The 115,343-nt window shown below is 56.4% G+C and carries 103 protein-coding genes and 2 riboswitches (1 of these 105 running past the window's edge); of the genes, 53 read left to right on the top strand and 50 right to left on the bottom strand.

Going from position 1 to position 115,343, the window contains the following annotated elements:
- Positions 1-260, bottom strand: the start of a protein-coding gene (gene gltS, locus AB7E06_RS13800; protein WP_108728517.1) for a sodium/glutamate symporter. The gene continues 970 nt to the left of window position 1, outside the view; only the first 260 of its 1,230 coding nucleotides appear in the window; it begins with the start codon at positions 258-260; its stop codon lies off the left edge, out of view.
- 253 nt (positions 261-513) lie between these two features.
- Complete coding sequence (gene ispB, locus AB7E06_RS13795; RefSeq protein WP_094197804.1) at positions 514-1,479, bottom strand: octaprenyl diphosphate synthase; 966 nt, start codon at positions 1,477-1,479, stop codon at positions 514-516.
- 173 nt (positions 1,480-1,652) lie between these two features.
- On the opposite strand from ispB, the gene AB7E06_RS13790 reads away from it, so the two are divergent.
- The 3 genes from AB7E06_RS13790 to AB7E06_RS13780 are packed head-to-tail and all read left to right on the top strand — an operon-like array spanning position 1,653 to position 4,235.
- Positions 1,653-2,519: an ATP-binding protein gene (locus AB7E06_RS13790; RefSeq protein WP_094197805.1), complete on the top strand. Its 867-nt coding sequence runs from the start codon at positions 1,653-1,655 to the stop codon at positions 2,517-2,519.
- Positions 2,512-3,513 (top strand): Nudix family hydrolase, encoded by a 1,002-nt coding sequence (locus AB7E06_RS13785; RefSeq protein WP_427957317.1) that lies wholly within the window; start codon positions 2,512-2,514, stop codon positions 3,511-3,513. The genes AB7E06_RS13790 and AB7E06_RS13785 overlap by 8 nt, the downstream gene beginning before the upstream one ends.
- Positions 3,510-4,235, top strand: coding sequence for a spermidine synthase (locus AB7E06_RS13780; RefSeq protein WP_166727095.1), 726 nt, complete (start codon positions 3,510-3,512; stop codon positions 4,233-4,235). The genes AB7E06_RS13785 and AB7E06_RS13780 overlap by 4 nt, the downstream gene beginning before the upstream one ends.
- Positions 4,236-4,428: 193 nt before the next feature.
- Here the strand turns inward: AB7E06_RS13780 and AB7E06_RS13775 are convergent, their stop codons facing one another.
- The 6 genes from AB7E06_RS13775 to coaE form a co-directional block, all read right to left on the bottom strand.
- Complete coding sequence (locus tag AB7E06_RS13775) at positions 4,429-5,937, bottom strand: efflux transporter outer membrane subunit (RefSeq protein WP_094197807.1); 1,509 nt, start codon at positions 5,935-5,937, stop codon at positions 4,429-4,431.
- Between the two features lie 6 nt (positions 5,938-5,943).
- Positions 5,944-9,048: an efflux RND transporter permease subunit gene (locus AB7E06_RS13770; protein WP_094197808.1), complete on the bottom strand. Its 3,105-nt coding sequence runs from the start codon at positions 9,046-9,048 to the stop codon at positions 5,944-5,946.
- A complete protein-coding gene (locus tag AB7E06_RS13765) occupies positions 9,045-12,131 on the bottom strand; it encodes a multidrug efflux RND transporter permease subunit (RefSeq protein ID WP_094197809.1) in 3,087 nt (1,028 codons plus the stop codon). Before AB7E06_RS13765 ends, AB7E06_RS13770 begins: the two co-directional genes overlap by 4 nt.
- A 3-nt stretch (positions 12,132-12,134) precedes the next feature.
- On the bottom strand, positions 12,135-13,406 hold the full coding sequence (locus AB7E06_RS13760; protein ID WP_094197810.1) for an efflux RND transporter periplasmic adaptor subunit: 1,272 nt from the start codon (positions 13,404-13,406) through the stop codon (positions 12,135-12,137).
- 221 nt (positions 13,407-13,627) lie between these two features.
- Positions 13,628-14,383 (bottom strand): cell division protein ZapD, encoded by a 756-nt coding sequence (gene zapD / locus AB7E06_RS13755; protein ID WP_094197811.1) that lies wholly within the window; start codon positions 14,381-14,383, stop codon positions 13,628-13,630.
- Between the two features lie 4 nt (positions 14,384-14,387).
- Positions 14,388-15,035 (bottom strand): dephospho-CoA kinase, encoded by a 648-nt coding sequence (gene coaE / locus AB7E06_RS13750; protein ID WP_094197812.1) that lies wholly within the window; start codon positions 15,033-15,035, stop codon positions 14,388-14,390.
- Between the two features lie 133 nt (positions 15,036-15,168).
- On the opposite strand from coaE, the gene AB7E06_RS13745 reads away from it, so the two are divergent.
- Positions 15,169-15,807 carry a hypothetical protein gene (locus AB7E06_RS13745; protein ID WP_094197813.1) on the top strand — a complete coding sequence of 213 codons (639 nt, stop codon included), beginning with the start codon at positions 15,169-15,171 and terminating at the stop codon, positions 15,805-15,807.
- Between the two features lies 1 nt (position 15,808).
- Here the strand turns inward: AB7E06_RS13745 and AB7E06_RS13740 are convergent, their stop codons facing one another.
- The 4 genes from AB7E06_RS13740 to AB7E06_RS13725 form a co-directional block, all read right to left on the bottom strand.
- A complete protein-coding gene (locus AB7E06_RS13740; protein WP_094197814.1) occupies positions 15,809-16,084 on the bottom strand; it encodes a response regulator transcription factor in 276 nt (91 codons plus the stop codon).
- Positions 16,085-16,721: 637 nt separating this feature from the next.
- Complete coding sequence (gene panC / locus AB7E06_RS13735; protein ID WP_094197815.1) at positions 16,722-17,570, bottom strand: pantoate--beta-alanine ligase; 849 nt, start codon at positions 17,568-17,570, stop codon at positions 16,722-16,724.
- An 11-nt stretch (positions 17,571-17,581) separates the two neighbouring features.
- Positions 17,582-18,424 (bottom strand): segregation and condensation protein A, encoded by an 843-nt coding sequence (locus tag AB7E06_RS13730; RefSeq protein WP_094197816.1) that lies wholly within the window; start codon positions 18,422-18,424, stop codon positions 17,582-17,584.
- A 45-nt stretch (positions 18,425-18,469) separates the two neighbouring features.
- Complete coding sequence (locus AB7E06_RS13725) at positions 18,470-18,661, bottom strand: DUF3460 family protein (RefSeq protein WP_009458738.1); 192 nt, start codon at positions 18,659-18,661, stop codon at positions 18,470-18,472.
- A gap of 77 nt (positions 18,662-18,738) precedes the next feature.
- On the opposite strand from AB7E06_RS13725, the gene AB7E06_RS13720 reads away from it, so the two are divergent.
- Positions 18,739-20,172, top strand: coding sequence for a DHA2 family efflux MFS transporter permease subunit (locus tag AB7E06_RS13720; RefSeq protein ID WP_094197817.1), 1,434 nt, complete (start codon positions 18,739-18,741; stop codon positions 20,170-20,172).
- 85 nt (positions 20,173-20,257) lie between these two features.
- Here AB7E06_RS13720 and AB7E06_RS13715 read toward each other — a convergent pair whose 3' ends face one another.
- Both AB7E06_RS13715 and AB7E06_RS13710 read right to left on the bottom strand, forming a co-directional pair.
- Entirely contained in the window at positions 20,258-20,956 is a 699-nt protein-coding gene (locus tag AB7E06_RS13715; protein WP_094198437.1) for a B3/B4 domain-containing protein, read from the bottom strand.
- 56 nt (positions 20,957-21,012) lie between these two features.
- Positions 21,013-21,903, bottom strand: coding sequence for a DMT family transporter (locus AB7E06_RS13710; protein WP_094197818.1), 891 nt, complete (start codon positions 21,901-21,903; stop codon positions 21,013-21,015).
- A gap of 218 nt (positions 21,904-22,121) precedes the next feature.
- Here AB7E06_RS13710 and AB7E06_RS13705 point away from each other — a divergent pair, with 218 nt between their 5' ends.
- Positions 22,122-22,973 carry an AraC family transcriptional regulator gene (locus AB7E06_RS13705; RefSeq protein ID WP_094197819.1) on the top strand — a complete coding sequence of 284 codons (852 nt, stop codon included), beginning with the start codon at positions 22,122-22,124 and terminating at the stop codon, positions 22,971-22,973.
- 133 nt (positions 22,974-23,106) lie between these two features.
- Here AB7E06_RS13705 and AB7E06_RS13700 read toward each other — a convergent pair whose 3' ends face one another.
- Together AB7E06_RS13700 and metH are read right to left on the bottom strand one after the other, a co-directional pair.
- Positions 23,107-23,937 carry a helix-turn-helix transcriptional regulator gene (locus tag AB7E06_RS13700; protein ID WP_094197820.1) on the bottom strand — a complete coding sequence of 277 codons (831 nt, stop codon included), beginning with the start codon at positions 23,935-23,937 and terminating at the stop codon, positions 23,107-23,109.
- Position 23,938: 1 nt separating this feature from the next.
- Positions 23,939-27,712, bottom strand: a complete 3,774-nt coding sequence (metH, locus tag AB7E06_RS13695) for a methionine synthase (RefSeq protein ID WP_321268720.1) — start codon at positions 27,710-27,712, stop codon at positions 23,939-23,941.
- A gap of 143 nt (positions 27,713-27,855) precedes the next feature.
- Positions 27,856-28,021: riboswitch (cobalamin riboswitch) on the top strand.
- 69 nt (positions 28,022-28,090) lie between these two features.
- On the opposite strand from metH, the gene AB7E06_RS13690 reads away from it, so the two are divergent.
- Positions 28,091-29,956, top strand: coding sequence for a TonB-dependent receptor domain-containing protein (locus AB7E06_RS13690; RefSeq protein WP_094197822.1), 1,866 nt, complete (start codon positions 28,091-28,093; stop codon positions 29,954-29,956).
- Positions 29,957-30,099: 143 nt separating this feature from the next.
- Entirely contained in the window at positions 30,100-31,098 is a 999-nt protein-coding gene (locus AB7E06_RS13685) for an ABC transporter substrate-binding protein (protein ID WP_094197823.1), read from the top strand.
- An 18-nt stretch (positions 31,099-31,116) separates the two neighbouring features.
- Here the strand turns inward: AB7E06_RS13685 and AB7E06_RS13680 are convergent, their stop codons facing one another.
- The 4 genes from AB7E06_RS13680 to AB7E06_RS13665 form a co-directional block, all read right to left on the bottom strand.
- A complete protein-coding gene (locus tag AB7E06_RS13680; protein ID WP_427957310.1) occupies positions 31,117-33,540 on the bottom strand; it encodes a TonB-dependent siderophore receptor in 2,424 nt (807 codons plus the stop codon).
- A gap of 63 nt (positions 33,541-33,603) precedes the next feature.
- Positions 33,604-34,581 carry a FecR family protein gene (locus AB7E06_RS13675; protein WP_427957308.1) on the bottom strand — a complete coding sequence of 326 codons (978 nt, stop codon included), beginning with the start codon at positions 34,579-34,581 and terminating at the stop codon, positions 33,604-33,606.
- A gap of 5 nt (positions 34,582-34,586) precedes the next feature.
- Positions 34,587-35,099, bottom strand: coding sequence for a sigma-70 family RNA polymerase sigma factor (locus tag AB7E06_RS13670; protein WP_264672074.1), 513 nt, complete (start codon positions 35,097-35,099; stop codon positions 34,587-34,589).
- A 296-nt stretch (positions 35,100-35,395) separates the two neighbouring features.
- Positions 35,396-35,713, bottom strand: coding sequence for a hypothetical protein (locus AB7E06_RS13665; RefSeq protein WP_094197826.1), 318 nt, complete (start codon positions 35,711-35,713; stop codon positions 35,396-35,398).
- 489 nt (positions 35,714-36,202) lie between these two features.
- On the opposite strand from AB7E06_RS13665, the gene AB7E06_RS13660 reads away from it, so the two are divergent.
- The 5 genes from AB7E06_RS13660 to AB7E06_RS13640 all read left to right on the top strand — a co-directional run bounded on the left by AB7E06_RS13660 (position 36,203) and on the right by AB7E06_RS13640 (position 40,664).
- Positions 36,203-37,009: a thiazole synthase gene (locus AB7E06_RS13660; RefSeq protein ID WP_108728504.1), complete on the top strand. Its 807-nt coding sequence runs from the start codon at positions 36,203-36,205 to the stop codon at positions 37,007-37,009.
- Between the two features lie 7 nt (positions 37,010-37,016).
- Positions 37,017-37,835: a bifunctional hydroxymethylpyrimidine kinase/phosphomethylpyrimidine kinase gene (gene thiD, locus AB7E06_RS13655; RefSeq protein WP_108728503.1), complete on the top strand. Its 819-nt coding sequence runs from the start codon at positions 37,017-37,019 to the stop codon at positions 37,833-37,835.
- A 40-nt stretch (positions 37,836-37,875) separates the two neighbouring features.
- The gene (locus AB7E06_RS13650) at positions 37,876-38,571 is read left to right on the top strand and encodes a 5'-methylthioadenosine/adenosylhomocysteine nucleosidase (protein WP_094197828.1); all 696 of its coding nucleotides are present in this window, start codon (positions 37,876-37,878) and stop codon (positions 38,569-38,571) included.
- 74 nt (positions 38,572-38,645) lie between these two features.
- Complete coding sequence (locus AB7E06_RS13645) at positions 38,646-39,326, top strand: protein-L-isoaspartate O-methyltransferase family protein (RefSeq protein ID WP_094197829.1); 681 nt, start codon at positions 38,646-38,648, stop codon at positions 39,324-39,326.
- Positions 39,327-39,341: 15 nt separating this feature from the next.
- Positions 39,342-40,664, top strand: coding sequence for a TolC family outer membrane protein (locus AB7E06_RS13640; RefSeq protein WP_108728502.1), 1,323 nt, complete (start codon positions 39,342-39,344; stop codon positions 40,662-40,664).
- A gap of 268 nt (positions 40,665-40,932) precedes the next feature.
- On the opposite strand, the gene rfaE2 is transcribed toward AB7E06_RS13640, so the two are convergent.
- The 6 genes from rfaE2 to ubiE form a co-directional block, all read right to left on the bottom strand.
- Positions 40,933-41,415, bottom strand: coding sequence for a D-glycero-beta-D-manno-heptose 1-phosphate adenylyltransferase (gene rfaE2 / locus AB7E06_RS13635; RefSeq protein ID WP_094197831.1), 483 nt, complete (start codon positions 41,413-41,415; stop codon positions 40,933-40,935).
- A gap of 1 nt (position 41,416) precedes the next feature.
- A complete protein-coding gene (locus AB7E06_RS13630) occupies positions 41,417-42,286 on the bottom strand; it encodes a ferritin (RefSeq protein ID WP_094197832.1) in 870 nt (289 codons plus the stop codon).
- 174 nt (positions 42,287-42,460) lie between these two features.
- Positions 42,461-44,017: a ubiquinone biosynthesis regulatory protein kinase UbiB gene (gene ubiB, locus AB7E06_RS13625; RefSeq protein WP_094197833.1), complete on the bottom strand. Its 1,557-nt coding sequence runs from the start codon at positions 44,015-44,017 to the stop codon at positions 42,461-42,463.
- A gap of 2 nt (positions 44,018-44,019) precedes the next feature.
- Positions 44,020-44,649, bottom strand: coding sequence for a ubiquinone biosynthesis accessory factor UbiJ (locus tag AB7E06_RS13620; protein ID WP_094197834.1), 630 nt, complete (start codon positions 44,647-44,649; stop codon positions 44,020-44,022).
- Between the two features lie 180 nt (positions 44,650-44,829).
- Entirely contained in the window at positions 44,830-45,822 is a 993-nt protein-coding gene (locus AB7E06_RS13615; RefSeq protein WP_094197835.1) for a Tim44 domain-containing protein, read from the bottom strand.
- 218 nt (positions 45,823-46,040) lie between these two features.
- A complete protein-coding gene (ubiE, locus tag AB7E06_RS13610) occupies positions 46,041-46,811 on the bottom strand; it encodes a bifunctional demethylmenaquinone methyltransferase/2-methoxy-6-polyprenyl-1,4-benzoquinol methylase UbiE (RefSeq protein WP_108728794.1) in 771 nt (256 codons plus the stop codon).
- A gap of 246 nt (positions 46,812-47,057) precedes the next feature.
- Between ubiE and phoB the strand changes: the two genes are divergently transcribed.
- The 5 genes from phoB to AB7E06_RS13585 all read left to right on the top strand — a co-directional run bounded on the left by phoB (position 47,058) and on the right by AB7E06_RS13585 (position 51,300).
- Positions 47,058-47,768, top strand: a complete 711-nt coding sequence (gene phoB / locus AB7E06_RS13605) for a phosphate regulon transcriptional regulator PhoB (protein WP_094197836.1) — start codon at positions 47,058-47,060, stop codon at positions 47,766-47,768.
- Positions 47,769-47,772: 4 nt separating this feature from the next.
- Positions 47,773-49,071, top strand: coding sequence for a phosphate regulon sensor histidine kinase PhoR (gene phoR, locus AB7E06_RS13600; protein WP_125277788.1), 1,299 nt, complete (start codon positions 47,773-47,775; stop codon positions 49,069-49,071).
- Positions 49,072-49,151: 80 nt separating this feature from the next.
- The gene (locus tag AB7E06_RS13595) at positions 49,152-49,583 is read left to right on the top strand and encodes a VOC family protein (RefSeq protein ID WP_094197838.1); all 432 of its coding nucleotides are present in this window, start codon (positions 49,152-49,154) and stop codon (positions 49,581-49,583) included.
- Positions 49,584-49,585: 2 nt separating this feature from the next.
- Positions 49,586-50,284: a 5-oxoprolinase subunit PxpB gene (gene pxpB / locus AB7E06_RS13590; RefSeq protein ID WP_094197839.1), complete on the top strand. Its 699-nt coding sequence runs from the start codon at positions 49,586-49,588 to the stop codon at positions 50,282-50,284.
- Entirely contained in the window at positions 50,281-51,300 is a 1,020-nt protein-coding gene (locus AB7E06_RS13585; protein ID WP_094197840.1) for a biotin-dependent carboxyltransferase family protein, read from the top strand. The genes pxpB and AB7E06_RS13585 overlap by 4 nt, the downstream gene beginning before the upstream one ends.
- A gap of 275 nt (positions 51,301-51,575) precedes the next feature.
- On the opposite strand, the gene ilvA is transcribed toward AB7E06_RS13585, so the two are convergent.
- Positions 51,576-53,084, bottom strand: a complete 1,509-nt coding sequence (gene ilvA, locus AB7E06_RS13580; RefSeq protein ID WP_230019309.1) for a threonine ammonia-lyase, biosynthetic — start codon at positions 53,082-53,084, stop codon at positions 51,576-51,578.
- A 151-nt stretch (positions 53,085-53,235) separates the two neighbouring features.
- Between ilvA and AB7E06_RS13575 the strand changes: the two genes are divergently transcribed.
- From AB7E06_RS13575 to AB7E06_RS13555, 5 genes are all read left to right on the top strand, one after another.
- Positions 53,236-53,778 (top strand): YqaA family protein, encoded by a 543-nt coding sequence (locus AB7E06_RS13575; RefSeq protein ID WP_094197842.1) that lies wholly within the window; start codon positions 53,236-53,238, stop codon positions 53,776-53,778.
- A 146-nt stretch (positions 53,779-53,924) separates the two neighbouring features.
- A complete protein-coding gene (locus AB7E06_RS13570) occupies positions 53,925-57,866 on the top strand; it encodes a DUF3683 domain-containing protein (RefSeq protein WP_427957300.1) in 3,942 nt (1,313 codons plus the stop codon).
- A 303-nt stretch (positions 57,867-58,169) separates the two neighbouring features.
- Positions 58,170-58,664, top strand: coding sequence for a HugZ family protein (locus AB7E06_RS13565; RefSeq protein ID WP_094197844.1), 495 nt, complete (start codon positions 58,170-58,172; stop codon positions 58,662-58,664).
- A gap of 418 nt (positions 58,665-59,082) precedes the next feature.
- Entirely contained in the window at positions 59,083-61,884 is a 2,802-nt protein-coding gene (locus tag AB7E06_RS13560; protein WP_427957298.1) for an autotransporter domain-containing protein, read from the top strand.
- Between the two features lie 246 nt (positions 61,885-62,130).
- Entirely contained in the window at positions 62,131-64,941 is a 2,811-nt protein-coding gene (locus AB7E06_RS13555; RefSeq protein WP_427957296.1) for an autotransporter domain-containing protein, read from the top strand.
- Between the two features lie 144 nt (positions 64,942-65,085).
- Here the strand turns inward: AB7E06_RS13555 and AB7E06_RS13550 are convergent, their stop codons facing one another.
- The 7 genes from AB7E06_RS13550 to AB7E06_RS13520 form a co-directional block, all read right to left on the bottom strand.
- Positions 65,086-65,637 (bottom strand): adenine phosphoribosyltransferase, encoded by a 552-nt coding sequence (locus tag AB7E06_RS13550; protein WP_094197849.1) that lies wholly within the window; start codon positions 65,635-65,637, stop codon positions 65,086-65,088.
- Between the two features lie 170 nt (positions 65,638-65,807).
- The gene (cydC, locus tag AB7E06_RS13545; RefSeq protein WP_321352871.1) at positions 65,808-67,502 is read right to left on the bottom strand and encodes a thiol reductant ABC exporter subunit CydC; all 1,695 of its coding nucleotides are present in this window, start codon (positions 67,500-67,502) and stop codon (positions 65,808-65,810) included.
- Positions 67,499-69,199, bottom strand: a complete 1,701-nt coding sequence (gene cydD, locus AB7E06_RS13540) for a thiol reductant ABC exporter subunit CydD (protein WP_427957293.1) — start codon at positions 69,197-69,199, stop codon at positions 67,499-67,501. Before cydD ends, cydC begins: the two co-directional genes overlap by 4 nt.
- Positions 69,200-69,340 (bottom strand): cytochrome bd-I oxidase subunit CydX, encoded by a 141-nt coding sequence (gene cydX / locus AB7E06_RS13535; protein WP_045929585.1) that lies wholly within the window; start codon positions 69,338-69,340, stop codon positions 69,200-69,202. It abuts the gene before it with no gap.
- Positions 69,341-69,354: 14 nt separating this feature from the next.
- Positions 69,355-70,506 (bottom strand): cytochrome d ubiquinol oxidase subunit II, encoded by a 1,152-nt coding sequence (gene cydB / locus AB7E06_RS13530; RefSeq protein WP_042486698.1) that lies wholly within the window; start codon positions 70,504-70,506, stop codon positions 69,355-69,357.
- A 15-nt stretch (positions 70,507-70,521) separates the two neighbouring features.
- Positions 70,522-72,105 (bottom strand): cytochrome ubiquinol oxidase subunit I, encoded by a 1,584-nt coding sequence (locus AB7E06_RS13525; RefSeq protein WP_427957291.1) that lies wholly within the window; start codon positions 72,103-72,105, stop codon positions 70,522-70,524.
- Positions 72,098-72,664 (bottom strand): GbsR/MarR family transcriptional regulator, encoded by a 567-nt coding sequence (locus AB7E06_RS13520; RefSeq protein ID WP_094197854.1) that lies wholly within the window; start codon positions 72,662-72,664, stop codon positions 72,098-72,100. The genes AB7E06_RS13525 and AB7E06_RS13520 overlap by 8 nt, the downstream gene beginning before the upstream one ends.
- A 157-nt stretch (positions 72,665-72,821) precedes the next feature.
- Between AB7E06_RS13520 and AB7E06_RS13515 the strand changes: the two genes are divergently transcribed.
- The 10 genes from AB7E06_RS13515 to AB7E06_RS13470 all read left to right on the top strand — a co-directional run bounded on the left by AB7E06_RS13515 (position 72,822) and on the right by AB7E06_RS13470 (position 80,621).
- On the top strand, positions 72,822-73,811 hold the full coding sequence (locus AB7E06_RS13515; RefSeq protein WP_108728489.1) for a KpsF/GutQ family sugar-phosphate isomerase: 990 nt from the start codon (positions 72,822-72,824) through the stop codon (positions 73,809-73,811).
- 2 nt (positions 73,812-73,813) lie between these two features.
- On the top strand, positions 73,814-74,419 hold the full coding sequence (locus AB7E06_RS13510; RefSeq protein ID WP_427957288.1) for a KdsC family phosphatase: 606 nt from the start codon (positions 73,814-73,816) through the stop codon (positions 74,417-74,419).
- Between the two features lie 2 nt (positions 74,420-74,421).
- Positions 74,422-75,042 (top strand): LPS export ABC transporter periplasmic protein LptC, encoded by a 621-nt coding sequence (gene lptC / locus AB7E06_RS13505; RefSeq protein WP_376912657.1) that lies wholly within the window; start codon positions 74,422-74,424, stop codon positions 75,040-75,042.
- Entirely contained in the window at positions 75,039-75,689 is a 651-nt protein-coding gene (gene lptA, locus AB7E06_RS13500; RefSeq protein WP_427957286.1) for a lipopolysaccharide transport periplasmic protein LptA, read from the top strand. The genes lptC and lptA overlap by 4 nt, the downstream gene beginning before the upstream one ends.
- Before the next feature lie 18 nt (positions 75,690-75,707).
- The gene (lptB, locus tag AB7E06_RS13495) at positions 75,708-76,499 is read left to right on the top strand and encodes an LPS export ABC transporter ATP-binding protein (RefSeq protein ID WP_094197859.1); all 792 of its coding nucleotides are present in this window, start codon (positions 75,708-75,710) and stop codon (positions 76,497-76,499) included.
- 189 nt (positions 76,500-76,688) lie between these two features.
- Positions 76,689-77,015 carry a ribosome hibernation-promoting factor, HPF/YfiA family gene (gene hpf / locus AB7E06_RS13490; RefSeq protein WP_009458652.1) on the top strand — a complete coding sequence of 109 codons (327 nt, stop codon included), beginning with the start codon at positions 76,689-76,691 and terminating at the stop codon, positions 77,013-77,015.
- A gap of 151 nt (positions 77,016-77,166) precedes the next feature.
- The gene (locus AB7E06_RS13485; RefSeq protein WP_162496918.1) at positions 77,167-77,667 is read left to right on the top strand and encodes a PTS sugar transporter subunit IIA; all 501 of its coding nucleotides are present in this window, start codon (positions 77,167-77,169) and stop codon (positions 77,665-77,667) included.
- On the top strand, positions 77,639-78,565 hold the full coding sequence (gene hprK, locus AB7E06_RS13480; RefSeq protein WP_094197861.1) for an HPr(Ser) kinase/phosphatase: 927 nt from the start codon (positions 77,639-77,641) through the stop codon (positions 78,563-78,565). Before AB7E06_RS13485 ends, hprK begins: the two co-directional genes overlap by 29 nt.
- Before the next feature lie 98 nt (positions 78,566-78,663).
- Complete coding sequence (gene rapZ / locus AB7E06_RS13475) at positions 78,664-79,539, top strand: RNase adapter RapZ (protein ID WP_094197862.1); 876 nt, start codon at positions 78,664-78,666, stop codon at positions 79,537-79,539.
- Positions 79,536-80,621, top strand: coding sequence for a septal ring lytic transglycosylase RlpA family protein (locus AB7E06_RS13470; RefSeq protein WP_321268711.1), 1,086 nt, complete (start codon positions 79,536-79,538; stop codon positions 80,619-80,621). The genes rapZ and AB7E06_RS13470 overlap by 4 nt, the downstream gene beginning before the upstream one ends.
- Positions 80,622-80,789: 168 nt before the next feature.
- Here the strand turns inward: AB7E06_RS13470 and rsmI are convergent, their stop codons facing one another.
- A complete protein-coding gene (gene rsmI / locus AB7E06_RS13465) occupies positions 80,790-81,728 on the bottom strand; it encodes a 16S rRNA (cytidine(1402)-2'-O)-methyltransferase (RefSeq protein ID WP_427957282.1) in 939 nt (312 codons plus the stop codon).
- A gap of 34 nt (positions 81,729-81,762) precedes the next feature.
- On the opposite strand from rsmI, the gene AB7E06_RS13460 reads away from it, so the two are divergent.
- The 6 genes from AB7E06_RS13460 (at position 81,763) to AB7E06_RS13435 (ending at position 85,891) form a co-directional block, all read left to right on the top strand.
- Complete coding sequence (locus AB7E06_RS13460; RefSeq protein ID WP_094197865.1) at positions 81,763-82,221, top strand: YraN family protein; 459 nt, start codon at positions 81,763-81,765, stop codon at positions 82,219-82,221.
- Positions 82,222-82,409: 188 nt separating this feature from the next.
- Positions 82,410-83,003, top strand: a complete 594-nt coding sequence (locus tag AB7E06_RS13455; RefSeq protein WP_162496917.1) for a phosphoheptose isomerase — start codon at positions 82,410-82,412, stop codon at positions 83,001-83,003.
- Positions 83,000-83,689 carry a BON domain-containing protein gene (locus AB7E06_RS13450; protein ID WP_427957280.1) on the top strand — a complete coding sequence of 230 codons (690 nt, stop codon included), beginning with the start codon at positions 83,000-83,002 and terminating at the stop codon, positions 83,687-83,689. Before AB7E06_RS13455 ends, AB7E06_RS13450 begins: the two co-directional genes overlap by 4 nt.
- Positions 83,686-84,189, top strand: coding sequence for a peroxiredoxin family protein (locus AB7E06_RS13445; RefSeq protein ID WP_125277969.1), 504 nt, complete (start codon positions 83,686-83,688; stop codon positions 84,187-84,189). The genes AB7E06_RS13450 and AB7E06_RS13445 overlap by 4 nt, the downstream gene beginning before the upstream one ends.
- A 76-nt stretch (positions 84,190-84,265) precedes the next feature.
- On the top strand, positions 84,266-85,162 hold the full coding sequence (gene argB / locus AB7E06_RS13440; protein WP_009458643.1) for an acetylglutamate kinase: 897 nt from the start codon (positions 84,266-84,268) through the stop codon (positions 85,160-85,162).
- A 3-nt stretch (positions 85,163-85,165) separates the two neighbouring features.
- The gene (locus AB7E06_RS13435; RefSeq protein ID WP_108728487.1) at positions 85,166-85,891 is read left to right on the top strand and encodes a pyrimidine 5'-nucleotidase; all 726 of its coding nucleotides are present in this window, start codon (positions 85,166-85,168) and stop codon (positions 85,889-85,891) included.
- Between the two features lie 6 nt (positions 85,892-85,897).
- On the opposite strand, the gene AB7E06_RS13430 is transcribed toward AB7E06_RS13435, so the two are convergent.
- Entirely contained in the window at positions 85,898-87,352 is a 1,455-nt protein-coding gene (locus tag AB7E06_RS13430; protein WP_108728486.1) for an aldehyde dehydrogenase family protein, read from the bottom strand.
- A 195-nt stretch (positions 87,353-87,547) separates the two neighbouring features.
- On the opposite strand from AB7E06_RS13430, the gene AB7E06_RS13425 reads away from it, so the two are divergent.
- Positions 87,548-88,477, top strand: coding sequence for an AraC family transcriptional regulator (locus AB7E06_RS13425; protein WP_108728485.1), 930 nt, complete (start codon positions 87,548-87,550; stop codon positions 88,475-88,477).
- Between the two features lie 19 nt (positions 88,478-88,496).
- On the opposite strand, the gene AB7E06_RS13420 is transcribed toward AB7E06_RS13425, so the two are convergent.
- The 4 genes from AB7E06_RS13420 to gpmA all read right to left on the bottom strand — a co-directional run bounded on the left by AB7E06_RS13420 (position 88,497) and on the right by gpmA (position 93,280).
- Complete coding sequence (locus AB7E06_RS13420) at positions 88,497-89,270, bottom strand: HesA/MoeB/ThiF family protein (RefSeq protein WP_094197870.1); 774 nt, start codon at positions 89,268-89,270, stop codon at positions 88,497-88,499.
- A gap of 15 nt (positions 89,271-89,285) precedes the next feature.
- Positions 89,286-90,797: a S41 family peptidase gene (locus tag AB7E06_RS13415; RefSeq protein ID WP_166727113.1), complete on the bottom strand. Its 1,512-nt coding sequence runs from the start codon at positions 90,795-90,797 to the stop codon at positions 89,286-89,288.
- Between the two features lie 164 nt (positions 90,798-90,961).
- A complete protein-coding gene (locus tag AB7E06_RS13410) occupies positions 90,962-92,530 on the bottom strand; it encodes a murein hydrolase activator EnvC family protein (protein ID WP_108728482.1) in 1,569 nt (522 codons plus the stop codon).
- Between the two features lie 3 nt (positions 92,531-92,533).
- Positions 92,534-93,280 carry a 2,3-diphosphoglycerate-dependent phosphoglycerate mutase gene (gene gpmA, locus AB7E06_RS13405; protein ID WP_094198442.1) on the bottom strand — a complete coding sequence of 249 codons (747 nt, stop codon included), beginning with the start codon at positions 93,278-93,280 and terminating at the stop codon, positions 92,534-92,536.
- Between the two features lie 161 nt (positions 93,281-93,441).
- Here gpmA and AB7E06_RS13400 point away from each other — a divergent pair, with 161 nt between their 5' ends.
- The 5 genes from AB7E06_RS13400 (at position 93,442) to AB7E06_RS13380 (ending at position 96,734) form a co-directional block, all read left to right on the top strand.
- On the top strand, positions 93,442-93,789 hold the full coding sequence (locus AB7E06_RS13400; protein ID WP_257504856.1) for a rhodanese-like domain-containing protein: 348 nt from the start codon (positions 93,442-93,444) through the stop codon (positions 93,787-93,789).
- Between the two features lie 23 nt (positions 93,790-93,812).
- Positions 93,813-94,070: a glutaredoxin 3 gene (gene grxC, locus AB7E06_RS13395; RefSeq protein WP_009458616.1), complete on the top strand. Its 258-nt coding sequence runs from the start codon at positions 93,813-93,815 to the stop codon at positions 94,068-94,070.
- A 39-nt stretch (positions 94,071-94,109) separates the two neighbouring features.
- Positions 94,110-94,604 (top strand): protein-export chaperone SecB, encoded by a 495-nt coding sequence (gene secB / locus AB7E06_RS13390; RefSeq protein WP_026483747.1) that lies wholly within the window; start codon positions 94,110-94,112, stop codon positions 94,602-94,604.
- On the top strand, positions 94,604-95,656 hold the full coding sequence (locus tag AB7E06_RS13385; RefSeq protein ID WP_108728480.1) for an NAD(P)H-dependent glycerol-3-phosphate dehydrogenase: 1,053 nt from the start codon (positions 94,604-94,606) through the stop codon (positions 95,654-95,656). Before secB ends, AB7E06_RS13385 begins: the two co-directional genes overlap by 1 nt.
- A gap of 79 nt (positions 95,657-95,735) precedes the next feature.
- Positions 95,736-96,734 carry a Bug family tripartite tricarboxylate transporter substrate binding protein gene (locus AB7E06_RS13380; RefSeq protein WP_427957274.1) on the top strand — a complete coding sequence of 333 codons (999 nt, stop codon included), beginning with the start codon at positions 95,736-95,738 and terminating at the stop codon, positions 96,732-96,734.
- Between the two features lie 128 nt (positions 96,735-96,862).
- Here AB7E06_RS13380 and AB7E06_RS13375 read toward each other — a convergent pair whose 3' ends face one another.
- The gene (locus AB7E06_RS13375) at positions 96,863-97,333 is read right to left on the bottom strand and encodes a tRNA (cytidine(34)-2'-O)-methyltransferase (protein WP_108728478.1); all 471 of its coding nucleotides are present in this window, start codon (positions 97,331-97,333) and stop codon (positions 96,863-96,865) included.
- 66 nt (positions 97,334-97,399) lie between these two features.
- A complete protein-coding gene (locus AB7E06_RS13370; RefSeq protein ID WP_427957272.1) occupies positions 97,400-98,149 on the bottom strand; it encodes a ComF family protein in 750 nt (249 codons plus the stop codon).
- Between the two features lie 81 nt (positions 98,150-98,230).
- Here AB7E06_RS13370 and AB7E06_RS13365 point away from each other — a divergent pair, with 81 nt between their 5' ends.
- Both AB7E06_RS13365 and AB7E06_RS13360 read left to right on the top strand, forming a co-directional pair.
- Positions 98,231-99,145 carry a methyltransferase domain-containing protein gene (locus AB7E06_RS13365; RefSeq protein ID WP_094197876.1) on the top strand — a complete coding sequence of 305 codons (915 nt, stop codon included), beginning with the start codon at positions 98,231-98,233 and terminating at the stop codon, positions 99,143-99,145.
- Positions 99,146-99,249: 104 nt separating this feature from the next.
- A riboswitch (FMN riboswitch) is annotated at positions 99,250-99,392 on the top strand.
- Positions 99,393-99,490: 98 nt separating this feature from the next.
- Positions 99,491-99,982, top strand: coding sequence for a 6,7-dimethyl-8-ribityllumazine synthase (locus tag AB7E06_RS13360; RefSeq protein ID WP_427957270.1), 492 nt, complete (start codon positions 99,491-99,493; stop codon positions 99,980-99,982).
- A 112-nt stretch (positions 99,983-100,094) separates the two neighbouring features.
- Here AB7E06_RS13360 and AB7E06_RS13355 read toward each other — a convergent pair whose 3' ends face one another.
- Genes AB7E06_RS13355 through rsmB form a run of 4 tightly spaced genes read right to left on the bottom strand, consistent with a single transcriptional unit; the run spans position 100,095 to position 105,085 of the window.
- The gene (locus AB7E06_RS13355) at positions 100,095-100,790 is read right to left on the bottom strand and encodes a response regulator (RefSeq protein ID WP_121739715.1); all 696 of its coding nucleotides are present in this window, start codon (positions 100,788-100,790) and stop codon (positions 100,095-100,097) included.
- Between the two features lie 21 nt (positions 100,791-100,811).
- On the bottom strand, positions 100,812-103,148 hold the full coding sequence (locus AB7E06_RS13350; protein ID WP_199827936.1) for a sensor histidine kinase: 2,337 nt from the start codon (positions 103,146-103,148) through the stop codon (positions 100,812-100,814).
- Positions 103,148-103,732, bottom strand: coding sequence for a DUF4390 domain-containing protein (locus AB7E06_RS13345; protein WP_108728474.1), 585 nt, complete (start codon positions 103,730-103,732; stop codon positions 103,148-103,150). The genes AB7E06_RS13350 and AB7E06_RS13345 overlap by 1 nt, the downstream gene beginning before the upstream one ends.
- A 48-nt stretch (positions 103,733-103,780) precedes the next feature.
- Positions 103,781-105,085, bottom strand: a complete 1,305-nt coding sequence (gene rsmB, locus AB7E06_RS13340) for a 16S rRNA (cytosine(967)-C(5))-methyltransferase RsmB (RefSeq protein ID WP_094198443.1) — start codon at positions 105,083-105,085, stop codon at positions 103,781-103,783.
- Between the two features lie 204 nt (positions 105,086-105,289).
- On the opposite strand from rsmB, the gene rimO reads away from it, so the two are divergent.
- The 5 genes from rimO (at position 105,290) to AB7E06_RS13315 (ending at position 110,410) form a co-directional block, all read left to right on the top strand.
- Positions 105,290-106,609 carry a 30S ribosomal protein S12 methylthiotransferase RimO gene (rimO, locus tag AB7E06_RS13335; protein WP_427957267.1) on the top strand — a complete coding sequence of 440 codons (1,320 nt, stop codon included), beginning with the start codon at positions 105,290-105,292 and terminating at the stop codon, positions 106,607-106,609.
- Positions 106,610-106,768: 159 nt separating this feature from the next.
- Positions 106,769-107,293 (top strand): gamma carbonic anhydrase family protein, encoded by a 525-nt coding sequence (locus tag AB7E06_RS13330; RefSeq protein ID WP_121739719.1) that lies wholly within the window; start codon positions 106,769-106,771, stop codon positions 107,291-107,293.
- A gap of 37 nt (positions 107,294-107,330) precedes the next feature.
- Positions 107,331-108,338, top strand: a complete 1,008-nt coding sequence (gene galE, locus AB7E06_RS13325; protein WP_108728472.1) for a UDP-glucose 4-epimerase GalE — start codon at positions 107,331-107,333, stop codon at positions 108,336-108,338.
- A 123-nt stretch (positions 108,339-108,461) separates the two neighbouring features.
- Positions 108,462-109,223, top strand: a complete 762-nt coding sequence (locus AB7E06_RS13320; protein WP_042486802.1) for a maleate cis-trans isomerase family protein — start codon at positions 108,462-108,464, stop codon at positions 109,221-109,223.
- A gap of 299 nt (positions 109,224-109,522) precedes the next feature.
- The gene (locus AB7E06_RS13315) at positions 109,523-110,410 is read left to right on the top strand and encodes a LysR substrate-binding domain-containing protein (RefSeq protein WP_230019324.1); all 888 of its coding nucleotides are present in this window, start codon (positions 109,523-109,525) and stop codon (positions 110,408-110,410) included.
- 106 nt (positions 110,411-110,516) lie between these two features.
- Here AB7E06_RS13315 and hpaI read toward each other — a convergent pair whose 3' ends face one another.
- The 4 genes from hpaI to AB7E06_RS13295 all read right to left on the bottom strand — a co-directional run bounded on the left by hpaI (position 110,517) and on the right by AB7E06_RS13295 (position 114,064).
- Positions 110,517-111,323 carry a 4-hydroxy-2-oxoheptanedioate aldolase gene (gene hpaI / locus AB7E06_RS13310; protein WP_125277964.1) on the bottom strand — a complete coding sequence of 269 codons (807 nt, stop codon included), beginning with the start codon at positions 111,321-111,323 and terminating at the stop codon, positions 110,517-110,519.
- A 181-nt stretch (positions 111,324-111,504) separates the two neighbouring features.
- Entirely contained in the window at positions 111,505-112,248 is a 744-nt protein-coding gene (locus AB7E06_RS13305; RefSeq protein WP_395028870.1) for an ABC transporter ATP-binding protein, read from the bottom strand.
- Complete coding sequence (locus tag AB7E06_RS13300) at positions 112,224-113,051, bottom strand: ABC transporter permease (protein WP_427957263.1); 828 nt, start codon at positions 113,049-113,051, stop codon at positions 112,224-112,226. The genes AB7E06_RS13305 and AB7E06_RS13300 overlap by 25 nt, the downstream gene beginning before the upstream one ends.
- Positions 113,051-114,064, bottom strand: coding sequence for an ABC transporter substrate-binding protein (locus AB7E06_RS13295; RefSeq protein ID WP_427957261.1), 1,014 nt, complete (start codon positions 114,062-114,064; stop codon positions 113,051-113,053). The genes AB7E06_RS13300 and AB7E06_RS13295 overlap by 1 nt, the downstream gene beginning before the upstream one ends.
- A gap of 701 nt (positions 114,065-114,765) precedes the next feature.
- On the opposite strand from AB7E06_RS13295, the gene AB7E06_RS13290 reads away from it, so the two are divergent.
- Entirely contained in the window at positions 114,766-115,257 is a 492-nt protein-coding gene (locus tag AB7E06_RS13290) for a hypothetical protein (protein WP_427957259.1), read from the top strand.
- Positions 115,258-115,343: the final 86 nt, after the last annotated feature.

Raw genomic sequence — 115,343 nt, 5'->3', positions numbered from 1 at the left:
AGCTCGAAACTTGCTGAAAAGCCAATGGTGGTAAAAAAGGCCATCAACAAGAAGTTGCGTATATCGTCGTTGAAAGAGAAGTGAAACGAACCCGTCTCGTGACCCACCAGGGCAATCAAGGCAAAAATCAAACCGCCAATAATGGGGCTGGGAATGAAATAGCGGGCCAGCACAGCAACGCGATTCTTTATATATTCTCCCAGCACGAGAAAAACAGCCGCTAAACCGACCGTTTGCGCTATATCGAGCTGAATATTCATCTATCCGTTCCTTACATCTTTGGAATAAGGGGCCTGCACCTATGTGTCTGACAGAGGCTTCAAACCAGTTTGTTCAAATAGGCGTGTCTATCGTTGCTACTTCGTCCTTGTGGGACAAAGGCATGACCACCAACAGCGTAGCAAAACCGAGAAAAATAACATGAACAGACGCCTAATGACGCCTATTTCCGTTAATCGGCCCGCCTTATTACAAAAAAACCCGCCTGCCGGCGGGTTGGGGAAAAGGTGATGCTTAGCGATCGCGTTCGATGGAAAACGCGCACAAGCTGAGCAATACCTGCTTGAATTCGCTCTCAGGCACATCCGCCAGAGCCTGCACCGCCAATTGGGCTTCCGCCTTGGCCGCTTCGCGGGTGTACGCCAACGCGTCAGTTTGCTCAATGGCCTGGGCCACTGCCGCAAAATCCGCATCACCGGTTTCAATGGCGGACTTGATCAACTGGACTTGTTCGGGTGTCCCCACTTCCATGACACGGATCAGTGGCATGGTGGGCTTGCCTTCACGCAGATCGTCACCCACGTTCTTGCCCAATGCCTGGGCATCACCGGTGTAATCGAGCACATCATCAACCAGTTGAAAGGCCGTACCCAGGTGACGACCATACGCAGCCATGGCCTCTTCCATCTCGGGCGAAGCTCCGGCCACAATCGCGCCAACTTGCGCGGCCGCCTCAAACAGTTTGGCTGTCTTGTAGCGCACGACTTGCAGGTAACGCTCTAGAGAAACGTCCGGGTCGTGTACGTTCAGCAGTTGCAAGACCTCGCCTTCAGCGATCACCGTGGTGGCTGCTGACAACACGGCCATGGCAGGCATGGAGTTCGACTGCACCATCATCTCGAAAGAGCGCGAGTACAGGTAGTCACCCACCAACACACTGGCTGCATTGCCATAGACGGCATTGGCCGTGTGGCGACCGCGACGCATATCGGATTCATCAACGACATCGTCGTGCAGCAAGGTGGCCGTGTGGATGAATTCCACAACGCCAGCCAGCAAATGATGCGTGTTCCCCTGATAAGCCAGTGCGCGGGCTACCAGCAACAAAAGCGCGGGACGCATACGTTTGCCACCCGCACTAACGATGTATTCGCCGATTGTGCGTATCAGCACCACATCCGAATTCAAGCGCTCACGAATGACGACATCAAGAGCCTTCATGTCGTCGGCAATAGGTTCAATCAGGGTGGACAGGTTCAAAACAGAATTCCGGACGAGTAAGGGAGGGGGCCCGTAGCGGCCAACCATAACTGAGTGATTATACGATCTTGAATCGCTTTGGGCCCATTGTTACGCGTCCAGCACAACAGTGATCGCAGAAAAAGGTGCCAAATTAGCGATAATAAGCGTTTCAACCTGAAACGGAGACCGTCTTGAGCTCGCAAGACCTGAGTACCCTGATCAGCCGGGCCGAGCGGGTTCTCGCTCAATTGGAAGCCTGGCTCCCCCCTGCTCCCCCTCCTGTCAACTGGGATTGCGTGGCGTTTCGCTGGCGCACCAATGGTACGCGTGGCTGGTTGGAAGGTGTCTCGCACGTCGCCACCATCCAACCGGACGATCTGCACCATATCGAACGCCAAAAAAGCATTATTGAGCGCAACACCCGCCATTTCCTGGCAGGCAAACCCGCCAATAACGTCTTGATGACCGGTGCTCGCGGGACGGGAAAAAGCTCGCTGGTCAAAGCCATGCTGGCCAAGTTTGCCGACCAGGGCCTGCGCCTGATCGAGGTGGACAAGTCCGATCTAGGCGATCTGGGTTACATCATTGACCTGATCAGCAAGCGCCCCGAACACTTCATCATCTTCAGCGACGACCTGTCTTTTGAAGAAGGCGAAGCCGGTTACAAGGCGCTCAAATCCGTGCTGGACGGCTCACTGGCCTCCCCTGGCGACAATGTACTGATCTACGCCACGTCCAACCGGCGTCACCTGATGCCCGAATACATGAAGGAGAACCTGAGCACCTCCACTTCCGCAGACGGTGAGATCCACCCCGGTGAGGCCGTTGAAGAAAAGGTATCCCTATCCGAGCGCTTTGGACTATGGTTGTCGTTTTACCCCTTTAAACAAGACGACTATCTGGACATTGTGTATTACTGGCTGGGCGCATTGGGTTGCCCTGCAGAACACATCGAAAGCTCGCGTACGGAAGCCTTGCAATGGGCTCTGGAACGTGGCTCGCGCTCCGGCCGGGTAGCACGTCAATTTGCTAGAGATTGGACCGCTAGACATGTCTAAACCCACGTTGGAAGTGGCCGTTGGCGTTTTACTGAACCAACACGGCCAAGTGCTACTGGGAAAACGCCCAGCCGATAAACCCTGGCCAGGCTGGTGGGAATTGCCTGGCGGCAAGATTGAAGCGGGCGAGAGCGTCGTACAGGCACTGGTACGGGAACTGCGCGAAGAACTCGGCATTGAAACGACCCACGCACACCCCTGGGTCACCTATACACACGAATACCCCAAGAACTTCGTCAAACTCTCTTTCTGTCTGGTGCGGGAATGGGAAGGCGAACCCCAGTGCCTGGAAGGCCAGGAGCTTGCCTGGGTCAACCCTAAAGGTCCATTGGAAGTCGGCCCTGTACTGCCTGCTACCGAACCGCCGCTGAAATGGCTGCAACTGCCCGAACGCTATCTGATTAGCAACATCGACGAGCCAGCCCGCCTACCCGCCTATCTGGAACAACTGGAACAAGCTCTGCAACAAGGCCCGGCCCTGGTTCAGTTTCGTGAGCCTGCCTGGGCTGTCCGACCTGATGCCGAGTTCCATTTGCACCAGGCGTTCCTGCAAGTGGTGAACCTGTGCCAGCGTTACCAAGCGCGCTGCCTGGTCAACAGTCTGCACCCCGAGAGCTGGTGGGACCACGCCGATGGTGTGCACTTGCGCGCCAGCGACGCCCAAGCCCTGTCTGCGAAATGCCACGACACCCTGGCGACATTTCCCGCGATCAGCAAAGGCTTGATCGGCATGTCCACACACAATGAACGTGATATTGAAATAGCCCGCAAAATCCAGGCGGACTTTCTGGTTCTGGGCCATGTCCTGGAAACCGCCTCTCATCCCGGCGATCCCGGTATGGGCTGGGCCCGTTTTGCCAGTCTGGCCGAACAAGCTGGCCTGCCTGTGTTTGCAATCGGCGGACAATCGGCCAACACTCTGGCTCAAGCCCGCAATCACGGCGCACACGGCATTGCCGGTATACGCCATATGCTGGACAGCGACCCGGTATGATGCCGCAGGTCTCTATTTCGGAACACGAAGGCGTGCGCTACCTGCACCTGGGCTCGGCCTGGGTGCAGGGCGCCATGCGCCTGGATGCTCCCGATCAGTTGGAGCTGCACTACATCCGTCAAATGATGATCTGGAGCTTGTTCCAGACCGATCCGCGCCGTATTGCCCAGCTTGGCCTGGGCGCAGGCAGCCTGACGCGCTTTTGCTACCAGCATTTCCCCCAGGCGCGTATCGACGCGGTGGAAATCAATCCGGAAGTGGTGCAAGCCAGCCGGCTGCTGTTCAATTTACCGCCCGACGACCAACGCTTGAACGTACACACGGTAGACGCGCTGGACTATCTGGACGCGGTATATGGCGAGCTGGATGTGCTGCAAGTTGATGTCTACTCTGATCAGGCCGAGCACCCTGCACTGGAAAGCGAAGCCTTTTACCAGGCCTGCCGCAAAGCTCTGGGGCCGCAAGGACTATTGACGGTCAATTTACTGGGGTCGGAACGGGTACATGCGCGTAATCTGCATGCGTTGCAAGAGAGCTTCTCTGCCGTGGTCTGGCTACCTGAAACCCATGACGGGAATCTGGTTGCCCTGGCCTTTGTAGACCCGCCACAAATTGATTTTGATGATTTGTACCAACGTGCTGAAGAGATCCACGCCCTCTTGGGTTTGGACGACGGCAAGGAATGGGTTGACGGGCTATATGCCTGGATGGACCAGGACTAAGTTCAAAAACCTCAGCCAAGCTTTAAAAAAATACCCCGGAAACTGACTGGCAACTCCGCTCTTGGGGTATTTTTTTGCCTTCGCAACATTCAAAGTCACAGCGAATTGGCTGTCTCCAAGGTCTGGTTCACCTATTCCTGAAACGGGCTTACATGACATAGCAAACCTGCCAGCCCGTCCTGGGCCTTGGGCATCACTCGGCGGCAGGACCTGATGCGTCTGCGACAGACTCTGCCCCATCGGTTTTCTTCATACCCGCTTTTGTAACTTCCTCTGAAGTCAGCCCAGTTTGCGCATCCCAGCCACCGCCCAAGGCCACCATCAGTTTGACTGCCGCCCGCAAGCGTTGAGACTCCAGATCCAAGGCCTGCCGCTCGGCTGACAGGGCCGTGGCCTGGGTTTGAGCCAGACTCAGAAAATCCACCAGCCCGGCATCAAACTGATTGCGCGTCAGCCGCAAAGACTCGCGGGCCGCCGCCAGAGAACGCGCTTGACTGGCTTGCTCCAGCTCCAGGCCATTACGCTCCGACAAGGCATCTTCCACTTCTTTCAGCGCATCCAGAACCGTCTGGCGGTAAGCCGCCAATTGTTCGTCATAACTGGCCTTGGCCTGCTCGACTTGTGCACGACGCGCTCCAAAATCCAGCAAGGTCAGGGCGAAGGCAGGCCCCAGGGACCAGACACGCGCGGGTGCCGTCAGCCATTCACTTAAATCACTGCTGCTAAACCCCCCGCTGGCTTTCAGGCTCAAGCTGGGAAACCAGGCGGCTTTGGCTACACCAATCTGGGCATTGGCCTGCGCCATACGACGCTCGGCCCGGGCCACATCGGGGCGACGTTCCAGCAGGCTGGATGGCAAGCCCACCGGAATATCCGGAGCCACTGGCCAAGGCGCATGCGGCACCACCTCGAACTGGGACGGCGCACGGCCCACCAACACCGCCATGGCATGCTGATAGGAGGCCTTTTCACGATTCAAAGCCAGGCGCTGAGTACGTGCGTTTTCAAGCTGACTTAAGGCTGCCGCTACGTCTCCCGGGGCCGAAAAACCGGCGTCCAGACGATTCTGATTAATTTGCAAAGAGCGCTCGTACGCGGCCACAGTTTCATCCAGCACGCGTTCGCTGGATTCCACACTGCGGTACTGCAAATAAGTTTGGGCCAATTGCGACTGCAGGCTCAAACGCGTGGCGGCCATATCCGCAGCACTGGCTTGCAGGCCTGCGTCACCCGCTTCTACCTGACGGCGAATCCGCCCCCACAAATCCACTTCCCAATTCACGGTGATGCTGGCATCGTAAGCGCTGCTGCTTTGGCTGGTATCACCCGAGCCGCCGCCCCGTCGCGTGGTTCCGACCGAGCTGTCCACTTTCGGAAACAGAGTCGAGCGCGTGTTGGACAAGGTGGCTTGCGCCTGCCGGACGCGTGCCTGTGCTTGCTGCAAGCTAAAGTTCTGCTCGTTCAGGCTTTGCATCAAGGTATTGAGCACGCCGTCATTAAAGCTTTCCCACCAGGGGCCGCGATCCTTCAAGTCAGCCGGTTCAGCCTGCTTCCAGGCCGTGGAACGCACCTTTTCCCGAAAGTGCTCCCCCACTGGGGCCTCAGGCCGCTGATAATCAGGGCCAACGGCACATGCGGACAGGAGCAGCACCATCCCAGCCAGTGCAAAGCGCGGAAACATCGTGGCAGTAGAAATAGGCATATCAGCTTATGTATTCAAGTTTGTCTGGTTCTTGCGGCGCATGAAGCGATGGCGCAAACGATCCAGATAAAGATAAACCACGGGCGTGGTGTACAAAGTCAGGATTTGACTGAGCACCAAACCACCCACAATGGTGACACCCAGCGGCTGGCGCATTTCCACGCCCGGCCCGGAGGCCAGAATCAAAGGAACAGCGCCAAAAATAGCGGACAAGGTTGTCATCATGATGGGGCGGAAACGCACCAGGCAGGCCTCGTAAATAGCCTCACGCGAGCCCATGCCGCGCTCACGCTCCATTTGCAAGGCGTAGTCCACCATCATGATGGCGTTTTTCTTGACGATACCAATCAACAAAAATACTCCGATCATGGCAATCAGATTGAACTCGCCACTGGTCATCATCAAGGCCAGCAAGGCCCCAATCCCAGCCGAGGGCAAAGTGGACAGAATGGTCAGCGGGTGCATATAGCTCTCGTACAACATCCCCAGCACGATGTACAAGGCCACCAAGGCGGCCAGAAACATAAGGGGTTGCTTGGCCAGGGCATCAAGCATCTGCGCCGTATTGCCCTCAAAGCCGGCCTGAATCTCGCGGGTAGGCAACTGAATCCGGGCCATGGCCTGCTCAATGGCCTCTGTCGCCTGACTGAGGGTGACGCCTTCGGCCAAACCAAAAGACACAGACTCGGCCACCAGCAAACCCATGTGGTTAATGCTGCGCGGCGCGGTGCCCGTCGTAAAGCGCGTAAAGGCGGACAAAGGCACGCGCGTGCCATCTTTGGCAACGACCTCAATCTCCTTCAAAGACTCCAGATCCTGAGCAAAACGCGGCTCGACCTCCATGACAACGTGATACTGGTTCAACCGTCCAAAAATTGTGGAAACCTGACGCTGGGAGAAGGAGTTGTTCAAGGTCCCTGCCACCATGGACATATCCACGCCCAAGCGCGTTGCCATATCCCGATCAATTTCCAGTTGAACCAGGCCAGCCTTGTCATCCGTGCCTGTGTCCACGTCTACCAGTTCAGGCAATTCGGCCATGGCCTGCTGAACCTTGGGCAACCAGGTTTTCAGCAACTCCAGGTCGCTACCCAGCAAGGAGTAGTCATAAGAGCCACTGCGCCCGCCGCCGCCGCTACCGACCGGAATATCTTGCTGAGGCACCATGAACATGCGCGCACCCGGCGTGGTGGATAAAGGATCGCGCAGGCGATTCACAATATCTGTTGTGCTGGCTTTGCGCTCATCCATGGGCTTGAGCTCAACCAGAATGAAGGACGAGGTGCTACCACTACGACCACCGGCAAAGACAGCCACCGAACGGATGTCCGGGTCCTGATTCAGGATGGAACGGAAGTACTCCAGCTTAGGCTCCATGGACTGGAACGAGGTGCCCCTATCGACCCGGAAAAACCCCATCAACTGACCGGTATCCTGCTGTGGAAACAGCCCCTTGGGCACCACCGCATACAGGTACACATTCAACCCTATCGTGGCGAACAAGGAAAACAACATCAGGCGATGATGCTTGAGCGCCCAATCCAAAGAGCGACGGTAAGCACGCCAACTGACACTGCCTATCCAGCCCAGAAAACGACTAAGGGGATGGGTAGACTCATGCTCTTGCGGTCCTGGGCGCAGCAATCGGGCGGACATCATGGGAGTCAGCATCAAGGAGATCACCAGGGACACCAGCACGGCCGTACACAAGGTGACGGCAAACTCCATGAACAGGCGCCCAGCCAATCCCCCGATCAACCACAAGGGAATAAACACCGCCACCAGCGACAGGCTCATGGCCGTGACGGTAAAGCCCACCTCGCGCGTCCCGCGCAAGGCCGCCCGCATAGGGGACAAGCCTTTTTCCAGGTAACGCATAATACTTTCCAGCACCACGATGGCGTCATCCACCACAAAGCCCGTGGCCACAATCAAGGCCATCAAGGAAATGGTGTTCAGCGTAAAGCCGAACAAATGCATGAAAGCAAAGGTGCTAATCAAGGAAGCAGGCACGGCGATAGCGGGGATCAAGGCAGCGCGCCAGTTTCGCAGGAACAGCAAGACCACCAGCACTACCAGGGCCACCGCAATAATCAGCGTCAGTTGGGCCTCTTCCAGCGTGGCGCGGATACTGGGGGTGCGATCCTGCGCCACCGTCAATTGCGCCTGGCTAGGCAGCATTTCCTCGATATCCTGCAAGCGCGCGCGGATAGTATTGACCGTCTCAATAATGTTGGCACCGGCCTGCCGACGCACAATCAGCAAAACAGCTTCCTGGTTATTCCAATACCCCAGGCTGTGAATGTTCTCGACGGAGTCCTCGACCTTGGCGACATCTCCCAAACGGATAACCTGCCCGTCCTGATTCTTCAGAACCAAGGGCTCAAAAAAACGGGCCTGATTGTATTGTTTCCCCGAATTGATCTGCCACTGGCCCTGCTCACCTTCCAGATAGCCGTTGGGACGCAGGCTGTTGGCGTTATTGATCACCGAGCGCACATCATCGAGCGCAATACCGGCCGAGGCCAACGCCTTGGGGTTCAGCCCCACCCGTACCGCAGGCAAAGAGCCACCGCCCACCTCGACCGAGCCCACCCCCGGAATCTGAGCCAGTTTCTGCTGGACAATACCACTGGCCATATCAAAAAGCTGCGCCTTGTTCGCCGTTTGCGACGTCAGCGCCAGCACCATGATAGGCATGGACGAGGGGTTGACCTTCTCGTAGGTGGGCACACTGGACATACCCGACGGCAACATCGGGCGAGCCTGATTGATAGCGGCCTGCACATCACGGGCAGCCCCTTCAATATCTCGGTCCAGATCGAACACCAGTATGATCTGGGTGGAACCCTCGCTACTGCGAGAACTCATCTCAGAGACACCGGCAATGGAACCTAGTGCCTGCTCCAGTGGGGTGGCCACACTGGAGGCCATGGTTTCAGGGCTGGCACCGGGCAAATTGGCCGAGACCGCGATCACCGGAAAATCCATTTCCGGCAACGACGACACAGGTAATAAACGCAGGGCCAAAGCCCCCATGAGCACCATGGCCAGTGCCAGCAGGCTGGAGCCCACTGGCCGGAAGATAAACAGCCCTAGCAAACGCTTCATGACAACTCGCGTACCGACTGAGCACCACGGCGGGTAAAGCGATCAAAGAACAGGTAGATAACGGGCGTCGTAAACAAGGTCAACACCTGGCTGGCTAACAGCCCGCCCACCATCACCAATCCCAAAGGTTGGCGCAGCTCGGCGCCAGAGCCGGTCGCCAGCATCAGTGGAATGGCACTGAACAAGGCGGCCAGCGTTGTCATCAGAATGGGGCGAAAACGCAGCAAGGCGGCCTGATGAATCGCCTCCTGAGGACTCATACCCTGCTCGCGCTGCGCCTCCAAAGCGAAGTCGATCATCATGATGGCGTTCTTTTTCACGATACCAATCAACAGGATGATCCCGATTACCCCCACCATGTCCAGATCCCGTCCGGCCAACAGCAAGGCCAGCAGCGCCCCAATCGCTGCCGAGGGCAAGGTCGACAAAATAGTAATTGGGTGGATATAGCTTTCGTACAACACACCCAGCACGATATACATGGTCAGCACGGCAGCCAGCATCAGCCACAGTGTGCTGGACAAGGAAGCATGAAACGCCTTGGCGGCACCCAGATAGCGGGTATCAATCGAGGTGGGCATGCCAATCTGGTCGGGCACGGTTTCAATCGCTTCAATGGCATCAGACAAGGAATAACCATCGGCCAGATCAAAGGACACATTCACAGACGGGAACTGCCCCAAGCGCTCCACCGATAGCGTGGTTGGCACCAGATCGATCCGCGCCAAGGACGTAATCGGCACGGGTGTGCCTGCTGCCGTCATCACATGGATATTTTCCAGATCCTGCGGGCCTTGGCGGTACTCATCCTTGACCTCCAGCACGACCCGGTACTGGGCAGACTGCGTGTAGATTGTGGAAATCAAACGCTGTCCGAAGGCGTCATACAGCGCATCGTCAATATTGGCTTTGGTCACGCCCACACGAGCCGCCGCATCCCGGTCTATATCCAGCAGAACCTGCAGGCCATCGTTTTGCAGGCTCATGGACGCCTCTTTAATCTGCGGCAAGGCATTGACGGCATCCAGCCAACGCGGCATCCAGGTGGTCAACACCTCCGTCTCTGGGTCAGACAAAGCCATCTGGTACACATTGCGACTGATCTGGTCGTCTACCGTCAGTTCCTGAATGGACTGCTGATACACCGATAAGTCGGGAATATCCTTCAAGCGCTCATTGAGCCTGTCCATGATTTCATTGGCACTGGCCCGGCCCGAGCCAATCGGCTTCAAGGCAATTTGCAAACGGCCATTATTCAAGGTGGCGTTCGTGCCATCTACCCCGATAAATGAGGTGACGGCCTCTACATCCGGGTCTTCCAGCACAATCGCCACAGCTTGCTGCTGCAAATAGCCCATGGCGCGGAACGAGGCGGTTTGCGGCCCTTGGGTAATGGCCTGAATCAAGCCGGTATCTTGTTGTGGAAAAAAGCCTTTGGGCACAATCACGTACAGCAGGCCCGTCAAGACCACCGTCCCCACCGCAACCCACAAGGTCAAGGTCTGGTGACGCAGCACCACAATCAGGCCACGGTCATAAGCCGCAATAATGCGGTCCATCCGGTTCCCCAACCAGGTGGTGAAGCGGCCATACTGGCGCTCGTTCTCGGGTTTGAGCATGCGCGCACACATCATGGGCGTAAGCGTCAGCGAAATGAACAGGGACAGCAAGATGGCGACGGCCAGGGTAATGGCAAACTCACGGAACAGGCGGCCAATAACGTCGCTCATGAACAGCAACGGGATCAGCACGGCAATCAAGGAGATGGTCAAGGACAGCAAGGTAAAACCAATCTGCGCCGCGCCCTTCAAGGCGGCTTGCAAAGCGGTTTCGCCCTTTTCGATGTAACGGGCGATGTTCTCAATCATCACGATCGCATCATCAACCACAAAACCTGTGGCAACCGTCAAGGCCATCAGGGTCAGGTTATTAATACTGAAGCCCCACATCAGCATGATGGCAAAGGTGGCGATCAAGGAAATAGGCACGACAACACTAGGGATCAGCGTGGCGGTCCACGTGCGCAGAAACACAAACGTCACCAGCACCACCAGCACGATGGCCAGCATCATTTCCTTTTGCACATGGTCAACCGAGTCCCGAATGGTCTGGGTCCGGTCCGTGGCCACGGTCACATCCACACCAACCGGCAAGGAACGACGTATTTCCGGCAGCAGGCTTTGAATCTGGTCCACTACATCAATGACATTGGCCCCAGGCTGTCGCTGAATATTCAACAAGATCGCAGGCACGGTGCCCATCCAGGCAGCCTGACGCACATCCTGAGCGTCCCGCACCACCTTGGCCAGCTCTCCCAGGCGTACAGCCGCACCATCCTTATAGCTGACGATCAGGTTTTCGTAATCCTGTACGGTTTTCAACTGCTCGTTGGCGCCGATACTGGTGGAGCGCTGAGGCCCATCCAGATTACCTTTAGGCTGGTTCACATTGGCTGCAACCACGGCTTGCCGCAGATGGTTCAACGTCAGATTACGCACTGCCAACGCGTTGGGATCGGCCTGAATCCGCATGGCCGGCTCCTGGCCACCCGCAATACTGACCAGACCCACACCCGTCACCTGCGAGAGCTTTTGTGCGACCCGTACATCAATCAGGTCACGTACCTCGTGCAAGGGCATATTGGGGGAGGTCACCGCCAGGGAAATAACTGGGGTGTCAGCCGGATTGACCTTGTTATAGATAGGCGGCGCGGGCAAATCATTGGGTAGCATCGTAGAGGCGGCATTAATCGCCGCCTGCACCTCTTGCTCGGCCACATCCAGGGGCAAGCCCAAATCGAACTGCAAGGTAATGCGCGATGCCCCACCCGAACTGGACGAAATCATCTGCGACAGCCCAGACATACTGCCAAAGCGCCGCTCCAGCGGTGAGGTAATCAAGGCCGCCACCACATCCGGGCTGGCGCCCGGATAAAGCGTAACCACCTGGATGGTGGGGTAATCGACCTGCGGCAAAGCGGCCACGGGCAACATGCGATAGGCCAGCAAACCGGACACCAGCAAAGCCACCATCGCCAAGGTGGTAGCCACCGGGCGCAGGATAAAGATACGCGACATGCTCACGGCTTACTCGCTTGCAGGACGTGGACGGCGACCCTCACCCGAACGTGTGTCTTGCTCTGCTTGAGCGCCTGCATCAGTTGGTGCCGGTTTTTCCTTGGCCTGGCCATCTTGCTGCATCACGTCGACCTCCGAGCCTTCGCGCAAACGGTCAGTGCCCTCCACCACCACGCGATCGCCTTCTTTCAGGCCAGTTTTAATCAGCGTCGATTCCAGGGTGGCAGTACCCAGCTCCACCACCTGAATATGAACCTTATCCTCGTCATCCAGGGTGTACACATAGGTCCCTACCGAACCCCGCTGTATCGCATGCGATGGAATCAGCAGACCTTGTTCCTGGCCCAAAAAGACGCGGGCATTGACGAACTGATTGGCAAACAGGGTTTCGTTGTCGTTATCAAACTCGGCCTTCACTCTCAGCGTGCCGGTATTGATATCGATCTGGTTATCCAGAGCCTGCAAGCGGCCTTTATCCGACAAGAGCTGAGCTTTGCTGTCGATCAGGGACACACGCAAAGGCGACTCGCTTTGTTTCATAGCCTCCAGCAGGCTGCTCAATTGGTTCTGCGGCAAGGAAAACTCCACGCCGATGGGATCAACCTGAGTAATCACGACAATCCCGTCGGTATTACCGGCAGAGACCAGATTGCCCTGATCGAGCTTACGCAGGCCCAAGCGGCCATCCAGGGGCGCCGTGATGCGCGTGCGATCCAGTTGCACTTGGGCTCGAGCGACTTCTGCTTGATTGGATTTGATCTGAGCCTGCAACTGCTGAACAGCCGTTTCCTTGGTTTCCAAGGCCTGGCGAGCAATCGAATTCTGTTGGAACAGGACGCGATGACGAGCCAGCTCCTGCTGCGCCCCCTTCAACTGAGCCTGACTCTGTGCCAGTTGTCCCCGGGCCTGATCCAGTTGCACTTGGTAGGTACGCGGATCAATCTCGGCCAACAAATCGCCGGCCTTCACACGCTGCCCATCCTTGAAGTGAATACGCTCCAGCACGCCATCGACCTCACCGCGTACCGCAACTGTCTGCAAGGGCTTGACCGTGGCAATCGCATTGACTGTTTGGTCGATCAAACCCGTCTTAACTGTGGCTACCTGAACCGGCACTTTGGTGGCCCCCATCATGCCGCGCGGCCCGCGCATGGGGGTAGGTGTATCTGAAGGGGAAGACAAGGCGTAATAAACAAGGCCTGCTGTCAGCAGCAGCCCTACCAACACCCAGACATAGAAGGATCGGGACCGCCGACCTTTGCCTGTGTTCAACTCCGACATGAATACTCCCCGGCTAAAACTTAATTGTCTCTATGCACGGTCTAATAAGCGTTTAAGCACTACCTATCGTGACGGCGACACGCATTATGCCGCCAAAACACGATAGCAATTAGCCTGAAACGATCAAGAGATACAAGCGCTGACAAAACAGCCCCCTTGCTAGACCACGCTGGCCCAGCAAGTATAAAAGCGGCTATCTGAACCTTATATGAACAGCGTTGTTAGCCAAAGTTGCAACGGGCTAGCCTAAAGGGGATATCTACCGTTACGGCCTGCGGTTTCAATTGATTGTCTTGCTGCACAAAGCGTATCCAGATGACGTAGCGGTTAGCGCTCATTTCCGGATAGATGCAGGCACCGGCATCCACCCATACTCGCAACAACTGGAAGGTCTTGCCTGCCAGCATTTCTTGATAAGAGCCGTCGCGAGCTAGCAGGTCAGCCGGGTCGCCCGACTGGCGCAGCAAGCGCAAAATCAAGGCCAGACCATGATAGAGCGGCAGGAAAGACTCCGACCAGCGGCGCAGGTCCTGGACACGATCCGTATCGGGCCGCTGCTGCCAGGAATAATAAGAAGGCATGTCCACCTGAGACGTACCGCCGGGCACCGCTACCCGGCCCCGCAAACTGGTCAACCATTCATTGTCGCGCAGGCCCTGCCCCACCCGCCCTTGGGCCGACAGGTCAGCAGCCGCACGCACAATTTGCTCAATCATCTTGTCCAGCGCCTGCAGCTGAACACCGGGGTGCTCGCGCAGCGCAGCCAGCGCCACGCGCTGACGCTCCAGATCCTGAAGAACGGCAGAACGTAAATCGGTCCGATCCGAGATGTCCAGCAAATCAAACAAAGTCGCTACAGCGATCTGATGCGAGTACGCATCCTGGTTGGCTGAAAAATGAAACAGCCTATCGAACAAATACTCGACTCTCAGTAAAGCCCGGACACGCTCATTGCAGGGGTATTCGTATAGAGTCACGCGTTTAAAACCTTTTTTTGTCGACTGTAGGGTCAGACACGTCGTGGTGTCGGGCCGTCAAGGCACACCAGCGTTGGTGTACTGCCCGCGCCCGCTCTTCCAACAGAGGCAAAGTCGTCTGCCCATCGTTCAGAACCACATCGTCGGCCACGTCCAAGCGTTGCTGACGTTGCGCCTGTGCTGCCATGATACGTTCAATTGTGGCCACTGCCAGCCCGTTACGCTTCTGTACGCGCGCGATCTGGGTCGCTTCATCACAATCGACAACGCAAATCCGATCCACACGGTCGCGCCATCGTCCTGACTCCAGCAGCAAGGGTACAACCACAACAAGATAACATCCTTGCGCTTTCAAGGCCTGTGCTTTTGTTACATCCCAAATCAAGGGATGAATGATGGCCTCCAGGCGATGACGGGCATTGGGGTCAGCAAACACACAGGCCCGCATCCAATCCCGATCCATGGAACCGTCCGCTGCCAAGGCCTGCGTACCGAAGGCGGCACGAATCGGTTCAATGGCCAGGCCACCGGGCGCGGTCAGCTCATGCGCGATCACATCCGTATCCACAACGGCCGCCCCCCAAGAGGCAAAAAAATGGGCCACCTGGCTCTTGCCCGATCCAATTCCACCAGTCAGCCCAATCGTCAGCATGAACAATCCACAGATAAAAAACAAAACTGTAACGTACCCGCGCCAATCCTCCTACCCGCAATAGGCCTGAGACTGTCCCGCCCCCCTGGTCTAGCGTAGAATTCAGCTATCAACCCGTCCACGGAAGCCCGCCATGTCTTTCTCCACGATTTCCCCTCTGCGCTCCCTTACCTTGCTTTCGGTCGTTTTGCTGGCCGCATGTGCCCAGGCGCCCGTTCAGCCCAGCCCTAACGAAGGCCGTGGCTCCACTCAGAAAGACGCCCTGCGCCAAGCGCAAGGCAGCAGTACCGCCCGTGCCCCCTCACAAATCAATTTGGGGTTTGGCAATCAGGAAGGCCTGCACGCCATTACACCGGCCCGCGCTGAACAGCCCGCCGTCCAGGCAGATCGCAGCGTTCCCGAACTGGCTGAACCCAAAACCTTCCTGGGCACCCTATCCTGCCCGCCACAAAGCGGCGCTTGCGAGCCCTACAAAATCAGCGTCACCCTGGCTCCCGCAGGGCAATGGCGTATGCGTGCCACCCCAGTCGGCGCGGGTCAGGAACACCACAAGAGCGGCTGCTGGGTTCCAATCGGTACACAACCCACCCGCATCGCCCTGTTGGCCGATAACGACTCGACGCTGGCAGACCTGAGCTTTGTGAACAACAACGTCTTGCGTATCAACACCTTCAACCAGCAGCGCCCCACACTGGAAAGCCACTTGACTCGCCAAGCCGACATCGACCCAGTCAGCGAACTGGACGGCCAGGCCAACCCAGCTTGCCGCTAAGCTAAGGCGCAGACAGGCCGCCCATCAAGCTGGGCGGTAACACATCCCGCAGACCTGGCTCGCTGAACACAAAACGAGTCAACTCAACCGCATTGCGCACGCGTAACTTCTGGAAAACGCGTGCCCGATGCGCTTCAACCGTACGCTGGGAAATCTCCAATTCAGCCGCAATAACCTTATTCGCCTTACCAATAGCGATATAAGACAACACGTCGCGCTCGCGCGGAGTCAGGCTTGCAAAAAGCACAGAGGCGGGAAGGTGACTATTCAATACCATGTCAGTCTCGTATATCTGTACCAGGCGAACAGGCCGCCTGCGAGGTGAAGAATTAACCATAGACAGAGTTTGTCATTTTAGGCAGGGACTACACGACTGTTAACTTATACGGGATGTTTTTGTCACAGGACTAATATAAAGACAAGAATTTCAATGTGTCGGAAAACAGCCATTTCTGCCGATAAATTAGCGATAAGCCTAGGCAAAACCAGCGCCCTACCGCCCACCACAATCAAATTACTCACCTAGGTCAAAATTATTAAGCGGGCAGGCGCGAGTACAAACCCCACCCATCAACAGCCATCAGAGATGCCGACTCCAGGGCTATGAGCCCCTCTGGCGCGAGGCTCAGGGGGGACGGCGATTCAGACTGCGCCCGGAGCTATCTCTGGCCAAGGGCACCGGTGCACAGCACTGGCAAGTAGTCCGCCTTCCCCCTGAGCCGCGCGCCAGAGGGGCGACGTACTGAGTCCACCTATAGTTTGAAGGAACAAAGACCGCTACTACCCACGACCAGAAAAGCAGGCACAGACAAAGACAAAGACAAAGACAAAGACAAAGACTACAAAATCAAACCACACAGGTATAAAAAAAGCACAGCAAAAGCTGTGCTTTTCTCACCAAATAACACAAGAAATCAGGCTTTAACCATTTCCAGGTTGTCGATCAAGCGCGTCGCGCCCAACTTGGCCGCGGCCAATGCCACCAAAGGCTCACCGGCTGCGATTTGCTCTTCAGTTGGTTCCAGCAAGTCCGACTGACGACGCAAGGCCATATAGTCCACCTTCCAGCCCAGATCCGTCATCTTTTTGGTCGCATAAGCCTCGATCTGCTCGCGGCTTTGACCTTGCTGCAAACGCTCATTCATCTCCTGCAGCGTGCCATAAATCTGCGGGGCCTGAGCGCGCTCCTCGGGACTCAAATAGCGATTACGCGAAGACATGGCCAAACCATCCTCTTCCCGCACCGTCTCGTGAGCCAGAATCTCTACCGGCAACTGGAACTGGCGCACCATCTGGCGCACCACCATCAACTGCTGATAATCCTTCTTCCCGAACACGGCCACACGCGGCTGCACACAGGAAAACAGCTTCAACACAACCGTACAGACCCCTTCAAAGAAGTCCGGACGGAAGTGGCCTTCCAAAATTCGACCCAAATGATCAGGCGGGCTGACACGGAAACTTTGCGGCTCCGGGTACATCTCGCGCTCCGAGGGGGCGAACAGGACATAGACATCGCGCTCTTGCTCCATCTTGGCCGCATCATCCTGCAAGGTACGCGGATAACGGTCAAAATCCTCGTTAGGACCAAACTGCAGACGATTGACAAAAATACTGGCCACCACCGGATCGCCATGCTGGCGAGCCATCTTCATCAAGTCCAGGTGGGCTCGATGCAAATTCCCCATGGTTGGAACAAATGCCACGCGTGTCTGACCCTGGAGCTGATCGCGCAGTTCTTGGATGTTATGGACGACTTTCAAAAAATTCTCCGCTACGGAATAAGATCAGGCCCATCGGCCTGCGCTCGAATATAGGTCAGGCGCAAATAAATAGGAGCGTAGGGCTCGGCCTGCGTGATTTCAAGCAGTGACTCTCGTGCCAATTCCAGCATGGCCAGAAAATGCACGACAAGCACCGCCGCTGGATCCCCCTGATCCAGACGTTCATTAAACAGCTCAGTAAACTCCATGAAGCGCACGTGCTGCAAACGTCGCAGAATCTGGCTCATGTGATCGCGTACCGACAACTGCTCGCGCGTAATCTTGTGACTGGCATTAAGCTTGGCGCGCTTCAAGATACCCAGCCAGGCCTGGCGCAAATCATCCGCACTCACTTCGGGCGGAATGGCTTCCACAACCAACTCGGCCTGAGCGTTGGCCAGCAGATAATCGCGTCCCATCAGGGGCAACTCGTCCAGACGACGCGCGCCCTCCTTCATGCGCTCGTATTCCAGCAAACGACGCACCAGCTCCGCACGCGGATCCTCAACTTCTTCACCCGTGTCCGCGCGCCGCACCGGCAACAACATCCGAGATTTGATCTCGATCAGCAGCGCCGCCATCAAAAGATACTCGCCCGCCAGCTCCAGATTCGTGGCGCGAATCTGCTCGACATAAGCCAAATATTGCCCAGTGACCTGAGCCATCGGAATGTCCAGCACATTGAAGTTCTGCTTGCGAATCAAATACAGCAACAGATCCAGCGGGCCTTCAAAGGCGTCCAGAAACACTTCCAGCGCATCAGGCGGGATGTACAGATCCTGGGGAATCGCAAACAGCGGCTCACCATAAAGACGCGCCAACACATCCTCGGGCTGAGGAGCTGGCGTATCCACAACGGGCTGCTGTGCAATCTCAGTCACAGGCGCGGGCGTACAGATTTAGTTGTTTTCGTAGTACACGTAAGGTTTTTGAGGCGTACGAGCAGCCTTGTAACCATCTTGCAGTTCCTGATCAATCTGCTTGTCCCACAGACGATAGCGGCCTTCACGCTGCCGTGCTTCGGTATCCGCGTTCTGCTCTTTATACTGTTTAAGAAACTGGGTAATTTCGGATTCGAAATTCTTTGCCATAATACCTGTACGCCTAAAATAAATTGGATAACAGAAAAGTTTGAGTTTACTGCACCGCACACCAGAGAGTTCGCCGCATGGCATCTGAACAGACCGAAGCCACCAAACCGGCAACCCTGTCCCCTCAAGAGCGTCGAGCCATACGCATTATTCCCTACATTGTGGGATGTGCATTGTTCATGCAAATGCTGGACTCTACGGTTGTCGCCACTGCTCTGCCCACGATGGCCTTATCGCTGGATACCAGCGTCATCCGCATGAATACCATCATTACCAGCTACCTGCTGGCCGTGGCTGTATTCGTTCCTATCAGTGGGTGGGCTGCAGACCGCTTTGGTGCGCGCAAGGTGTTCCTGGCCGCCATTCTACTCTTTACCGCCAGTTCTGTTGCATGTGCCCTGTCCCAAACCCTGCCCCAACTGATCATTTCCCGCGTGATACAAGGCATGGCGGGAGCCATGATGGTTCCGGTAGGTCGCATTATCTTACTGCGACGGGTGCCTAAAGATGAGCTTTTAAGCGCCATGGCGGTGCTGACTTTACCCGCCTTGCTGGGCCCTATCATCGGTCCGCCTGTGGGTGGCTTTTTAGTCACCTATGCCAGTTGGCACTGGATTTTCCTGATCAACATCCCCGTGGGGGTACTGGGTATCGCTCTGGTACTGCGTTACATCCGCGAGGACTACCCCACCGAACGCCCGCCCCTGGACTGGCTGGGCTTTATCTTGAGCGCCATCTGTCTGGCCACGCTGGTAACCAGTTTCGAGAACGTAGGCCACGGCACCATTAGCTGGGCTACCCTGGGCTGGCTGACTTTGGCGGGTCTGGTCGCGGGGGCATGGTACATCTGGCATGCACGGCAAGTAGCCTATCCCATTATTGATTTGTCCTTGCTACGCACCAAGACCTTTGCCATTTCTGTATTGGGCGGCAATCTGTGCCGCTTCTCGCTAGGGGCCTCACCATTTCTGTTAGCGATCATGCTGCAAACCAACTTTGGCATGAGCGCATTGTCGGCGGGTCTGATCACCTTCACCGGGGCGATTGGCGCTCTGGGCATGAAACTGGTGGCTCCACCCATCATCCGACGCTACGGTTTTCGCAAAGTCCTGATCGTCAACGCCTGGCTGACAGGCTTGTTCATCGCCCTGTGCGCCATGTTCCAGGCCACCACACCCATGTGGCTCATGATTGCCGTCCTGACTGCAGGTGGTTTCTTCCGCTCCCTGCAGTTCACCGCCGTCAACACCCTGACCTACGCCGACCTGGAATCCGAAGCCATGAGCCAGGCCAGCAGTTTCGCCGCCATGGCGCAGCAGTTGGCTATCAGTCTGGGCGTGGCATGTGCGGCGGTAACGCTGAATGTCAGCATGGCATTGCGCGGCGCCAGCAGCGTAGAGACCCAGGATACGATCTGGGCCTTTCTGATTCTGGGCGCGATTACGGCGATATCGAGCCTGTCTTTTGCCCGGCTGTCAGCCAGTGATGGGGAGTCTTTGCAGAAGAAGTAGGTCCGAACGGTTTTATAGCTCATCAGGCATGCTTGCCCCCTCATCAGGCAGCATGTTTGCAACGGGCTTTAGTCTAGTAATAAAGCTACGAAACGAACTCAAAACGCCTGTATGACTGACTCAGCATCTCGGCTTTCTGAATAGACACACCCACCTCAGCCGCACGTATCGTGATGCGTTCGTGCAAGGCCTCCAGATCCTCATGGGCCCGCTTATGTAATGCCTCCGCTACGACCAGCACCGTATCTGAATCTTTGGATACCACAGACTGAGCCCCCTGCCGGAACACCCAGCGACGTGAGTGCGCATGGTTGCCCTCATCGGCAAACACAATCTCGTCTTCTGTCGGATGCTCGACCTCACCCTGGAAGGTTCGATATATTTCAGTGCCATCGGCAGGCCGAACTGTGATGCCTCCAGAAATATGGGCGCAATCAAATGCCGCAATCGGAATGGCTGCCTGCATAGACTCTGCGTTCAAGGTATCGATCAAAGGATGAAAGCCAGGCAGGTGTCCGTCTTTACGAAAGCGACGCAGCAATGCTTCAACCGCACAGCGGTATTGGGTCGGCTTCATGCCCATCTGGGAATAAGCCTGACGCCAGGCCTGAATAGACGGGAGTTCACTCTCCGGCCCCTGCTCCAGCAACTGGCTAACCCTCGTGAATGTGCTGTTCAGGGCACCGTTTTGTAGCTCGGCTGCCCTCACCCCTTGTAAAACCAGGACCAATGCCGTCAGCCCCGGAAAGCGGTTCCACACAGTGTCAGAATGATTGAAGTACATGGTATGCAAGGCACCTTTCGCCAATTGAAAATGTGAAATACAGGCAAGCACACTGCCTATTGCGTCAGTACGGTTCGTGCTCGGGTTCGCACCGGGAAGGTCAACACAAAAATGGCAAGAATGACCGTGGCAACACCCACAATCTGTACCCACCCAATCTGCTCCCCTAAAACCAGCGCTGCCAGGGTGACGGCTGTCAAAGGAGCAACCGCCGTAAACACAGACGCTTCGCTGCCACTGACTCGCGCTGCCCCGCCATACCACAGCAAAAACCCTGCAACAGTAGGGACAAGCGCATACCAAACCACTGCGCCTATCGCTGCGGCATCTGGCATGGAAGGCGGTAATTCAAGAAAAGCAAAGGGCAAGGACACCAGCAGGCCCAGACCTGTCATCGTGGTGGCCTGCAATAAAGGCCGCAGCGGCACGGGGATGCGTTTGTTAAGCAAAATGAATGCGCTCTCGCAAACCACTGCCCCCAGGATGTACAACATGCCAATCGACGAACTCGGGCCGTTTCCTTTCCAGGCCACTGCCATGACACCCAAGGTCGCCAGCACGACGCTGATCAGCAGCCTTAGCCCTGGCCGCTCACTCAGGACGATCACGGAGAAAAGCGCAGACACAGCGGGCAATGTTCCTATGATCACGCCCGCATCAGCCGCCGACAAATGGGACAAGCCTGCTATCAGTAAGGTCGTATAGCCAACACTGCCCGCCCCGGCCTGAAGCAGCAACAGAACCCAGTCCCGGAACAACAGCTTGGGCCACCGCTCTCGCTGCCAGAACACCAGGGCAAGCAAAACCGGCAAGGCAAGCGCAAAACGAAGCGCCGTTGCCAAAAAAGCAGGCATGTTGCCAGCGATCAGCTTGGAAGCAATGACAGTCGATCCAACCGTCATCATGGCCAAGGACAGCAATACATATCCAAGTGTGCGACTTGACATCTTTTCCTCTAGGACGCAAATCAATTCACGTAATAACCTTGGCATTTAATAGCATTGACCAAGAAAAATCTTGAACGATATTGCAAGGAAACAGGAAAACCGCAGACATCAAGAGGGAGCACTATTTTTTTGACAAAAACAAAAATAGAAAACGACTAGAATAATCATTTCCCCATTCATCCAGGAACACGAAGTGTGTTCTTAGACAAGGAAAGGAAATGTCCCAAATGAAGGTCAGTAAACAATTCAAAGCGAGGGTATGCGGGCAGACAGATATCGTCGCTGTTGAAGCGATGTCCAGCCAATCGTTTGGTCGGCATACTCATGATCAGTTTGGGATAGGGGTGGTGGTCAGCGGGGCCCAGGACTCTGCCAGTGGCCGCGGGCAGGTACGAGCCACCAACGGCAACATGATTACCGTCAACCCCAACGAAGTTCACGATGGAAGACCCGTAGAAGGCAAGGCAAGAACCTGGCGCATGCTGTATCTGGACCCAGAGCTGATAGCCCAGTTTGCCCAGTCCATGGGGCATAGCGCCGGGGTGGAGTTTATCCACCCTGTTCTTGGCGACCCCTCGGCGGTCATGGCATTCAAGCGCCTGTACGCAGCATTAACCGATCCAAACCGCGAGCCCAAGCAAGGACTGATAGATGAAATTGCGGAGCAGGAGCTTTTTCAGATTCTGGTGCCACTGCTTGGAAATACTCAGCCCACGGAAGCGGAGATTCTGTCTGCCGAGTTAGCCAGAGCCAAAGCTCGTCTTGATGCTCACCCGGAAATCCCGGTCTCGCTTAATGAACTGGCAACGGAGGCCGGTTTAAGCCGATTCCAATTTCTAAGGGCGTTCAAAGCTGTGACGCAATTGCCGCCTCATGCGTATCGGCTACAGCGTCAGCTGCAAATGGCGCGCCGCCTGATCATGCAAGGACACACCTTGCTGCAAGCGTCTCTTTTATCGGGTTTTGCAGATCAAAGCCACTTAACACGCCATTTCGTCTCAAGTTATGGCCTGACACCCGGCTCCCTCTCTCAATCTCGCAAAATGCAGTCTTTTCCGACGCTCAAGTAATTGAAGAGAATTCGATAAGTAATTCAAGACAATAAATCATGAATCAATAATTTTGATAATTTATTTTATTGAAAAAAAGAAACCTGATTGGCAATAAAATCAATCTTAAAAAATAAATAATAAGGAAGCCAATTTAAACCGGCTTATCCTCATCCTCCAGCAACATCACCAGCTTGCAGTCCGGGCGTATTGCCAGGCGAAAGGTAAATTGCTGAAAGCGGCGCACGCCCTGGCTGGGGTGTCGAAAATCTCGCAAGCCCCCTTCCCGCTCCACCACGGTCTGGCGTCCCCACCAGAAAGCGAATACCTGGCTTTGATGCGCCAGTTCCTGGATCAGAGCCTGTACATCGGCTTCATCGGCATGGGCACCTACGTCGGCGCGGAACTCGGCCACGACGCGGCTGGCGCGCTGCTCCCAGTCCACCACCAGCTCACGCGCTGCCGGGTCCAGGAAGATATAGCGTAATAAATTGGGCTGCTCGCTGCGGTCGGGCCAGCCATCGAACAAACCCAACAAGGCTTCGTTGCGGGCCAGTACGTTCCAGCTGCGGTCCAGAATGTAAGCCGGGGCGGAAATACTATCAACGCAGGCGCTCAGGCCTTGCGGCAAGGGTTGAATATCACCCTGCCAATGTTCGGGGTCGGCGCAGTCGGCCAGCTCAAACAGGTAGTGGCGCTCGGCCCGGGCCAATTTCAGGACCGTTGCCAGGCGGGCGCAGACGGTGGGGGACACGGTCACGTCACGGCCCTGCTCGATCCAGGTGTACCAGGTGGTGCTGATATCGCACAGTTGAGCCACTTCTTCACGACGCAGGCCAGGAGTGCGACGACGCACGCCAGGGGCCAGGCCCAGATCTACAGGCCGGATGCGTTCCCGCGCATGACGCAAGAAGCGACCCAAAGCCTGACGCCGGGTTTGGGACGCGCTCTCGGCGCCGCCCGGATTAGGCCCCGTCATTCCCATATCAACCCAACACGCCCGACAGAGTGCGGCGTACGTCTTCTTCCGTGCGGCCACTGCGTTGGATGTAGTCTTGCAATTGGTCCTGGCCAATATTGCCCACGTTGAAGTACTTGGACTGCGGGTGACTGAAGTAAAAGCCCGACACGCTGGAAGCCGGAATCATGGCGTAGCTGTCGGTGATGAACATCTCGATGTCCTCACACTGCAAGACGCGGAACATGTCGTGCTTGACCACATGCTCCGGGCAAGCCGGGTAACCGGGTGCAGGACGAATGCCCTGGTATTTCTCGTCGATCAGCTCTTCGTTGGACAGGCGCTCGTCGGTGACATAGCCCCACAAATCCGTGCGGACACGAGCATGCAGACATTCAGCAAAGCCTTCGGCAAAACGGTCACCCAGCGCCTTGATCATCAAGTCGGAGTAATCATCGCCAGCAGCCTGGAACCGCTCGGACAGTTTGTCCACGCCAATCCCGCCAGTCACCGCAAACATGCCGATGTAATCAGCCACGCCGCTTTCTTTGGGAGCAATGTAGTCGGCCAGACACTTGCTATCGACGCCTTCACGCTTGACGCCTTGCTGGCGCAGGTTGCGCCAGGTGAACAGGACTTCACTGCGCGATTCGTCTGAATAGACCTCGATATCTTCACCATTGACGGTGTTGGCGGGGTAGAACGCAATCACGCCGTTTGCCGTCAACCAGCGACCCTCAATGACTTTCTTCAACATAGCCTGGCCTTCGGCAAACAGGGTCTTGGCCTGCTCGCCCACCACCTTGTCTTCCAGAATGGCCGGGTACTTGCCGAACAAGCTCCAGGTCTGGAAGAACGGCGTCCAGTCGATGAACTGGGCAATATCGGCCAAGTCGTAATTCTTGAAGGTACGGCGACCAATGAATTTGGGGCGTGGCGGCACGTAGGTGGTCCAGTCGATGGCTGGCTTGTCTTGGCGCGCTTTTTCCAGCGAGATCAACGGTGTGGCTTTGCGATTGGCATGGCGCTGGCGCACTTGTTCGTACTCCTGGCGCACTTCGGCCAAAAACTCTTCCACGTTATCTGACACCAACTGAGTAGCCACACCCACGCAGCGGCTGGCGTCCGGCGTGTAGATAACCGGGCCGTCGTAATGCGGGGCAATCTTCACCGCCGTGTGTACACGACTGGTGGTCGCGCCACCAATCATCAGGGGGATGTTGCGCTCACGGAAGTACGGGTCGCGCTGCATCTCGGACGCGACGTAGGCCATTTCTTCCAGGCTGGGGGTGATCAAGCCGGACAGGCCCACAATATCGGCCTCCACTTCCTTGGCCTTGGCGAGGATCTCGGCACAAGGCACCATCACGCCCATATTGACCACTTCAAAGTTATTGCACTGCATCACCACGGACACAATGTTCTTGCCGATGTCATGTACGTCACCTTTCACTGTGGCAATGACCATACGGCCTTTGGAACGCACATCACCGCCCGCAGCCTCAATCTGGCGTTTTTCTTCTTCGATGAAAGGAATCAAGTGGGCCACGGCCTGTTTCATCACACGCGCAGATTTCACCACCTGCGGCAGGAACATCTTGCCCTGACCGAACAGGTCACCCACCACATTCATGCCATCCATCAAGGGCCCTTCAATGACACTGATGGGGCGACCGCCCTGGGCATCGATCTTCTGACGAACTTCTTCTGTATCTTCCACGATGAAGCTGGTGATGCCATGCACCAAAGAGTGGATCAAACGCTGCTCAACCGTGGTTTCGCGCCAGCTCAGGTCTTCCTCTTTCTTGGCGCCCGAGCCTTTGACGCTCTCGGCCATTTCTACCAGGCGCTCGGTAGGGGTGCGTTCGTCAGCCGGATCGGTTTTGCCTTTGGGTTCGGCCCGGTTCAGGATCACGTCTTCAATCAGATCGCGCAGATGCGGTTCGATATCGGCATACACGCCCAACTGACCGGCATTCACGATGCCCATAGTCAGGCCTTCCTGAATGGCGTAGTACAGGAAGACGGTGTGAATGGCCTCGCGCATGGCTTCGTTGCCACGGAAGGAGAAACTGACGTTGGAAATACCGCCGGATAAGCGCGCGTGCGGCAGATTCTTGTGAATCCAGCTAACGCCGCGAATGAAGTCCAGACCGTAATTGGCGTGTTCATCCATCCCGGTTGCAACGGCAAAGACGTTGGGGTCGAAAATAATGTCCTCTGGCGGGAAACCAAGCTCATCCACCAGCAAGCGGTAAGCACGTTCGCAGATTTCCACCCGGCGCTCGTAGCTATCGGCCTGACCCTGCTCGTCAAACGCCATCACAACAATAGCGGCGCCGTATTTGCGGCACAAACGGGCATGCTCCAGGAAAGGCTCAATACCTTCCTTCATGGAAATCGAGTTCACGATGGCCTTGCCTTGCACACAGCGCAAACCGGTTTCGATCACGTCCCATTTGGAACTGTCGATCATGATGGGCACGCGGGCAATGTCCGGCTCGGAGGCAATCATGTTCAGGAAGCGGTGCATACAGGCTGCGGAGTCCAGCATGCCCTCGTCCATATTGATGTCGATAATCTGCGCGCCGTTCTCCACCTGCTGACGGGCCACCGACAAGGCTTCTTCATAATTTTCTTGCTGAATCAGGCGCAAGAAAGCCTTGCTGCCCGTGACGTTCGTCCGTTCGCCCACGTTCACAAACAGGGTATCTTCGTCAATATTCAGTGGCTCCAGACCCGACAAACGGGTTTTGACAGGAACCTCGGGGACAACGCGTGGAGGCAACTTGCGGCACAGCTCGGCAATGGCGGCAATGTGCTCGGGCGTCGTACCACAGCACCCACCGACCATATTCACCAAGCCAGCTTGCGTGAATTCCTGCAGCAGACTGGACGTATCGGCTGGCGTTTCATCAAAGCCGGTTTCTGCCATAGGGTTGGGCAAACCAGCGTTGGGGTAGACACACACATAGGTGTCACAAATCTTGGACAGCTCGGCCACGTAAGGACGCATCAAGGCGGCGCCCAAGGCACAGTTCAGGCCAATCGTAATGGGACGGGCATGACGCATGGAGTTCCAGAAGGCCTCTACCGTCTGACCGGACAAGATCCGGCCCGATGCATCGGTAACCGTGCCCGACACCATCACCGGCACGCGCTCACCACGCTCATCAAAGACCGTTTCCAGCGCAAAAACAGCCGCCTTGGCGTTCAGCGTGTCAAAAACGGTTTCGATCAGCAAAATATCGACGCCACCATCGAGCAAGGCACGAACCTGCTCGGTATAGGCTACGCGCAACTGGTCAAAGGTGACGTTACGAGCAGCCGGGTCATTCACATCCGGGGAAATAGAAGCCGTCTTGGGCTGCGGGCCCAAGGCACCGGCCACAAAGCGCGGCCATTCAGGTGTGCTGAAGGCATCACGTGCCTGACAGGCCAGTTGAGCCGAAGCCAGGTTCAGGTCATAGCTGATGCCCTGCAAATCGTAGTCACCCTGGGCCACATCGGTTGCACCAAAGGTATTGGTCGTAATTACATCGGCTCCGGCAGCCAGGTATTTCTCGTGAATTTCACGAATAATGTCGGGTCGCACCAGCGACAGCAATTCGTTATTGCCCTTCACATCCTTGTGGTGATCCGCAAAACGATCGCCCCGAAAATCAGCCTCACCCAATTTGTAACGCTGAATCATAGTGCCCATCGCACCGTCCAGAATCAGAATTTGCTGCCCCAAACGGTGCGCAAATTCAGCACCACGCGTATAGGCAGAGATCGGATAAGGCAAAGCAGGATAGGACACTAAAAAGCTCCGTAGCACGAAACGGGACGTTGACGGCATCTGACAGCAAGAGCCGCGAGAATGGTGGATTGGCGCCACAATTGTAGCGCCTTGTACGGCAAATCCACCCCAAACACTTAACCTTTGCGCCAGCGGCATGTAACATTTTCCGCTCGGAAAGAGGTGCTTTCCGGCCCATGCAGCCGTGGGCCTGGGAAAGTCAAATGGGAAACGTGAGCGGTTCCACCCCGGAACTGCCAAACGTGCTGCCCCCGCAACGGTACCTGCTACACGCAAAGCCCGACACCAGCCTGCTTCTCGAGCCTGAATTCATGGCCGTCCCACGGTGGGCGGCTTCGCTTACCGATGTGCGGGGACGCACATCCCACAGGAATCTCCATGACTCTACTGTCCATCCGACCTTTGATGGTCGCCCTGGCGGGCGCCCTGCCCTTCATCGCCACGGCCCAAACTGCCCCTGTCGCCAAGCTGGATCAAATTGTTGTTACCCCTAGCCGCATGGCTCAATCACTGAAAAACGTGGTGGGTGACGTGACGGTGATTGATCAGGAAACCTTGCAGAAAGCGGGTCAAAGCAGTGTGGCTGAGATTTTGCAGCGTCAGCCTGGGGTGGAGATTTACACCGAAGGGGGCCCTCAAACCGTTAGTGGGATCTATTTGCGTGGCACCAACCCACAACATACACGCGTCATGATCGACGGCATGCGCATCAACAGCTCCACCAGTGGTTCAGTGAACTGGCAAGCCATTGACCCCGCCCTGATCGAACGCATTGAAATTGTGCGTGGCGCAGGCAGCAGCCTGTATGGCTCGGATGCCATTGGTGGTGTGGTGAACATCATCACCAAAAAAGGCGGTGGCGACCGTGCCTTGAGCGCCTGGGGGAATATGGGCCTGGGCTCGCAAGACACCTTCAAAGCCAGCGCCGGTTTTTCGGGTGCCGCTCAAGGCTGGGACTACAGCCTGGCCTCCAGCTACGGCACCAGCGATGGATTCAGTGCTACTAATCCACTTGCGGGCATATACACGTATAACCCAGACAAGGACGGTTACACCCAACACGGCCTGACTGGATCCTTAGGCTACGAATGGGCACAAGGGCAACACCTGGGCCTGACCGCCATCAACAGCTACATAGACGGCCAGTTCGACAACGGGACGTCCACTTCTCGCCCCCCTAGCACGCAAACACGTCAGCAAACCTACGGTCTGACCAGCACCAACAAGCTGTCTGAGTTGTGGACCAGCCGCCTGAGCGCCTCGCTAAGCAAAGAAACAGTCGAAAACCGCGCTTTTGCCTCTCGCTATTCCACACTGCAACGCCAATACAGTTGGCAAAACAACCTGGCCTTTGCCCAAGGCCATACCCTGTCCTTGCTGGCCGAGCGTCTGGAAGAGCGCATGACGCACACCACCGTCCACAAGGATGACAAGCGCAACACCAATGCCTTTGCCCTGATCTACCGTGGCGATATCAATCAGCACCACCTGCAAGCCAGCGTGCGTAATGACAATATCAGCGGCTACGGCAATAAAGTGACGGGTGGCCTGGGCTATGACCTGGACATCACCAGCAACTGGACCGTAGGTGTGGCCGCCAATACTGGCTTTCGTGCCCCCACTTTTGCCGACCTCTACACCCCCTACGAGGCATATATGGTCGGTAGTTTTTCGGGTAACCCCAACCTCAAACCCGAAAAATCCCGCAACGTCGAAGGCCATATCCGCTACACGGATGAAACCACTGAACTGGGTCTGGTGGTCTACCAGAACCGAATCAGCGACATGATCAATACCTACGCTTGTGATGCCAATTCAAACTGCACGACGACAAACACCGAAAAAGCACGTATCACGGGTGTGACCTTGACGGCCATGAAGCAACTGGGCAACACCACGCTGAGCGCCAGTGCCGACTTCACCAACCCCAAAGATAGGAACACCGACAAGCAGTTGGTGCGCCGCGCCAAGCAAAACTACAAGGTGGCGGTTGATCACAAGTTTGGTGACCTGAAAGCCGGTGCTGAGTACCTGTTCGCCTCCCATCGTTATGAAGATGCGAAAAATGAACAGCGTCTGGGCAGCTACGGACTGTTGAACCTGACCGCCAGCTACCCGCTGACCTCCAGCCTGGAAGCCCAACTGCGCTGGAACAATGTGTTCGACAAGGACTACACCCTGGCCCGTCGTGGCTATAACAACGCCGGCTCCAGCGTGTTCCTGAACTTTGCCTGGCGCATGTAAGCAGTAAAATCAGCTTTGCTTGATTCTGGCGCGGCTCTTGGGCCGCGCCATTGACTTAAAGGCGCATGATGCCCCCTTTGCCTACGACTTATCGTCTTCAACACCCGAAGCGCTCTGTCTGGAGCGGATTGGAGCGATGGGGATTGCTTTGCCTGCTCGCCCTGCTTTTAGGATTGCCCATCCTGACGCAAGCGCAGGGACAAGACCCGTTGCAGTCACAGGCGCAAATTCAAGCACAGCCCGAAGCACAGACACAGACACCGACACAGACCAGCACAAAGCAAAGCACTCAAGAAGTACAGAGCCAGCAGCAAGATAAAAAAGCACAAAACGCCGCAGCCGAACAAGACGCCCCCCCCACAACAACTGTCGCTTCAGCCCGTGCGATTAGCCTTGCTCCCCACATTACCGAGATCCTGTTTGCCGCCGGTGCTCAAGACCACTTGATCGCCGTAGACAGTTCCAGTGACTACCCCCCTGCCGCCAAGGATCTACCCCGCGTTGGGGACGCCTTGCGCGTGAACCCCGAACGGCTGCTGGAACTAAAACCCGATCAAGTCTGGGCTTGGCAAGCCAACCAGATCGGGCCTGAATTACAGCGCCAGCTACAGCAAACCCATATCAGCCTGATCTTTGCCGCCCCTGAAAAACTGGACGACATTCCCGCCTTTGTCCGTCTGGCAGGAGACAGCCTGGATACAGCCGATGTCGCCGTTCCCATCGCTGCTTTGCTGGACAATCAGATTGCCGCCCTGCGCCATAACAGCCGCCTGGGCGAGACCGTCAGCGTGTTTCTGGAAATCGGTTCCGAGCCTTTATATACCTTGGCACGCGATCCTTTGATTCAGGATGTGCTGAACACCTGCAAGGCACAGAACATCTATGCCCACCATGCTGCCGTCGCCCCCACCATCAGTCTGGAAGACGTGCTGCACAAGCGCCCGCAGGTGGTCATCATGGCCTACCGTGATCCGGCCCAATTGCGCGCCCGCCATCTGTTCTGGGAAAAACATCTGGGGCTAAGCCCCCACGCCTTGCTGAACCTGAACCCGGATGCGCTGTACCGCCCCGGACCCAGGCTGATAGAGGCCACTCGCGAGCTGTGCGAGCAACTGGATCGCTATCGAGCCCAGGTATCCTGAACGGCTTTCTACTCCAGCCTAGAACTGATACTTCACTGCCAGCATCATGTTGCGCGGCTCGCCCCAGGTATACGTGCTGTACCAGGAGAACATAGAGTAATAGCGCTTGTCGAACAGGTTATTGACGGTAAAGGTGGCCGACAAATTCTTGTTGAAGCGATACCGCGCCATCGCATCCACCAGCCAATAGCCCGCAACGGTATGCTGAACCTTACCCGGCGATCCGGGTCGACTGACATCACCCCAGGTTTTGCTTTGCCAACGGGCACCGCCCCCCAAGGTCAGGCCAGTCAGGTCACCCTCAAAATCGTACGTGGTATAGATGTTGAACTGATGCTCAGGCGACAAGGTAGACACTTTATCGCCATCCTGGCGCGATAGCTTGTAAGCGTAACCCGCATGCATTTGCCATTGCGGCGTCAACTGGCCAGCCACTTCCAGCTCTACGCCATGCGTGCGCACACCTTGAGTCGCCTCATACGCGATGCCTCCCGATGGCGTGCGCCCCCCCGTTTCCTTGCCGAAGTTATCCTGACGCAGTTGGAAATAAGCCAGGCTGGACGTCAAACGCCCCCCCATGAATTCGCCTTTGAGACCGACCTCGTAGTTATCGCCGCGCAAGGGGTCCAGAGTACGGCCTCCCTCGTCTTGCAGGCTCTGAGGCTGGAAAATGTTGGTGTAACTGGCATAGACGGAGAAATTATCGTTCAGGTCATACACAGCCCCAAAGTAAGGCACCCATATGCCTGTCTCACGCATCTCAAGCTTGTTGTAGTTGGCGTAGCGTGTACCCAATAGCAACTTCAAATCATCGCGCAGGTTCAGACGTGTGCTGACATACAGACCATTTTCGCGTGTCACTTCACGGTCGTCGCCCAGGTGCTGCCAGTTCATGCGCGGCCAGCGACCATCCCATTCGTAGTAATTCGAGACATCGGCATTGCTGTTTTCACCGTAAGACGTGTTGGTCCAGCGACGGCGCGATACACCTGCGCCAACCACCAGCTCATGCTCACGGCCGAACAGATCAAAAGGACCAGTCGCATAAAAGTCAGCCGTATTGGAGACTGTCTTGCCCACGTAGCGTCCAGACCATAGGGAAGTACCTTTGCCGGTTAAAGGATCGGGATTGCCAGCCGCTACCGAAGCCAGCTCAGAGTCATAACCATTGATCAAGCGATTGAGCTGCACCTTGGCCATCCAACCGTTGTCGAATTCGTGCTCCAAGGTGGCAAAGGCCGAACGGGTGTACTGGTTCCAGCGACTCCAGCGCGTACCGTTATTAAAAGAACGGTCCATCTCGTTGAAGTTACCCTGCGCGTCATAAATCGGTATACCCCCCCAGGTTGATCCTTTGGGATCGTTGTCCTGCAAATCAGCACCCAGGGTCAAACGGGTATCCGGTGTCAGGTCGGCTTCAACAATGCCGTACAACACCAAAGTCTGACGTTGGTAGTGGTCCAGATGGCTTTTCTTGTCCTGATAGGCGCCGACCAGACGGCCCCGTAAAGAACCTGACTCGTTCAAAGGGCCGGAGAAATCGGCTTCACCACGGTAATTACTCCAAGTGCCCAAGCCCGCACTGGCATACCCCTGAAACTCGCGCGTCGGCTTTTTGCGAATCATATTGATCGTCGCGCCTGGGGTTCCACTGCCAGTGAGCAAACCGGAGGCGCCTTTCAATACCTCCACACGATCGTAAATCGCTGTGTCCGTGAGCGAATGGCCAGCCGAGTACGGTGAATCGCGCAAGGTGGGGATGCCGTCATATTGAAAGTTCTGAACACCAAAACCGCGTGCTTCGTAAGCGGTACGCTCACTGTCATAAGTAATGATGCTAAGGCCAGGAGTATGCCGCACTACGTCATCAATACTGGTCAGGTTAAAGTCATCCATCTGCTTGCGTGTAGTCACGCTGATGGCCTGCGGCGTCTGGCGTGGTGTCAAGCGCAAACGGGTTGCCGTGGCAATTGTGCCCGCCGCATACGTGCCTGAACCTTCGGTGATATCGCCCAGCGCATTGCGGCGTACCTCAATACTGGCCAAAGACTGCACACCGGCGCCGTCAGCCAAGGTGTCACTATCGGGCAGGGCAATCAAGACATAGCCCTGATCCCGGCTTTGAACCTGAAACGGCTGCCCGGCCAGCAAGGCAGCAAAGCCGTCCTGCACGGAATACTGTCCTTGCAAACGCGGTGCGCGCAGACCTTGCAGTCGGGAAGAATCCATCACCAGCGCCACCCCGGCCTGTTGAGCGAACTGGCTCAAGCGGCTAGCCAGATCCCCGGCTTCCAGCGCATAAGCTTGGGTCGTCTGGGCCGAGGCCGGTGCCACATTCAGCATCAAGGCCCCTACAAAAGCCAGACCCAGCAAGCGGCGGCAGATATTGGGCATGAACGTCGTCTTCACAAGCGCCAAAGGCGGCGCACTCTTCGGGACCATGAAATCTCTCCTTCTTTGGCAAGGTCTATCCGTTAAAGACGCACGAGCCCAAAAAAGCGGCAATCAAGGCCTGAAATTAATCATCAATCCTTCATCTGGCGTGTTCTGCACCTGCAATCGGGGATACAAATTCTTCAACAACGCCAAGGCCGACAAGGGTTTGTCAGCAGGCAAGACAGCACTAACCGTCAAGCCCTCCATGCCATGCGGATTGATCTGTGTTTTGCCGGCATACTGGCGGGTGATCTGCTCCAGAGCCTGCGTCAAAGGCACATGCTCCAGAAGCAGTTGCCGCTGGTCCCACGTGCGTATGACACTGTTCACATCCGTCTGGCGGTTTACCCCCAGGCCTTGCGCATTGATCTGCACCTGATCGCCCGGCCCCAGTTCGCGAGCCGCTTGTGGGCCTTGGGTACGCGGATACGCCAGAACCCGAGAGGACAGCACGGTCAGCAAGGTGCCTTGAGGCTGCTCCTGCACGATAAATTCAGTGCCCAAGGCTTGCGAGACGGCCTGGCTGCTCAAGACCCGCAACGGTCGATCCGGCTGCTTGGCCACCACCACACGAACCTGCCCTTCCAACAGCTCAATATCCCGGTACTGCTTGCTATATAAAATCTTGACTTGCGATGCCCCAGCCAGCTCCAGACGAGTGCCATCCTCCAGCACCACACTGCGCCATTGTCCAGCGGCGGTAAGGACAGACTGATTGGACCAAGGCAATACAAAGGCCAGAATCGGCAAGATAAGCACCACGGCCCAGAGCAGGAGCATCGTGCCCTGACGCCAATCGCGCAAAAGCTTGGGCCGCGCTGACAATCCTGCATCCAGCGCACTGCGCCCAGGAGGGGTATTAGCCTGTACGGCCAGTTTTCTTACCCTGCACAGCACCGCCTCCATAGCCGCAGCCGCTGCTTCATGACGCGGGTCCAGCACGCGCCAGGCCATGAACTCGGCCTGGGCCTGTTCGGTAAATTGTTCGGGATCGGACAAGAGCACAACCCATTGGGCGGCTTGTCGCTCTATTTCCTCGTTGGACATGGGGCTCAAGCTGGAATCAAGGTCTGAACATGAAGCAAAGCCTGCACCAGATCATTGCGCACGGTGCGCTCACTGACACCCAAGCGCTTGGCCACCGTGAATTGCGTTTCCCCGTCCAGATAGCAGCTCAGGAACACCATGCGAGCCCGCGCGGGTAATTCATCCAGAGCCTGGGCCAACAAGGCCAGCACTTCCAGCGTGTGGGCGCACTGCTCGGCCGAGGGTGCTTGCGCCCCTTGGGCCAAGGTCGCCTCCAAGGCCTCCAGATAAGCTTGTTCGACAGCCATGCGTCGGCTGCGATCAATTAGCAGCCTTCTGGCCGTGGTCGCCAGAAACGCACGGGGGTGGCGTAAATGATGAACGGCACAGGGGGCCAGCAGCAAACGCACAAACGTGTCCTGAACCAGATCTTCTGCCGTAAAGCTGCAATGCAGACGCGCGCGCAACCACCGCAACAACCAGCTACGGTGATCCTGATAGAAATCTCCCATCCCGATGGGTGCTGACGGATAGTCCATAGACCCTGAATGTTCTAATCAATAATCATTCTCATTCCAAAATTATGACATGAAAAGACAAGGATTCTGACGGCGAAGGCCGCAAGCGTCGTCTGGCCACGACAGATCACCACTAAAACAGCTAACCACCCTGCAAGGGTCATCTAAAAAAAACGGAGAGCGGATGCGGGCCGAAATCAAGAAAACGGACATAGCCCAAAAGGCCACGCCCGCCCAAGGGTCAACACAGAGAAGCTTGCAGCGGCGCGGATCACTCCCCAAACTTCAGGGGCATCTACGACGCTGCAAAACAACCCTTACATCACAAAGGACGGCAGGGTCAGCACAGCGTGAGTGGGTTGGCAGCGCAAGCCTTCCACATCGTTCAGACGGGCTTTGGCACGACGGGACAGATGCTTGAGGACCTGGCTGCGCTCTACAGCAGGCAGTGTGGACAGTGCGTTTTCAATGGTGCGACCGGACAGGTCGTTAAGAGCATAGGCAAACTCGCGCGCACCGTGGGTTTGCAGCAGCTCCAGCAGGTAGCCCTGGCGCTGGCGGGATGCAGCCAGGCGCAGAGCGTCTTGCAGCGCATTATTGTGTGGAGTAGAACGGAACAGGTTGAGGCGGAACATAGCATTCTCCTTCGGACACGAGGGCCCAGAAAGAGTGCTCACCTCATCAGAGGGGCCCGCTTTGTGGTCCAGCGTCCAATTGACTGGTCATTAAGAAGGTTTGCCCTTTACAGGAACAAAGCCATATAGAAGGATCAGGGTCCATTTACTTTTAAACGTGAGTAGTTAAAAAAAGGGCAACGGTTTTTGCACCAACGATATTTTCGCACCTGACCCAAGGCTTGTCTGTCAGGCATTGGCACACTTTCCATCACCTTGTGGACATCAAATTTATACTTAGGGATATGTGATTTTGCAGGGCACCCACAAGCCCCCGACTGAAGAGGCTTTACTGCCTGCTGCTCACGCGCCCTTCCCCCCGAACACCAGCAAGCTTATATAAGGGTTTTCCTGCGAGTACCGGCCAAATGGATTATTCTTGCAGTGTTTGCCCAGCAAAAATCACTTATCTCTCCGTCACCAAAGACGGATGCGCAACAAAGCACCACCATGACCCAAACAGTGAACAACGACCCCTTTATCCTGGCCGGAACCAGCTACCAATCCAGGCTGTTGGTAGGCACCGGTAAATACAAAGATTTTGATGAAACTCGTCTGGCTATTGAAGCCAGCGGCGCTGACATTGTGACCGTGGCCATTCGCCGCACCAATATCGGCCAGAACGCCAACGAGCCCAATCTGCTCGATTACCTGCCCCCTTCCAAATACACCCTGCTGCCCAACACTGCGGGTTGCTACACCGCCGATGACGCCGTGCGGACCTTGCGTCTGGCCCGCGAACTGCTGGACGGTCACAAGCTGGTCAAACTGGAAGTGCTGGGCGACTCCGGCAATCTGTTCCCCAATATGCCCGAAACCCTGAAAGCCGCCAAAACCCTGGTGGATGAAGGTTTTGATGTGATGGTGTATTGCGCTGATGATCCTATCCAGGCCCGTATGCTGGAAGATATTGGCTGTGTGGCCATCATGCCTTTGGCCTCCCTGATCGGTTCGGGCATGGGCATTATCAACCCCTGGAACTTGCGCCTGATCATCGATCAGAGCAAGGTGCCGGTGCTGGTGGATGCCGGTGTCGGTACGGCCTCGGATGCCGCTATTGCCATGGAGCTGGGCTGTGATGGTGTCCTGATGAACACCGCCATTGCCGGTGCCCGTCAGCCTGTAATGATGGCCAGTGCCATGAACCTGGCAGTACAAGCCGGTCGCCAGGCGTATCTGGCTGGCCGTGTACCCCGCAAATACTACGATGCCGACCCCAGCTCCCCTACCGAAGGGCTGATTCACTCCCGTACCTGATCGAGACATGATTCCCAATACGCTGACCATTGCCGGAGTTGACCCCTCCGGCGGCGCCGGTATTCTGGCTGATGTCAAAGCCATGAGCGCCCTGGGTGCTTATGCCACCGCTGTCATTGCCGCTTTGACGGCACAAAATACCCAAGGGGTCACCGGCATCAGCCCCGTTCCTGCCGACTTTGTGCGCCAGCAGATTGATACGCTGTTTGCCGACGTGCGCATTGATGGCGTCAAGATAGGCATGTTGGGCCAGGAGGCTGTCACCACCGTGGTGGCCGAACGCATGGCTCACTTCAAACCCAAGCATCTGGTGCTGGACCCGGTGATGATCGCCAAAAGCGGCGACCATTTGCTGGAAAAGTCGGCTGTCCATGCCTTGCGCGAGCAACTGGTGCCCCAGTGCACCATGATCACGCCCAATCTGCCCGAAGCCGGTGTTCTGCTGGACGCCCGCCCGGTAGAAACCGTCAAGGAAATGCGTCAGGCCGCCGAGCGCCTGCGTCGCCTGATGAGTCACAGCGATCAGCGCTGGGTATTCCTGAAAGGGGGCCACCTGCCCGGTTCGGACTGCATAGACCTGCTGCACGATGGCGACAAGATGATCGAAATGCCCGCCAAGCGTATTGATACGGCCAATACACACGGTACCGGCTGTACCTTGTCAGCTGCGCTAGCCGCCCTGCTGCCCCAATACAGCAATGTGCCTGACGCCGCCCTGGCTGCCAAAAAGTACTTGTACGAAGCCATTGCCCGCTCGGGTGAACTAACCGTGGGCAACGGACACGGTCCGGTGCATCACTTCCATAAACTGTGGCCATCTTCCTGATACGTGCCGTTTGATCGGGTCGCTTGAAGGCCCCTGTCTTATGCCTACACTTGGAATTATTGTCGCCATGCGCGAAGAGCTGGAGATTGTGCTGGAACGCTTGCAAGAGCCCCAGACCCTCCAGCGTGCCGGCATGGACTTTCATCGCGGCAGCTATCTGGGTAAACCTGTGGTGGCCGTAGTCTGCGGCGTGGGCAAGGTCAATGCCGCCGCTTGCACCCAGATGCTGATCTCGGAATTTGCCGTGGGCAGCATCATCAATATCGGTATTGCCGGTGCGGTTGAGCCCAGCATCCGGCCAGGCGACATCGTCATTGCCGATACGCTGGTCCAGCACGATGTGGAGCTCAAAGCCCTGGGTCTGGCGCCAGGACAGGTTTTCCGTCTGGATACCTTTGATTTTCCGACAGACCCCGCCTTACTGGCCATTGCCCAAACTGCCGCCCAACAAATTGAAGGGCATCAGGTCCACACGGGCCGAATTGTTACCGGCGACCAATTTATCGCATGTAACGATAAAATACAGTGGTTAAGCGCCACCTTTAATGCCTTAGCCTGCGAAATGGAAAGTGGCGCCATTGCCCAGGTGTGCTATCTGAATACCGTGCCTTTTGTCTGCATACGCAGCATTTCAGACAATGCCAACAACGACGCACACATGGACTTTGACACCTTCTTGCCCATTGCCGTCAACAACGCCAGCACCTTGCTTCACGCGATGGTGCCGTCCTGCTAAGCCCGACTGCGCCTCTTTATCGATGCGCTGGCTTATAATCGGCTCTTTGCCAAGCCTTTAGTTTTCTGGAAGCTATGAACCATATTGCGCTGTCTGAACTCGAACGTGCCCGTTACTACATGGTGGAACAACAGATCCGTCCCTGGAACGTATCCGACGAAAACGTGCTGCAAGCATTGGTCGAGGTCCAGCGCGAACGCTTTGTTCCCTCGTCTTTGCGCTCTTCGGCCTTTTCGGACACCGAACTGCCACTGATCATCAATGCCGTGGACACGCACGAGACCATGCTCTCGCCCAAAGTGGAAGCCCGTCTAGCTCAAGAGCTGCTTTTGCAGTCTAGCGACGGTGTGCTGGAAATTGGTACCGGCTCGGGCTATCAGGCCGCTTTGCTGGCTCACCTGTCCCAACAAGTCACCTCCGTCGAAATTGACAGCAAACTGGCCGCTTTTGCCCAGGAAAACCTGCAGCGCAACAATGTACGCAACGTCAAGGTTGAAGTGGGCGATGCACATGCCGGCTGGGGCACCACCGAGTACGACGCCATTTTGGTCACAGGCTCCGTGCCCACCATTCCTGATGCCTTGAAGTACCAGCTCTGTATCGGGGGCCGTCTGGTGGTGGTGGTCGGTCAAAACCCGGTCATGACAGCCGTGCGTATTACTCGCACCAGCGCCGCCAGCTTCGATACCACACCGCTGTTCGACACCTGGATCAAACCTTTGCGCGGCACGGCCGTTTCACAATTCCGCTTTTAAGTGCCTATGCGGTTCATGACTTCCTTGCGCCTGACGCTGCTCTGCCTGCTTGCCTTAAGCAGCACGGCCCAGTCGCAAGATCTGCTGCAAGCCTGGAATCAGGCCCTGGCTCGTGAACCGCAATTTGGCGCGGCTCAGGCGGCACATCAAGCCGACCAAGAACAAGTGCCACAGAGTCGGGCTCAATTGTTGCCACAGATCAGCGCCATCGGCACAGCCGAACTGCAAGAGCGCCGCCAAACCAGCAAGCTGTCCAATCAACACTCCAGCGACCGAGCCGCCTGGGCACTCACACTGAGCCAACCGGTTTACAACCGCAACGCCTGGGCTCGTTACGAACGCGCTCAGCTATTGGCGCAGGGTGCCGATATTCAACTGGCGCTGGATCGACAAGACTTGATGCTACGCGTCAGCCAACGCTATTTTGATGTGCTGGCAGCACAAGATGCGCTATCTACCTTGAAAGCCCAGCAAGCTGCCATTGACGAGCAATTGCGCGCCGCTGACCAGAATTTTCAACTGGGCGGCACCACGATTACCGATACCTACGAAGCCAAATCGCGTCTGGATCTGACACGAGCTAGCGTCTTGCAAGCGGAAAATGCCCTGCAAGTGGCTCAGGACAAGCTGGCGGCGCTGACGCTGGAGCGTTATGAAACACTGGCTCGCCTACGTGAGCCTTTGCGTCTGCCCGCCCCACAACCTGCAAATCTACAAGACTGGTTGGATCAGTCCAGCCAATCCGGTTTAAGTGTGGCACTGGCCGATATCAAGGCACGTGCCGCCCAAGAGCAGTTGAAAAGCACCCAGGCCCTGCACGAACCTACCCTGGCCTTGAAAGCCCAGACCGGCAGCGGCAGCGACCAGACCCTGTTTGGCCAAGCTGGCGGTGGCCCACGTTCTCTGAACAGCGCCGTCGGTCTGGAGCTAAGTATCCCCATTTTCCGAGGCGGCGAAACCAGCTCTCAAGTCCGTGAACAAAGCTCGCGCCTGCAACAGGCCCGCTACGATCACCAGTTCGCCATTGAGCAATCCATCCAGCAGACGCGCCAGTACTTCTCCGGCGTCACCTCGGGTCTGGTCCGTGTGCAGGCACTGGAAGCGGCCACCAAGTCCAGCCAAGACGCTCTGGAGGCCAACAAGCTGGCTTACGAGGTCGGTGTGCGTGTGAATATCGATGTGCTCAATGCCCAGCAGCAACTTTACGAAGCACAGCGCAGTCTGGCCCAAGCCCGTTATGACGTTCTGATGAACAGCCTACGCTTGAAAGCAGCCAGCGGCACGCTGAGCGAAAACGACCTGCGGGCCGTGAACGATCTGCTACAACCGGCGTCCTGAAGCGACCCAGGCAAGACTGCAGCAAAGCCCTCCCATTGAATCCTTGAGATTCTGAAAGCCCGAGATATACACGTCGCGCTCTTTGCTCACAGCAGCAATGTCAGATCCATCAGCAGCGCCATCCAAATGCAAACGAAACAACGCCAAGCCCTGCGCGGACAACTTCAGTGCTCATGTCCTTGTCTTTGTGTACAAGACACGATGCCTGGATCAAACAGACAAAAAAATCCCGGACTATGCCGGGATTCAATCCTTCAATACCGCTTGTTTAGTCACGCAGCTTTTTAACCAGGGCCGTGGTCGAGCGCTGAAACTCAAAAGGAATGGCGACCGCATCGCCTCCCCAGCTACGCACTAAAGCCGTTTCTGGCAAGGCTTCCATATCGTAGTCACCGCCCTTGACGATCAGGTCCGGGCGCAGTGCCGCGATCAAGGCTTCGGGTGTGTCTTCGTCAAACAAGACCACCGCATCCACACAAGCCAGCGCAGCCAGCAAAGCGGCACGATCCTGTTCAGGGTTGATGGGGCGCTCCGGCCCCTTGTTCAAACGTCGCACCGAGGCGTCAGTATTCACACCGACAATCAGCGAGGCACCCAGTTGGGCAGCCTCGTCCAGGTAGCTGACATGTCCACGGTGCAGGATATCAAACACACCGTTGGTAAAGACCAGCGGGCGCGCCAGGCGCCCCTGTTCCATAGCCTCACGCAAGGCATCCAGACCTAGCACCTTAGCCTCGAAACGTACGCTCATATCAAGCCTGAACCAGAGTCGAGTCCGAGCCGACCTGGCGTGCCAGATCCTTGCGGTAGCGGTTCAACTCCTGCACGGTTTCAAAGGAGCTACCCATCAACAGCGACATATTGTGCAAGATGCGCGAGCTAACCTTGTGCTCCCATTCCTTGTCGAAGCGAATCTGCGTATCCAGCCAGGTTTCCAGCCAACCGGGCGATGGCAGCTTGGACTGCACCGTATCATCCGGGAACATGGCTTTGTTCACATGCAAGTTGGTGGGGTGCAACGCTTGAGCGGTACGATGCGCCGAGGCCATCAGAACACCGATCTTGGAGAAAGCCAGACGGGCTTGCAGGCCAAATTCCTGACCCTTATGCACCAGAGCACGCTTCATGTAGCGCAGGTAAGCACCGGCGTGACGGGCCTCGTCCTGAGCCACAATCTTGTAGATGGCCTTGATCACAGGCTCAGTGTGCCAGTCGGCGGCACGACGGTACCAGTGATTCAGGCGCACTTCGCCGCAAAAGTGCAGCATCAGCGTTTCCATGGCTGGGGCCGGATCAAAGTCAAAGCGCACTTTATGCAGCTCTTCTTCGGTGGGCATCAGCTCGGGGCGGAAACGGCGCAGGTATTCGATCAAAACCAGCGAGTGCTTTTGTTCCTCGAAGAACCACACGGACATAAAGGCGCAAAAGTCGCTGTCATCTTTATTGTCACGCAGGAACATTTCGGTAGCAGGCAAGGCAGCCCACTCGGTAATGGCGTTCATTTTGATGGTGTAGGCCTGCTCGTCTGTGAGCTTGCTGCCATCAAAGTCATCCCACGGTATGTCATGCGCGAAATTCCAGCGCACCGCTTCCATGGATTTAAATAAGTCATGGTAAAGCATAACGATTCCTAAAAAGAATCAAGCGGTTCCTTGAGGGCGGCCATTTACCGTCCGGAAGGCGCCGGAAAGCGCCAGCTTAACAATCAGCTGGCGGACCTGCGTCTATCGTAGAACCTGCAGTTATCAGAAATATGTCAGCCACAAAAAAACTGACGCGTTGCGGAGAGATCACACTTATCGCCCCACCAAAGCCCAGATGGCCACACCGACCGCAAGCGCCAATACCGCACACAAGGCCGTCAGCAATCGGTTGGTCTGCTGCTGCGACTGGCGCAACAGCTTAAGTTCCTGGTTCAACGCCTGCCCTGTCTCCGGTCTATTCAAGCTGGAATAAACCAGACGCGGAAGCTGCGGCATGATCTGGGCCCACTGCCCGGCTTCCTGTTTCAAACGCGAGTAAAAGCCCGATGGACCAATACGCTGGTACATCCACTTTTCCAGATACGGTTTGGCGGTATCCCACAGATCCAGTTCCGGATCCAGGTCCCGCCCCATCCCTTCCACATTCAGAAGGGTTTTCTGCAGCAGCACCAGCTGCGGCTGAATTTCTACATTGAACCGGCGCGACGTCTGGAACAAGCGTAAAAGCACTTGCCCCAAGGAGATCTCGGACAAGGGCCGGTCAAAATACGGCTCACATACCGCGCGCACCGAACCTTCCAGCTCCTCCTCGCGAGTTTCAGGTGGCACCCAGCCGGACTCGATATGCAATTGAGCGACCCGACGATAATCGCGCCGGAAGAAAGCCAAAAAGTTTTGCGCCAGATAGTTCTTGTCGAACTCGGACAGCGAACCCACGATGCCAAAGTCCAGGGCAATGTAACGGCCCAACGATTCCGGTGCGTCCGAGACGTAAATATTACCTGGGTGCATGTCGGCATGGAAAAAACCGTCGGTAAACACCTGGGTGAAGAAAATCTCCACCCCTTTACGAGCCAGGTCTTTCAAGTCCACATTGGCGGCGCGCAAGCGGTCAATCTGGTTGACCGGGATGCCCTTCATACGGTCCATGGTGAACACAGTCGAGGCGCAATAATCCCAATGCACTTCGGGCACGATCAGCAACTCAGTCCGCTCTACATCTTTGGTGAAATTGCGGCGCAACTGACTGCAATTGGAGGCTTCACGGATCAGATCCAGCTCGTCATTCAAGTACTTGTCGAACTCGGCCACCACCTCACGCGGTTTCAGGCGACGGGCATCAGGGCCCAGGCGTTCCATAAACCCGGCCAGCACACGCATCAAGCGCAGATCTTTGTGGATGACCTCGCGCATACCAGGACGCAATACCTTGACGGCCACTTCGCGGCCATCGTGCAGCTCGGCAAAGTGAACCTGAGCAATCGACGCCGAGGCGATGGGCTCACGATCAAACTTCTTGAACAGCTCATAAGGCGACGCACCCAAGGCCTTCAGAATCGTGGCCTCGGCCACCTCGGAGGGAAAGGGAGGCACACGATCTTGCAACAAAGCCAGTTGCTCGGCGATATCCAGCGGAATCAGATCCCGGCGGGTAGAGAGCACCTGACCGAACTTGACGAAGATAGGCCCCAAGCTTTCCAGGGCCAAACGCAAGCGCACACCGCGCGGCAGCTTGGGTTTGCGACCCAGGCGCACAACGCGCAACAACCGGTAAGCCCAGGGATGGCGGATACTCGACAGCACCAGCTCGTCCAGGCGATAACGGAATACAACCAGCAAAATGGTCAGCAAACGGCACAAGGAGAACATGCTCAGGACTCCCGCCGACGCGTATCAAGACGATTCAAACGCTGGTCCAATTTGTCCAGGCGCTGAGTCAAAACGGCTGATTGCTCGCGCAGCCGGTCAAGCTCGGGACGCGTCACCAGCAAGCCACTTTCTTCAGTCAGGTATTCGCTGGCATTGCCGGCCAGACGCTGGCCCAGATCCCGCAAGCCGGTAAACGCCCGGCGCGCACCGCTAAACAGACGCACTGCCATGACATCACCAACAATTTGGGCCAGATCGTGCTCGGCATCCCAACGCAGATTAGCGGCCAGGTCCGACACCAGATTGGCCAGACCGGCTTCACCTTGCACATGCATTAACTGCGTCACTCGGCTGAAATCGCCGTCTTGCAGGATTTGAGGCAATTCGGGCAGCTTGTTCTGAGGAAGAGTCAGCGTGACATCGGGCACCACGGCAGGATGGCCCTGCTCCAGCTTTCCCTGAGAACTGATGGTGTAGACCAGTTGCAAACGGCCCACAATCAGCGAGACGGTTTTACCTGCATAGCTGCGCAAACGCTCACGCGCCCAATCCTCGCGATCAAGCAAGGCGTTAAGCAAACGCACGCCCACGGCGCCAGGTTCTAGGAATGAAGGGATACCAAGCATGTCCATGCAAGTCTACTGCCGCAGCGAGTAAACCAGTCCAATTAAAACAGCCAGTTTAACCCGACACAGACACGGCCGGATGTACAGGACGACAGGAACACGGGCAAAGGGAATCACAGAGAAGCGAGAGCGCTCATAACAGAACAGCCGCCTGGATTAGAAGGCGGCTGTTTGTATAGACAAAGATCAAGCGTTGGGGTCAACCGGGATCTGCTGAATACCAGCCAACAGCCAGCCTGCGCCATCGGCCTTGAACAGATTCCAGACTTCCTCAAAGCGGAAGGCTTCGGCACCCGCCTCTTCGCGCAACATACCGGAGTAGCGCACGCTGGCCAGATGGCCGTCGGCCACTTTCTCGATGCCCAGCAGCTCGGCATTGAGCAGAACCACTTGGGTCACGTTCTCGCCCTGGCGCTGAGCAATCTGAGGAGAGGCTTCTTTGAGCAAATCGTCGGTCAGGAAGGCACGCAGTTGTTCCACATCGCCTTTGTCCCACAGTTTCTGGATTTCCACGAACTGCGTCTTGGCATTGGCCAGGAAGGTCGGTGTGTCGAAATCACCGGGAATGAACCAGCTTTCGTCTACTGGAGGTGCGGGAACAGCGGCGGCAGCAGCGGGCTGAGCAGCAGGAGCGGCAGCAGGCGCAGGTGCTGGCGCAGCCTGTGGTTGTTGCCAGGGGCTCGGTGCCGGATCGGCATTACGCATCATGGACTGGCCACCGGCCTGTTGCATGGCAGGGCGAGCAGCCGAGCCACGGAAACGACGCACAATGAACAGAACAGCGAAGATAACCAGACCAATCAGCAAGAGGCTGGACATCATTTCCAGGAAAGCGCCGCCCAGACCCATGCTGGACAGCAAGGCAGCAATACCCAGACCTGCAGCGATACCGGCGATCGGGCCCAGGAAGCGGGACATGCCCGACTTGGCAGCGGTACCCGCTGCGGCCGTACCGGCAGCAGCAGCGCCAGCGGCAGGAGCAGCCGAACGAGTGGCATTATTCGCTGCAGCAGGAGGCGTCGCTGCCGAGCGATTGCTGGTGATATTGGAGGATTGGCGGCCAAAGCTGGATCCACCACCCATGCGACGTGCTTCCGCATCATAAGAAACGGTCAGCAAAGCGCCGGTGCTAAAGGCCAGTACAGCAGCCATGAAGTAACGAGAAAGCCGTCCAGACATAGTCACAAACTCCTGACCAGAACACGCGTTTAAGACACAGGGCTTTAAAGCCCGCGGCCAAGCCATCCCAGTCGAATATTCAAGAAAACTTACGATAAGCTGAACATTAACATGACAAGTTCTCATGCACCATGTTTTTTTTACCGTAAATGACAAGCCAAAAAACGAACGGCACCCAAAGGTGCCGCTATATATAGAGAGAGAGGGTAGGCCCGGCCTCAATCCAGGCGGATGCCTTCATGCAGCGCAGCGACACCGGCTGTCAGATTGAAATATTGCACACGCTCTAACCCCACTTCGCGCATCATGTCAGCCAGAGTGTCCTGATCGGGATGCATGCGAATGGATTCAGCCAGATAGCGATAGCTTTCCTCGTCCTTGGCGACGAATTTGCCAATGCGAGGCAGGATATTGAAGGAATACCAGTCATACGGGGCCTGCAAGGGCTTGGCCACACGGGAAAACTCCAGCACCAGCAATTTGCCGCCTGGACGCAACACCCGCTTCATTTCAGCCAGTGCGCGATCTTTATGCGTCATATTACGTAAACCAAAGGCCACCGAGACGCGATCAAAATAACCGTCAGGAAAAGGCAGGTGCTCGGCATCACAGACCGCAACAGGTGTGATGATGCCCTTGTCCTGCAAACGGTCACGCCCCACGCGCAGCATGGAGCTATTGATATCGGTATGCCAAACCTCGCCGTCGGCACCTGCCTGGCGCGCAAAGGTCTTGGTCAAATCGCCCGTTCCCGCCGCGATATCCAGCACTTTCATGCCGGGGCGTACAGCCGCTCGACCGATAGTGAAGGCTTTCCAGATACGGTGCAGGCCGCCCGACATCAGATCGTTCATAATGTCGTAATTATTAGCCACCGAATGAAAGACTTGGGCAACTTTGCCCGCTTTTTCACTTTCAGCGACGGTTTGAAAGCCAAAGTGCGTATCGGCGTGCTGGGCGGTAGGGTGTTGAGGACGCTGTTTTTCCATAATGGCATAATCGTAACGCAGATTTCCCGGTACAGAAACGAAAATCCAGCTCGCTGAGCGCTGCCCTTTTTTACACATTCACAAACCTGAAACATTAACGCCATATGATGGCGTTATTACGTGCAGTCAGGGATTGAAGCGCCCCCTGTGTTTCTCTTGAGTCGCCTGACTACCAGTCGCTCAAGTGCAATACAAACAGCCTGCCTGACCATCTTTTATTTTTATCGGACCAGCCTGAAGCTAACAATGAGTACAAGCATATTAGTCGTGGAAGATGAGCCTGCAATCCAGGAGCTGATCTCTGTCAATCTGTCCTTTGCCGGCCATAAAGTGCTGCGCGCCTTCGATGCCGAACAAGCCCAGATCCTCATTCGCGCCGAGCTGCCTGATTTGATTCTGGTGGACTGGATGCTACCCGGCTCCTCAGGCATTAACCTGGCCCGCAAACTGCGCTCGGACGAACGTACCCGTCATATCCCAGTCATCATGCTGACGGCAAAAGGCTCGGAGCAGGACAAGGTCGATGGTCTGGAAGCCGGCGCGGACGATTACATCACCAAGCCCTTTTCGCCCAAAGAACTGATTGCCCGCATCAAGGCTGTGTTGCGCCGCCGCGCACCTCAGCTAACCGATGACGTAATCTCCATTGGCGACCTGCAGTTGGACCCCAGCACGCACCGCTTGTCCAGCCAGGGTATGGCACTGACCATTGGGCCTACCGAGTTTCGCCTGCTGCATTTCTTCATGACGCACACCGAACGTGTCTTCACCCGCTCCCAACTGCTGGATCAGGTCTGGGGCGACCACGTGTTTGTGGAAGAGCGCACAGTAGACGTCCATATCCGTCGCTTGCGCAAGGCGCTGGAGCCTAGCGGACACGACAAACATATTGAAACGATCCGTGGCTCGGGCTATCGTTTTGCCCTTTCTCCTCTGGAAAAGGCCCCAAGCGCCTGATCCCATGTTCAGCATATTTACGTCTATTGTTATCTGGGCCCTGTTGGGCAGCCTGATCGGCTGGTGGCTCGGGCCATTCATCGGTCTGGCCTTGTTTTGCGGCGGCCTGTTAATGCTGATTTTCATCAGCACCTTGCAGTTGTCCCGCGTTGAGCGCTGGACCCGTAACCTGAGTGATCCCCCTCCTCCCGCCATTGGCCCCTGGGACGCCATTCTGGCCCCCATCTATCGCCAGTTGCGCCGTGACCGGCAAGAAATTCAGGAGCTGAATCGCTACGTGGATGGCATCATGATGGCCGCCGAGGCCCTGCCCGACGGTGCCATCACCCTGAACGGGGAAATGGAGCTGCAGTGGTGCAATCAGACCGCCTGTGAGCACATCGGCCTGAATCTGGCCACGGACCGTCATCACAGCATCTTCAATATCTTGCGCGAACCCGAGTTTTCCCGTTACGCCCGCCAACCCCAATGGGACGGCCCATTGTTGCTGCACCTGAGCAAAGACGGACGCGAACGCTCCTTGCTACTGCAATTGACACCCTATGGCCTGGGCCAGTTCCTGATCGTGACCCGCGATGTCACCCAGGTTGAAATGCTGGAGACCACCCGCAAAGACTTTGTGGCCAATGTCTCCCATGAGCTGCGTACCCCCTTGACGGTCCTGCTGGGGTTTCTGGAAACCTTGCAGGACATGCCGGCCGAGAGCCTGCCGTTGGAGCAGCGTCAGCGTTACGAGCAAATGATGCTGGAGCAGACCCGTCACATGCAGTCGATTGTGTCCGACTTGTTAACCTTGTCGACACTGGAATCCTCGCCCACGGTGGAAGGGGAAACCGTGCAGGTCAGCCAATTGATTGAAAGCGCGCTGAAACAAGGCGAGGCCATCTCCGGCGGACAACACAGCTTTGTCACGGACATTGATCCGCGTATTGCCATTCAGGGCATGGAAACCGAATTAAGCTCGGCCGTCTCCAACCTGATTACCAATGCAGTGCGCTATACCCCCAAGGACGGCACCATCACTGTGCGCTGGTATTTGAATGACAGCGGCGAGGCCTGTTATTCCGTCCAGGACACGGGTATCGGCATTGCTGCCCAGGACATTCCCCGCCTGACCGAGCGCTTTTACCGCGTGGACAAGGGCCGTTCGCGCTCCACAGGCGGCACGGGCCTGGGCCTGGCCATTACCAAACACATCATCGTGCGACATAATGCCGAACTGCAAATTCAAAGCCGTCTGGGAGTAGGCAGCGTGTTTATGTTGCGTTTCCCCAAGAGTCGGGTTCGACTGCAGGACTGCTAGAACATGTGGGGCCATATTGGTCCTACAATAAACGGCTCTGAAGACCACGTTGGCGGATTTATGCCGCACAGGAGCCAAGCATGTCCAATACCCATGAGCTGCGCCCTTTCCACCTTGCTTTTCCGGTCCATGATCTGGCCGTTGCACGCCAGTTCTATGGCCAGACATTAGGCTGTCCCGAAGGCCGATCCTCTGATCAGTGGATCGACTTCAATTTCTACGGCCACCAGATTGTGGCTCATCTGGCTCCTTCAGAATGCGGCAGCAATGCCACCAGTGCGGTAGACGCTCACAACGTGCCCGTGCGTCACTTTGGTGTCGTGCTGGATATGCCCACCTGGCAAACCCTGGCTGACAAGCTGGTTGCCGCTGGCACCCAATTTGTGATCGAACCCTATATCCGTTTCAAGGGCGAGCCTGGCGAGCAAGCTACCATGTTTTTCATGGACCCATCGGGCAACGCCCTGGAATTCAAAGCCTTCAACAGCCTGGACTCCCTTTTCGCCAAATAAAGATGCACAAAACCTGGCTACTTACCGAACAAGGCGACCGCTGTTTGCTCGTGCAATTCAGCGGTGAGCTTTCTTTGGAGACCGGTTTGCGCTGCACCCGCGCCGCACGCTTGCTGCGCGACCACGCGCCCGCCTGTGTCCGTGATCTGGTCCCCAGCTTTACTGCGGTTGCCATCCACTTTTATCCGGATGGCAGCAGCGACCAGCTCGCCCGTTTGCACGACTATGTTCACCAGGCACTGGCCGAGCTGGATGCCAGCCAGGATCAGGCTGCCCCCGGTGCCCTGGTGGATATTCCCGTCTGTTACGGCGGCCCCTTCGGCCCCGACCTGCCCGCCATTGCCGAGCAGTTGAGACTGAGCCAGGAACAAGTCATTGAACTGCACAGCAGTCAAGTACAACTGGTATTTATGGTGGGCTTTGCGCCCGGTGCCCCCTATGTGGGCATCTTGCCCGAACAACTGAATGTGCCGCGCCGTGCCACCCCCCGCACCGTACTGCCCAAAGGCTCGGTAGCCATTGCCAACCAGCAAACCATTATTTACCCCAACGAATCTCCTGGCGGCTGGCATTTGATTGGCCGCTCGCCAGTTAGCCTGTTCGACGCCCGGCGCTCCCCCGCTGCCCTGCTCGCCCCCGGTGACCAAGTGCGCTTTGTGCCCCTGCCTCACGAACAGTTTGATCACTGGACACCTGCATGACGGTACATATCCTCAAGCCAGGCATGATGAGCAGCCTGCAAGACCGAGGTCGGTATGGGCACCAACACCTGGGGGTTTCACCCAGCGGTGCCATGGATGAACGCGCACACCGGCTCGCCCATTTGCTGGCAGGCAATACCGTTGCACAAGACCTGGCCAGCCTGGAAATTACCGTACAGGGCCCAAGCCTGCGGTTTGACGCACCCGCCCTGTTTGTCCTGACCGGCGCGGAGATGAATGCCAGCCTGGACGGTCAGCCCGTGGCAGTGCTGCGCCCTACTCTGGCGCGCGCCGGACAGACACTGACCATGCAGTCCGTCAAACCCGGCCAAGGTGCCCGCAGCTACCTGTCTGTCTACGGCGGTTTTCAAGTCGAATCCTTGCTGGGTAGCCAAAGCACCCATATGCGCGTTGGTCTGGGTGGTTTTGAAGGTCGCGCCTTGAAAAAGGGCGATCAGATTCAACTGGCTCGGCCCCTGCCCAATCAGGAAGCGACACTGAACAAGCTGCAAGCCGTACTGGATGAGCTACGGATTTACATGCCTGCTGCACTGGCCTTGGCCCCGCGAGAACGCCTGCGTGTCATGTTGGATCAAGCCGATTTGTTCACTGACGAGTCACTGGAACTGTTTCAAAGCCAAAGCTACCGTATCAGCCCCGCCTCGGAACGCATGGGCTATCGCCTGGAAGGTCAGCCATTACAGCGTAAAACGGCTAAAGAGCTGCTCTCCGCCCCCACCTGCTTTGGAACGATTCAAGTCCCCAACGACGGCCAGCCCATTGTGCTGATGGCCGACCGGCAAACTACCGGGGGCTATCCACGAATCGGACAGGTTGCCAGCGTGGATCTAGCTCAAATTGCACAGCGCCTGCCTGGGCAGAATCTGGGCTTTGAAGTGGTGAGCCCAGAGCAGGCTCATGCGCTGTCCGCTCGTCAGGAACAAGCCTTTACACGGCTAAATGACAGCCTGGAACCGTTGCGGCAAGCCTTAGAGCAGTGTGTAGCACAGGTTTGACACAACAAGCGTAGACTGCGTGTCTAGGGCTGAACTACGCCTGCTTCCAAGCGGCCCTCAGGCCACAAACCAACAGCGCAACCTGGCACAAGCACCTCTGTTAAGCGTGGCGATGGGCTGCCAGCTAATCCCCCCTTGTTATCAGGCAATACGCCGCTGCACCTGCAATCATCACGCTCAGATTTCAAATAAAAAACACCTCGCCCTAACAAGCGAGGTGTTTCTGTTCTGACAACTCTGCACGACGCCATAGTGGTGGGGCGCCGTCCACTGACTTACAAAAACAACTTGTAAGCCGGGTTGTCCGTCTCGTCCCAGTGCGGATAGCCCAAATTGCCCAGGAAAGCCTTGAACTCTTTCTTGTCCGAAGGCGGCACCTGGATACCGATCAGGATACGGCCATAGTCATCGCCCTGATTACGGTAGTGGAACAAGCTGATATTCCAGTCCTGATTCATGCTGGACAGGAATTTACGCAAGGCGCCAGGGCGCTCTGGAAACTCGAAACGCAGCAGGACTTCGTTCGTAGCCTGGCTGGACACTCCACCCACCATGTGACGCACATGGGTTTTGGCCAGTTCATTTCCCGTCAGATTCAAGGTACCAAAGCCTTTCTTGACGAAACGCTCTTCCAGCTTTTCAATTTCCGCTTCCGAAGAAATCGACATCCCCACAAAGACGTGCGCCTTTTCCATGTTGGACATGCGGTAATTGAACTCAGTCACCGAACGAGTCCCCAGGGCATCACACAAGCGACGAAAACTACCTTTGGCCTCGGGAATCGTCAAGGCAAACAAGGCTTCACGAGCCTGACCCACATCCGCACGGTCTGCCACCATACGCATACGATCAAAGTTCATGTTCGCGCCGGACGTTACCGCGATCAGTGTCTTGTTCTTGAGCTTGTTTTGAGCTGCGTAGCGCTTGGCGCCGGCCAAAGCCAGAGCGCCGGCTGGTTCCAGCACGCTACGAGAGTCCTGGAACACGTCTTTGATAGCCGCGCAAATCGCGTCGGTATCCACAATGACAAAGTCATCTACATACTGGCGCACCAGACGGAAGGTTTCCGACCCCACTTGCTTGACAGCAGTGCCATCGGAAAACAAACCCACGTCCGACAAATTCACACGTCGACCCGCTTTGATACTGCGCACCATGGCACAGGAATCTTCGGTCTGCACGCCAATTACTTTGATTTCGGGGCGCAGGGCCTTGATGTACGTTGCCACGCCGGCTGCCAGACCACCACCGCCAATCGCGACAAAGACCGCTTCAATCGGGCCGGGGTGCTGTTGCAGGATTTCCATGGCCACCGTGCCCTGCCCGGCGATCACATCAGGATCATCAAAGGGATGCACAAAGGTCAGGCCTTCGCTCTTTTGCAGTTCCAAAGCGTGCTGGTAGGAGTCCGAGTAGCTCTCGCCCGCCAGGACCACTTCACCGCCCAGATTGCGCACACCGTCAATCTTGACTTGCGGCGTGGTGGTTGGCATCACAATAACGGCGCGGCAGCCCAGCTTGCGCGCTGACATGGCCACGCCTTGTGCGTGGTTGCCAGCCGAAGCGGCCAGTACACCCCGTTTTAATTCTGCGGCTGACAGATTGGCCATCTTGTTATAGGCACCGCGCAGCTTGAAGCTAAAAACAGGCTGATAGTCTTCACGCTTGAGCAGTACCGTGTTACTAATTCGTGCCGATACCTGGGGAGCGGGTTCAAGTGGTGTTTCGATGGCAACATCGTACACTTTCGAGGTCAAAATTCGCTTTAGGTAATCGTTCGACATTTCTCAGGCTTCAATTAACAGCCGGTTTACCACCAAGGCCAGTCGCAGACCCCTGCCTGAGACTGCTCACCGGGAAAGAAAAACAGAATACCATAGGCAGATGCCCTAACTGGCGTCCATTACTCTCTTCAAACACCCATCCACTTTACTTATGCAAGCCTGGATCTCTGATCTTATTTCGTGGCTCTTGACCACCCTGTCTCTGCCCGAAATCGGTTTAAGTGCCATTTTCATCGTCAGTCTGGTCTCGGCTACTCTCCTTCCCCTAGGCTCGGAGCCTGCGGTGTTCGCCTATATCAACCTGGCCCCGGATATGTTTTGGCCTGCGGTACTGGTGGCCACGGTAGGCAATACGGCTGGCGGGGCGATCAGCTATGCCACTGGCCTGGCTGCCGAAAAAGCGTACGAAGCCTGGCGCGAAAAGCACCCGCAAAACACCGAGGACGGAAACACGCCCAAGAACAAGGCCGCTGGTCGCTGGCATGAACTGGGGCAACGCTGGCTGACCCGCATGGGCCCGCCCGCTCTGCTCCTGTCCTGGCTACCAGTGGTAGGTGACCCCCTGTGTGCCGTCGCCGGTTGGCTACGCCTGCCGTTTTGGCCCAGCCTGTTTTACATGGCGGTGGGAAAACTGGCGCGCTACATCACCATGACTGCGGGTCTGCTGTGGATTTTCCCCAAATTGGGTTGGTAATTTGCTGCAAACTGGCTGCAAAGCACCTCTTATCCCTGACTTGCCCATGTAGTAAGGGGGCAGCCTGGCTACGATTCGTATACACTTGTCTTTTGCCTATCTGCTCCTCGCTGAGCCGCCCTTGACGGGCCTTGCCAACTATCGCCATGAACGCCCCCATTGCAAGCAAGCACCTGGCTGCCCAGGCACGCAACACCGACACGCCGCGCCTGCGTGAAATCCCCTACAACTACACCTCTTACTCGGACCGGGAAATTATCCTGCGACTGCTGGGTGAGGAAGCCTGGGAAAAGCTGTCTGAGCTACGCTCTGAACGCCGCACCGGCCGCTCCGCACGCATGCTGTTTGAAGTGCTGGGTGACATCTGGGTTGTCAAACGCAACCCTTATTTGCAGGACGATCTGCTGGATAATCCCAAGCGCCAACGTCAACTGATCGAAGCCTTGAATCATCGCTTGAACGAAATCGACCAGCGCCGAGACAGCGCCGTACCCGATCGCGATGCCAAGGTTTTGCGGCTGTTGCACGCTGCCCGTGGCGCCGTGGCCGCATTCGAACAGGAATTTACCGATACTCGCGAGCTACGCCAGAAAATCGTGCGCTCCCTGTCGCGCCTGACCGCCAAGGACAACATCAAGTTTGATGGCCTATCGCGCGTCTCGCACGTCACTGACGCGACCGACTGGCGCGTGGAATATCCCTTTGTCGTGCTCACCCCCGACCACGAAAACGAGATGGCCGCGCTGGTCCGTGCCTGTATCGAATTGAAGCTGACCATCATCCCGCGTGGGGGTGGCACGGGTTACACCGGCGGTGCTATTCCTCTTAGCTGGCGCTCGGTGGTGATCAATACCGAAAAGCTCGATGCCATTGGCAAGCCTGAACAAACCACGCTGCCCGGCATGAGCGAGCCCGTCACCACCATTCTGACTGGTGCTGGCGTGGTAACCCGCCGTGTGGCGGATGCCGCCGAAGCGGCGGGTGCCGTGTTTGCGGTAGACCCGACCTCGGCCGATGCCTCCTGTGTGGGTGGCAATATCGCCATGAACGCGGGCGGCAAGAAAGCCGTACTGTGGGGGACTGCACTGGATAACCTCGCCTGGTGGCGCATGGTCGATGCCCAAGGCAACTGGCTGGAAGTGACCCGTCTTGAACACAATATGGGCAAGATCCACGACGTGGAAATGGCCCACTTTGAAGTCAAATGGTTTGATGGCCGTTACGCCCCTGGTGCCCAGTTGCTGCGCAGCGAAACCCTGCATATTGAAGGCAGGCGCTTTCGCAAGGAAGGTCTGGGTAAAGACGTTACCGACAAATTCCTGGCTGGCCTGCCCGGTATTCAGAAAGAAGGCTGTGATGGTCTGATCACGCAGGCCCGCTGGGTGCTGCACCGCATGCCTGCGCATACACGCACCGTCTGTATGGAGTTTTTCGGCCAGGCCAAACAGGCCGTGCCCTCCATTGTGGAAGTCATTGACTACCTGAACGGTGAAGGCAAGCGTATCGGCGCGATTCTGGCCGGTCTGGAGCACCTGGACGAACGCTATCTGCGTGCCGTGGGCTATGCCACCAAGAGCAAGCGCGACGGCCTGCCCAAAATGGTCCTGATTGGCGACATCGTGGGCGACGATCCCGATGCCGTGGCCACCGCTGCCTCTGAAGTGGTGCGCCTGGCCAATGGACGCTCCGGTGAAGGCTTTGTGGCTGTCAGCGCCGAAGCTCGCAAGAAGTTCTGGGCCGACCGTGCCCGTACCGCTGCCATTGCTCGCCATACCAACGCCTTCAAGATCAACGAAGACGTGGTAATCCCCCTGCGCCGCATGGGTGAATACACCGAAGAAATCGAACGCATCAATATCGAACTGTCCACGGACAACAAGCTGCGCTTGACCCGTGAGCTGGAAGATTTCCTGCAAGGCGATCTACCCGTAGGCAAGATCGAAGACCACAACGACGCCGAGCACACACGCGAAGAGATCCTGAACGAGCGTCGCCACGACGCCCTGCAAGTCGTACGCGATGTACGCCAGCGCTGGCAGTGGCTACAGGACAATCTGGACAAGCCTCTGAAAGAATCGCAGGCTGACCTGGCCAGCATTGGCGTGCCGCTGGACAGCGCCGCGATCGAGGCCCGTCTGCAACAAGACCCGAACACCTCGATTTTCCAGCTATTGCAGGATCACACGATTCGCACCTCTTGGAAGAGCGAGATCCGTGAAAACCTGGAACACATTTTCCCCGGCGCCGACTGCGCTGCCGTGCTGACCGAGCTGCAAGCCATCCACGACCGCGTGCTGAAAAGCCGTGTGTTCGTGGCACTGCACATGCACGCCGGTGATGGTAACGTACACACCAACATCCCCGTGAACTCGGACGACTACGGCATGCTGCAGCAGGCCAACGTCACTGTGGCCCGCATCATGCAAATTGCGCGTGGCCTGGACGGCGTGATTTCCGGTGAGCACGGTATTGGTTTGACCAAATACGAGTTCCTGACGCAAGAAGAACTGGATCCCTTCCAGAACTACAAACGCGAAGTGGACCCGAACAACCACTTCAACGCCGGCAAGTTGATGCCTGGTGCAGATTTAAGCCGCGCCTGGACCCCCAGCTTCAACCTGCTGGGCCATGAATCGCTGATCATGCAGCGCAGCGAAATCGGCTCCATTTCCCACGCCATCAAGGACTGCTTGCGTTGCGGCAAGTGCAAACCAGTCTGTGCCACCCACGTGCCACGCGCCAACCTGCTGTACTCGCCCCGCAACAAGATTCTGGCCACCTCTTTGCTGATCGAAGCCTTCCTGTACGAAGAGCAAACGCGTCGCGGGATCAGCCTGAAGCACTGGGAAGAGTTTGAAGATGTGGGCGACCACTGCACCCTGTGCCACAAGTGCTACAACCCCTGTCCGGTGGATATCGACTTTGGTGATGTGTCCATGGAAATGCGTTCCTTGTTAAAACGCATGGGCAAGAAGTCCTTTAACCCGGGTTCGGCAGCGGCCATGTTCTTTCTGAACGCCAAAGACCCACGCGTTATCAAGGCCACTCGTACCGCCATGATTGAGGTGGGCTACAAAGCCCAGCGTGCTGCACACAATCTGCTGGCGGCTCCCGCCCGCAAACAAGTCAGCGCCCCGCCTGCCACCATAGGCAAGGCCCCTATTCGTGAACAGGTCATCCACTTCATCAACCGCAAAATGCCCGGCGGCCTGCCCAAGCAGACGGCCCGTAAATTGCTGGATATCGAGAACTCGGATTACGTGCCTATCATCCGTAATCCTGAAGCCACCTCGGTGGACTCAGAAGCCGTGTTCTACTTTCCCGGCTGTGGTTCGGAGCGTTTGTTCTCGCAAGTAGGCCTGGCAACCCAGGCCATGCTCTGGCATGTAGGCGTGCAAACCGTTCTGCCTCCTGGCTACCTGTGCTGTGGCTACCCGCAGCGCGGCAGCGGTCAAAGCGACAAGGCCGAGAAAATCATCACCGACAACCGTGTGCTGTTCCACCGCATGGCCACCACCCTGAACTACCTGGACATCAAAACCGTGGTGGTCAGCTGTGGTACCTGTTACGACCAGTTGGCGGGCTACGAATTCGACAAGATTTTCCCTGGCTGCCGCCTGATCGACATCCACGAATACCTGCTGGAAAAAGGCTTGAAACTGGAAGATGTGCAAGGCGTGCGCTACATGTACCACGACCCTTGCCACAGCCCCATGAAGCTGCAAGACCCCATGAAAACGGTCAAATCCCTGGTGGGCGACAGCACCATCAAGGCAGACCGTTGCTGTGGTGAGTCGGGCACGCTGGCTGTGTCGCGTCCGGATATCTCCACGCAAATCCGTTTCCGCAAGCACGAAGAACTGCAGAAGAACCAGGATGCCGTCCGCGCCGATGGCTTCCAGGGCGAAGTCAAAGTGCTGACCTCCTGTCCGTCCTGCCTGCAAGGTTTGTCCCGTTACGAGGACGAAACCAAGATGGATGCGGACTACATCGTGGTGGAAATGGCCAAGCACATGCTGGGTGAAAACTGGATGGCGGACTACGTACGCCGCGCCAACGATGGTGGTATTGAGCGCGTTCTGGTGTAAACCACGCGCATCACTCCCCCTGAACAGGCCGGCTTTATGTCGGCCTGTTTTATACGTGGTGTGTGAGTATTTTTTACCGCTGGGCCGATTCCAAGGTAGAAGCGCCCCTCGGGGAGCCGCAAACCGAAGGCGCAGCATGAGGGACTTTTTCCTGGCTGGGCTATTCTCAAGGGTACTCTTCGGATGGCAGCTATGCGAAGGTGCCACGTTGAGCACTTTTCTACGGGGCAACCCAAGCAACGCCCCCTCGAGGCACATGTAGCCCAAAACGCAGTATGGAAGCTTTTTCAGAATAGGGGTTTTATGTCTGTTGATGATCCATTGCTAATCAGCCTGCAAGCTCTGCTCCGCAGCGAACGCACTGCGTCTTTGGGTACACTCAGCAATCAGGGCTTGCCGGTGGTTTCCCGCGTTCCTTTTGCAATTTGCCCCGAGCAAGCCAGCATCATCATCCACATCAGCGAAATGGCGGCCCATACCCGTTATTTGCTGCAACGCCCCGACGCCAGCCTGATGATCAGCCAAAGCGAGCACGGCCAGGATGCTGTTCATGATCTGCCCCGTGTCACCTTTCAAATGCAGGCCCGCAAACTGGAACGCGGGCAGCCCGACTGGGAACAGGCCAAACAAGCCTATACTGCCCGCTTTCCCGACATGGAATTTCTAAGCAGCTTTACCGACTTCCATTTCTTCGCCCTGGATCTGGTCAGGGTGCGCCATATTGCCGGCTTTGCGGCGGCACGAACATTGAAACCAGAACTGGTACGCACCTTGCTGGCAGAGCCTGTGGCCAATTAAGGTCCCTGGGTTTGAAATCACAGCCACCCTTGGAAGCGCTGAAATCCCGCTCCGGTCATCACCACGTTAAAGCACCTTAAAACAGCAGCAAACAGGGGTACCTTCACCCCTTCCAGGCTCCAGTCAACATCCCAAATGTTGCAACCCGTGCAACAAAATCATCACTAACTGGTTTTCAGACACAGAAACCAGATCATCAATTAAACGCCTTGTTCACAAGAAGAATCGCCACTCTCTATCCAGGCTCCCCGACTCAGTCGCACGTTTTCGCATGTTTCAAACGCTAAACATGACAAAACGTAAATTTGACCGCTATAAGATTCAACAGCTACGACGTTAAATAGCACGCATGGACCCGACAACACGACCTCACAACGAGTTGCCGCCACGCATAGAAAAACACCCTGGAGAGGAAGAGATGTCGAACAAGAGACGCAGCACCTATGTGCTGGTGCAAATGGCCTTATTGAGCCTGGTTTTGCCTGGCACCGCCCACGCGGAACCAGATAGCTCGCTGCAACAATGGCGGACTAAGGAATACAAACGTCAGCCTGGCCTGGACATGGTCAATGCCGCCAAAGCCTATTCGCTGGGCTTTACCGGCAAGGGCGTCACGGTCGGCTATCTGGACTCAGGCATTGAGGCCAAGCACCCTGAGTTTGCTCACGCTATTGCGGGGGGCTTTGACTTCAACACGAATACCGCCTACACCAACGGCCAAGGCATCGACTCCAACCCTCCGTCAGGCCACGGCAGCCACGTTGCAGGCATTATCGGCGCACGTCGTGACGGCGTTGGCATGCATGGTGTCGCGTTCAACAGTCAGCTTTTTTCCGTCGCTTACGACGGCACGGATGAGGACGACGACATGCTTGGCAATGATCCTTATGAACCAGACCCACGTGAAGCGGCCGCCGCCTTTGATCGCGTTGCCTCACAAGGCTGGAACTATTTGGCGCAGTTCAAGTTGCCCATCATCAACAGCAGCTTGGGAGTCAATGGCTGCAATAATGTCAGTTCCCCACCTCCGTGCAATGTCGTGGATTATGGCTCACCCGAAGGTGTGCTGGATTGGCAGCCGCTGGCTATCACCGCGTTTCACAACAGCGTAGCAGCAGGCTCTCTCATGGTATTTGCCACCGGCAATGAATCGCAGGACCACCCTGACCTGCTGGCTGGCTCTCCCTACTGGTTTCCTGAACTAAAAGATAACTGGCTGGCGGTTACGGCCCTGGGTGAGGATGGATCTTTAGCCTCCTATGCGAACAAATGCGGCGTGGCAGCCGAGTGGTGTCTGGCCGCCCCAGGGGGTGACGACAAGCCCGGAATCAATTCGGTCAATTCCTCGGGTGGCTATATCGCTTTTAGCGGCACCTCCATGGCCTCCCCGCATGTCGCGGGTGGAGCGGCTTTGGTGAAGGAGGCTTTCCCTTATTTCACCGCTTACCATTTGCAGCAAACCCTGCTGACTACCGCCACTGACATGGGCGACCCCAGCATTTACGGCTGGGGTTTAATGAACGTGGGTAAGGCCGTGCAAGGCCCCGCACAATTCACCCGTCTGTTCGATGTGGACACGCTGGGCTACCACTCCACCTTCGCCAATGACATCAGCGGTATCGGAGGGTTGCACAAGCGCGGTTACGGCTCTCTGGAGCTGAGCGGTAACAACAGCTATACCGGCGACACCACCGTCAGCGGAGGTCGTCTGGCCGTCAATGGCACGCTGGCCTCTGCCGTAACCGTCGAGCGTGAGGGAACGCTGGGTGGTTCCGGTACGGTCTCCAAGGTTGATAACTACGGCACCCTGGCTCCAGGCAACTCAGTTGGCACCCTGACCGTCAGCGGCGACTATACCGCCCATGCCGGTTCGGTGCATGAACTGGAAGTCGGCCCCGCAGGTGCGACCGATCGTCTGGTGGTTGGCGGTGCAACCCATATCGACGGCACCCTGAAACTGGCCGGTGGCCCCTTCCGCCAGAACGTGGCCTATTCCTTCATGGACGCAGCCAATGGAGTGACAGGTCAGTACAGCCACATTACGTACGACATGGCCTTCTTGTCGCCAACGCTGCTCTACGGCCACAGCCTGTCCTTGATGATCAAACGCAATGACACGCCGTTCGCTGCGTTTGCCAATACAAGTAACCAGAAAGCCGTGGCCAATGCCTTGGATACCGGCTCGGACCAACCGCCAGCCGCTATGGCTGAACTGTATGACACGGTGCTCAATGCACAATCCGGCAGCGTGGCAGGCTACATGGAGCAGCTACAAGGTCAGATCCATGCCGGCACCACCTCGGCGTTGCTCAGCAATGGCGACCTGCTGCCGCGCACCTTGGGCAAACAAGCCTCGAGCGCACGTAATACAACCGGCAAAGAGACCGTCCTGTGGGCTGAAGTCATCCATCAACAACGAGATCTGGACGGTGACGACAACAGCCAGGATGTACGCCATAAAGTGGGCGGCCTGTTCCTGGGTGGCGATACCGCTATTGGCGAACAAGGCTGGCGTATGGGTGCCTCCTTGGGCTATCTGGAAAACCGCATCAAGCTGGATGATCGTCGTCAGAGCTCGCGCAGCAATAGCTACAGCGCAGCCCTGTACGGGACGCAGGCTTGGGAGCTAGGTTCAGGCAGTCTGAATCTGTTGGCTGGTGGTGCTTACACCCGCCACAGCCTGGACAGCGAGCGCTCTATTTCCGTTCATCAGAACGAGACACTGAAAGCCGACTACAAAGCGCATAGCATCCAGGCCTTTGCCCAGTTGGGTTACCGCATGCCGGTCAGCCCTCGCTCCAGCGTGGAGCCTTATGCCAGCGTGAACTGGCATCAACTACGCCACGGCTCCTTCAGTGAATCGGGTGGCCAAGCCGCCTTGCGTGGCGACTCGCAACGCCAGAACCTGAGTACCGTCACATTGGGTCTGCGCGGCACCACGGAACTGGACCTGTCCAAAACCACCTTGTCCCTGAGCGCCGGTTTGGGCTGGCGTCACGCCCTAGGTGACACCACACCCGAGCGTGAACTGGCCTTTGCGGCTTTGCCCGGCAGCAGCTTCCGCGTAAGCGGCGCGCCTATCGCCAAGAATGCTGCTGTCGCCGAGCTGGGCGCCGAACTGAAAGCCGGCAAAAGCACCTCCTTTGGCTTGAACTACCAGGGACAGTTTGGCCGCAATCAGGATCATGCGGGCTCGCTGTTCATGAAGGTGCGTTTCTGATTTAAGGCCCCGAGGCGGGGTTGGCGTTCCGCCGATCCCGCGGCAGGCATAACAGACCGCCATCAAGAATCCCTGCGATGCGCGTGCATGACAGGGGCCCCACAAGAACACGATCTCGACAATACAGCAGCCCATAACTGCCGGATTAAACGGCTATGCCGTTAAATGACAGATGCCTTGAGAACCTCCACGGCAGGTTTTCACAACGAGTGGCCACCCTCCTTAGAAAATCCAAGTAGATAAGACATGTCGAACAAGAAACGCAACACCTCTATGTTGGTGCAGTTGGCTTTGTTAAGCCTGACTTTACCTGGCATCGTCCATGCCGATTCTGAGAGCTCACTGGAACAATGGCGCACTAAAGAATACAAGCGTCAACCCGGCCTGGACATGATCAATGCAGCCAAAGCCTATTCGCTGGGCTTTACCGGCAAAGGCGTCACGGTCGGTTATCTGGACTCGGGCATTCAGGCAGATCACCCTGAGTTTGCCGGCGCCATTGCTGGGGGCTTTGACTTTGCCAACAATACCCCCTACGCCAATGGCCAAGGAGTCGATACTCAGCCTCCTGCCGGACACGGGAGCCATGTTGCCGGAATCATTGGTGCGAGACGCGACGAAGCAGGCATGCACGGCGTCGCCTTCAATAGCCAGCTTTTTGCTGTTGCCTACGGCATCAATGCTGAGGACGATAACGACGATGATGATGCTGGTGGTGATGATGACGCTACCCCGACTCCAGACGATATAAGGGCCTTTCAAGATCGAATGCTCTCTAATGGCTGGAACTATCTCGCCCAGTTCAAGCTGCCTATTATTAATAGCAGTCTGGGGCTCAATGACTGCCGCGACTCATATGCCCCACCCTGCCATGTACTGGACTACGGCTCAGCTCAAGGCGCTCTAGATACGCAGCCTCTGATTATCCAGTCCTTTAAGAACAGCGTACAGGCCGGCTCCCTGATGGTATTTGCTACCGGCAATGAGTCTCAAGACCACCCTGATTTTCTGGCCGGCTCTCCCTACTGGTTTCCCGAACTGAAAGACAACTGGCTGGCCGTAACGGCAGTCGGGGAAGATGGTTCTTTGGCCGTCTACGCTAATAAATGTGGTGTTTCCGCCGAGTGGTGTTTGACCGCGCCAGGGGGAGAGTGGGCCCCTGGCATTAACTCCGTCAACTCGGATGGAGGCTATATTTATAAAAGCGGCACCTCCATGGCATCGCCACACGTGGCCGGAGCCGCAGCGTTAGTTAAAGAAGCCTACCCCTACTTCACCGCCTATCATCTGCAACAAACCCTGCTGACCACCGCAACCCCTCTGGGCGACCCCAGCACGTACGGCTGGGGTTTAATGAACGTGGGTAAGGCCGTGCAAGGCCCCGCACAATTTACCCGTCTGTTCGATGTGGACACGCTGGGCTACCACTCCACCTTCGCCAATGACATCAGCGGTATCGGAGGCTTGCACAAGCGCGGTTACGGCTCTTTGGAGCTGACGGGCAATAACAGCTATACCGGCGACACCACTGTCAGCGGTGGTCGTCTGGCCGTCAATGGCACGCTGGCGTCTGCCGTGACCGTTGAGCGTGAGGGAACGCTGGGGGGTTCCGGTACGGTCTCCAAGGTTGATAACTACGGCACCCTGGCTCCAGGCAACTCAGTTGGCACCCTGACCGTCAACGGCGACTACACCGCCCATGCCGGTTCGGTGCATGAACTGGAAGTTGGTCCTGCTGGTGCGACCGATCGTCTGGTGGTTGGCGGTGCAGCCCATATAGACGGCACCCTGAAACTGGCTGGTGGCCCCTTCCGCCAGAACGTGGCCTATTCCTTCATGGACGCAGCCAATGGGGTGACAGGTCAGTACAGCCACATTACGTACGACATGGCCTTCTTGTCGCCAACGCTGCTCTACGGCCCCAGCCTGTCCTTGATGATCAAACGCAATGACACGCCGTTCGCTGCGTTTGCCAATACAAGTAACCAGAAAGCCGTGGCCAATGCCTTGGATACCGGCTCGGACCAACCGCCAGCCGCTATGGCTGAACTGTATGACACGGTGCTCAATGCACAATCCGGCAGCGTGGCAGGCTACATGGAGCAGCTACAAGGTCAGATCCATGCCGGCACCACCTCGGCGCTGCTCAGCAATGGCGACCTGCTGCCGCGCACCTTGGGCAAACAAGCCTCAAGCGCACGTAATACAACCGGCAAAGAGACCGTCCTGTGGGCTGAAGTGATCCATCAACAACGAGATCTGGACGGTGACGACAACAGCCAGGATGTACGCCACAAAGTGGGCGGTCTATTCCTAGGCGGGGATACGGCTATCGGCGAGCAAGGCTGGCGTATAGGTGCCTCCTTGGGCTATCTGGAAAACCGCATCAAGCTGGATGATCGCCGTCAGACCTCGCGCAGCAATAGCTACAGCGCAGCCCTGTACGGGACGCAGGCTTGGGAGCTAGGTTCAGGTAGCCTGAATGTGCTGGCTGGTGGTGCTTACACACGCCACAGCCTGGACAGCGAACGCTCCATCTCCGTTCATCAATACGAAACGCTGAAGGCTGACTACAAGGCGCACAGCATTCAGGCCTTTGCCCAACTGGGTTACCGCATGCCAGTCAGCCCACGCGCCAGCGTAGAGCCTTATGCCAGCGTCAATTGGCACCAACTGCGTCACGGCTCCTTTAGCGAATCAGGCGGTCAGGCAGCATTGCAAGGTGACTCCCAGCGTCAGAACCTGAGCACGGTCACACTGGGGCTGAGGGGTACCACGGAACTGGATCTGTCCAAAACGACACTCTCCTTAAGTGCGGGCTTAGGCTGGCGTCATGCCCTGGGTGACACCACCCCCGAACGTGAACTGGCCTTTGCGGCTTTGCCCGGCAGCAGCTTCCGCGTAAGCGGCGCGCCTATCGCCAAGAATGCTGCTGTTGCCGAATTGGGCGCCGAGCTGAAAGCCGGCAAAAGCACCTCCTTCGGTCTGAACTACCAGGGTCAGTTTGGCCGCAATCAAGACCACGCAGGCTCCTTGTTCATGAAGGTCCGTTTCTAAATAACGCAGCAAAGCACGGGGCTGGCAGTATGTCAGCCCCGTACCCTATCAAGCAGACAGACATGAAAAACCCCTGCGATGCTCAAAAGGCATGGCAGGGACTCAGGCTAAAAAACCAAACCGGCACACGCCGGTTAATAGTAATTAGCGGTCAGATTCGTTAAAGCTACAGACGGTGTATACCGACAGGCCAGAATCCTTAACGGCTTGAGAACCACCCAACTCGGGCAGATCAATAATCGCAGCAGCTTCCACCACATTGGCACCTAGGCGCTGCAGCAAACGAGCCGCAGCCAGCAAAGTACCACCGGTTGCGATCAGGTCGTCGATCAGCAAGACACGCTGACCAGGGCGCACGGAGTCGGTGTGCATCTCGACGCTGGCATTGCCATATTCCAGGGAATACTCTTCGGCCACGGTATTGAAAGGCAGCTTGCCCTTTTTACGCACTGGCACAAAACCCAGGTTCAGCTCATAGGCCAGAACCGAACCCACGATAAAGCCGCGTGCATCCACACCCGCCACCAGATCCAGTTTTTGTCCCATGTAGCGATAGACAAATAAGTCAATCAACACCCGAAAGGAACGCGGGTCTTGCAAAACCGGGGTGATATCGCGGAAAGTCACCCCTGGCTTAGGCCAGTCCGGCACATTGCGAATGATTTGACGGATGTACTGGGTGGGATCAATTTGCATGTCAAAGCTTCTACAACAAAAAATCCGGACGCGAAGGGCGCTCTTGGATACGTTGCAAGTGTACACAATTGGGCAGCAGCAACAAGGGCTTACCCGGCTTGTGCCCGTCAGTTGTACTAATACGACGCGATTGGGGAAGAATCCCTGCAGACTTGACCCAAAGCGACCTTTTAGTTTGGCTCTAAAGTATTTACTAGAGTGCCGGATTGTCGCTGCAAACGACCCGCTTCAAACTGATAAACGCTATCGACCAAAGGCAGCAAACGGGTGTCATGTGTAGCCATAATCACGGTTTTTCCTCGCGCCGCAGCCAGAATATCCTGCATCAAAGCCTGACTGGTCGGGCCATCCAGACTGGCTGTAGGCTCGTCCAGAAACCAGATATGGGCGGGTGACAAAAGTACCCGTGCCAGACACAGGCGACGCTGTTGCCCCAAGGACAACTGCTGCCCCCCTTCACCCAACCAGGTATCCAGCCCTTGCGGTAAATCGCGTACCACACTGTCCAGTTGGGCATCGTGAAGAACCTGCCAGATTTGTTGCTCTGAAGCGGTCGGTTCAGCCAGCAAAAGATTATCGCGTACCGAGCCAAGAAACAGCGGCGAGTCCTGCGCCAGCAAAGCGCAATGATCAAACCAGCTAGCGCGGCTCCAGTCCTGGGCCGCTTCACCCTCTATCAGATACTGCTGGCCCGAGACTGGCAACAAGCGCATCAGCACGCCCAGCAAGGTGGACTTGCCCGAGCCGCTGGGCCCAAAAATGGCAATATGCTCTCCGGCTTGGACTTGCAGCGACAAGTGATCCAGCACCGGCTGCGAACCATAGGCAAAGCTCAAGTCCGTGATTTCCAAGCTGGCTGGTTTATCCAGCACAATGGCCTGCGCTTGCTCCTGATCGGTCTCTTCAGGCTCGTCCAGAATCGTCAGCAAACGATTGCTGGCCGCCTGCACCTCTCCCAGGCGAGATGCGCCGCGCATCATGGGGGCCATGATCTCAAACAAACCTAACAGAGCCAAAACCAAGCCTACCCATAAGGGGCCGCTCATCGCTTCCAAATTGACTTGCTGTGCTCCTACCAGCAGGCAGATCATCAGGGCCACACCCATCAAGACCTGCTGGGAAAACTGCCCGACAATACCCCAGCCATTGCTGCGCAAACGGGCTTGCCCCAGTTCCTGGCCAAGCTTGTCCACTTGTTCTTGCACGGCATCCGCAGCTGCAAACACCTGAATATCGGCATAGGCGCGGATCGCCTGATGCACCAGAACACGCTGGCGGTTCTCCAGTTGATGCACCTGCTGGGCTGCACGGCTGGCACCTCGGGCACAGATATACGGAATCAGACAAGCAGCAATTAGCAAGCAGGCCAAAATCAACCACGCCCACCAGGACAGCCAGGTTTGCAGCACCGCGCTAAATACCAGAGCTGCCACGACAGCAGTAGTCAGCGGCACCAAAATCAGCAGAAGGACCAGATCCAGCACAGCAACGTCGGAAGTCAAGCTTGAAGCCAGTTCCCCATCCCGGAACTGGGCCAGGCGCGACTGACTGAACCGGCTCAATCGTCCAAAAACCAGGCTACGAATACGTACCTGCAGATCCAGGGTCAGGGCATGTCCAACCACTCGCTCCAAATAGCGTGAGGCGATACGCCAGAAAGACAGGCCACGAATCATGGCCGAAGGACCGAACAGGTTGAATACGATACCCATAGCGGCCAGGAAGGCGCTGCTCAGGAACCAGCCCGCTACTCCCAGAAGGCCCACACCCGCCGCTACTGTGCTGATCGCCAACAGAACCGTAAACAATACGGCACCACGTCGTGCGCGCAGGCTGGAGCCTAAAAGACGAAACCACGCTTTCATGTCGTCAGAACTCCTTGGGCGATGTGCAGTTGATTCGAGCACATTGCCGCCAGCTCCTGGTCATGCGTGGCTACGACCAGACAGCGTCCCTGACAAAAACGCAGAATATTGTGCATAACGCGATCCCGTGTCGCCGCATCCAGGCGGGAACTAGGTTCGTCCAGCAAAACCACATGCGGATCGGTCAAAAACAGGCGGGCCAATGCCAGGCGCTGAATCTGCCCACCGGAAAGACCAAATCCACCCTCACCCAGAGCCGTTTGCAAACCATCAGGCAAAGCGCGCACGAACTCGGCTGCACAGGCTTGTTCCAAGGCTTGCCACAACTGATCATCACTAGCTTGAGGGGCAGCCAGACGCAGGCCGTCAGCAATCGTACCCATGGCTAAAAAAGCCTGCTGGGAAATCAGCACAACCCCATCATGGCGCGTCAGCAGGCGCCCGGCCGTATCACTATTACGCAGCAGAATTTCGCCCTGTGCCAAAGGGCGCAAACCAATCAGGCTTTCCAGCAAACTGGTCTTGCCCGAACCACTGGCCCCCAGCACCGCGTAAGACTGATTGATATAGAGTTGCAGACCGGGCACTTCCAACAAGGTCCCCTGCCCGCCCAACTGTGGCAAATGCAGCTGCCGCAGCACCAAGACCGGCAAATTCGGAAAAACAGTTTTAACGTCTGCACTGGTAGGAGCAGCAGGAATCAAGTCTTGTCCCAGGTTCGCCCACAGTCTGTCGACCTCTACCGCAGCGGCACGTGCCGCCGCCCGGTCGTGATAATTGGCGGCTAATTGGCGCAAGGGCTGGTAAGCCTCTGGAGCCAGGAGCAAACAGAACAACCCCTGCTGCAAGCTGACACCGGCAAAAGACTCACCCAGATAGCCCAGATAACCCAAACCGATATAAACAGCGATCCCAGCCACACCCAATGCCGCAAAAAACTCCAGCACAGCCGATGACAAGAACGCGATGCGTAGCACTTTCATGGTGCGTGTGCGTAGCTCCTGACTAGCCAGCTCCACACGCTGCAGCTCGTCCTGTCCGCGCCCCATCAGGCTCAAGGTAAAAATTCCGCGCAGACGGTCGGCAAAAAAGCCGGACAGGCGCAAGGTTGTTTGTTGTTGCTCCCGGCTGGCGGCCTCCGCCCCCCAGCCGACCAGGGCCATGAATAAAGGAATCAGAGGCGTGCTCAACAAAAGAATCAAGGAAACAATGCCATCGACCGGCAAGACTGCCAGCACCAGTGCCAAAGGCACCAGTGCGGCGGCCGCCATGCAAGGGATATAGCGCGTCACAAAGCCGTCCAGAGCTTCGACTTGCGTGATCAAACTGGTAGAAAGCTCGCCGCTATTGCTGGCCCGCAAACGGGGTACGGTGCTGCGGAACAAGCGGGCAAACAACTCGGAGCGCTGTCCTTGTTTCAGCTGTTCCGAAACCTTCTGCGCACGCCGCTCACCCAACGCGGAAATGGCGGCGCGCAGCAGCAAGAGTGCAGCCACCATCAAGATAGAGAAAAGCTGCCCTGTCCAGGGCAGGCCATCGACCACAATTGCCTGCACAATCTTTGCCAGCAACCAGGCCTGGGGAATCAGTAAAGCGCCCGCCAGCACCGGCGCCAGCATGGAGGCCCGCAAAGCCGTGCGGGCGCGGCTGGAGAACTGCCCCAGCCATTGTTGCGCCGTTGGACTTTGCGGTGTCAATCAGACCTCGATATCGGCATTGGCTTTGGAAGAGGCCGCGTTCTGCAAAGCCGTGTTCTCACGCAGCTCGAACCACATCGCATTCAGGATGGAGAATGCGCAGGCAAGACCCAAACCTAAAACCCAAGAGAAGTACCACATATGCGCTGGCCTCCTTAGTAAGAATGAGAAGAATCTTTCATGCTGGCAACCGACACCTTGCCACGCATTACGCTGTACACCCAGGAGGTATAGAGCACGATGATGGGCAAGAACACCAGTGTCACCAGCAGCATGATCCACAAGGTCAGATGACTGGCCGAGGCATCAAACAAGGTCAGGCTGGAGCCTGGGTTCAAGGACGAAGGCAAGAGGAAAGGGAAGACCGCAAAGCCAAAGGTCAGAATGATGCCGGCCAGCGCCAGGGAAGAGAACAGCAGGGCCAGCAGACCACGGCCACGGCCAGCCAGCAATGCACCCAGCAGCAGACCTGCGAAACCGACAATGGGCGCCGCCCACAATGCAGGCCAGGTCCGGTAGTTGGCCAGCCAGGCGCCTTCCACCATCTCGACCGTCTTGCCAATAGGGTTGGACATGGCATGAGCCACCTCAGGCCAGGGCATGCTGTAGCCATTCATGGCGCTAATCCACCAGCCACCGGCAGCAAAAGCCACGATGGACAGCAGCCCCAAAGGCATGGCCCAGGCACGCGCACGGCGAGCCACATGATCACTACCTTTCCAGGCCACCACCACCGCGCCCTGGAATGCCAGCATCAAGACACTGAGCAAACCGCACAGAATGGCAAAGGGCTGGAACAGACCAAAGAAATTGCCTTGGTACATCGGACGCAGTGTAGTTTCGTCAAAGCCGAATGGAACGCCCAGCATGACGTTGCCAATAGCGACCCCGAATACCAGGGCACAAACCAGACCGGAAGCAGTCCAGATCGCGTCCCAGTTGCGACGCCAGCGTGACGAGCTGAGCTTGCTGCGGTACTTGATGGCAACCGGGCGCACGATCAAGGCCACCAACAGCAGCATCATGGCCAGGTAAAAGCCCGAGAAAGCCATGGCATACAACAGGGGCCAGGCCGCAAAAGCGACCCCACCGGCCACGATCAGCCAGACCTGGTTACCTTCCCAGACCGGGCCAATCACGTTGTACAGCGTGCGCCGTTCGTCATCGCTGCGGGCAACCAGTGGCAACACCATGGCCACACCCAGGTCTGCCCCGTCCATGATGGCAAAGGCAGCCAGCAGCACGCCCAGCAGCAACCACCAGACGATGCGCAAGGTGTCGTAATCGAGAAGAATCAAATTTTCCATGATGGTTCCCCCTCCTTAACCGCGCAGCAACGGAGCGTTGCGCGAACCATAAGACAAAGCGGAAGGTGTGACGGTCTCGCCAGCCTCGTCCGGACCTTTGCGAATCGAATGCAGCATGACCTTGATGCCAATCACCGCCAGGGTGCTGTAGAGCAAGAGGAAGATGGCCATACTGATCATCAAGTCCACAAAGGACAGGCCGGAAGCGGCATAGTAAGTCGGCAAGACGCCTTCAATCGCCCAGGGCTGACGTCCGAATTCGGCCACAAACCAGCCGCACTCAATCGCAATCCAAGGCAGGGGAATGCTCCAGACCGCCGCTTTGAGCAGGCGCGGGTGACGTTGCAGTCGGTCACGCGATGCCAACACAAAAGCCACGCCAAAGAACAGGATGAAGTACAGCCCCAGCGCCACCATCACACGGAAGCTCCAGAACAGGGGCGCAACTTGTGGCACCGTATCCCAGGCAGCCTGGGCGATGGTCTCGGTATCGGCTTTGGTGATGTCGTCCGTATAACGCTTGAGCAGCAAGGCGTAGCCCAGGTCTTTCCAGTTATTGTCAAAGACGCGGCGGGCCTCGATATTGCTGTCATCAGCGCGCACCAGCTGCAGTGCCTCGTAAGCGCGCAAGCCATTGGCAATGCGGATCTTGGCATGTTCGACCAGCTCATTAATACCCAGCATAGGGGTACTGACTGAACGCGTCCCGATCAAGCCCATTACCCACGGAATTTCCACGGCAAAGCGGTTCTCACGGGCTTCCTGATCAGGCCAGGCCAGGAGATTGAAACTGGCCGGTGCTTCCTCGGTTTCCCACATGGACTCCATGGCCGCAATCTTCATTTGCTGGTGTTCAGTGGTGAGATAACCGCTTTCATCACCCAGCACCACCACGGACAGGGACGCCGCCAAGCCAAAACTGGCCGCTACCGTCATCGAGCGCTTGGCCAGATCTATATGGCGACCACGCAGCAGGTACCAGGCACTGATGCCCATGACGAACATGGCACCGAGCACATAACCGGCACTGACAGTATGAACAACTTTGGCTTGTGCGACAGGATTGAGAATGACCTCGGCAAAGTCGGTCATTTCCATACGCATCGTGTGGGGGTTGAAGATGGCGCCGACCGGGTTCTGCATCCAGCCATTGGCGACCAGAATCCACAAGGCCGACAGATTGGTGCCGATGGCAACGAGCCAGGTAACGATCAGGTGTCCCAGTTTGGAGAGGCGATCCCAGCCGAAAAAGAACAGGCCGACAAAGGTTGCTTCCAAGAAAAAAGCCATCAATCCTTCAATGGCAAGTGGCGCTCCGAAAATATCACCGACATAGTGACTGTAATAGGCCCAGTTCATGCCGAACTGGAACTCCATCACAATCCCGGTGGCAACACCCAAGGCAAAGTTAATGCCAAAGAGCACGCCCCAGAACTTGGTCATGCGGCGCCAGATGGCTTTACCCGTCATGACATAGACGCTTTCCATAATGGCCAGCAAAAAAGACAGGCCCAGCGTCAAGGGAACAAATAAAAAGTGAAACATCGCGGTGGAAGCAAACTGCAACCGCGATAAGGTAACAACATCCAGATCAATCATGACGATCCCCAGTTTGATCAGCTTTGCGAATCTTTCCGGCGAAACCCAGCACTTTCTGAACTTTGCTACCTAAACGCATCAGATTTTGCAGGGTCTCGGGCGGTAAGTGATGAACCTCGTCAAACCAACCACAAGCCAACTCGATCAATTCCAGCATTTCATTAATGCGTTGCTGCCCATATGCTTCTTCGTCATTGACGGGAGCTTCCATAAGGATACTTCGCAATAAGGTCAATGTGGGATCAATCTCGCGCTTGCGCTTTTCTTCCACCAGAGTACGAAAAATATCCCAAACATCATTGGGAGATTCAAAGTATTCACGGCGCTCGCCGATCTTGTGCGTCATATTGACCAGTCGCCAGGACTGCAATTCGCGCAAGCTCATGCTGACATTGGAACGGGAGATGCCAAGCGTTTCAGCGATCTCGTCGGCGTGGAGGGCTTCGGGGGAAATGAACAGCAAGGCATAGATCTGGCCCACCGTTCGGTTGACCCCCCAGCGCCCGCCCATCTCCCCGAAGTGCAGAACAAAACGCTCTGCCTGTGGTCCTAAATTCATGGCTTCCTGAATTTTCAGTAATTACTGAAATTACAAAACAAGACGTATCTTAACCCTAAACTAATCTGTCTGCCACTGGTCCAAGGGCATCTGGCCTTACAATTTGCCTCCTGCAAATCAGCATGCCAAGCACACACTTCACGTTTACAATTTCGCCATGAATACATCGGCACTTTTAGATCCTGCACATATCCTTTCTTCAGCACAACGCACCTTCGCCATTGAAGTTGACGCGTTACAAGCGCTGGGCGGACGTCTGGACCAAAGTTTTGTAGAAGCCACCAAGCTGCTGGTGCACTGCCAGGGTCGCGTGGTGGTGACGGGCATCGGCAAGTCCGGCCATGTGGCACGCAAGATCGCCGCTACGCTGGCCTCAACCGGCACCCCCGCTTTTTTCATGCACGCTGCCGAAGCCCTGCACGGTGATTTGGGCATGATTACCAAGCAGGATGTAGTGATTGCCATCTCCTACTCCGGCCAGGCCCAGGAGCTGGTCACGGTGCTGACTGTGCTGCGTCGCATGGGAGCCAAGCTGATTGCCATTACCGGCAACGCCCAATCCGAACTGGCGCAAAATGCTGACCTGCATCTGGACGCACATGTGGAGCACGAAGCCTGCCCACTCAACCTGGCTCCTACGGCCAGCACCACGGCCGCTTTAGTATTAGGCGATGCACTGGCCGTTGCCTGCCTGGAAGCACGTGGCTTTAGCCGTGAAGACTTCGCTCGCTCCCACCCCGGTGGCGCGCTGGGTCGTCAATTACTGACGTTTGTGCGCGACATCATGCGCAGCGGCGAACAATTGCCCATTGTTTCCCCCGAGACCCTGGTTCCCGATGCCCTGATAGAAATGTCCAGCAAAGGCATGGGCATGACCATTGTCACTGACTCGCAAGGCCATCCCGTGGGGATGTTCACTGATGGCGACTTGCGCCGCCTGATTGCACGCGCGGGCGACATACGCAAGCTGCCCGTGTCCGAAGGCATGTCACGCGAACCGCGCAGCATTGCTGCCGACGCCCTGGCCATTGAAGCGGCCGAGCAAATGGATGCCTTGCGTATCAGCCAAATGCTGGTATTGGACACAAACGGGCTACTATTGGGAGCTCTGCACATGCACGACCTGTTGGCTGCAAAGGTAATCTGATCATGATGAATACGCCCACCATCCCGCTCCACCCCGCTGAAGCTCAAATCCTGGCCAAGTTGCCCGAGAACATACGCAGCCAATTACGTCAGCTGCGCATGATGGTATTTGACGTGGACGGTGTGCTGACCGACGGACGCCTGTGGTACAGCGCTAACGGCGAGGAATTCAAGAGCTTTCACGCTCTGGACGGCCACGGTTTGCGCATGCTGGGGGAAAGTGGCATTCATGTAGCCCTGATTACCGGACGCGAAAGCGGTATCGTGTCACGTCGCGCTGCCGAGCTGGGCATTCCTTTTGTCCATCAGGGCGTACGTGACAAGATTGCTATCCTGACCCAACTGGCCCAGGAAAACGGCATATCTTTAAGCGAAATGGGTTATATGGGCGACGATTTGATCGATTTACCGGCCATGCAACGCGTGGGCTTCTCCGCCAGCGTGCCTGAAGCCCCCTTCTATATCAGTCAAATTGCCAGTTGGGTGGCCACGCAGCCTGCCGGCCACGGTGCCGTGCGCGAATGCTGTGATGCCATCCTGGCCTCCCAAGGTCGCCTTGCCCCCTTTATTACAGGTGGTCCCTTGAAGACCACGGGAGTCATTCAGTAATCATGCGTGACCGTCTACCCACCGTCATTTCCCTGTTGTTGCTGGCCATGCTGGTGGTGGCAACATTGTGGGCGGTCGACTACACCCAACGCTCGGTTGCCATTGATCCGCCGCGCCGTGTTACCCACGAGCCCGATTCCTGGGCGCGCAACTTCACCATGATCAGCTCTGACCAAACCGGGATGGCCATCAGCAGGCTGGACGGCAAGATTGCCTACCACTACCCGGATGACGACTCGCACGACATTACCTCCCCGCGTGCAGTCAGCAACCGAGCGAACTCGCCGCTGACCATTGCCACCTCCGACACCGCACATATGAATGCAGGTGGAGATGTGATCACGATGAAAGGCAATGCCCACATCCACCGCCTGGCCACACCCGAGGACGAGGCCATGGATGTGCGCAGCGAAGTACTGATCATCCTGCCTGAAGAGGATGTGGTCTACACCAACGAACCTGCATTGGTCGTCAACGGCCAGTCCACCATGCGCGGTACCGGGATGCGTTACGATAATCGCGTTCGCCAATTGAACGTCATGTCGGAATCCGACGTTAAAATCTCGGGCCAACAAACACAAAAAGCGCGTTCTTCCAATAGCTCTAAGGATTCCCCTCCATGACCACGCCTGACAGCGCCCGCCTGAGCCACAAGCCCATGCTCTCTTTTAGCCTTTTGCGTGGTGCTTTGGCCCTGTGCCTGAGCACTGCAACCCTGGCTTTGCTGCCCACGGCCCCAGCTCTGGCACAAGCAGCGGCCTCTGCTGCTGCCGAACCGGACACCTCCGTGCTGTCCGACACCCTGACGTACGACGATATTGCCAAGCAGACGATCTACAAAGGCAATATCATCCTGACCCGTGGCGCCATGACCTTAATGGCAGACCAATTGGCCATCGAGCAAGATGCGGAAGGATTCCAGCATGGCACGGCCACGGTCAGCGAGCGCGCCCGCGTCACCATTCGACAGGAAGCCCCGGCCAAATTTGAATTGATGGTCGCCGAAGGTGTCCGAGCTATTTACAACGGTAAAACCGAAGAGGTCGAACTGATTGGCAAGGCTGTCGTCAACCGTTATGTTTGCGGCAAGTTGCAAGACTCCGTCCAGGGCCAACGCATTATCTATCGCCAAAAAGATGGCACGTACCAGGCCTTTGGTGGCTCGGACTCCGCCACCCGGGATGGCCGGGTTCGCTCCGTGGCCCGCCCACGCGCCAATGCCGACGCTGCTCTGGCCGAATGCCAACGCAAGTCTTCCCCCCGCAAATAGTCCGGACACCTCTGAATTATGGTTGCTCCTAACAACCCGTCTACCCCTACCCGCGCCAGCCACTCAACCAAAGGCAGCCTGATTGCACAGGGCCTGCGCAAAACCTACGGCAAACGTACGGTCGTGCAGGATGTTTCTCTGAACGTGGAAAGTGGTGAAGTCGTCGGCCTGCTAGGCCCGAACGGGGCTGGCAAAACCACCAGCTTCTATATGATTGTGGGCATTGTGCCCGCCGATGCAGGTCGCATTGAAATTGATGGCACGCCCATTACCGCCATGCCCATGCACAAGCGGGCAAGGCTGGGCCTGTCCTATCTGCCTCAGGATGCCTCCGTCTTTCGCCGCCTGACGGTCGAAGAAAACATCCGCGCCGTGCTGGAGCTGCAACTGGACGATAACGGTCGCAGCATCAGCAAGAACGATATCAACGAGCGCCTGGAAACCCTGATTAGCGAATTACAAATTGCACACATCCGACAAAATACCGCCCTATCCCTGTCTGGTGGCGAGCGCCGCCGCGTAGAAATTGCCCGCGCGCTCGCCAGCAACCCCCGTTTTATTCTGCTGGACGAACCTTTTGCCGGGGTGGACCCGATCGCCGTGATCGAAATTCAGCGCATTGTGCAGTTTCTAAAAGGTCGCAATATCGGCGTGCTGATTACCGACCATAACGTGCGCGAAACCTTGGGCATCTGCGACCGCGCCTACATCATCAGCGAAGGCACAGTACTGACAAGCGGGCACCCATCCGAGATCATCGACAACGAAGCCGTGCGCAAGGTTTATCTGGGATCGAACTTCCGAATGTAAGCCGATTTTTGGCCCTGTAACGGGGCCAATCAAAACAAGGGTTATCCAGCACATCACAGATTGATTCAGGTCATGTTATCTGACCCACATATAGGTATACTGGAATATCCAGGATCAGTAGTAAGGAGGCTAAAGACGATCAACCTTCCCCTTCTTGAACACGTTGTTTGACTACTACGGAGAGCCTATATGAGCCTTAATATCACTGGCCGTAATCTTGACATAACTCCTGCCATTCGCGACTACGTCAAAAGCAAAATTGGTCGAATTGAAAAACATTTCGATAACGTAGTTGACTCGCAGGTTATGCTTTCCATTGAACGTCTGAAGCACAATGCCGAAGTAACCGTCCGCGTTCCCGGCAAAGATATACACTGCGCCTCTTCAGACGAAAACTTGTATGCTGCTATCGATCTGCTGGCCGATAAAATCGACCGCCAGATTCTGAAATACAAGGAAAAGGCAAACAGCCATGCGCATGAGCCCGCCAAGCGGCTCGAAGTTCCGGCAGCCTGATCTGGCCGAACTGTTACAGCAGGGATAACCTGCCAACAAACCCCGTACTTTCAAAAGTTCGGGGTTTTGTGTTTCTTGGCACAGTGTCCGCCTGTTGTTAGCCATCCAAAAAAAGTTTAGCTAAAAAACATTCCCCCCTATAATGGCCGTCATGAATCTCTTGTCGCGTATTTTGCCTTTGTCCAACGTGGTTCTGGATCTTGCTGTTACCAGCAAGAAGCGCGCTTTTGAACAAGCCGGATTGATTTTCGAGAACCATCACGGCATTGCTCGGACAGCCGTTTTCCATAGCCTGATCGCGCGTGAGCGTCTGGGCTCCACAGCGCTTGGCCACGATGTCGCCGTCCCGCATGGTCGCATCAAGGATCTGAAAGAGCCTTGTGCCGTTTTCATGCGCTTGGCCGAGCCGGTACGCTTTGACGCCAGCGACGGCCGTACCGCCAGCCTGCTATTCTTTTTGCTGGTTCCCGAAACGGCGACTCAAATCCACCTGGACCTGCTGGCCGAGATCGCCCGTTTGATGGCCGATCAGGACATCCGCCAGGCGCTTGCTCAGGAAACGGACCCTGTTCAAATTCATCAGATCCTGACCCAGACCCCTGATCTCAACGCGGAACATCCCGATGCTGACAGTTCAAGAACTGGTCAATGACAATAACGACAAGCTCGAGGTAAGCTGGGCAGCCGGAAAACACGCTGCTCAACGCCCTATCCCCGATCTTGGCGCCTCTGCGGCAGACCTGGTCGGTCACTTGAACTTGATCCACCCTGGCCGCATTCAAGTTTTCGGCCCTGAAGAACTCTCTTTCTACCACCGCTTTGATATCAAGCGTCGCCTGCATCATCTGGATGATCTCAGGCAAGGTGGGGTTCCCGCCCTGTTCATTGCCAACGATGCCGTTGCACCCGATGACTTGATCCAGTTTTGCGAAGATCAAGGGATCCCGCTACTCTACACCCCTATCGATGCGGCACAGCTGATTGATCTGCTACGCATCTATCTAGGCAAACGTCTGGCCCCAAAAATCACCATGCACGGCGTGTTCATGGATGTCCTGGGTCTGGGGGTACTGATCACTGGCGAGTCCGGTCTGGGCAAAAGCGAATTAGCGCTAGAGCTGATCTCCCGCGGCCACGGGCTGGTCGCAGACGATGCGGTTGAGCTCTCACGCACCGCACCCAACATGATCGACGGACAATGCCCACCCCTGCTGCAAAACCTGCTAGAGGTACGTGGCTTGGGTTTGCTGGACATTCGCACCATTTTCGGCGAAACCTCCGTTCGTCGTAGAATGAAGCTTAAACTAATTGTGCACCTGGTTCGTTCCAACCCCGACAGCTTCGAGCGTCTGCCTACTCAAGACCAGACCCAGGAAGTACTAGGGGTCGATATCAAACGCGTCATGCTTCAAGTGGCCGCCGGCCGAAATCTGGCCGTGCTGGTAGAGGCCGCCGTGCGCAACACCATTCTCGCCTTCCGCGGCATTGATACCATGGGCGACTTCATCGAACGCCAGGCATTGGCTATCATGAATAGTCGCGAAGACTAGGCACCTAAGGGTCTGTTAGCATTAAACGGCCCTGACGGCTTTGTCCTGTTTCACCTAACCGTTGCCCCTCGGACAACGACTCGGAGTCCTTTGCCACGATGCTGAAAGTTGTATTGATTACCGGCATATCCGGTTCGGGAAAATCAGTTGCCTTGCGCCTGCTGGAAGATACCGGCTATCTGTGCATCGACAACTTGCCACCCCGATTTCTGGCCGAATTTGTCGAACGCTCTGCTGAGCAAGGGCTCGAGCGACTTGCCGTTGCCATTGACGTGCGCGGCGCTGGTGATCTGGACATCCTTCCCGGCGTTATCAGCAAACTGAACGAAGAAGGCTACGCCCTGCGCGTGCTGTTTTTGAACGCCAACGATCACACCCTGATGCAGCGGTACTCGGAGTCGCGCCGCCGCCACCCACTGACAGACCGTTTACGTCAGGATGGCCGCTCGCCTTCCTTGCAGGAGTGCATTGAAGCCGAACGTGAAATGACCGCCCCTTTGCGTGAACTGGGCCACATCATCGACACCTCCGACCTGACCCCGGGTCAGTTGCGTGCCTGGATACGCGATCTGGTACAGGCTGATCGCGCCAGTGTCGTGTTGACTTTCGAATCCTTTGCCTACAAGCGTGGCGTACCGGGCGATGCAGACCTGGTTTTCGACGTGCGCTGCCTGCCAAACCCCCACTACGACCCGGAACTGCGCCCCATGACGGGCCGCGATGAGCCAGTTGCAAAATGGCTGGCCCAGTTCGGCTCTGTAGAAACCATGGTGGATGATATTGCGGGCTTTGTACGCCGCTGGTTGCCTTTGTATATGCAAGACACCCGCAATTACCTGACGGTCGCCATTGGCTGCACGGGCGGGCAACATCGCTCCGTGTACGTTACTGAACAACTGGCGCTGCGCTTTGCTGATTACGCCCCTTTGCTGGTACGCCATCGCAATCAACCTCCCATCAATCCCGTGCCATGAGCCATCCGACCTTACTGAAATTAGGTGCAGCCTTGGGCATCTTGGCCCTATTGGCTGGATGCACCTCCAGCCCAAAGCGCGCCAAAACCAAACCAGGGGCTACGGTTTCAGCACCGCGCGGAGGGGGGTATTACAAAGATGACGGCCCCCACGATCGAATACCCGTCAATCTGCAGGCCACCCCCGACGCCGTTCCCCGAATAGAACCTATCGCCCGCAGCAATACCCGTCCCTACACCGTGCTCGGCAAAAGCTTTGTTCCACACAAATCACACAAAGCCTTTACCCAGACCGGCACAGCTTCTTGGTACGGGCGCAAGTTCCACGGCAAGAAAACCGCCAATGGCGAAACCTACGATATGTACGCCATGACAGCGGCACATCCCACCTTGCCTATTCCCAGCTACGCCCGTGTCACCCGCCCTAAAACCGGCAAATCGGTGATTGTGCGCATTAACGACCGCGGGCCCTTCCACAGCTCACGCATCATCGACTTATCCTATGTTGCCGCCGCCAAGCTGGATCTAATTGCGCCCGGCAGTGGCACCGTGATGGTGGAATCCATCACTCAGGAAGAAATTCGTAGTGGCAGTTTTAGTCGTGAACAGGTCAATGTCGTTGAAGCACCCGCTGCCCGCACGGCGCCGGCTCCCGCAGCGCCCAAATCCAGTCTGACCATCACCGAAACACTGGAGCCCACCCCTGACGCCCTGGCTGCTCTGCCCCCGGAAGAATTGACTGTTGAGCTGGACGATACACCCAGCTGGAGCAGCGATGCGAACGATCAGCAACTGATCGTGCAGTCTTCACCCACAACTGCCAGCAAACCCCTGGCCCCGTCTGGTCAGAACCGGGTCTATCTGCAATTCGGTGCTTTCTCCGCACGCGAAAACGCCGCCGCATTGGCGCAGCAACTGAACCGCCAGATTTCGCCAGTGGAGTACCGAGACGCCCAAGTTCAGATGCACAACGATTTGTACCGCGTGCAAATTGGTCCGTATCAAAACCGGACCGAGGCTATCAATGCCGCTTACCGCATCCAACAAAAAACCGGCTTGAGCCCCTCGGTCGCCGTCCGCTAAGCCACACCCAGCCCACCACAACATCCCCTTCATGAACGGCAGCCCAAAAGTTGGACATTGATCCACGCTTTGGGGTGTTTTTCATGGAGAAATACGATAGCCAGTTCAAGCTGTCCGTTGTTCATCGTGATCTATCGGAGCAGCATGAAGGCCTGAAACCCGGTCATCCTAGTCCTTGGGCGAATTGGCCAAACCCCAGGCATACAGAACATCACGAGCAATTCCGGTCGCCTGGCTGGCGATCCGGGCAGCGTCACGCAGCGAGACCTGTTCCAGCAACGCCTTCATCCAACGCTCTGTAGTGGCATCCAGCGCAGGCGCATCCTCGTCCACTTCTCGCACCGCATCATGCAAAATAAGAACAAACTCGCCCTGCTCTCGATGGCTGTCTTCATCTAGCCAGGCCAAGGCCTGCCCCAAAGGCACGGTATGAATCTGCTCGAAACGCTTGCTCAGTTCACGTGCAAACGTCAGCTCACGCTCCGGCCCACACACCTCTTGCATATCACGCAAACTGGCTCGCAAACGGTGAGGGGACTCAAACGTCAATACCGGCATACCCAGGCTGGACCAATGCTGTAGCCACTTGCGACGCGCCACCGTTTTAGGCGGCATGAAACCGGCGAAGGCAAAAGCGGGGTTCTCATCGCTGGTCGCGCCACTGCCCATCAAGGCGGTAATAACAGCCGATGCTCCGGGCAGCGGTACTACCTGAAAACCTGCCTCGCGCACCGAGCGCACTACGCGGGCACCAGGATCGCTGACAGCGGGCGCGCCTGCATCCGACACCAAAGCCACTCGTTGCCCTTGCTCCAGACGCTCGATAATGGCTTGAGCCGCCTGCGCCTCGTTATGACGATGTGCAGCCATCAAGGGCGTTTGTATGCCCCAAGCCTGCAAAAAAGGACGCGTAGCCCGCGTATCCTCTGCCGCAATAATGTCGCACAGTTCCAGCGCCTGCCAGCCGCGCAGGCTAAGGTCTCCCATATTGCCAATGGGCGTGGCCACTACGTACAGGCAAGACTGCGGCCAGACCTGGCCTTGCACCTTGTCCATCATGCTTTGCCAGACGCCGGCATTCCCTGTTCGGTTTTCGGTATCGCTCATGCTCGATCCTGCTTGTTCATCTTCATGTGTTCCTATGAATCCCTTTGAATACGCTCGCCAGGCTCAAAACCGGCAATTGCGGCGCAGGCGGCGTAGTCGTCCTGCCGCCAGAAAGGAAAAACCACTGCGTTCGTCCAGCCAGGAAAGCGGCGATCAGGCCGAACAACGAGCCTGCGATCATGTCACCGCCCACGGCGCCCGCGTTCTGGCTCGTCAACTGGGTACTCGCTTTGGGGAAATTGACCTGGTTCTGTGGCACCAGAATCATCTTGTCTTTCTGGAAGTGCGCCAACGCAATCACAAGGGCTACGGAGGGGCGCTTGCCAGTGTAAACCGGGACAAGCAACGGCGCTTGATCCTGACAGCACAACAATGGCTGCCAACGCTATGCCAGCGCTATTTCCAGGGCAAGCTGCCCGCTTGCCGTTTTGACGTCATTGCCATTGAAGACGACACCCTGACCTGGATTCACAATGCCTTTGAGCAAAGCTAAGTCACGGGACAGCGGCCTGGCCTTCGTGAAACTCTCCGGCAGGCACACAGTCTCATACAGAAAAACACCAACTACAGCCTCCTGATTCGGCCTGCTTACAGCATCTGGTTTCAATACCGTGGCGTTTTTTTCAACATGACACGATCTGCCTGCCCCACAGGGAAATTCTCCGTGCGATAATGCGCGCTATGGACCTTATCGCCTTAATGACTTCGCATTTCGACGATTCCGTCGATACTCTCAAAGCCAGCACACGCGAACTGGCCGAACCTTTGGCCGCCGCTGTAGAGCTATTGTTTGCCACCTTGGCCAACGACGGCAAGATTCTGGCTTGCGGAAACGGCGGATCAGCAGCCGATGCCCAGCACTTTATTGCAGAGCTGGTGGGCCGCTTTGAGCGCGACCGTTTGCCCTTGGCTGGCATTGCCTTGAATACCGACACCTCTATCATGACGGCAGTGGGTAATGACTATGGCTTTGACAGTATCTTTGAACGCCAGGTCAGCGCCTTGGGCCAGACTGGCGATATTCTGGTCGCCATCTCAACCAGCGGCAATTCGCCAAACGTCATCCGTGCCATTGAGGCAGCTCGCGAACGCGATATGGTCATTATTGCCTTGACCGGTAAAGGCGGCGGACAAATCGCTGAGTTGCTCTCGGATACCGACATCCATCTGTGCGTACCGCACGATCGAACCATGCGCATTCAGGAAGTACATATTGTTCTGTTGCACGCCATGTGCGATGGCATTGATGCGCTGCTGCTCGGAGATCCACTATGAAACACCGTTTGATTATGGCCGCCTTACTGGCCAGCACCACCCTGACCGGTTGCGGTCTGCTGGTAGTGGGCGGCGCCGCTGCCACAACCGCCGTTGTCGCTACCGACCGCCGTACCACGGGCGAACAAGTCGAAGACAAAGCTATTGTCATGAAAGCGGGCGCAGAAACACGCCGCCTGCTGGAAAACAAGGAAGGCCGCATCAACACAACGTCTTACGCTGGAGTGGCCCTGCTGACCGGTGATGTCCCCACCCAGGCGGACAAGGAAGAAGCCGCCCGTCTGGTGTCCAAAGTCGATAAAGTGACACGCGTGGTCAACGAACTGCGTGTCGGCGAACCAACCCCGCTGAGCGTACGCTCGAACGACTCGTGGATCACCACCCGCGTCAGCACGGCTTTACTGAACGCCAAAGACGTACCCAGTCGCACGATTTCCACCACCACCGAGCGCGGCGTGGTCTACCTGCTGGGCCGTGTCACACGCGAAGAAGGTGAGCGTGCTGCGATTGCCGCCTCCAGCGTGCCTGGCGTGAACAAAGTCGCCAAGCTCTTCGATTACATTAGCGCTGAAAGCCTGGCGCAGCCCTTGAGCACCAATACACAGCCAAGCACCAGCTCTGGCACAGAGGCCTCTGAAACGGCCCCTGCACCCGCCTCTTCTGTAGAAGTTATGCCCGTCCAATGAAAAAAGTAGTCATCATTGCCTTTGTTGTGGCCATCGCCGTGGGCCTGGGCGTCTGGACCATGTCCGGTGGCAGCTCCAAGGCCAGCGCTCCCGATGTCGCCTTTACCGACCTGAATGGCAAGCACTTTGAAACCAAAGACTTGCAGGGCAAAGTCGTCCTGGTGAAATTCTGGGCCACGGACTGCACCACCTGTGTGGCGCAAATGCCCGACAACATCGAGAACTTCAATGCCTTGTCCAGTAAAGGCTTTGATATTGTGGCTGTGGCCATGAAGCACGACCCCATTAATTACGTGCGCAACTTCACCCAATCCCGCCAACTGCCGTTCACGGTTGTCCATGACGACAAGGGCGAAATCGCCAAGGCTTTTGGGGATGTCCGTCTGACTCCTACTGCCTTTTTACTCGACAAACAGGGCCACATCATCAAACGCTACCTGGGTAACTACGACAAGCAGGAATTCATTGCCACCGTCGAAAAAGCCCTGGCCAGCAGCTAAAAACCTGTTTCTGCCCCCAGCCACATAACCCCGGGTACCAGCAGTGGACCCGGGTTTTCTTCAAGTGAGCGCATCAATGAGCACCACAGATTCGCAGAATTACTCCTCGACCGTCAAAGCAGAAGTTTTGTCCGAGGCCCTGCCTTATATTCGTCGTTTCCACGGCAAGACCGTTGTCATCAAATACGGTGGCAATGCCATGACAGAAGAAGCGTTGCAGCGCAGCTTTGCCCATGACGTCGTCTTGCTCAAGCTGGTTGGCCTGAACCCCGTTGTGGTGCACGGTGGCGGTCCCCAGATCAATGACGCTCTCAAGCGGGTGGGCAAAGAAGGTACCTTCATTCAAGGCATGCGCGTCACCGATGCAGAAACCATGGAAGTGGTGGAGTGGGTGCTAGGCGGGCAAGTACAGCAAGACATCGTGATGATGATCAATGAAGCCGGTGGCAAGGCCGTAGGTCTGACCGGTAAAGACGGCGGTATGATTCGCGTCACCAAGAAAATGCTGCCTGATGCCGAGCATCCTGGCGAGCTGCTGGACATTGGCTTTGTGGGCGATATTGAAAGCATCCAGCCTGAAGTAGTCAAAGCATTGCAGGACGATCAGTTCATCCCTGTGATCTCATCCATTGGTTACGGCGAGGACGGCCAAGCCTACAACATCAATGCCGACGTGGTGGCCGGCAAGATGGCTGAAGTGCTTAGCGCTGAAAAACTGGTCATGCTGACCAACACCCCCGGTGTGCTGGACAAGGCTGGTCAACTGTTGCGCCGTCTGTCGGCCCAGACCATTGATGAACTGTTTGCTGATGGCACGATCTCCGGCGGCATGCTGCCCAAAATCTCTTCAGCCCTGGATGCGGCGCGCAATGGCGTCAACTCCGTACATGTCATCGACGGCCGTGTCCCCCACTGCCTGTTGCTGGAAATCCTGACTGACCGTGGTGTTGGCACCATGATCAGCTCGCACTAATCCGTGCGCGCTCCTATCCGTGCCCATTCCTGGGCACGGCCTTTGTCAGCCTGCCAGCCAGATGAAACCATCTGGCTGTTTGATCTGGATAACACCCTGCACAATGCCTCCAAAGGCATTTTCCAGGCGATTGATGGGCGCATGCGCATCGGCGTGGCGCAAACGCTGGGTGTGAATATGGACGAGGCCGACCGCTTGCGTCTGGAATACTGGAAGCGGTACGGCGCCACCATGATTGGTCTGCAACGTCATCATGGAGCAGATCCGGCCACTTTCCTGAAACACGCTCACGACTTTGATGTACCGTCTCTGATCAGTGCTGAACCCGGTCTGGCCCATCAATTGCGTCGTCTACCGGGCTATAAGCTGCTGCTGACCAACGCACCGCTGGAGTACGCACAGCGTGTCTTGAAAGCCTTGAATCTACTGCCCGTTTTTGATGGGTTGTGGGCTATTGAGCATATGCAGCTACAAGGCCGCTATCGACCCAAGCCCTCCCAGGCGCTGATGAAACAGGCACTGGCCGTGCTGAAATCCCAGGCCCGTGACATCGTGTTGGTCGAAGATACGCTACGCAATCTGAAAAGTGCCCGCCAGCTAGGGATGCAAACCATCCATATCTATAACGCGGGCACCCCGTTCAGCGCTCTGTATCATGGACGCAGCCCATATGTAGACCATCGCATCAACCGCATCGCGCAACTGGTCAAGAACTGGCCACGCCTCTGAGGTGACTTAGAACGCCAGTTGGCGCTCCCCTTGCTGGATAGTGACCCACTTCAGTTCCGTCATGTCCGCAATCGAGTAGCGGCCATTTTCCTTACCGTAACCACTGTCCCTGAAGCCACCAAAAGGCGCGTTCGGATCATCATCAAAGGAATTGTCATTGATGTGAACCGAACCTGCCTCGATGCGTTCGGCAAAATCCATGGCCTTTTGCAGATCATTGGTCAGAATTGCGGAAGACAGGCCATAGGAAGTGTCATTGGCCATTTCCAGGGCATGCTCGTAGTCACGAGCCTTGTAGATGGCAGCCACAGGGCCAAAGGTCTCTTCGTAGTACAGGTTCATGTCGGGAGTGACATCGCACAAGGCGGTAGGCTGAATCACATTGCCTTCCCGGCCACCACCCGCCAGCAAAGTTGCGCCCTTGGAGACGGCATCCTGAATATGAGCCTGCACAAAATCGGCCTGTTCAGAACTGATCAACGGGCCAACGGCCGTTTTCGGCAAAGCGGGATCACCAGTAGGAATGCGGGCAACCTGCTTGGCAAAGGCTTCGCAGAACGCATCGTAAATGCCCTGCTCCACAATAATGCGCGAGTTCGCCATGCACACCTGGCCCTGGTTGAAATAAATGCCGAAAGCGGCGGAACGCACGGCGTAGTCCAGCGTGGCGTCGTCCAGCACCACCACCGGGCTTTTACCGCCCAACTCCAGCACAATACGCTTTTGATGACGGCCAGCCAGATCTGCCAGGATACGGCCCACACGAGCCGAACCCGTGAAGGTCACCAGCTTGACGCGCGGATCGGAGAACAAGGTATCACCCAAGGCTTCGTCCGTAGTCAGCAGCACAGTCAACACACCTGGGGGCAGGCCCGCTTCTTCCAGAATCTCTGCAAACATCAGCGCAGCCATAGGCGTGTGCGGCGAAGGCTTCAGAATGAAACTGTTGCCCGCAGCCAGTGCAGGAGCCAGTTTCTTGCCATTGAGCAACAGAGGTGCATTAAAAGGACCAATCCCGGCAACCACCCCCAAGGGGCGACGAATGCTCATGGAAATACGGCCAGGCAGGTCCGAAGGCATGGTTTCACCCCGAATATCGCGAGTCTGACCTGCGGCAATACGGAAGGTACTGACGATGTAATCGCACTCGAACATGGCCTTACCAAAGACGTTACCGCCCTCCTCAATCAGCACACGCACGATGTCGTCGCGGCGGCGTTCCACAATGTCGGCCGCACGGCACAAGATGGCTTCACGTTCACGGGCCAGCATCTTGCCCCAGACACGCTGTGCACGTTCTGCACTGGCCAGCGCTTCTTCAATATCCTGCTTGGTCGCAAGGAAAACACGTGCCAGCGCTTTGCCCGTGTAAGGATTCACCAGATCCTTATGCAACTGACCTTCTGATTGCCAGGCCTGTCCGTTGATGTAGGGGTAGATCTGCTTTAGCTGCTCTGTCATGACTGCTCCTTTCCTGTATTGTCTCCAGGTGCGCTTTGGGCACCCTTCATGGTTAAACCCGATAGCCACCGAGGTGCGCCATAGCTCACCATGCAGTACTGTCTTAGATACTATTCTTGAGCCGATTGCCTCTCTGTGTCGTGGACTGGGGCGCAGCCCAATCTGGACAATGACGCAGAAGACGGAAAAAACCGCATGAGCACGAACTATCACTGGGACACGCAGGCTTTGCCTCCCGGACAAAGCGCCAAGCTCTGGACCCAAGCCATTTCGCAGTCTTTCCAGCACGTGCAAACACAGTGTTACGGACAGAACTTTCGTGGCACCTTGCGCTCGCAACGCCTGGGGGAAGTGGCGATCAACCGGCTGACCGCGCAACCTTATCGGGTCAGCACGGGCAGGCCGCAAACGGACCAGCCCTGGTTGTTCCTGAATGTGCATCAGCAAGGCCACTGCCGCCTGATTCAGAACGGGCGCGAACAGTGGTTGCCGGCGGGCAGCTTAAGCTTGAATGTGGGCAACAGCCCCTTCACACTGGATTTTGTGGACGAGGTCACCATGACTACGCTGCGCTTGCCACTGGATGGGCTGCTGCCCTATACCGGCCCTTTGAATGATGTGGTCGCCCAGCCATTGGCCCCTGGCGCCAGCCTGCACTTGCTGGAGCACTATCTACAAGGCTTTTTGCTATCTGCCGACAGTTTGCGGGCAAATCAGCATAATCAGGCCTGGCGTTGCCTGCGCGACTTGCTGGTCATGAGCATTAACGAAAGACGCTCGGCCCCGCTTGATCCAAGCACGGCACGGTACGAAGATGCGCTGGCCTACCTGTCTGACCGACTGAGCGATTCCACCTTGAATATTGCGGCCTTGTCCGAACACCTTGGCATGGCGCCGCGCACCACCCAGGCGCTGTTCAAAGCCAAGGGGACCACTTTTACCGCCCAATTGATGCAACTGCGGCTGGAAGCAGCCGCACAACTGCTGCGCCAGACACCATCCAGCACGGTGGCGCAAGTAGCATATTCAGTGGGTTTTTCGGATCTGTCCTACTTTCACCGCCAGTTTCGACGACGCTTTGATATCACGCCAGGCCATTTTTATGGTCATGGCCTGGAGTCGTGAAGCAGCGATCAAAAACAGATCAGGCGTGATCAGTGTGCTCAATGGCCGCTGAAGCGCATACCGGGCATGCCGGGTCTTTGCGGAAACGTACGGTATGCCAATTCATATTGAAAGCATCCACACTTAACAAACGCCCCACCAAGGGCTCTCCGAAGCCACCTAACAGCTTCAAGGCCTCCACCGCCTGTGCGCTACCCACCATGCCCAACAAAGGCGACAGAACGCCTGTGGTGGCGCAGCGCAGTTCTTCGACATCATCGGCTTCGGGAAACAGACAGTGGTAGCAAGGAGCCTCGGGCTGACGCAAGTCATAGGTACTGACTTGGCCCGAAAAACGAATCGCCGCACCGGACACCAAAGGTTTACGCAGTGCCACGCAGGCACGGTTGATGGCATGGCGAGTGGCGAAGTTGTCGCAGCAATCCAGCACCAGGTCCACTTGCTGAACCCAATGCATCAAGCCCGCTTCGTCCAGACGTTGAACAACGGGTGTCACCTTCACTTCGGGATTGAGCTGCTCGATATGCAGCTTGGCGGACTCAACCTTGTCCCAGCCCAGGCGATCCGTGGTGTGAGCAATCTGACGCTGCAGATTGCTCAGTTCCACCTGGTCATCGTCCACCAGAATGATGGAGCCCACACCCGAAGCAGCCAAATAAGCCACCACGGGGGAACCCAGCCCCCCGGCTCCAACAACCAGGATGCGGGAAGCCAGAATCCGCTCCTGCGCTTCTACCCCGAATTCATCGAGCAGAATATGCCGCGCATAGCGCAGTAATTGCTGATCTTCCACGTCAAGAACCTGTGTTTACGGGTTTACCGGTTCGAGCCCCTTGGGGGTGATTCGGAACCGCTCAACGCTGGGTTGCTGATTCAGGGGACTTTTTTTTTCTGGCGACTCGGACCCTACTTCCTTTTCACGCTTGGCAGCCGCTTCCTTGGCCGCAGCTACTTTCGCTGGATCATTTTTGATCACAGGACGGCCAGCCAAATGATTCAGTGCCTGTTGCAACTGGAAGTCGTCGTCACCGCCAAATTCAAACATTTTGAACTCTGGGCTCATGCCCAGATCAGGCTGATCTGCTTCGGCGCTTTCGTCCACCTTGCTGTTGAGCAGGTGGCGCTTCAAGTCCACTTCACGCGGCAGCCGGAACAAATTACCCTGAGCGGTATCGTCCACCACCACATCTGGCTGTACGCCCGTTACCTGAATGGACGTGCCGTTAGGCGTGTAGTACAGGGCAGTCGTCAGTTTCAGGCCCGACTCCTCGGACAGAGGAACAACACTTTGCACCGAGCCCTTGCCAAAGGTGCGGTTACCAATAATGGTGGCGCGTTTGTGGTCTTGCAACGCCCCGGCCACAATTTCCGATGCCGAGGCCGAACCTACGTTCACCAGAACTACAATCGGCACGTTCTTGAGCCAATCCAGCTTCTTCAGAACATCGGCGTCCGTATCCAGCTCGCCCAGTACGGATTGCATGGATTTAACGTAATACTCGCGATTGGACGAAGGAATGCGACCCTTGGTCGACACCACCAGGTCTCCCGAGTCCAGGAAGGCGGAAGACACGCCAATGGCGCTTTCCAGCAAACCACCGGGGTCGTTACGCAGATCAATTACCAAGCCTTTCGGTGCGCCCGGGCCTTTGTGGACTTCGGACAATTGCTTGATCAGATCCGCAGCCGTGCGTTCCTGGAACTGGGCAATGCGCACGTAGGCTACGTCATCAGCCAACATCTTGGAGCGCACGCTGCGCACCTTGATGACATCGCGCACCAGGTTGAATTCCAATGGCTTGTCGCGGCCAGCACGGCGTATCGTCAGCTTGATCGATGTTTTCGGCTCACCACGCATCTGTTTGACGGCATCGTTCAGGCTCAAATCCTTGGTGGGTTTGCCATTGATGTGCGTAATGATGTCGCCCGCCAGAATACCGGCGCGCGCGGCAGGCGTATCCTCAATAGGCGAGATGACTTTGGGCATCCCGTCCTCGCTGCCAATCTCAATGCCCAGGCCGCCAAAGCCGCCTTGAGTCATGGCTTCCATTTCCTTGAAAGCATCGGCATCCAGATAGGCCGAGTGGGGATCCAGATCGGTAAACAAACCTTTGATTGCGTTATTGACCAAGGTCTGATCCGTCAAAGGCTCCACATACGTGTTCTTGATGGCAGCGAACACATTGGCGAACTGCTGCAGTTCGCGCAAAGGCAATGGCTCGCCGCGTTGAGCGACCGCAGTAATGCCCAGGCTGATCAAAATACCGCCCACAGCACCTGCTGCCACTAGACCAATGCTGCCAATCCTTCGAGTGCTCATGCACATTCCCATTATTTTCAGATTCAAGACGAGGCCACCTCCCGGAGCTGACCCGACCATGCATTATAAGAGTAGCGTAAAGTGGCGACCAGCGTGAACTGGGCTGGAGTCGCTACCCGGCGCAACAAATGCGAGCAAAAGTAAACGCCAGAAACAAAAGCGGCTCAGGAACCCAGCCAAACCTGCGGATTAATGGGCTTGCCTTGATGGCGCAACTCAAAGTACAGGCCGGGTTCAACCTGCCCGCCAGTGGCTCCCACCCGCGCAACAGGCTCTCCACGGCCCACAATATCGCCTACTTGCTTAAGCGTGCTCTGGTTATAGGCATAGACGCTTAAGTAATCACGACCATGATCAATAATCAGCAAATTACCAAAGCCGGTCATCCAGTTGGCAAAGACCACACGGCCCGGGGCCACCGCACGAACGGTGGTGCCTGCCTGTGCGCGCAACACAACGCCGCGCCAAACGCCACCATCGGGGCGCTCTGCCCCGAACTTGCCTTGCATTTCACCACGTACCGGATAAGGCAAACCACGTTTCAGACCCTGGAAGCCACCTTCTGGTTCCAAGGCTGGGGCAGAAACCTGCTCGGCAGGCTCTTCAACGACCTGAACTTCACGCACTTTTGGGGCGACCGGTTTGCTGATCGGTTCACTAGGCTCGGACGAAGCATCCAGACTATCTGACCATAAACGCTCGTTCGCAGTTGGCGGCGTATAGGTCAGCGGTGGCCGCGGAATGACGGGTTCTGGCTGTTGTGGCTCGGCAGGTTCCGGTTTGCTGCGTGGCAAGGCCGCAGGCAGAGGCGGTTGCGTGGCCCGAGCCCGCTCCAACAACTCCCGCTCGCGTTCCAGGCGCGCCTGTTCACGGTCAGCCTGCTCTTGCTGGGCTTTGCGCTGCAACTCTTGCTGACGTGCCAGCTCGGCTTTACGCGCTTGTTCTGCACGGCGCGCGGCTTCACGTCGGCGTTGTTCTTCAGCGCGACGGGCCAACTCAGCCTGTCGCGCAATTTCAGTTTCCAGACCGGAGATCAAATCCCCCAGCCGTTTGTCATTACTTTGCAGATTCGCAGCCTGACCACGCTGCCGTTCCAGTTCAGCGCTGATATCAGCCACCACCTTGGCCCGTTTTTCTTTCTGCTCTTCTAGGGCCACCTTTTGGGCAGCGGCTTCTGTGGCCAGCTTTTCCTGCTCTTTTTCACGCGCCGCAACCTGGGTCTGCAAGCGGTCCAGGCGCTCTACGGTGCGGCGTACCTTATGAACCTGTTCAGTCTGCTGACGCGAGACATAACCCAGATAATGCAGTTCGCGGTTAATGGCGTTGGGATCATCGCCCGACAGCAGGGCGGACCAGGGCGAGACGCCGTTGGCATATTGCGCGCGCAATTGCTCGGCCAGCTCCTGCTGACGTTGCTCTTTAATCACTTGCTGTTCGCTGATTTGTTTGCCCAGTGTGCCCAGTTGCTGGTGCAATTGCTCTTGCCGCTGCTCGATCTGAGCCAACGTGCGGTCGATATCGGAAATAGCCTGCTCGGATTCGCGCAAGGCATTGGCAGCATCACGACGCGAGCTTTCGCGGGTGTCGATCGACTTACGCAGCGATTCAATTTTCTGGCGCAGCTCTGCCTGCTGCTTTTGAGCCTGGGCCTGACGGGCAGCCAAGTCCGGATCCGCAGCCAGGGCCGGTAAGGCCCAGGCTGCCAGCAACAGGCAGACGCTGTAGCGCCACATTATTTACTGCGCCTTGCCCTGATTGGCAACGGCTTGCATCTGAGCCGCAATCGCTTCCTGGTCGCCCAGGTAGTAATGACGGATAGGACGCAAGTTTTCATCCAGCTCGTACACCAGAGGTTGGCCGGTAGGAATGTTCAGATGAACGATATCCTCGTCGGAGATGCCATCCAGATGCTTGATCAGCGCGCGCAGGCTGTTGCCGTGAGCCGTGACCAAAACGCGCCGGCCGGAGCGAATAGCAGGAGCGATGGACTCCTCCCAGAAAGGAACGACGCGGGCCACGGTGTCTTGCAGACACTCGGTGCGCGGCAGTTGATCGGCGGGTACACGGGCGTAGCGGGCATCAAAACGCGGGTTGCGTGGATCGTCCTCAGCCACTGGATCAGGAGCAATCGCGTAAGCACGACGCCAGACCAAGACTTGATCCTCTCCGTACTTTTGTGCGGTTTCGGCTTTATTTAAGCCTTGTAAAGCACCATAATGGCGTTCGTTCAGGCGCCAGCTCAAACCCACGGGGGTGTGCATGGCGTCCATCGAATCCAGGGCGATCCACAAGGTACGGATAGCGCGCTTGAGGACCGAAGCGAAAGCCAGGTCGAACTCAAAACCGTTTTCTTTAAGCAGTTCACCGGCCTGCTTTGCCTGTTGACGCCCGGTTTCGGTAAGATCGACATCGGTCCAGCCAGTAAACCGGTTCTCCAGGTTCCACTGGCTTTCGCCGTGCCGCATCAGTACAAGTTTATACATGGTAAAAACAGCCTCGAGGTTGAAAAATTGGCGCCACTCTATAATCGTGTGATCTTGCCCTTTTTTCTTGCTTTTCTTGGTAATCAACAGGATTTAACGTGGACTTCATCTTAAGTCAGAACAATCTTCTAATTTTAGCAATTGCGGTGCTTGCCGGCATTATGCTGTTAATACCCAGCTTTTTCAAAGGCCGTGCGGGACGCGCAGTTTCAAGCTCGGAAGCGGTACAAATGGTAAACCAGAAAGACGCCATTTTGATTGATCTGCGCAGTGCCGATCAGTTCAAGGCCGGGGCAATTGCACAATCTCGCAACATTCCTGCGGCTGACCTTGACGCCAAGGCCAGCACGCTGCCCAAGGACAAGCCCGTCATTCTGGTGTGCGATACCGGGCGCAGCGCCCCGCGCAGCGTGGCCGTCCTGCGCAAGCACGGCATCACCGAAGCCTACACACTGCAAGGCGGCATCCAAGGCTGGCTGCAGTCCAGTCTGCCCGTCAAAAAATCGTAAGCTCCCCCTTCTACGAGGCTCTCATGGCAAAAGTCACGATGTACTCCACAATGGTGTGCCCTTATTGTGTGCGCGCTGAAATGCTGCTCAAGCAACGCGGCGTCACTGAAATCAATAAAATCATGATTGATCGTGAACCCGAACAACGCGCTCTCATGATGGAGCGCACCGGTCGGCGTACCGTTCCCCAAATCTACATTGGCGACACCCATGTAGGTGGCTACGATGATCTGGCCGCTTTGGACCGCGAAGGTGGCCTGCTGCCTCTGCTGGCTGCCTGATTTTTTTTCTAACAATTTTTTTACCCCATAGGATCACCCATGGCCGACCAGAACACCCCAGCCGCTGAACAAGAAGCTCAACAACCCAGCTTCAGCCTGCAGCGCACCTACATCAAAGACCTGTCCATCGAAATGCCCAATGCGCCCCAGATCTTTCTGGAGCAAGAGGCCCCTTCCGTGGAAGTGTCCATCAATGTGGGTGGCCAACGTCTGGCTGACACAGTCTACGAAAGCACCGTCACCGCTACAGTGACCACTCGCATTGGCGACAAGGTCATGTACCTGGTGGAAGCCACCCAAGCCGGTATCTTCGAAGCTGCCAACATTCCTGAAGAACAGCTCGAACCCTTGCTGGGCATTGTGTGCCCCACCATGCTGTACCCCTACTTGCGCGCTGCCGTGGCTGACGCCATCAACCGCACTTCCCTGCCTGCCCTGCACCTGACTGAAGTGAACTTCCAGTCCCTGTACGAGCAGCGCCTGGCGCAGCAACAAGGTGCCGACCAAGCTGACGGCCAGCCTTTGCAGGCCTGATGATGTCAAGCGCGCACACTCCTGTTCGTGTTGCAGTCCTGGGCGCCGGCAGTTGGGGAACGGCACTGGCCGCCCTGGCCAGCACCCAGGCTCCCACGATGGTGTGGGCGCGCAAGGCAGCAACAGCACAAGCTATCGGGCAGGAGCATCGTAACCCTGCCTACCTGCCTGATGTCGTGCTGCCCGACTCGTTGCAGGCTAGCGACAGCCTGCAGCAAGTCATGGAGTTTGCCCTGGCTGATGACACCGGCCCTGCCCTGCTGATTTTGGGCGTGCCTGTACGTGGTCTGGCGCAAACCTGTGTGGATTTGGCTCAGTACCTGCCTGCCACACGCCGCCACCCCGTCTTGCTGGTCTGGACGTGTAAAGGTTTCCATCAGGAAAGCGGCTTGTTACCCCACCAGATTGTGCGTGAAAACCTGCCCGACCATCCTTGGTTAGGCCGTGCCGTCCTCTCTGGCCCCTCGTTCGCCCTGGAAGTGGCCAAAGGCTTGCCCGTTGCCCTGACACTGGCTTGCGAACCTGCTGATATGGCTGGCATTGCCCTAGAGGCCTTGCATGGCAAACAAGCGCGTCTTTACACCAGCACCGACATGATCGGCGTCGAAGTGGGCGGCGCTGTCAAAAACATCATGGCCATTGCCTGTGGCATTGCCGACGCACTGGGCCTGGGCCACAACGCCCGTGCTGCCCTGATTACCCGAGGTCTAGCTGAAATGCAGCGCCTGGGTGTTGCGCTAGGCGGACAAGCAGAGACTTTTTCCGGGCTGGCAGGTCTGGGAGATCTGGTCCTGACAGCCACGGGCGAATTGTCCCGCAACCGCCAGGTGGGACTGGCGCTAGGTGCCGGTCAAAGCCTGGACAGCATCCTGGCCACCGGCATCACCGCTGAAGGAGTGCGCTGTGCTCGTTCGGTTCTGGAAATGGGCCGGGCGCACAAGATTGAACTGCCGATTACCTCAGCGGTCTGTCAAATCCTGTTTGAGCAGTTGCCTCCAAGCGAAGCGGTCCACGCCTTGTTAACCCGCGAGGCCAAGCCAGAAGGCCACTGATACCGTCCGCCTGCCGATCTGGCATCCTACCCACGCGGTCAGACCTGCGGTCAACCGTCTCTTACTCAAAATCAAAACAATGTCATTGCTTGCTCGTTCTCGTGATCTTCTAATCCGCTCCGTTCTGGGGCTGGCCTGCACTGGTTTGCTGGCACCCTCGGCTCAGGCCCAATCCAGTTGGCCCGAGCGTCCCATTCAAATGGTAGTGCCCTTCCCAGCCGGCTCCTCGCCTGACGCGCTGGCCCGTGCCATTTCCGAGCCCCTGTCTCAAGCATTGGGCCAAACGGTGATTGTTGACAACCGTCCTGGCGCAGGTGGCAATATCGGCACACGCTTTGTGGCACATGCCAAACCCGACGGCTACACCCTGCTGCTAACCATCAATGGCCCCATGGTGACGGCCCCCACCCTGTACAAGAGCTCGCTGGGTTACGACCCGCTGAAAGACTTACAGGCTATCTCCATGATTGGCACCAGCCCGAACGTACTGATCGTTCCTGCTGACTCACCCGCCAACACAGTGGAAGAATTCATCGCCCTGGCGAAATCTCAGCCCGGCGAATTGAACTACGGTTCGGTGGGCCCCGGGAGCTCAGCCCACCTGGCTATGGCCATGCTGGAACATGCTGTTGACATCAAGCTGGAACAAATCCCCTACTCGGGCTTCCCACAAATCCTGACCGCCATTATTGGTGGTGACATTGACGCTGCCTTCATGGTGCCGGGCATTGCCATGCCCCAGGTTGAGGCCGGCAAAGTGAAAGCCCTGGCCGTGACATCCCTGCAACCCAGCGAACTGTTACCCGGTCTGAAGACCATGACACAAGCCGGTTTGGAAAACTTCGAGGCTATCTCGTGGGATGCTTTCTTCGTCCCCCACAACACCTCGGATGATGTGGTCAAACGCCTGAACCAGGAAATTACAACGATCTTGCAACGCGAGGATATCAAGGCCAAATTGAACGCCTTTTACTTCTCATCCGAGCCCTCCACACCGCAAGCGCTGACGGACAAAATCATTGCCGACAAAACCCGTTGGGATGAAGTGATTGAACGTCTGAATCTATCGTTGGAATAACACTGGTAACGGGATTCAAAACAAAACGGCCCTGCGAACTCATCGTTTGCAGGGCCGCTTGCTTTGAAACTTTCAACGGAAAACCGATACGCATAAATCAGCGTTTTTCGTGACAAGCATCCGCTTGTTTAAACACCACCTTCATAACCCGCTTGCCGCCAGGCCTCAAAAACGCAAATCGCCACGGCATTGGACAAGTTCAAGCTGCGTTGCCCCGTCAACATGGGCAGACGAATTCGTTGTTCGTTGGGAAACAGCTCTAGTTGTTCTGCAGACAAGCCTGCAGTTTCACGGCCAAACACAAACACATCACCTGGCTGAAAGCATTGCTCGGCCAGCAAATGGCTGCCGCGTGTGGTCAGGGCAAACGCACGATCAGGCGCAGAGCCCGTGGCCTGCAAGGCTTCTTCCAGACTGTCGTGCACCTTCACCTGCGCCCACTCGTGATAATCCAGCCCGGCACGACGCAGTTTGCTGTCTTCCAGCTCAAAACCCAAGGGCCGCACCAAATGCAGGACACAACCCGTATTAGCCGCCAGTCGAATGACGTTACCCGTGTTGGGGGGGATCTCGGGCGAAACCAGGACGATATGAAACATGAAAAACCTAAAAAATGCAGAAAAGAATGCCGAAAAAGCCGCGCATCAGCGGCGCAGTATACAGGGCTAGGGGAGCTTCAATTTCCAGGGGGCACGGGCAGCAACCAAGGCATAAACTGACCGTGCACCAGCCACCCGGCAAGCTCGCGCCAGCGCATCCAAGGTCGCTCCGGTGGTGAGCACATCATCCACCAGCAGCACGTCCCCCCCTTGCAGCGGCTCCAGCACCCTAAAAGCGCCTCGCATGGCCTGCCTGCGAGCCTGTCGTCCCAAAAACTTCTGGGCTTGTTCAAGCCGTGGCTGCGCCACGACGATATGCAAACGGGCTGACAAGCCCAAAGCATGCGCCACACGCTTGGCCAACACAGCGGCAGGATTGAAACCACGACGGCGCAAAGCACGACGTTGCGAGGGCACTGGAATTACCCGACAATCCGGCCCCAGCCCAGGACCGTAACGGTGCCATTGCCGCACCATCAGCTCAGCCAGTACCGCCGCCATTTCCAGCCGACGGGAAATTTTAAACGCATGTATCAACATATCGCCAGGATGTTCATAGTCAAATCCGGCAACCGTCGCTTGCAGGGACAATTGCCCTGCTCCGCAATCCGGACAGGCCAACAAGGCCAAGGGTGGCAACGCCAAGGCGCAACGCGGGCAGCGTAAATCCTGGGCTGGTGTTGCCAGCGCATGTCGGCAAAAACGGCACAGCGCGCCGCTTTGTGAACGTAATCCACACAACACACACGGTCGTGCCAGCAGTGGAATCCCTACAAGGCGATGGGGCGACTCGCGCCGAAACAGGGGATGCGCCATAATAGATCATTACCTTTGAGAGTCAGGCTGATCCGATCACAGCACATCCCGCTGAGCCAGGCCAGCAACGTCCGCGCAACTATGTCCCAGTTACCATCTTTACCAATCAACTCCGCCCACGTAGAGCAGCAATTCAATCGCCGCGCTCCTCTGGATCACGCTCAGTTTCTTTATGGTGAAGTCGCGCAACGGATGTTGTCACGGCTGGCCCTGGTACGCTTGCAACCCACTCATATTCTGGATGCTGGCTGTGGCGCCAGCCACGCACTGGAGCCCCTGCGCTCTCGCTACCCGGACATGAGCTATACCGGTCTGGATCGCAGCGCCAAGCTACTAGAGGTCGCCCGGGAGCGTTACCAATCCAAACCCAGCCTGTGGCAAAAACTGCGTAATCAGCCCACACCGGCAGCTAACTGGGTTCAGGCCGATATGGCCCATAGTGGCCTGCCCGCAGAAAGCCAGGAGCTGGTCTGGTCAAATATGGCGTTGCACTGGCACCCGGAACCGCATCGGGTTCTAGCCGAATGGAACCGTCTGCTAAAACCCGAAACGCTGGTCATGTTCTCCTGCCTGGGCCCCGGCTCTTTTGCCGAGCTGCGCAGCGCCATGGAACAAGCCGATTTAGGCACCAAAACGCTGGAATTCGTGGACATGCACGACTTTGGCGACCTGCTTCTGGAAAACGGCTTTGCTGACCCTGTGATGGATCAAGAAGTCGTGACCCTGACCTATCGCAGCGCTGAAAAACTGCTGGATGATTTGCGTCTGTTGGGCGGCAATCCACACCCTCAACGTAAGGCCAGCCTGAGCACGCTGCCCTGGCGTCAACGCCTGCTCAATGCGCTGGAAAAACAGCGCCATATGGATGGCACCTTGCATCTAAGCCTGGAAATTGCCTACGGGCACGCCTGGCGCGCCCGCAGCCGTCGCAGCACCTTGGGCGAGGTCAGCGTGCCAATCTCCACAATCAGCCGCCGCCCCAAACCCCAGGAATAAATTCCGCTACCAGGCATATTCCAGTAGCACCCCATCTATTTCAGACCTTCTCTGACAAAGAAAAGGTTTAGGGGTACACTTTTGCGGTTGGCCAAGCTGGCTAACTATGTTCTCAGGGCGGGGTGCAAGTCCCCACCGGCGGTAATGGCACTAGCCTAGCCCGCGAGCGCCTGACCTGTGGTCAGGGACAGCAGACCCGGTGTGATTCCGGGGCCGACGGTATAGTCCGGATAAAGAGAGAACGGGATATCCTCAACGACCTGTACAGGACTCATCCTGCTATGGGTTTGAGCTATCCTGCTTCCTGCATGCCCTGTTTTTGTTGTCATAAAACAGGAAACCAACATGAACAGCATTACCCCAGCCAATCTTCTGGCTCCCCGTATCGCCTTTATTCAAGCTTGCTGGCACAAGGACATTGTGGATCAGGCCCGCCTGGGTTTTATCGACGAAGTCAAAGCCATGGGCCACGACAGCAGCTTGGTCGACTTCTTTGAAGTGGGCGGCGCCTTTGAAATCCCACTGCATGCACAACGTCTGGCCCAATCAGGTCAGTATGCCGCTGTTGTGGCAGCGGGTCTGGTGGTTGATGGCGGTATCTATCGTCACGACTTTGTGGCTACCGCTGTGATCCAAGGCTTGATGCAAGTCCAGCTCAGCACCAACGTGCCTGTGTTTTCAGTCGTGCTGACTCCGCACCATTTCCATGATGGCAAAGAGCACCACGATTACTTCCATCGTCACTTTGTGATCAAGGGCCAGGAAGCAGCCCGTACGTGCCTGGATACCGTGAGCAAGTTGCAGGTGCTGCCTGCGACATCCGTCGCCGCTGTCTAAACGGCAAGGCGGCCTGAAGAGGCCGCCTCAATCCCTAACCCCTTGGGCTGCTTTACCCGCAGCGCCAAGGCTGGCCAGAAGCTTGCTGGCCATGCATTTGGTAACTACTGTATCAAGACTGGTTACGCTTGCGCGACGAGTCTATCCCCAACTGTTTAAGCTTGCGGTATAAGTGGGTACGCTCCAGCCCGGTACGCTCCGATACCCGCGTCATGCTGTGATTCTCGCGGCGCAGATGATATTCAAAATAAATGCGCTCGAATTCGTCACGCGCTTCGCGCAATGGCAAATCCAAGGAGATGCTGCCTAGCTGGGACTCGTCCTGTTCTACTTCAGGCACGGCCATGGCAGGCGCCATGCCAGGAACCATTGTCGCGGCCTCTAGGCGACGATCACCACCTTGAACCACCGGGCGGGCCGCGGCAGCCAGCGCTTTGGGAGCCACAGTACGCTCCAGACCCGAAGCTACGGTCTTGAGCAAGCGCTGCATGGTGATGGGTTTTTCCAGGAAGTCCACTGCACCAATGCGGGTTGCTTCCACTGCGGTATCCACCGTGGCGTGGCCGCTCATCATGACCACAGGCATATCCAGCAAGCCTTGAGATGCCCACTCCTTGAGCAGGCTGACACCGTCAGTGTCTGGCATCCAGATATCCAGCAAGACCAGATCGGGACGGCCCCGCAAGCGTGCCTCGCGAGCCTGGGCGGCATTTTCTGCCAATTGCACGGTGTGCCCTTCGTCGTAAAGAATTTCCGACAAAAGTTCCCGAATGCCGATTTCGTCATCAACTACCAGAATTCTGGCCATAAAACGTCACCTACGTGATTTTTACGCATTATCGTTTGCTCGCCGCCCAGAGTCCAGACGAATATGCTGGCCAGCAAGCCGGGTAAAGAGGATGGAAATGCGAGCCCCCCCCTCACGACGATTGGAAACATCGATTCTGCCGCCGTGCTCCTCGATGATTTTCTTAACTATAGCAAGTCCCAGACCCGTGCCGGTGGGCTTGGTGGTTACGTAAGGCTCAAAAACCCGCACCAGCATCTGAGGATCAAAACCAGGCCCGTTATCTGACACCACAAAACTGACCGCACCAGAAGAATCGGAACCTTCTACGCCCGCAATCATGGTTTTAACAAATACATGCGCCTGGTCAAGTGATTGATCCTGGGCTGCCGCTTCACGCGCATTGGCCAGCAGATTATGAATAACCTGACGCAGCTGCGTGGGATCTCCTTGCACCATCGGCAAATCAGGATCCAGCTCCACATCAATCGCCACACTATAACCATCGTCCCGGACCATGCCTTCTTCCGGGTCCCAACCATATAAGGTCAGCACTTCGGTAATCAGCTCGTTCAGATTCAGCGCTTGCATCTGGGTAGCGGGTTTACGGGCATACTCACGGAAATCTTCCACCATCTTTTTCAGCGAACTGACCTGGTTGACGATGGTATTGGTATAGCGCAGCAACATGGCAGCATGGACTTCGTCCAACTGCGACTCCAGTTTCATGGCCAGACGTTCGGCAGACAACTGAATCGGTGTTAAGGGGTTCTTGATCTCGTGTGCCAGACGTCGAGCCACCTCGCTCCAGGCCACCAGACGGCTGGCGGAAATCACGTCGGTAATATCGTCAAACACCACCAGATATCCGGTTGGCTGACCATCTACACGCAACAAAGTACCACGAGCCAAAACGGTGACGATAGTATCACGCGCTTCATTACCTTCTTTCATTTCCAATTCAAACTGCTGCTGCCAGTAAGGATGGTCTGAACCCATCGCCTGATGCGTGGAAAAAGCCTCACGAATCACGGAAGCAAAAGTCAGCGCCCCTTCCAGCGTTTCCAGCGGACGACCTTTAATAGAGCGCAAGTCCACCTGCAAAATGCGCTGCGCCCCCTGGTTGAACATGGTGACACGGAACATCTCGTCAAAGGCCAGCACACCACTGGACAAGTTACTGAGCACGGACTCCAGGTACATATTGGAGCGTTCCAGCTGCAGACGATTTTTCTCGACCATGCGGCGCGCCTCAGCCAATTGCCGGGTCATGGCATTGAAAGAGCGGGTCAGTTGGCCAACCTCATCCTTGGCAGGTGGCTCTGGCAACGCCCGGTAGTCCCCTACCCCCACCGCTTGCGTCCCGGCGGCCAACGTCAACAGTGGACGGGTCAGGCGACGCGACAAAGCCAAGGCCGCTGCCACAGCCGTAAACACCGCCAGAATCAAGGCCAGCGTCAGCGTAATACCGTAGAGCTTGCGCAAGCCCTGACGAGACAAGGCCAGCTCCTGATAGTCCCGAAACCCTTGCTGTACCTGATTGGCATTACGTGCAATCTTGTCCGGTACAGGCTGAATCACCTGCAGCCAGCGCGAGTCAGCCGTACCGCTCAAGGTTGCTGCAAAACGGTTGGGATCGGCTAGCGGCAAAACCGTACGCAAACGCAAACCGGTCGATTCTGCCGGCACTCCACCCTCATCCAGACCATTGTCACGCACTGGAGCATCATCATCCACCTCGGCTGCAGAGTAACGACCCGAAATACGCAACTGATTCATGACGCTGGACGGCGGCATGTCCGGCAGCAAGGTGTCATAACGAGCCGACGAAAAGGCAATCAAACGGCCATTGCCGGAGAACACCATCGCCTCAGTGACACCACTGTTCTCGCGCAAGGAAATCAGCAGGCTGCTGTACTGCGCGCTATCTGCCTTGTTCAGCGCCGACACCATTTCATTGGCACGGCCTTCCAGCTCATTGAGCTGTGAATCCAAGGCGGCACGGCCCAAGCTCAAACCCGACTCCAGCGCCGTATCCACCCGCACGTTGAACCAGGACTCGATCGAGCGCGACATGAACTGCACCGAGAGCAAATAAATCAAGGCACCCGGAATAATGCCGATCAAAGTGAAGTAAAAGGCAAAACGCGCCGTCATGCGGGCACCAAACTGACGTCGACGTATTTGCCTGAACAGACGAATCGTCAATAACAGCACCCAGGAAATCAGGGTGGCGGCCAATACGCCATTGAGCACCAACAGCAAGTCATACTGCTGCGCGTAGCGCGAAGCATTGCCGGTAGACCAGACAAGAAGTGAAAACAGCGCCAACGCACTGACACCCGCTCCAAACAGAGCGGTGCGCAAGATCCAGCGGATCAAGGTTGGGGCTCGTCGACGGAGACGGAAAAGGAAAAGGTTTTCCATGGGGTAGCCAGTGTCCAGGCAGAACTATTGATGGCATCCACTTGAAACGGACGAGCCAGCAAAGAGGTATCCAGGCGCAGACGCACACGACCTTGGTATTCCTGGTCGCGGTCCAGATCCGCCACATACGCCACGGCCCAGCCGCGGATATGCCGCAGCATGGCCAATGCGTCATTCATGGAGGATTCGGGCAAAGACAGGTCACCAGTGCCCACGCGCCACTGACGGGTCAGGGCGTTGTACACAACCCGCCAAGTCTGTTGTTCTTTAACAACGTTTTTGTCAAACCAATACCAGCGGGGTTGGGCCAGCTCCACTTCAGCCGTGAAATACAGCGGCACCCCTTTCTCGGCAGCAGTGCGCAATTCCTGGCTTAGCTCAAACTCGATATCAGCATCGATATACAGTTTTTCGTCCCGGATATGAGGCTCGACCTTGACGACCCGCTCTCCCGACGTAGCGACCGGCACCATGGTATTGGCCGAGCTTAGTGCGCAGTTGAAAATCAGCAGAAAAGACAGAAAAACGCGCCACATCGTGATTAACCGCAAAAAGGACAAAGTCAGAGCCCTAATTGTGACAAGTCAAACCGGGCGCGTAAACAAGGCGTAGAAAAAACCGTCGCCATCTGCCAGCGATCGTCCCGCAACACCGGGCAAAATCTGGCCGGGAGAATCCAAAAGCTGCGCCTCAGGGTGACGGGCCAAAAACGCCTCCACCTGCTGCTCCCCTTCTGCCGGGAAAATCGAGCAGGTCGAATACAGGAAGTGCCCGCCGGGCCGCAATGTGGACCACAAGGCATCCAGTATAGAGCTTTGCAAACGCGCGGTATCGGCAATATCCGACTCGCGGCGCAACCAGCGAATATCGGGGTGACGACGCACAATACCTGAAGCGGTACAAGGCACATCCGCCAAAATGGCATCAAAGGGCTGACCATCCCACCACTGCGCAGGACGGGCAGCATCACCCCGTTTGAGCTGAACCTTATCGCTTTCCAGGCCTAGACGACGCAGGTTGTGGCCGACACGCTCCAGACGCTCGCCATCGGAGTCCAGAGCCAGCAAGGACACGTCCGCCTGTTCCAGCAAATGAGCGGTCTTGCCACCTGGGGCCGCGCACGCATCCAGCACGCGCATGCCATCCTGGACCGGCAAGAGCAAACCCGCTTGCTGAGCCGACCAATCCTGCACCGACCACCAGCCCAGATCAAAACCAGGAATCGCTTGAACCGGCATGGCCTTGTCCAAGGTAACGGCTCCCGCACCTGGGCTGCTGGACGCAATACCTGCTTCGGTCAGCACCGCCTGCAAACGCTCCACCGAGCAACGACGCTGATTCACGCGTAAGGTCAAAGGACCAGGGCGATTCGCAGCTTGTAGCAGCGCTTCCCAGTCACGCGGGTAAGCGCGACGCAATTCCTTAACCCACCAGCCAGGATGATTCCAGCGTGCTTCGGGTCGGCTCTCTACCTGAGACAAGATCATCTTGCGCTCACGCGTAAAGCGACGTAACACCCCGTTCACCAAACCCTTGGACAAACGCAGTGCGGCCTGACTGTCCGCCGCCCGCACGGCCTGATCCACCACCGTATGCACCGCATAGACCGGCACATCCGGGCGCTCTTCAAAGGCCGTGGCATCCTCTTGAACACGCATGGCCGTATCCAGCAAGGCCAGCGACACCATTAACAAGGCGTCCAGCCAGGTATTGCTGGGTTGCCGAGGCACCAGCGTGATACGAATCTGACGGGCATGACCCAGACGGCGCAAAACATGAAAGCTGATCGATTGCACGGCTCCACGGGCAGAAGCTGGCGTGGCCGCCAGACTTTCAGTCAGGGACTTACCTGCCAGCACGCCTTCAATATTGCGCGCGCTCAGCAGCATGACTTCGGACAGGGGCAAAGAGGGGGAAAGAGGGGTGTCGGACACAGAACAACCGCTAGAAAAGAAAAATATGACTGCGACTGTAGCACTATTTACCGCATAAACCGGGCTCAAACGCACAAGATCCGTACGCATCCGGGCATGGGACGGTAAAATCAAGCCTATTTCCCAATTTCGAGCCCTCAAGCTCCAGAAGGACCCTCTATGAGCGCCCCCAAAGTCGGATTCGTGAGCCTGGGTTGTCCCAAGGCCCTGGTCGATTCCGAACGAATTCTTACCCAGCTGCGTACCGACGGCTATCAGATCACCCCCAGCTACGACAATGCGGATGTGGTGGTGGTCAATACCTGTGGCTTTATCGACAGCGCCAAGGCCGAATCGCTGGAAGCGATTGGCGAAGCGCTGGCTGAAAACGGCCGCGTTATCGTCACCGGCTGTATGGGTGTGGACGAAGGCCTGATCCGTGAGGTTCACCCTTCGGTGCTGTCCGTCAGCGGCCCCCAGCAATACGAGCAGGTACTACGCGCCGTGCGTGAAGCCGCGCCGCCCTCGCTGGATCACAATCCCTATATTGATCTGGTGCCCCCGCAAGGCATTAAGCTGACCCCGCGTCACTACGCGTATCTGAAGATTTCCGAAGGCTGTAACCACAGCTGCAGCTTCTGTATTATTCCGTCCATGCGCGGCAAGCTCGTCAGCCGTCCTGTCGGTGATGTCCTGGGCGAGGCCGAGCGCCTGGTCAAGGCCGGCGTCAAAGAACTGTTGGTGATCTCGCAGGACACCAGCGCCTACGGCGTGGACATCCGCCAGCGTACCGGCTTCTGGAATGGCCGCCCCGTCAAGAGCAGCATGCTGGACTTGAGCGCGGCCCTTTCCGAACTGGGTGCCTGGGTACGCCTGCATTACGTCTACCCGTACCCTCATGTGGACAATATCATTCCGCTGATGGCCGAAGGCAAAGTGCTGCCTTACTTGGATATTCCTTTCCAACACGCCAGCCCTTCCGTGTTGCGCGCCATGAAGCGCCCTGCTTTTGAAGACCGCACCCTGTCGCGCATCAAGCAATGGCGTCAAGACTGCCCGGATCTGACCATCCGCTCCACCTTCATCGTGGGTTTCCCCGGCGAGACCGAGGAAGACTTCCAATACCTGCTGGACTGGATGACCGAAGCCCAACTGGATCGCGTCGGCTGTTTCCAGTACTCCCCCGTGGAAGGCGCTACCGCCAACAAACTCGATGGCATCGTCCCTGATGAAGTCAAACAAGAGCGTTGGGAGCGTTTCATGGAGCATCAACAAGCCATCTCCACCGCTCGTCTGGCCGCCAAAGTGGGACGCGAAATGGACGTGCTGATTGATGAGATCGACGAAGACGGCGATGCCGTTGGCCGCTCCAGCGCCGACGCCCCCGAAATTGACGGCAACGTCTTCATCACCAGCGAACAAAAACTGGAACCCGGCCAAATGGTGCGCGTACGCATTACGGATTCCAGTGAATATGACTTGTTTGGTGAACAGATCTAAGCACTGGCTAGTCCGGATGGCCTGATCAAGCCAGTGAGGTCACAATGACCACACTGGCTTTTATACGCAAGCCCCTCATTAACTTCCCTGCCCACTTGCTTTCTGCCCATCCGCCTCATCCAGGCATAGGCAGCCCAGCACATTACCCAAGGATCTTTCATGCCTATCTACCAATTAGATCAACACGCCCCACAAATCGACAACAGCAGCTTTGTTGCCGCAGAGGCCACCCTGATTGGCAAGGTTGTCTTGAAAGAACACACTAGCGTCTGGCCCGGTGCCGTTATCCGTGGTGATAACGAAACCATTACCGTAGGTGTAGGTTCGAACGTGCAAGAAGGTGCCGTACTGCACACCGACCCGGGCTACCCTCTGGATATTGGCGAGCACGTTACCATCGGCCACCAGGCCATGCTGCACGGCTGTACCATCGGTGAAGGCTCGTTGATCGGCATTCAGGCCGTGGTGCTGAATGGCGCCGTCATCGGTCGCGATAGCCTGGTCGGTGCTGGGGCACTGGTCACTGAAGGCAAAGTCTTCCCCGAGCGCAGCCTGATCATCGGATCACCCGCCAAAGCCGTGCGTACCCTGAGCGACGAAGACATTACCAAGCTGCGCCAAAACGCCAGTGTCTACGCCAAACGCGGTGGCCACTACAAAACGGCCTTGAAACGCATTGATTAACTCCTTCTTTTCAACTTGCTTTTAACTGGAAAGACCAATGGTCAAAACCATTCTTGTCACTGGCGGTACCGGCTTTATCGGCTCTCACACCTGTGTGGAGTTGATTGCACACGGTTATCAGGTTCTGATCTTAGACAACTTGAGCAATAGCCAAAAAAGTGTCTTGGATGCCATCGAGAAAATCACGGGCACTCAAGCCGGTTTCATCGAAGGCGATATTCGGGATCGAACCTTGCTGGACACGATTTTTCAGCAACACAAGATTGCAGCAGTTATCCATTTTGCAGGTTTGAAAGCAGTGGGCGAGTCAGTCGCCCAACCGCTCAAGTACTACGATAACAACATCACCGGCACGCTGACTCTATTGCAAGCCATGCAGCAAGCCCATGTGCGCAACCTCGTGTTTTCGTCCTCTGCCACGGTCTACGGTGACCCTCAGCAGTTGCCTATTCCAGAAACACATCCGCTCTCTGCCACCAATACGTATGGCCACACCAAGCTAGTACTGGAACAAGCAATGGGTAATCTCTATCAAAGCGAAGCGGGCTGGCGGATTGGCTTGCTACGTTACTTCAATCCGGTAGGTGCCCACGAGTCCGGACTGATTGGTGAAGCCCCCCAAGGCATTCCCAATAATCTGATGCCCTACATCGCTCAGGTTGCGACTGGGCAACGTGAACAAGTACAAGTGTTCGGCCACGACTACGACACAGCTGACGGCACGGGTGTACGGGACTACATCCATGTCACTGACCTGGCCAAAGGCCATGTTGCCGCCCTGGAATACCTAGAAGCCAAGGACAGCGAACTGCTGACTGTCAACTTGGGTACAGGCCAAGGCTATTCAGTACTTGAGATGATCGCCGCCTTCGCCCGCAGCTGTGGACGCTCTATCCCCTATTCGCTCGTCCCCCGACGTCCTGGCGACATTGCTGCATGCTGGGCCGATACCCAAAAAGCCCGCGAAACCCTGGGTTGGGAAGCAAAAAAAGGAATCCAGGAAATGTGCGACGATGCTTGGCGCTGGCAATCCGGCCAGTCCTGATCTCTGCCACTCCTGCCATCGCCGTTGGCGATGGCACGTTGACAGATGATTGATTTGCAAGGAAGAAAACGGGTCCTAGAATGAAGGCGTCAATCTAAAAACCACCTTCAGAGACAGATTCTTATGAAAACCTACCGCATCGGCCAGATCGTTCCCAGCTCCAACACCACCATGGAAACCGAGATTCCTGCCATGTTGCAGGCTCGTTACGCTGAGTTTCCTGAAGAGCGTTTCACCTTCCACTCCTCGCGCATGCGCATGATGCACGTGAACCCCGAAGAGCTGAAAGCCATGGACATCGCCAGCGACCGCTGCGCGGTTGAACTGAGCGACGCCCGCATGAGCGTGATGGCCTACGCTTGCCTGGTTGCCATCATGGCCCAAGGCGACGGCTACCACCGCGTCTCGCAAGCCCGTCTGCAAAACACCGTTAAAGAAAACGGCGTGGAAATTCCTGTGCTGAGCTCGGCCGGTGCCCTGGTCGATACGCTGAAAGAATTCGGCTACAAGAAAGTCTCCATCATCACCCCTTACATGAAACCGCTGACCAAGCGCGTGGCCGACTACATCGAAGCTGAAGGCATCGAAGTTCAGGACTCCATTAGCCTGGAAGTGTCGGACAACCTGGAAGTGGGTCTGTTGAACCCGGAAAACCTGCTGGAGCACGTCAAGCGCCTGAACCACGACGGCGTGGACGCAGTCATTCTGTCCGCTTGCGTACAGATGCCTTCCCTGCCTGCTATCCAGCGCGCTCAAGACCAGATCGGCAAACCCGTTCTGTCTGCTGCTGTTTGCACCGTGTACCAAATGCTCAAGACCCTGGGTCTGGAAACCCGCGTTCCTAACGCTGGCCACATCCTGTCGGGTGCCAAGCCACAAGCCTAATCAAACCGGCTTAGCAGTACACAGCCCTGCCAACCTTGCGTTGGCAGGGCTTTTTTATGCTTAGACGTCATCAAAGCGTGCGGTAAAAAATGCAGTTATGTCGAATCATAAACAAATGCCAAACCACAAATGGCTGTTCGTTATCGATACAGGCTGATAACACCCTTTGCCACGACATCCATATGGGCATAGATGTAGACGCGAAGTAGCCATATAGATATAGCCTAGGGCGATGATTCTCTACGCTGTCACAGTGACCTCATGTGCAGACCAGCAAAAAAAAACGATATGATGCCTGCATGAAACTGGACCTGCTGACCCTCAAACTGTTTGTCCGAATACTGGAAGAAGGCACGATCAGCCAAGCGGCAGAGCGTGAGCATATTGCTGCTGCCGCAGTCAGCCGCCGGATTGCGGATCTGGAACAATCTCTGAATACAACACTGCTGCTACGCACCAACAAAGGCGTCAGCCCGACCGCAGCAGGCCTGGAACTGCTGTACCGTTCACGTGCCTTGCTCAATAGCGCGCAAGAGATCGAAACACGTCTGCAAGCCTATTCACAGGGTCAACAAGGCCTGGTGCATATCCTGGCCAACACATCGGCTATCTCTCAGTTTCTGGCCGAGCCGCTAGGTGAGTTTGGCCGCCTGCACCCTGCTATCCCCCTGCAACTGGAAGAACAAACCAGCCTGGACATTATTCGTGCCCTTGCTGAAGGCAAAGCCGACCTGGGTGTCTTTACCCGTCTGCCCTACGCAGCGGACATCGAAGCCTACCCGTTTCGCAGTGACAAACTGGTGGTGCTGGTGCCTATCCAACACCCCTTGGCTCAGCATGAGAAAATCCGCTTCGAGCAAACGCTGGAGCATGAGCAAATCACGCTGCTGACCGGCACGCAGTTGCATTACCAGATCACCAAAATCGCCATGGAGGCCAACCGCTCCGTACGCATTCGCACCGAAGTGTCGGGCTACGACGCCATGTGTCTGTTGATTAATGCAGGCATGGGTATCGGCATCTTGCCGCGCAAGAGCGCCAGCATTTATCAGATCCCTAATACGCGCGTGATTGAACTGGACGAAGCATGGAGCCAGCGAGAAATTCTGATCGGTGTGCGCCGCCGCAGTGACCTGCAACCCAGCGCCGAAACCTTACTGAGTTTTCTACTGGAAAGCGCTGCTTAACGACAAACCTCGCTGCGACAGCCACAATCAACTACAAGGCAGGCATGCCAAGCGGTTCCCAAGCCAAAGACGTTTGGCATTTGGTTCTTGGCATGCCAGTTGCTACTCAATACGCCGCACCCGGCTGGGCCACAGGCACCGCTACCTCATCCTTGAACTGAGCCAGCAAAGCCGTTGCCGCCTGTCGCAACAACACCGCATCCACGCCTACGGCCACAAACAAGGCCCCCAAGGACAGATAGTGATGCGCTGCCTCGACATTCGCCTGCAAGATTCCGGGGGCCTTACCCGCCTTGCTGATACGCACAATCGCATCCTCGATCGCTGACAAGACTTCTGGATGTCCTGGTTCAGTCAAATACCCCATGCTGGCCGCCAAATCTGCCGGGCCAATAAACACACCGTCCACGCCCTCCACCGCCAGGATTTCGTCCAGGTTATCCAGCGCCTCACGCGTTTCCACCTGGCAAATCACGCACATTTCCTGGTTAGCTCGCGCTACATAGTCCGTGGTCGCCCCCCAGCGAGCAGCTCGCGCCAAGGCCGCCCCCACTCCTCGAATACCATGCGGAGGATAACGTGTCGCAGCAACAGCTGCTTTGGCCTGTTCAGCGTTTTGCACCATGGGAATCAACAGATTCTGAGCCCCCATATCCAGCAGCAGCTTGATCTGCACGGGGTCATTCCAACTAGGGCGAACAATCGGCGCGATGGGATGAGCCGAGACCGCCTGCAACTGCGCCAGCAAGGTCTGTACCGTATTGGGGACATGCTCGCCATCCAGCAAAATCCAGTCGTAGCCCAGGCCAGCACAGAGGTCCGCCACATAAGGGCTGGCCAAACCATGCCACAAACCGATCTGGGACCTGCCCTGTCGCAAAGCCTGCTTGAATGCGTTTACCGGGTGCTTCATGTCCTCTCCTTGTCATGTGCTTAGGCGTCAAACAAGCAGTGTAAAGCGCGCAAAGCAGAAGTGAACATGAGTGCTGACTATTTTGAGCAAGGGCATCATCATGCATCGCCCTCAGACACGAACAGGCAAAAGAAACGGCCCACTGCATGGGCCGTATGTCTTATTGCATTGGCTAACGAGATTACAAGGCCTGACCGACCTCTTTCACCAATTCCCCAAATCGAGGAGTCGTCCGATCTCGCGGACGCGGCAGGTCTACCTCTATCCGGGCGCTGACACCGGCCGGGCTGCCACCCAGAACGATAATAGTATCGGCCAAAAAGACAGCCTCATCAATATCGTGCGTCACGAACAGAACCGCTGCCGAACTGCGCTGCCACACCTGAACCAGTTCGTCCTGCAAGGCTTGACGGGTCAGGGCATCGACCGCAGAAAAAGGCTCGTCCATCAAGAGCAAATCCGGCTGCACCGCCAAGGCACGGGCGATACCGACTCGCTGCACCTGACCACCCGAGAGCTGATGCGGCCAACGGTCTTTCAAATGCACCAAACCTACCTGATTCAAAGCTGCGTCAACGCGCTGATCGCGCTCTTCACGCGGCAGGCCCAAACCTTCCAGACCATACGCCACATTCGAGGCAATGCGCCGCCAAGGCAAGAGACGGCTGTCCTGAAAGACAAAAGCATTGGCTCGGCGACCGGGGCTATCGTGCAGATTGGAACGCAAATGCCCAAAGCTGGGCCGACTCAAACCAGCAGCCGCGCGTAACAAAGTGCTTTTGCCGACACCGGAGCCACCCACAATCGCCACAAAGTGTCCTGCCTGAACGTCCAGATTCACATCGCGGATCACAGGAGCAGACGCACCGGGATACTGAAAACCAAACCCCTGGAACTGAATCAAGGCTGCCACTGAAGTACCCATTTGTTGAAAGCCAGAAAAAGCATGTCGCACACGGTGTAGACCACCGAGATAATCAGCATGTAGACCACAACCGCATCGTAAGCCCCCACCCCTGCAGCGGCATTCATTTCCTGACCCATGCCAGGCACACCCAGCAACTCAGCCGCAATCAGCGTCATCCAGGCCTGGCCGATACCGGCACGCACACCGCTTAACAAGCCGGGGCTGATCGCTGGCAAAACCACCGTCCAGGCACGAGCAAAATAGGAGTTATGCCCAAAAGCTGCAGCCAGTTCGTAATAGCGAGGATCGACCGAGCGCACCGCACTGTAAGTGGCAAAGTAATTCAGCCAGAACACACCGATTGCAATCACAAAGGCTGCGCCAGTATGGCTGACCTTGAACCAGGCAATGGCAAACACCACCCACGCCAAGGGCGGAATAGGACGCAGCAAACGAACCAAATAAGCTTGCAGCAAATCAAAGCGATGAATAGTTGCCGCCGCCAGCCCGAACGCAATGCCCAAGAAAGTGCCTACGCCCAAGCCCCAGAAATAGTGCACCAGACTGGACTGAGCAGCAGGCCAGAGACGACCGGATTCAATCTCCTGGAACAAGGCCGAGGGCAGACTCAAGGGATCAGGTAAGGTGCCGCGCGGAGCCCAGCCATAGACATAAGCCAGGCGCCACACCACGATGAACAAGGCCAAACCGGCGACCCCGTAGACAACCCGCTCCAGACCACGACGCCACAAAGCATCACCCCAGGCAAGCGCAGGTGCTGGTGTCGCGGCGGGCAAACTGGCTTGTTTCGCAGCACTCATTACGGTGCTGCCTTCTCATAAAAGCGAACGTCAAACAGGCTTTGAACATCATCCAGCTTGGTCGCCAGTGTGCCTAAAGAAACCTGGAAATCCTGCAGTTGAACCGTGCCGTCAATAATCTTGTGAGGGTCTGGCTGGAATTGATCGCGCGAACGCTCGATAGCGGCCTGCACAATGTCTTTAGGCAAGCGGCCACCGCCTACATACTTCTGAACATAAGGCGTTGCCTTGACAGGTTCGTCGCGCAGCATGGCCGTGGCACGCAGGTGAGCATTTACCAAGTGCTGAACCAGATCAGGATGGGACTTGATCAAACCCTCACGCACCAACAGCACCGAGCCAGGCTCATTGGGAAACAACTGACTGCCGTGGGCCACGATTTTGGCATCAGGCTGACGCTGTAGAATCTGGCTGACCGTAGGCTCCAGGATGGCAGCGGCATCAACAGCATGATTGCTGAGCGCCTGCTGAATCTGGGCCTCACCTTGGTAAATAACCTCGACCACATCCGGGTCGACTTTCAGCATATTGCGCAGCCAATACTGCAACGCAGCCTCTGGCACCGCCCCTTTGGGATAACTGGCAACCTTGGGCTTGTGTCCCTTCTCCTGAGTGAACTTGGCCACCGCCGCTGCAAAATCCGGCTTGTCGGCATCCAGGTAAGCAGCCAAATCGCCAATAGCCACCACACTGACCTGCTCCACGATATTGGAGGCGACCACTTTGACGTCGGCCTCCTTAGCCCTGGCCACCAAAGCGGGGCCAATCCCCACATAGGCTACGTCCAACTGACCAGCGATCAGAGCTTGAGTCAGCGCAGGACCGCTTTGAAACTGGACCAGCTTGGGCTCCGGTTGTCCCTGCGGCAATAAGTCGCCAGACCCTAAGCCCACGAACAGTTGAGCCGCAGGCATGATAGGCAAATAGCCAATCTCCAGCGCTTGCTCGGCAGCCTGTGCGGAGAAGGAGACGGAAAGAGCAAGAAGGCTGGGGGCTAAATAACGGAAAAACATAAAGATCTCGTGAAACAGGCGAAAACTGAAGCTTAAACCTGTTGGGGAGACGCATCTTTATTTGCTTATAACTAAAAATAATAAAAAATCAATTCTTAATCAAGATGCACGATTAGCCAAGAAGCCCCGGTATCAAGCGGCTAACGTTCCGAGCTTTAGGTTGGATAAGTGTCCACTCATCCGACTGGAGCTAAGAGGCGGGCCAAGAAGGCACTTTAGCTAAAGAACCACAATAAAGGCTGATACCTATCTAATGTGTCACTGCCAGCTTTGATCCTAAAGCTTCATCGCTGACAATACTCTAACTATCGAATGGGTAAACAATACAAATATTTCTGGGAGACTTCATGGGGCCCTTCTAAGCGGAACGATTAAGATTCCAAAAATGCAAACGCAAACGCAAACCAATCTTATTTACAAATGATATCTATTACAAACATCAAACCATGCTAAGCATTCTCAAGAATCTATACAATTAGCACCAAATGGCAGCGTTAGGTCACTACGCGATTGAACGGGTACGTACTACACTCTTGAAATAAAAGCGGTGCACTATATAGCGACAAACCCGACCTCTATGCCAGAAGGTGACAGGTAAAGTGATCGACCCCATAGGCATATGAAATCAGCCAGTAAGCTGAACAGAATACCTCCGTCTAAACCAATAAATATAAAAACAAAAACAAGCAAGGATATAGAAATTGATCGAAACACATAAACGCCAAAAAGCAGATGAAAATCAATTAAACATTTTTGATTTTCTACTAACCGCAAAAAGAAACAAAAAACCACTATTCATTATAAATATATGCGTAGGATTACTTACGGTTTTATACATAACATTAACCGAACCGAGCTTTCGTGCAAAAGCAGTAGTAACTCCTCCGACTCCATCAGACCTAATAGAATTTAATGCAATTATACGTGTATTAAATCAGATAGCCATAGAAGACGAAAAGAGAGAATCACCTGAATACATGCTAAGAGAACTATCAACCGATGATGCTTTCAATCTTTTCAAACGCCACTTAAGCTCGGAAAAAAACCTGGACACTTTCTTAGAAAGCGAGTACACAAAAAATAAAAATATAACAAAGACTGAAAAAGAAAAAATAAAAACACAGGCAAAAGAAAAAATATTAATCCTGAACCCCCCCCTCAGTCACAATAGATGTCCGCTCGTTTTTCGTTAATATTTGAGGGAGCGATCGGAGTGAAGAAGTGCCCAGCTACAGCGCAGAATTCAAAGAACAGACAGTCAGGAAATTGATGCCGCCGC

Origin of the sequence: Alcaligenes sp. (assembly GCF_050255915.1) — a bacterium.
Classification (GTDB): Bacteria; Pseudomonadota; Gammaproteobacteria; order Burkholderiales; family Burkholderiaceae_B; genus Alcaligenes; species Alcaligenes aquatilis.
The sequence above is the reverse complement of the archived record's forward strand: the minus strand, read 5'-3'. Positions and strand labels throughout refer to the sequence as shown.

Coding starts and splice junctions, on each gene's coding strand:
- AB7E06_RS13780 (WP_166727095.1), top strand. CDS start 3,510: ATGATGCCGCAGGTCTCTATTTCGGAACACGAAGGCGTGCGCTACCTG.
- AB7E06_RS13330 (WP_121739719.1), top strand. CDS start 106,769: ATGCCTATCTACCAATTAGATCAACACGCCCCACAAATCGACAACAGC.
- AB7E06_RS13720 (WP_094197817.1), top strand. CDS start 18,739: ATGGCATCTGAACAGACCGAAGCCACCAAACCGGCAACCCTGTCCCCT.
- AB7E06_RS13515 (WP_108728489.1), top strand. CDS start 72,822: ATGAATACATCGGCACTTTTAGATCCTGCACATATCCTTTCTTCAGCA.
- AB7E06_RS13770 (WP_094197808.1), bottom strand. CDS start 9,048: ATGAAGCGTTTGCTAGGGCTGTTTATCTTCCGGCCAGTGGGCTCCAGC.
- AB7E06_RS13360 (WP_427957270.1), top strand. CDS start 99,491: ATGAACAGCATTACCCCAGCCAATCTTCTGGCTCCCCGTATCGCCTTT.
- cydB (WP_042486698.1), bottom strand. CDS start 70,506: ATGGAAAATTTGATTCTTCTCGATTACGACACCTTGCGCATCGTCTGG.
- AB7E06_RS13525 (WP_427957291.1), bottom strand. CDS start 72,105: ATGATTGATCTGGATGTTGTTACCTTATCGCGGTTGCAGTTTGCTTCC.
- rapZ (WP_094197862.1), top strand. CDS start 78,664: ATGCTGAAAGTTGTATTGATTACCGGCATATCCGGTTCGGGAAAATCA.
- phoB (WP_094197836.1), top strand. CDS start 47,058: ATGAGTACAAGCATATTAGTCGTGGAAGATGAGCCTGCAATCCAGGAG.
- AB7E06_RS13710 (WP_094197818.1), bottom strand. CDS start 21,903: ATGTCAAGTCGCACACTTGGATATGTATTGCTGTCCTTGGCCATGATG.
- AB7E06_RS13680 (WP_427957310.1), bottom strand. CDS start 33,540: ATGGTCCCGAAGAGTGCGCCGCCTTTGGCGCTTGTGAAGACGACGTTC.
- ubiB (WP_094197833.1), bottom strand. CDS start 44,017: ATGTTCTCCTTGTGCCGTTTGCTGACCATTTTGCTGGTTGTATTCCGT.
- lptB (WP_094197859.1), top strand. CDS start 75,708: ATGGTTGCTCCTAACAACCCGTCTACCCCTACCCGCGCCAGCCACTCA.
- AB7E06_RS13470 (WP_321268711.1), top strand. CDS start 79,536: ATGAGCCATCCGACCTTACTGAAATTAGGTGCAGCCTTGGGCATCTTG.
- AB7E06_RS13305 (WP_395028870.1), bottom strand. CDS start 112,248: ATGGGTACTTCAGTGGCAGCCTTGATTCAGTTCCAGGGGTTTGGTTTT.
- AB7E06_RS13370 (WP_427957272.1), bottom strand. CDS start 98,149: ATGGCGCATCCCCTGTTTCGGCGCGAGTCGCCCCATCGCCTTGTAGGG.
- AB7E06_RS13555 (WP_427957296.1), top strand. CDS start 62,131: ATGTCGAACAAGAAACGCAACACCTCTATGTTGGTGCAGTTGGCTTTG.
- AB7E06_RS13775 (WP_094197807.1), bottom strand. CDS start 5,937: ATGCCTATTTCTACTGCCACGATGTTTCCGCGCTTTGCACTGGCTGGG.
- AB7E06_RS13445 (WP_125277969.1), top strand. CDS start 83,686: ATGAAAAAAGTAGTCATCATTGCCTTTGTTGTGGCCATCGCCGTGGGC.
- grxC (WP_009458616.1), top strand. CDS start 93,813: ATGGCAAAAGTCACGATGTACTCCACAATGGTGTGCCCTTATTGTGTG.
- pxpB (WP_094197839.1), top strand. CDS start 49,586: ATGCACAAAACCTGGCTACTTACCGAACAAGGCGACCGCTGTTTGCTC.
- AB7E06_RS13640 (WP_108728502.1), top strand. CDS start 39,342: ATGACTTCCTTGCGCCTGACGCTGCTCTGCCTGCTTGCCTTAAGCAGC.
- AB7E06_RS13450 (WP_427957280.1), top strand. CDS start 83,000: ATGAAACACCGTTTGATTATGGCCGCCTTACTGGCCAGCACCACCCTG.
- rsmB (WP_094198443.1), bottom strand. CDS start 105,085: ATGCTGCTGAGCGCGCGCAATATTGAAGGCGTGCTGGCAGGTAAGTCC.
- lptC (WP_376912657.1), top strand. CDS start 74,422: ATGCGTGACCGTCTACCCACCGTCATTTCCCTGTTGTTGCTGGCCATG.
- AB7E06_RS13295 (WP_427957261.1), bottom strand. CDS start 114,064: ATGTTTTTCCGTTATTTAGCCCCCAGCCTTCTTGCTCTTTCCGTCTCC.
- AB7E06_RS13520 (WP_094197854.1), bottom strand. CDS start 72,664: ATGAATTTAGGACCACAGGCAGAGCGTTTTGTTCTGCACTTCGGGGAG.
- AB7E06_RS13510 (WP_427957288.1), top strand. CDS start 73,814: ATGATGAATACGCCCACCATCCCGCTCCACCCCGCTGAAGCTCAAATC.
- cydC (WP_321352871.1), bottom strand. CDS start 67,502: ATGAAAGCGTGGTTTCGTCTTTTAGGCTCCAGCCTGCGCGCACGACGT.
- AB7E06_RS13365 (WP_094197876.1), top strand. CDS start 98,231: ATGTCCCAGTTACCATCTTTACCAATCAACTCCGCCCACGTAGAGCAG.
- AB7E06_RS13415 (WP_166727113.1), bottom strand. CDS start 90,797: ATGAGCACTCGAAGGATTGGCAGCATTGGTCTAGTGGCAGCAGGTGCT.
- AB7E06_RS13595 (WP_094197838.1), top strand. CDS start 49,152: ATGTCCAATACCCATGAGCTGCGCCCTTTCCACCTTGCTTTTCCGGTC.
- ilvA (WP_230019309.1), bottom strand. CDS start 53,084: ATGTCGAACGATTACCTAAAGCGAATTTTGACCTCGAAAGTGTACGAT.
- AB7E06_RS13380 (WP_427957274.1), top strand. CDS start 95,736: ATGTCATTGCTTGCTCGTTCTCGTGATCTTCTAATCCGCTCCGTTCTG.
- AB7E06_RS13300 (WP_427957263.1), bottom strand. CDS start 113,051: ATGAGTGCTGCGAAACAAGCCAGTTTGCCCGCCGCGACACCAGCACCT.
- AB7E06_RS13455 (WP_162496917.1), top strand. CDS start 82,410: ATGGACCTTATCGCCTTAATGACTTCGCATTTCGACGATTCCGTCGAT.
- AB7E06_RS13320 (WP_042486802.1), top strand. CDS start 108,462: ATGAAAACCTACCGCATCGGCCAGATCGTTCCCAGCTCCAACACCACC.
- AB7E06_RS13355 (WP_121739715.1), bottom strand. CDS start 100,790: ATGGCCAGAATTCTGGTAGTTGATGACGAAATCGGCATTCGGGAACTT.
- AB7E06_RS13650 (WP_094197828.1), top strand. CDS start 37,876: ATGCCTACACTTGGAATTATTGTCGCCATGCGCGAAGAGCTGGAGATT.
- ubiE (WP_108728794.1), bottom strand. CDS start 46,811: ATGGAAAAACAGCGTCCTCAACACCCTACCGCCCAGCACGCCGATACG.
- AB7E06_RS13575 (WP_094197842.1), top strand. CDS start 53,236: ATGCAAGCCTGGATCTCTGATCTTATTTCGTGGCTCTTGACCACCCTG.
- hpf (WP_009458652.1), top strand. CDS start 76,689: ATGAGCCTTAATATCACTGGCCGTAATCTTGACATAACTCCTGCCATT.
- rimO (WP_427957267.1), top strand. CDS start 105,290: ATGAGCGCCCCCAAAGTCGGATTCGTGAGCCTGGGTTGTCCCAAGGCC.
- AB7E06_RS13745 (WP_094197813.1), top strand. CDS start 15,169: ATGTCTTTCTCCACGATTTCCCCTCTGCGCTCCCTTACCTTGCTTTCG.
- secB (WP_026483747.1), top strand. CDS start 94,110: ATGGCCGACCAGAACACCCCAGCCGCTGAACAAGAAGCTCAACAACCC.
- AB7E06_RS13645 (WP_094197829.1), top strand. CDS start 38,646: ATGAACCATATTGCGCTGTCTGAACTCGAACGTGCCCGTTACTACATG.
- AB7E06_RS13630 (WP_094197832.1), bottom strand. CDS start 42,286: ATGCTTTACCATGACTTATTTAAATCCATGGAAGCGGTGCGCTGGAAT.
- AB7E06_RS13665 (WP_094197826.1), bottom strand. CDS start 35,713: ATGTTCCGCCTCAACCTGTTCCGTTCTACTCCACACAATAATGCGCTG.
- gpmA (WP_094198442.1), bottom strand. CDS start 93,280: ATGTATAAACTTGTACTGATGCGGCACGGCGAAAGCCAGTGGAACCTG.
- AB7E06_RS13425 (WP_108728485.1), top strand. CDS start 87,548: ATGAGCACGAACTATCACTGGGACACGCAGGCTTTGCCTCCCGGACAA.
- AB7E06_RS13620 (WP_094197834.1), bottom strand. CDS start 44,649: ATGGACATGCTTGGTATCCCTTCATTCCTAGAACCTGGCGCCGTGGGC.
- AB7E06_RS13385 (WP_108728480.1), top strand. CDS start 94,604: ATGATGTCAAGCGCGCACACTCCTGTTCGTGTTGCAGTCCTGGGCGCC.
- hpaI (WP_125277964.1), bottom strand. CDS start 111,323: ATGAAGCACCCGGTAAACGCATTCAAGCAGGCTTTGCGACAGGGCAGG.
- coaE (WP_094197812.1), bottom strand. CDS start 15,035: ATGCTGACGATTGGGCTGACTGGTGGAATTGGATCGGGCAAGAGCCAG.
- AB7E06_RS13690 (WP_094197822.1), top strand. CDS start 28,091: ATGACTCTACTGTCCATCCGACCTTTGATGGTCGCCCTGGCGGGCGCC.
- thiD (WP_108728503.1), top strand. CDS start 37,017: ATGATTCCCAATACGCTGACCATTGCCGGAGTTGACCCCTCCGGCGGC.
- AB7E06_RS13485 (WP_162496918.1), top strand. CDS start 77,167: ATGAATCTCTTGTCGCGTATTTTGCCTTTGTCCAACGTGGTTCTGGAT.
- AB7E06_RS13675 (WP_427957308.1), bottom strand. CDS start 34,581: ATGTCCAACGAGGAAATAGAGCGACAAGCCGCCCAATGGGTTGTGCTC.
- AB7E06_RS13460 (WP_094197865.1), top strand. CDS start 81,763: ATGAATCCCTTTGAATACGCTCGCCAGGCTCAAAACCGGCAATTGCGG.
- AB7E06_RS13570 (WP_427957300.1), top strand. CDS start 53,925: ATGAACGCCCCCATTGCAAGCAAGCACCTGGCTGCCCAGGCACGCAAC.
- AB7E06_RS13760 (WP_094197810.1), bottom strand. CDS start 13,406: ATGTCGGAGTTGAACACAGGCAAAGGTCGGCGGTCCCGATCCTTCTAT.
- AB7E06_RS13345 (WP_108728474.1), bottom strand. CDS start 103,732: ATGTGGCGCGTTTTTCTGTCTTTTCTGCTGATTTTCAACTGCGCACTA.
- phoR (WP_125277788.1), top strand. CDS start 47,773: ATGTTCAGCATATTTACGTCTATTGTTATCTGGGCCCTGTTGGGCAGC.
- cydX (WP_045929585.1), bottom strand. CDS start 69,340: ATGTGGTACTTCTCTTGGGTTTTAGGTTTGGGTCTTGCCTGCGCATTC.
- AB7E06_RS13565 (WP_094197844.1), top strand. CDS start 58,170: ATGTCTGTTGATGATCCATTGCTAATCAGCCTGCAAGCTCTGCTCCGC.
- AB7E06_RS13585 (WP_094197840.1), top strand. CDS start 50,281: ATGACGGTACATATCCTCAAGCCAGGCATGATGAGCAGCCTGCAAGAC.
- AB7E06_RS13740 (WP_094197814.1), bottom strand. CDS start 16,084: ATGGTATTGAATAGTCACCTTCCCGCCTCTGTGCTTTTTGCAAGCCTG.
- AB7E06_RS13700 (WP_094197820.1), bottom strand. CDS start 23,937: ATGGGAATGACGGGGCCTAATCCGGGCGGCGCCGAGAGCGCGTCCCAA.
- AB7E06_RS13670 (WP_264672074.1), bottom strand. CDS start 35,099: ATGGACTATCCGTCAGCACCCATCGGGATGGGAGATTTCTATCAGGAT.
- AB7E06_RS13560 (WP_427957298.1), top strand. CDS start 59,083: ATGTCGAACAAGAGACGCAGCACCTATGTGCTGGTGCAAATGGCCTTA.
- AB7E06_RS13725 (WP_009458738.1), bottom strand. CDS start 18,661: ATGGCAAAGAATTTCGAATCCGAAATTACCCAGTTTCTTAAACAGTAT.
- AB7E06_RS13410 (WP_108728482.1), bottom strand. CDS start 92,530: ATGTGGCGCTACAGCGTCTGCCTGTTGCTGGCAGCCTGGGCCTTACCG.
- AB7E06_RS13550 (WP_094197849.1), bottom strand. CDS start 65,637: ATGCAAATTGATCCCACCCAGTACATCCGTCAAATCATTCGCAATGTG.
- AB7E06_RS13785 (WP_427957317.1), top strand. CDS start 2,512: ATGTCTAAACCCACGTTGGAAGTGGCCGTTGGCGTTTTACTGAACCAA.
- argB (WP_009458643.1), top strand. CDS start 84,266: ATGAGCACCACAGATTCGCAGAATTACTCCTCGACCGTCAAAGCAGAA.
- rsmI (WP_427957282.1), bottom strand. CDS start 81,728: ATGAGCGATACCGAAAACCGAACAGGGAATGCCGGCGTCTGGCAAAGC.
- AB7E06_RS13615 (WP_094197835.1), bottom strand. CDS start 45,822: ATGTCTGGACGGCTTTCTCGTTACTTCATGGCTGCTGTACTGGCCTTT.
- AB7E06_RS13315 (WP_230019324.1), top strand. CDS start 109,523: ATGAAACTGGACCTGCTGACCCTCAAACTGTTTGTCCGAATACTGGAA.
- AB7E06_RS13660 (WP_108728504.1), top strand. CDS start 36,203: ATGACCCAAACAGTGAACAACGACCCCTTTATCCTGGCCGGAACCAGC.
- galE (WP_108728472.1), top strand. CDS start 107,331: ATGGTCAAAACCATTCTTGTCACTGGCGGTACCGGCTTTATCGGCTCT.
- AB7E06_RS13715 (WP_094198437.1), bottom strand. CDS start 20,956: ATGTACTTCAATCATTCTGACACTGTGTGGAACCGCTTTCCGGGGCTG.
- lptA (WP_427957286.1), top strand. CDS start 75,039: ATGACCACGCCTGACAGCGCCCGCCTGAGCCACAAGCCCATGCTCTCT.
- AB7E06_RS13400 (WP_257504856.1), top strand. CDS start 93,442: ATGCTGTTAATACCCAGCTTTTTCAAAGGCCGTGCGGGACGCGCAGTT.
- AB7E06_RS13430 (WP_108728486.1), bottom strand. CDS start 87,352: ATGACAGAGCAGCTAAAGCAGATCTACCCCTACATCAACGGACAGGCC.
- hprK (WP_094197861.1), top strand. CDS start 77,639: ATGCTGACAGTTCAAGAACTGGTCAATGACAATAACGACAAGCTCGAG.
- AB7E06_RS13375 (WP_108728478.1), bottom strand. CDS start 97,333: ATGTTTCATATCGTCCTGGTTTCGCCCGAGATCCCCCCCAACACGGGT.
- AB7E06_RS13705 (WP_094197819.1), top strand. CDS start 22,122: ATGTCCCAAATGAAGGTCAGTAAACAATTCAAAGCGAGGGTATGCGGG.
- rfaE2 (WP_094197831.1), bottom strand. CDS start 41,415: ATGAGCGTACGTTTCGAGGCTAAGGTGCTAGGTCTGGATGCCTTGCGT.